The sequence below is a fragment of the Youngimonas ophiurae (nom. illeg.) genome (assembly GCF_049803795.1).
GTDB lineage: Bacteria > Pseudomonadota > Alphaproteobacteria > Rhodobacterales > Rhodobacteraceae > Thalassobius.
Genome location: NZ_JBNAGJ010000007.1, coordinates 2501 through 116027, shown reverse-complemented (window position 1 = coordinate 116027; position 113527 = coordinate 2501). Strand labels below are relative to the sequence as shown.

General features: G+C 62.5%; 109 protein-coding genes, 1 tRNA gene, 2 rRNA genes and 1 riboswitch (1 of these 113 only partly in view). Of the genes, 42 read left to right on the top strand and 70 right to left on the bottom strand.

Features of this window, described 5'->3' with window-relative positions:
- From ACP15O_RS14910 to ACP15O_RS14890, 5 genes are all read right to left on the bottom strand, one after another.
- Window positions 1-181, bottom strand: the start of a protein-coding gene (locus ACP15O_RS14910) for a caspase family protein (protein ID WP_425096916.1). Its footprint begins 1883 nt before the window's first position; the window shows 181 of its 2064 coding nt (coding positions 1-181); it begins with the start codon at window positions 179-181; its stop codon lies off the left edge, out of view.
- Window positions 182-246: 65 nt separating this feature from the next.
- The gene (locus ACP15O_RS14905; RefSeq protein WP_425096915.1) at window positions 247-1704 is read right to left on the bottom strand and encodes a patatin-like phospholipase family protein; all 1458 of its coding nucleotides are present in this window, start codon (window positions 1702-1704) and stop codon (window positions 247-249) included.
- 28 nt (window positions 1705-1732) lie between these two features.
- Window positions 1733-3082, bottom strand: a complete 1350-nt coding sequence (locus ACP15O_RS14900; protein WP_425096914.1) for a sensor histidine kinase — start codon at window positions 3080-3082, stop codon at window positions 1733-1735.
- Window positions 3079-3786, bottom strand: coding sequence for a response regulator transcription factor (locus ACP15O_RS14895; RefSeq protein ID WP_425096913.1), 708 nt, complete (start codon window positions 3784-3786; stop codon window positions 3079-3081). The genes ACP15O_RS14900 and ACP15O_RS14895 overlap by 4 nt, the downstream gene beginning before the upstream one ends.
- A 21-nt stretch (window positions 3787-3807) precedes the next feature.
- Entirely contained in the window at window positions 3808-5160 is a 1353-nt protein-coding gene (locus ACP15O_RS14890) for a S1C family serine protease (RefSeq protein ID WP_425096912.1), read from the bottom strand.
- Between the two features lie 156 nt (window positions 5161-5316).
- Here ACP15O_RS14890 and ACP15O_RS14885 point away from each other — a divergent pair, with 156 nt between their 5' ends.
- The 4 genes from ACP15O_RS14885 to purU all read left to right on the top strand — a co-directional run bounded on the left by ACP15O_RS14885 (window position 5317) and on the right by purU (window position 9824).
- Window positions 5317-5976 carry a hypothetical protein gene (locus ACP15O_RS14885; RefSeq protein WP_425096911.1) on the top strand — a complete coding sequence of 220 codons (660 nt, stop codon included), beginning with the start codon at window positions 5317-5319 and terminating at the stop codon, window positions 5974-5976.
- Window positions 5977-5986: 10 nt separating this feature from the next.
- On the top strand, window positions 5987-8101 hold the full coding sequence (locus tag ACP15O_RS14880; protein WP_425096910.1) for a caspase family protein: 2115 nt from the start codon (window positions 5987-5989) through the stop codon (window positions 8099-8101).
- Between the two features lie 146 nt (window positions 8102-8247).
- Window positions 8248-8658, top strand: coding sequence for a hypothetical protein (locus ACP15O_RS14875; RefSeq protein ID WP_425096909.1), 411 nt, complete (start codon window positions 8248-8250; stop codon window positions 8656-8658).
- A 281-nt stretch (window positions 8659-8939) separates the two neighbouring features.
- Window positions 8940-9824: a formyltetrahydrofolate deformylase gene (gene purU, locus ACP15O_RS14870; RefSeq protein WP_425096908.1), complete on the top strand. Its 885-nt coding sequence runs from the start codon at window positions 8940-8942 to the stop codon at window positions 9822-9824.
- Window positions 9825-9940: 116 nt separating this feature from the next.
- Here purU and ACP15O_RS14865 read toward each other — a convergent pair whose 3' ends face one another.
- The 7 genes from ACP15O_RS14865 to ACP15O_RS14835 all read right to left on the bottom strand — a co-directional run bounded on the left by ACP15O_RS14865 (window position 9941) and on the right by ACP15O_RS14835 (window position 17759).
- Entirely contained in the window at window positions 9941-11092 is a 1152-nt protein-coding gene (locus ACP15O_RS14865) for an acyl-CoA dehydrogenase family protein (RefSeq protein ID WP_425096907.1), read from the bottom strand.
- Between the two features lie 82 nt (window positions 11093-11174).
- Complete coding sequence (locus ACP15O_RS14860; protein ID WP_425096906.1) at window positions 11175-12341, bottom strand: ABC transporter substrate-binding protein; 1167 nt, start codon at window positions 12339-12341, stop codon at window positions 11175-11177.
- A 60-nt stretch (window positions 12342-12401) separates the two neighbouring features.
- Window positions 12402-14249 (bottom strand): AMP-dependent synthetase/ligase, encoded by a 1848-nt coding sequence (locus ACP15O_RS14855; RefSeq protein ID WP_425096905.1) that lies wholly within the window; start codon window positions 14247-14249, stop codon window positions 12402-12404.
- A 4-nt stretch (window positions 14250-14253) separates the two neighbouring features.
- Window positions 14254-15021 (bottom strand): ABC transporter ATP-binding protein, encoded by a 768-nt coding sequence (locus ACP15O_RS14850; protein ID WP_425096904.1) that lies wholly within the window; start codon window positions 15019-15021, stop codon window positions 14254-14256.
- Entirely contained in the window at window positions 15018-15788 is a 771-nt protein-coding gene (locus tag ACP15O_RS14845) for an ABC transporter ATP-binding protein (RefSeq protein WP_425096903.1), read from the bottom strand. Before ACP15O_RS14845 ends, ACP15O_RS14850 begins: the two co-directional genes overlap by 4 nt.
- Window positions 15785-16879: a branched-chain amino acid ABC transporter permease gene (locus ACP15O_RS14840; RefSeq protein WP_425096902.1), complete on the bottom strand. Its 1095-nt coding sequence runs from the start codon at window positions 16877-16879 to the stop codon at window positions 15785-15787. Before ACP15O_RS14840 ends, ACP15O_RS14845 begins: the two co-directional genes overlap by 4 nt.
- Before the next feature lie 4 nt (window positions 16880-16883).
- Complete coding sequence (locus ACP15O_RS14835; RefSeq protein ID WP_425096901.1) at window positions 16884-17759, bottom strand: branched-chain amino acid ABC transporter permease; 876 nt, start codon at window positions 17757-17759, stop codon at window positions 16884-16886.
- A 206-nt stretch (window positions 17760-17965) separates the two neighbouring features.
- Here ACP15O_RS14835 and ACP15O_RS14830 point away from each other — a divergent pair, with 206 nt between their 5' ends.
- From ACP15O_RS14830 to ACP15O_RS14805, 6 genes are read left to right on the top strand one after another with little or no spacing between them, the layout of a single operon-like run.
- On the top strand, window positions 17966-18619 hold the full coding sequence (locus ACP15O_RS14830) for a TetR/AcrR family transcriptional regulator (protein WP_425096900.1): 654 nt from the start codon (window positions 17966-17968) through the stop codon (window positions 18617-18619).
- A 25-nt stretch (window positions 18620-18644) separates the two neighbouring features.
- A complete protein-coding gene (locus tag ACP15O_RS14825) occupies window positions 18645-19853 on the top strand; it encodes an acetyl-CoA C-acetyltransferase (RefSeq protein ID WP_425096899.1) in 1209 nt (402 codons plus the stop codon).
- Window positions 19854-19864: 11 nt separating this feature from the next.
- Window positions 19865-22012 (top strand): 3-hydroxyacyl-CoA dehydrogenase NAD-binding domain-containing protein, encoded by a 2148-nt coding sequence (locus tag ACP15O_RS14820; protein ID WP_425096898.1) that lies wholly within the window; start codon window positions 19865-19867, stop codon window positions 22010-22012.
- Window positions 22009-23136 (top strand): CaiB/BaiF CoA transferase family protein, encoded by a 1128-nt coding sequence (locus ACP15O_RS14815; RefSeq protein WP_425096897.1) that lies wholly within the window; start codon window positions 22009-22011, stop codon window positions 23134-23136. Before ACP15O_RS14820 ends, ACP15O_RS14815 begins: the two co-directional genes overlap by 4 nt.
- Window positions 23137-23147: 11 nt before the next feature.
- Window positions 23148-23933 (top strand): enoyl-CoA hydratase/isomerase family protein, encoded by a 786-nt coding sequence (locus ACP15O_RS14810; RefSeq protein WP_425096896.1) that lies wholly within the window; start codon window positions 23148-23150, stop codon window positions 23931-23933.
- Window positions 23934-24911, top strand: a complete 978-nt coding sequence (locus ACP15O_RS14805; protein ID WP_425096895.1) for an NAD(P)H-dependent flavin oxidoreductase — start codon at window positions 23934-23936, stop codon at window positions 24909-24911. It abuts the gene before it with no gap.
- Here ACP15O_RS14805 and cueR read toward each other — a convergent pair.
- The gene (gene cueR, locus ACP15O_RS14800) at window positions 24908-25303 is read right to left on the bottom strand and encodes a Cu(I)-responsive transcriptional regulator (protein WP_425096894.1); all 396 of its coding nucleotides are present in this window, start codon (window positions 25301-25303) and stop codon (window positions 24908-24910) included. The two genes, ACP15O_RS14805 and cueR, sit on opposite strands and share 4 nt — an antisense overlap.
- 3 nt (window positions 25304-25306) lie before the next feature.
- A complete protein-coding gene (locus ACP15O_RS14795; protein ID WP_425096893.1) occupies window positions 25307-27763 on the bottom strand; it encodes a heavy metal translocating P-type ATPase in 2457 nt (818 codons plus the stop codon).
- A 141-nt stretch (window positions 27764-27904) separates the two neighbouring features.
- On the opposite strand from ACP15O_RS14795, the gene ACP15O_RS14790 reads away from it, so the two are divergent.
- Entirely contained in the window at window positions 27905-28102 is a 198-nt protein-coding gene (locus tag ACP15O_RS14790; protein ID WP_425096892.1) for a cation transporter, read from the top strand.
- Between the two features lie 14 nt (window positions 28103-28116).
- Here ACP15O_RS14790 and hypE read toward each other — a convergent pair whose 3' ends face one another.
- The 27 genes from hypE to ACP15O_RS14655 form a co-directional block, all read right to left on the bottom strand.
- Complete coding sequence (gene hypE, locus ACP15O_RS14785; protein WP_425096891.1) at window positions 28117-29166, bottom strand: hydrogenase expression/formation protein HypE; 1050 nt, start codon at window positions 29164-29166, stop codon at window positions 28117-28119.
- A complete protein-coding gene (hypD, locus tag ACP15O_RS14780) occupies window positions 29163-30305 on the bottom strand; it encodes a hydrogenase formation protein HypD (protein ID WP_425096890.1) in 1143 nt (380 codons plus the stop codon). Before hypD ends, hypE begins: the two co-directional genes overlap by 4 nt.
- Entirely contained in the window at window positions 30302-30592 is a 291-nt protein-coding gene (hypC, locus tag ACP15O_RS14775) for a HypC/HybG/HupF family hydrogenase formation chaperone (protein WP_425096889.1), read from the bottom strand. Before hypC ends, hypD begins: the two co-directional genes overlap by 4 nt.
- Before the next feature lie 4 nt (window positions 30593-30596).
- Entirely contained in the window at window positions 30597-32078 is a 1482-nt protein-coding gene (locus ACP15O_RS14770; protein WP_425096888.1) for a sigma-54-dependent transcriptional regulator, read from the bottom strand.
- Window positions 32078-32890, bottom strand: a complete 813-nt coding sequence (gene hypB, locus ACP15O_RS14765; protein ID WP_425096887.1) for a hydrogenase nickel incorporation protein HypB — start codon at window positions 32888-32890, stop codon at window positions 32078-32080. Before hypB ends, ACP15O_RS14770 begins: the two co-directional genes overlap by 1 nt.
- On the bottom strand, window positions 32890-33231 hold the full coding sequence (gene hypA / locus ACP15O_RS14760) for a hydrogenase maturation nickel metallochaperone HypA (RefSeq protein ID WP_425096886.1): 342 nt from the start codon (window positions 33229-33231) through the stop codon (window positions 32890-32892). The genes hypB and hypA overlap by 1 nt, the downstream gene beginning before the upstream one ends.
- On the bottom strand, window positions 33224-34060 hold the full coding sequence (locus ACP15O_RS14755; protein WP_425096885.1) for a hydrogenase expression/formation protein HupK: 837 nt from the start codon (window positions 34058-34060) through the stop codon (window positions 33224-33226). Before ACP15O_RS14755 ends, hypA begins: the two co-directional genes overlap by 8 nt.
- A gap of 3 nt (window positions 34061-34063) precedes the next feature.
- On the bottom strand, window positions 34064-34867 hold the full coding sequence (gene hybE / locus ACP15O_RS14750; protein ID WP_425096884.1) for a [NiFe]-hydrogenase assembly chaperone HybE: 804 nt from the start codon (window positions 34865-34867) through the stop codon (window positions 34064-34066).
- Window positions 34864-35697, bottom strand: coding sequence for a hydrogenase expression/formation protein (locus ACP15O_RS14745; RefSeq protein ID WP_425096883.1), 834 nt, complete (start codon window positions 35695-35697; stop codon window positions 34864-34866). The genes hybE and ACP15O_RS14745 overlap by 4 nt, the downstream gene beginning before the upstream one ends.
- Window positions 35698-35710: 13 nt before the next feature.
- Complete coding sequence (locus tag ACP15O_RS14740; RefSeq protein ID WP_425096882.1) at window positions 35711-36094, bottom strand: thioredoxin domain-containing protein; 384 nt, start codon at window positions 36092-36094, stop codon at window positions 35711-35713.
- A 12-nt stretch (window positions 36095-36106) separates the two neighbouring features.
- On the bottom strand, window positions 36107-36427 hold the full coding sequence (locus ACP15O_RS14735) for a HypC/HybG/HupF family hydrogenase formation chaperone (RefSeq protein WP_425096881.1): 321 nt from the start codon (window positions 36425-36427) through the stop codon (window positions 36107-36109).
- 3 nt (window positions 36428-36430) lie between these two features.
- Window positions 36431-37039 (bottom strand): HyaD/HybD family hydrogenase maturation endopeptidase, encoded by a 609-nt coding sequence (locus tag ACP15O_RS14730; RefSeq protein WP_425096880.1) that lies wholly within the window; start codon window positions 37037-37039, stop codon window positions 36431-36433.
- 260 nt (window positions 37040-37299) lie between these two features.
- The gene (gene cybH / locus ACP15O_RS14725) at window positions 37300-38076 is read right to left on the bottom strand and encodes a Ni/Fe-hydrogenase, b-type cytochrome subunit (RefSeq protein ID WP_425096879.1); all 777 of its coding nucleotides are present in this window, start codon (window positions 38074-38076) and stop codon (window positions 37300-37302) included.
- Between the two features lie 4 nt (window positions 38077-38080).
- Complete coding sequence (locus tag ACP15O_RS14720; RefSeq protein WP_425096878.1) at window positions 38081-38263, bottom strand: hypothetical protein; 183 nt, start codon at window positions 38261-38263, stop codon at window positions 38081-38083.
- A 12-nt stretch (window positions 38264-38275) separates the two neighbouring features.
- Window positions 38276-40066, bottom strand: a complete 1791-nt coding sequence (locus tag ACP15O_RS14715; protein ID WP_425096877.1) for a nickel-dependent hydrogenase large subunit — start codon at window positions 40064-40066, stop codon at window positions 38276-38278.
- A gap of 3 nt (window positions 40067-40069) precedes the next feature.
- A complete protein-coding gene (locus tag ACP15O_RS14710; RefSeq protein WP_425096876.1) occupies window positions 40070-41158 on the bottom strand; it encodes a hydrogenase small subunit in 1089 nt (362 codons plus the stop codon).
- Between the two features lie 229 nt (window positions 41159-41387).
- Complete coding sequence (hypF, locus tag ACP15O_RS14705; RefSeq protein ID WP_425096875.1) at window positions 41388-43646, bottom strand: carbamoyltransferase HypF; 2259 nt, start codon at window positions 43644-43646, stop codon at window positions 41388-41390.
- Window positions 43646-45073 (bottom strand): nickel-dependent hydrogenase large subunit, encoded by a 1428-nt coding sequence (locus ACP15O_RS14700; RefSeq protein WP_425096874.1) that lies wholly within the window; start codon window positions 45071-45073, stop codon window positions 43646-43648. Before ACP15O_RS14700 ends, hypF begins: the two co-directional genes overlap by 1 nt.
- Window positions 45070-46062, bottom strand: a complete 993-nt coding sequence (locus tag ACP15O_RS14695) for an NADH-quinone oxidoreductase subunit B family protein (protein ID WP_425096873.1) — start codon at window positions 46060-46062, stop codon at window positions 45070-45072. Before ACP15O_RS14695 ends, ACP15O_RS14700 begins: the two co-directional genes overlap by 4 nt.
- Window positions 46059-47387, bottom strand: coding sequence for a PAS domain-containing sensor histidine kinase (locus tag ACP15O_RS14690; protein WP_425096872.1), 1329 nt, complete (start codon window positions 47385-47387; stop codon window positions 46059-46061). The genes ACP15O_RS14695 and ACP15O_RS14690 overlap by 4 nt, the downstream gene beginning before the upstream one ends.
- Before the next feature lie 69 nt (window positions 47388-47456).
- Window positions 47457-48131 (bottom strand): adenosylcobinamide amidohydrolase, encoded by a 675-nt coding sequence (locus tag ACP15O_RS14685; RefSeq protein ID WP_425096871.1) that lies wholly within the window; start codon window positions 48129-48131, stop codon window positions 47457-47459.
- Complete coding sequence (locus ACP15O_RS14680) at window positions 48128-48886, bottom strand: ABC transporter ATP-binding protein (RefSeq protein WP_425096870.1); 759 nt, start codon at window positions 48884-48886, stop codon at window positions 48128-48130. Before ACP15O_RS14680 ends, ACP15O_RS14685 begins: the two co-directional genes overlap by 4 nt.
- On the bottom strand, window positions 48883-49866 hold the full coding sequence (locus tag ACP15O_RS14675; RefSeq protein WP_425096869.1) for a FecCD family ABC transporter permease: 984 nt from the start codon (window positions 49864-49866) through the stop codon (window positions 48883-48885). The genes ACP15O_RS14680 and ACP15O_RS14675 overlap by 4 nt, the downstream gene beginning before the upstream one ends.
- Window positions 49863-50678 carry an ABC transporter substrate-binding protein gene (locus ACP15O_RS14670; RefSeq protein WP_425096868.1) on the bottom strand — a complete coding sequence of 272 codons (816 nt, stop codon included), beginning with the start codon at window positions 50676-50678 and terminating at the stop codon, window positions 49863-49865. Before ACP15O_RS14670 ends, ACP15O_RS14675 begins: the two co-directional genes overlap by 4 nt.
- Window positions 50679-50688: 10 nt before the next feature.
- Window positions 50689-52497: a TonB-dependent receptor plug domain-containing protein gene (locus tag ACP15O_RS14665; RefSeq protein ID WP_425096867.1), complete on the bottom strand. Its 1809-nt coding sequence runs from the start codon at window positions 52495-52497 to the stop codon at window positions 50689-50691.
- A gap of 134 nt (window positions 52498-52631) precedes the next feature.
- Window positions 52632-52848, bottom strand: a riboswitch (cobalamin riboswitch).
- A gap of 65 nt (window positions 52849-52913) precedes the next feature.
- Complete coding sequence (locus ACP15O_RS14660) at window positions 52914-53738, bottom strand: GNAT family N-acetyltransferase (protein ID WP_425096866.1); 825 nt, start codon at window positions 53736-53738, stop codon at window positions 52914-52916.
- The gene (locus ACP15O_RS14655) at window positions 53735-54418 is read right to left on the bottom strand and encodes a GntR family transcriptional regulator (protein WP_425096865.1); all 684 of its coding nucleotides are present in this window, start codon (window positions 54416-54418) and stop codon (window positions 53735-53737) included. The genes ACP15O_RS14660 and ACP15O_RS14655 overlap by 4 nt, the downstream gene beginning before the upstream one ends.
- A gap of 250 nt (window positions 54419-54668) precedes the next feature.
- On the opposite strand from ACP15O_RS14655, the gene ACP15O_RS14650 reads away from it, so the two are divergent.
- From ACP15O_RS14650 to ACP15O_RS14630, 5 genes are all read left to right on the top strand, one after another.
- The gene (locus ACP15O_RS14650; protein ID WP_425096864.1) at window positions 54669-55643 is read left to right on the top strand and encodes an ABC transporter ATP-binding protein; all 975 of its coding nucleotides are present in this window, start codon (window positions 54669-54671) and stop codon (window positions 55641-55643) included.
- A 48-nt stretch (window positions 55644-55691) separates the two neighbouring features.
- Window positions 55692-56957, top strand: a complete 1266-nt coding sequence (locus ACP15O_RS14645) for an ABC transporter substrate-binding protein (protein ID WP_425096863.1) — start codon at window positions 55692-55694, stop codon at window positions 56955-56957.
- Between the two features lie 76 nt (window positions 56958-57033).
- Window positions 57034-57888 carry an ABC transporter permease gene (locus ACP15O_RS14640; RefSeq protein WP_425096862.1) on the top strand — a complete coding sequence of 285 codons (855 nt, stop codon included), beginning with the start codon at window positions 57034-57036 and terminating at the stop codon, window positions 57886-57888.
- Window positions 57889-57891: 3 nt separating this feature from the next.
- A complete protein-coding gene (locus tag ACP15O_RS14635) occupies window positions 57892-58728 on the top strand; it encodes an ABC transporter permease (protein WP_425096861.1) in 837 nt (278 codons plus the stop codon).
- A gap of 5 nt (window positions 58729-58733) precedes the next feature.
- On the top strand, window positions 58734-59381 hold the full coding sequence (locus ACP15O_RS14630) for an aspartate/glutamate racemase family protein (protein WP_425096860.1): 648 nt from the start codon (window positions 58734-58736) through the stop codon (window positions 59379-59381).
- Window positions 59382-59436: 55 nt separating this feature from the next.
- Here ACP15O_RS14630 and ACP15O_RS14625 read toward each other — a convergent pair whose 3' ends face one another.
- The 4 genes from ACP15O_RS14625 to ACP15O_RS14610 form a co-directional block, all read right to left on the bottom strand.
- Window positions 59437-61320 carry an acyl-CoA synthetase gene (locus ACP15O_RS14625; protein WP_425096859.1) on the bottom strand — a complete coding sequence of 628 codons (1884 nt, stop codon included), beginning with the start codon at window positions 61318-61320 and terminating at the stop codon, window positions 59437-59439.
- A gap of 175 nt (window positions 61321-61495) precedes the next feature.
- Window positions 61496-61906 carry a peptidoglycan-binding protein LysM gene (lysM, locus tag ACP15O_RS14620; protein WP_425096858.1) on the bottom strand — a complete coding sequence of 137 codons (411 nt, stop codon included), beginning with the start codon at window positions 61904-61906 and terminating at the stop codon, window positions 61496-61498.
- Between the two features lie 205 nt (window positions 61907-62111).
- Window positions 62112-63896 carry an ABC transporter transmembrane domain-containing protein gene (locus ACP15O_RS14615; protein WP_425096857.1) on the bottom strand — a complete coding sequence of 595 codons (1785 nt, stop codon included), beginning with the start codon at window positions 63894-63896 and terminating at the stop codon, window positions 62112-62114.
- 89 nt (window positions 63897-63985) lie between these two features.
- Complete coding sequence (locus ACP15O_RS14610; protein WP_425096856.1) at window positions 63986-64747, bottom strand: ion channel; 762 nt, start codon at window positions 64745-64747, stop codon at window positions 63986-63988.
- A 164-nt stretch (window positions 64748-64911) separates the two neighbouring features.
- On the opposite strand from ACP15O_RS14610, the gene ACP15O_RS14605 reads away from it, so the two are divergent.
- Both ACP15O_RS14605 and ACP15O_RS14600 read left to right on the top strand, forming a co-directional pair.
- Complete coding sequence (locus tag ACP15O_RS14605) at window positions 64912-65370, top strand: Lrp/AsnC family transcriptional regulator (protein WP_425096855.1); 459 nt, start codon at window positions 64912-64914, stop codon at window positions 65368-65370.
- Window positions 65367-66011 (top strand): LysE family translocator, encoded by a 645-nt coding sequence (locus ACP15O_RS14600; RefSeq protein ID WP_425096854.1) that lies wholly within the window; start codon window positions 65367-65369, stop codon window positions 66009-66011. The genes ACP15O_RS14605 and ACP15O_RS14600 overlap by 4 nt, the downstream gene beginning before the upstream one ends.
- 42 nt (window positions 66012-66053) lie before the next feature.
- Here the strand turns inward: ACP15O_RS14600 and ACP15O_RS14595 are convergent.
- Window positions 66054-66127 (bottom strand) — tRNA-Gly (locus tag ACP15O_RS14595).
- Between the two features lie 64 nt (window positions 66128-66191).
- The gene (gene fabI, locus ACP15O_RS14590; protein ID WP_425096853.1) at window positions 66192-66956 is read right to left on the bottom strand and encodes an enoyl-ACP reductase FabI; all 765 of its coding nucleotides are present in this window, start codon (window positions 66954-66956) and stop codon (window positions 66192-66194) included.
- A 148-nt stretch (window positions 66957-67104) separates the two neighbouring features.
- Between fabI and ACP15O_RS14585 the strand changes: the two genes are divergently transcribed.
- Window positions 67105-67368 carry a hypothetical protein gene (locus tag ACP15O_RS14585; RefSeq protein WP_425096852.1) on the top strand — a complete coding sequence of 88 codons (264 nt, stop codon included), beginning with the start codon at window positions 67105-67107 and terminating at the stop codon, window positions 67366-67368.
- A 66-nt stretch (window positions 67369-67434) separates the two neighbouring features.
- The gene (locus ACP15O_RS14580) at window positions 67435-69756 is read left to right on the top strand and encodes a Tex family protein (RefSeq protein WP_425096851.1); all 2322 of its coding nucleotides are present in this window, start codon (window positions 67435-67437) and stop codon (window positions 69754-69756) included.
- An 88-nt stretch (window positions 69757-69844) separates the two neighbouring features.
- Here ACP15O_RS14580 and ACP15O_RS14575 read toward each other — a convergent pair whose 3' ends face one another.
- The 6 genes from ACP15O_RS14575 to ACP15O_RS14550 form a co-directional block, all read right to left on the bottom strand.
- Window positions 69845-70387: a biotin transporter BioY gene (locus ACP15O_RS14575; protein ID WP_425096850.1), complete on the bottom strand. Its 543-nt coding sequence runs from the start codon at window positions 70385-70387 to the stop codon at window positions 69845-69847.
- Window positions 70388-70442: 55 nt separating this feature from the next.
- Window positions 70443-71042, bottom strand: coding sequence for a CbiQ family ECF transporter T component (locus ACP15O_RS14570; RefSeq protein ID WP_425096849.1), 600 nt, complete (start codon window positions 71040-71042; stop codon window positions 70443-70445).
- Window positions 71023-71775 (bottom strand): energy-coupling factor ABC transporter ATP-binding protein, encoded by a 753-nt coding sequence (locus ACP15O_RS14565; protein ID WP_425096848.1) that lies wholly within the window; start codon window positions 71773-71775, stop codon window positions 71023-71025. The genes ACP15O_RS14570 and ACP15O_RS14565 overlap by 20 nt, the downstream gene beginning before the upstream one ends.
- Window positions 71776-71919: 144 nt before the next feature.
- Window positions 71920-72579, bottom strand: a complete 660-nt coding sequence (locus ACP15O_RS14560) for an SOS response-associated peptidase (protein ID WP_425096847.1) — start codon at window positions 72577-72579, stop codon at window positions 71920-71922.
- Between the two features lie 3 nt (window positions 72580-72582).
- On the bottom strand, window positions 72583-72894 hold the full coding sequence (locus ACP15O_RS14555) for a DnaJ family domain-containing protein (RefSeq protein WP_425096846.1): 312 nt from the start codon (window positions 72892-72894) through the stop codon (window positions 72583-72585).
- An 83-nt stretch (window positions 72895-72977) separates the two neighbouring features.
- On the bottom strand, window positions 72978-74558 hold the full coding sequence (locus tag ACP15O_RS14550) for a bifunctional metallophosphatase/5'-nucleotidase (RefSeq protein ID WP_425096845.1): 1581 nt from the start codon (window positions 74556-74558) through the stop codon (window positions 72978-72980).
- 108 nt (window positions 74559-74666) lie between these two features.
- On the opposite strand from ACP15O_RS14550, the gene ACP15O_RS14545 reads away from it, so the two are divergent.
- The 3 genes from ACP15O_RS14545 to arsC are packed head-to-tail and all read left to right on the top strand — an operon-like array spanning window position 74667 to window position 76392.
- Window positions 74667-75005, top strand: coding sequence for a DUF952 domain-containing protein (locus ACP15O_RS14545; RefSeq protein WP_425096844.1), 339 nt, complete (start codon window positions 74667-74669; stop codon window positions 75003-75005).
- Entirely contained in the window at window positions 75002-76060 is a 1059-nt protein-coding gene (locus ACP15O_RS14540) for a quinone-dependent dihydroorotate dehydrogenase (protein WP_425096843.1), read from the top strand. Before ACP15O_RS14545 ends, ACP15O_RS14540 begins: the two co-directional genes overlap by 4 nt.
- On the top strand, window positions 76057-76392 hold the full coding sequence (arsC, locus tag ACP15O_RS14535) for an arsenate reductase (glutaredoxin) (RefSeq protein ID WP_425096842.1): 336 nt from the start codon (window positions 76057-76059) through the stop codon (window positions 76390-76392). The genes ACP15O_RS14540 and arsC overlap by 4 nt, the downstream gene beginning before the upstream one ends.
- Here arsC and ACP15O_RS14530 read toward each other — a convergent pair.
- Genes ACP15O_RS14530 through ACP15O_RS14520 form a run of 3 tightly spaced genes read right to left on the bottom strand, consistent with a single transcriptional unit; the run spans window position 76389 to window position 78668 of the window.
- Window positions 76389-77738 carry an MATE family efflux transporter gene (locus ACP15O_RS14530; RefSeq protein ID WP_425096841.1) on the bottom strand — a complete coding sequence of 450 codons (1350 nt, stop codon included), beginning with the start codon at window positions 77736-77738 and terminating at the stop codon, window positions 76389-76391. The two genes, arsC and ACP15O_RS14530, sit on opposite strands and share 4 nt — an antisense overlap.
- A complete protein-coding gene (locus ACP15O_RS14525) occupies window positions 77731-78243 on the bottom strand; it encodes a PaaI family thioesterase (protein ID WP_425096840.1) in 513 nt (170 codons plus the stop codon). Before ACP15O_RS14525 ends, ACP15O_RS14530 begins: the two co-directional genes overlap by 8 nt.
- Entirely contained in the window at window positions 78240-78668 is a 429-nt protein-coding gene (locus tag ACP15O_RS14520) for a PaaI family thioesterase (RefSeq protein ID WP_425096839.1), read from the bottom strand. Before ACP15O_RS14520 ends, ACP15O_RS14525 begins: the two co-directional genes overlap by 4 nt.
- A 110-nt stretch (window positions 78669-78778) precedes the next feature.
- On the opposite strand from ACP15O_RS14520, the gene ACP15O_RS14515 reads away from it, so the two are divergent.
- From ACP15O_RS14515 to ACP15O_RS14475, 9 genes are all read left to right on the top strand, one after another.
- Window positions 78779-79924: a putative manganese transporter gene (locus ACP15O_RS14515; RefSeq protein ID WP_425096838.1), complete on the top strand. Its 1146-nt coding sequence runs from the start codon at window positions 78779-78781 to the stop codon at window positions 79922-79924.
- A 109-nt stretch (window positions 79925-80033) separates the two neighbouring features.
- Window positions 80034-80408, top strand: a complete 375-nt coding sequence (locus ACP15O_RS14510) for a MerR family transcriptional regulator (protein WP_425096837.1) — start codon at window positions 80034-80036, stop codon at window positions 80406-80408.
- Window positions 80409-80635: 227 nt separating this feature from the next.
- Complete coding sequence (locus ACP15O_RS14505; protein ID WP_425096836.1) at window positions 80636-81046, top strand: MerR family transcriptional regulator; 411 nt, start codon at window positions 80636-80638, stop codon at window positions 81044-81046.
- A 39-nt stretch (window positions 81047-81085) separates the two neighbouring features.
- Window positions 81086-82864, top strand: a complete 1779-nt coding sequence (locus ACP15O_RS14500) for an acyl-CoA dehydrogenase C-terminal domain-containing protein (RefSeq protein ID WP_425096835.1) — start codon at window positions 81086-81088, stop codon at window positions 82862-82864.
- 101 nt (window positions 82865-82965) lie between these two features.
- Window positions 82966-83178 carry a hypothetical protein gene (locus ACP15O_RS14495; RefSeq protein ID WP_425096834.1) on the top strand — a complete coding sequence of 71 codons (213 nt, stop codon included), beginning with the start codon at window positions 82966-82968 and terminating at the stop codon, window positions 83176-83178.
- 293 nt (window positions 83179-83471) lie between these two features.
- Entirely contained in the window at window positions 83472-84101 is a 630-nt protein-coding gene (locus ACP15O_RS14490) for a glutathione S-transferase family protein (protein WP_425096833.1), read from the top strand.
- Window positions 84102-84114: 13 nt separating this feature from the next.
- The gene (locus ACP15O_RS14485) at window positions 84115-84294 is read left to right on the top strand and encodes a hypothetical protein (RefSeq protein WP_425096832.1); all 180 of its coding nucleotides are present in this window, start codon (window positions 84115-84117) and stop codon (window positions 84292-84294) included.
- 41 nt (window positions 84295-84335) lie between these two features.
- Window positions 84336-85547: an acetyl-CoA C-acetyltransferase gene (locus ACP15O_RS14480; protein ID WP_425096831.1), complete on the top strand. Its 1212-nt coding sequence runs from the start codon at window positions 84336-84338 to the stop codon at window positions 85545-85547.
- Window positions 85548-85568: 21 nt separating this feature from the next.
- Window positions 85569-87770 (top strand): 3-hydroxyacyl-CoA dehydrogenase NAD-binding domain-containing protein, encoded by a 2202-nt coding sequence (locus ACP15O_RS14475; RefSeq protein ID WP_425096830.1) that lies wholly within the window; start codon window positions 85569-85571, stop codon window positions 87768-87770.
- Window positions 87771-87891: 121 nt separating this feature from the next.
- Here ACP15O_RS14475 and ACP15O_RS14470 read toward each other — a convergent pair whose 3' ends face one another.
- Entirely contained in the window at window positions 87892-88536 is a 645-nt protein-coding gene (locus ACP15O_RS14470) for a sulfotransferase family 2 domain-containing protein (protein ID WP_425096829.1), read from the bottom strand.
- Between the two features lie 124 nt (window positions 88537-88660).
- On the opposite strand from ACP15O_RS14470, the gene ACP15O_RS14465 reads away from it, so the two are divergent.
- Together ACP15O_RS14465 and ACP15O_RS14460 are read left to right on the top strand one after the other, a co-directional pair.
- Entirely contained in the window at window positions 88661-90286 is a 1626-nt protein-coding gene (locus ACP15O_RS14465; protein ID WP_425096828.1) for an AMP-binding protein, read from the top strand.
- A gap of 91 nt (window positions 90287-90377) precedes the next feature.
- Window positions 90378-91406: a hypothetical protein gene (locus ACP15O_RS14460; RefSeq protein WP_425096827.1), complete on the top strand. Its 1029-nt coding sequence runs from the start codon at window positions 90378-90380 to the stop codon at window positions 91404-91406.
- A gap of 3 nt (window positions 91407-91409) precedes the next feature.
- On the opposite strand, the gene ACP15O_RS14455 is transcribed toward ACP15O_RS14460, so the two are convergent.
- From ACP15O_RS14455 to ACP15O_RS14430, 6 genes are all read right to left on the bottom strand, one after another.
- Window positions 91410-92675 (bottom strand): SPOR domain-containing protein, encoded by a 1266-nt coding sequence (locus ACP15O_RS14455; protein WP_425096826.1) that lies wholly within the window; start codon window positions 92673-92675, stop codon window positions 91410-91412.
- A 66-nt stretch (window positions 92676-92741) separates the two neighbouring features.
- Complete coding sequence (gene upp, locus ACP15O_RS14450; protein WP_425096825.1) at window positions 92742-93374, bottom strand: uracil phosphoribosyltransferase; 633 nt, start codon at window positions 93372-93374, stop codon at window positions 92742-92744.
- Window positions 93371-94354 carry an adenosine deaminase gene (locus ACP15O_RS14445; RefSeq protein WP_425096824.1) on the bottom strand — a complete coding sequence of 328 codons (984 nt, stop codon included), beginning with the start codon at window positions 94352-94354 and terminating at the stop codon, window positions 93371-93373. Before ACP15O_RS14445 ends, upp begins: the two co-directional genes overlap by 4 nt.
- Window positions 94351-95562: a phosphopentomutase gene (locus tag ACP15O_RS14440; protein WP_425096823.1), complete on the bottom strand. Its 1212-nt coding sequence runs from the start codon at window positions 95560-95562 to the stop codon at window positions 94351-94353. The genes ACP15O_RS14445 and ACP15O_RS14440 overlap by 4 nt, the downstream gene beginning before the upstream one ends.
- A complete protein-coding gene (locus tag ACP15O_RS14435; protein ID WP_425096822.1) occupies window positions 95562-96887 on the bottom strand; it encodes a thymidine phosphorylase in 1326 nt (441 codons plus the stop codon). Before ACP15O_RS14435 ends, ACP15O_RS14440 begins: the two co-directional genes overlap by 1 nt.
- A 5-nt stretch (window positions 96888-96892) precedes the next feature.
- Window positions 96893-97285 (bottom strand): cytidine deaminase, encoded by a 393-nt coding sequence (locus tag ACP15O_RS14430; protein ID WP_425096821.1) that lies wholly within the window; start codon window positions 97283-97285, stop codon window positions 96893-96895.
- 153 nt (window positions 97286-97438) lie between these two features.
- On the opposite strand from ACP15O_RS14430, the gene ACP15O_RS14425 reads away from it, so the two are divergent.
- The 3 genes from ACP15O_RS14425 to ACP15O_RS14415 all read left to right on the top strand — a co-directional run bounded on the left by ACP15O_RS14425 (window position 97439) and on the right by ACP15O_RS14415 (window position 102402).
- Window positions 97439-99718, top strand: a complete 2280-nt coding sequence (locus ACP15O_RS14425) for an NADP-dependent malic enzyme (RefSeq protein ID WP_425096820.1) — start codon at window positions 97439-97441, stop codon at window positions 99716-99718.
- Window positions 99719-100022: 304 nt separating this feature from the next.
- Window positions 100023-101912 (top strand): propionate-CoA ligase PrpE, encoded by a 1890-nt coding sequence (gene prpE / locus ACP15O_RS14420; protein ID WP_425096819.1) that lies wholly within the window; start codon window positions 100023-100025, stop codon window positions 101910-101912.
- A 97-nt stretch (window positions 101913-102009) separates the two neighbouring features.
- Window positions 102010-102402, top strand: a complete 393-nt coding sequence (locus ACP15O_RS14415) for a hypothetical protein (protein ID WP_425096818.1) — start codon at window positions 102010-102012, stop codon at window positions 102400-102402.
- On the opposite strand, the gene ACP15O_RS14410 is transcribed toward ACP15O_RS14415, so the two are convergent.
- Entirely contained in the window at window positions 102399-103160 is a 762-nt protein-coding gene (locus ACP15O_RS14410; protein ID WP_425096817.1) for an NAD kinase, read from the bottom strand. The two genes, ACP15O_RS14415 and ACP15O_RS14410, sit on opposite strands and share 4 nt — an antisense overlap.
- Window positions 103161-103334: 174 nt before the next feature.
- Here ACP15O_RS14410 and glyA point away from each other — a divergent pair, with 174 nt between their 5' ends.
- Together glyA and ACP15O_RS14400 are read left to right on the top strand one after the other, a co-directional pair.
- Complete coding sequence (gene glyA, locus ACP15O_RS14405; protein WP_425096816.1) at window positions 103335-104618, top strand: serine hydroxymethyltransferase; 1284 nt, start codon at window positions 103335-103337, stop codon at window positions 104616-104618.
- A 146-nt stretch (window positions 104619-104764) separates the two neighbouring features.
- Window positions 104765-105613, top strand: coding sequence for a DUF817 domain-containing protein (locus ACP15O_RS14400; RefSeq protein WP_425096815.1), 849 nt, complete (start codon window positions 104765-104767; stop codon window positions 105611-105613).
- On the opposite strand, the gene ACP15O_RS14395 is transcribed toward ACP15O_RS14400, so the two are convergent.
- Window positions 105552-105926, bottom strand: coding sequence for a hypothetical protein (locus ACP15O_RS14395; RefSeq protein WP_425096814.1), 375 nt, complete (start codon window positions 105924-105926; stop codon window positions 105552-105554). The two genes, ACP15O_RS14400 and ACP15O_RS14395, sit on opposite strands and share 62 nt — an antisense overlap.
- A 100-nt stretch (window positions 105927-106026) precedes the next feature.
- On the opposite strand from ACP15O_RS14395, the gene ACP15O_RS14390 reads away from it, so the two are divergent.
- On the top strand, window positions 106027-106785 hold the full coding sequence (locus ACP15O_RS14390; RefSeq protein WP_425096960.1) for an alpha/beta fold hydrolase: 759 nt from the start codon (window positions 106027-106029) through the stop codon (window positions 106783-106785).
- Between the two features lie 89 nt (window positions 106786-106874).
- Here ACP15O_RS14390 and ACP15O_RS14385 read toward each other — a convergent pair whose 3' ends face one another.
- A complete protein-coding gene (locus tag ACP15O_RS14385) occupies window positions 106875-107060 on the bottom strand; it encodes a CTP synthetase (RefSeq protein WP_425096813.1) in 186 nt (61 codons plus the stop codon).
- Window positions 107061-107200: 140 nt separating this feature from the next.
- Here ACP15O_RS14385 and ACP15O_RS14380 point away from each other — a divergent pair, with 140 nt between their 5' ends.
- Complete coding sequence (locus ACP15O_RS14380; protein WP_425096812.1) at window positions 107201-107428, top strand: sulfurtransferase TusA family protein; 228 nt, start codon at window positions 107201-107203, stop codon at window positions 107426-107428.
- On the opposite strand, the gene mobA is transcribed toward ACP15O_RS14380, so the two are convergent.
- On the bottom strand, window positions 107407-108030 hold the full coding sequence (mobA, locus tag ACP15O_RS14375; protein ID WP_425096811.1) for a molybdenum cofactor guanylyltransferase MobA: 624 nt from the start codon (window positions 108028-108030) through the stop codon (window positions 107407-107409). The two genes, ACP15O_RS14380 and mobA, sit on opposite strands and share 22 nt — an antisense overlap.
- An 86-nt stretch (window positions 108031-108116) precedes the next feature.
- Here mobA and ACP15O_RS14370 point away from each other — a divergent pair, with 86 nt between their 5' ends.
- The gene (locus tag ACP15O_RS14370; RefSeq protein WP_425096810.1) at window positions 108117-108623 is read left to right on the top strand and encodes a DUF2478 domain-containing protein; all 507 of its coding nucleotides are present in this window, start codon (window positions 108117-108119) and stop codon (window positions 108621-108623) included.
- 103 nt (window positions 108624-108726) lie between these two features.
- On the opposite strand, the gene ACP15O_RS14365 is transcribed toward ACP15O_RS14370, so the two are convergent.
- From ACP15O_RS14365 to ACP15O_RS14355, 3 genes are all read right to left on the bottom strand, one after another.
- On the bottom strand, window positions 108727-109965 hold the full coding sequence (locus tag ACP15O_RS14365; protein WP_425096809.1) for a serine hydrolase domain-containing protein: 1239 nt from the start codon (window positions 109963-109965) through the stop codon (window positions 108727-108729).
- 160 nt (window positions 109966-110125) lie between these two features.
- Window positions 110126-110240: ribosomal RNA gene (gene rrf / locus ACP15O_RS14360) — 5S ribosomal RNA — on the bottom strand.
- A gap of 94 nt (window positions 110241-110334) precedes the next feature.
- Window positions 110335-113198, bottom strand: a 23S ribosomal RNA gene (locus ACP15O_RS14355).
- Between the last annotated feature and the right edge of the window lie 329 nt (window positions 113199-113527).

Sequence of the window (113527 nt, the reverse complement as noted above, 5' to 3'; positions counted from 1 at the left end):
CCACGCCGCGCGCAATCAGCATCTGCGTCACCAAAGCCGTATCATTGGCCGGCCCGCGCAAATCCGCATCCAGATGGAAATAATCCGACACCCCAACCACCAGAGCAAGGGTCTCGGCCCGCAGGGGGGCAGCAAGGGTGCCCAGCAGCACGGCAACAGCAAGGGTAAACCTATGTTTCATGCGCAATTGTTTACAGGTGTCCTTTGTTCGATCAAGCATTCAGCGCGGGGTGACCGGATTTGTCATCAGTTCTTGATGGGCGCTATCCGCCTCAGGGCGCCCCCGCCGCCCGCCCGTATCGCCGCCAGCGGATTGCCCCCCGGCTGCGCCCGCAGAAATCCGTTCAGATCAGGGTTCAGGCGGGTGGCCATGCGGCCGGCCTGAATGGTCATATCCACCTGTTCCGTCTTCAGTTTCAGCCGGGTCGGGATCTCATTCAGCGCGGTTTGTTGCGCTTCGTCCAGCGCGTCGAAACTGATCAGCCCGACGAAAAACTTCACGTCCCGGCAGTTCCATCCGCGCAGCGTGCCGCGGTGTTTGCGCACTTGCGCGGCGGGCAGGCTGCAACGGAATGCGACCAGATCGGATTCCCATTTTTCGATCTGCAACCGCATCGCATCATAGCCCGTCCGCGAGGCCGCCCCCATCGAGGCCCCGGCAATCCCCATCGCCAGATTAGGCCCGCCCGGCCCGCGCAGTTTCTGCGACCAGCGATAGGTTTTCTCGGTCCCCGCATCCGCCACCAGGAACAAGAACCGCTTCAACCGCACCGCCTGCTGCGCGGTCAGCGGCGCATAGCCATTGCGCGCCCGCGCCCGTTCGATCGCCAGCCCGGTGGTGCCGAAATTATCCGTAATCCCGCCGTCTAACAGTTTAACATATTTCACCTTATCGGGGTTTCCATAGCTTTCCAGCGCCGCAGCATGGGCCCGCATGGCCGAGCTGGCCTCGGGGTTGTGGCGCGCGGCGGTCAGCCAGTCGGGCTCTTGATAGGTGCAGGTATCCTGATGCGCCTCCAGCGTGATCGGCGAGAACACCAGAGGAAACGCCGCCGAGGCCGCCACAGCATCCGAAATCGGGAAACTGGACAGATCCGAGCACAGCGCGTCAAACGTCTCGGGGCTAAACAGAAACGGCGTCTGGTTCGCCATATCCGTGGCATTGATCCAGGTGGTGATCTGGCTGCGCGCGCGCAGATCGCCAAAGGTGGCACCGTGGAACAGTTTCTCATCCAGATAGCGGCCAAAAGTCTTGCGCCCGTTGGCCCCGCCGGACAGGCCGCGCACCACCGTCAGCGGGTTTATCGGCGTGTTGGCCATATAGCGTTCGGCATTGGTGATCAGGTAATTGTCGCGATACCCCTCCAGAGCCCTGGCCCCGTTCAGCCCGAAATGCGCCGCCGTGACGGACCCGCCGGACACCCCCGTGACCAGCCGCACGTCAGACAGGATGCCCTCGGGGTTTTCAGGGCTGGCGGACTGGGCGCGCAGCTCCTCAAGTACACCATAGGCAAAGGCCGAGGCCCGCATCCCCCCACCGGAAAAGGCCAGCCCGACATAGACCTCGCCATCCTGCGGGGTTTTCAGCGTGGTTTCCGCAAGGGGGGCGTTCTGCCCGCTTTCCAACGGTTGGTTCAGTGGCTTGTTCACCGCTGCGCATCCGGCCAGAAGAACCGCTGCGCACAACACTTGAATTGGTTTCATACGTCTCCCCCGGCGCGGCCCGATAATGTCAGGCCGTAGGGTCGAGTTTAGGGCAGCTGATCACAATCGCAAAGCCTTTTGACGTAGGGGGAAGCAACAGTTTCGCCCCATGCCGCGCCGCGATGGCCTGCACCAGCGCCAGGCCCAGCCCGTGCCCGGCTGTCTGCCGGTCCCGTTCCGCACGCGAGAAACGCTCGAACATCTGCGCGCGCAATTCTTCGGGGATGCCGGGGCCGGTATCGGACAGCTGAAGCAGATGACGCCCGTTCTGCTCGGCCAGGGACAGGGTGATCGCATCGCCCCGATGACAGTATTTAATGGCGTTTTCCAGCAGGTTCGTCAGCAGCTGCGCCAGCAGGCTGCGCTCGCCCAGAACCCACAGATCGGGGGTGATTTGCAGATGGCATTCCAGCCCGTGGTCCTCGGCCAGAGGGGCGTAGAGATCAAAGACCTGCTCGGCCAGTTCCGACAGGTTCACAGGCACCAGACCGGGGCGTTGCCCCTGCGCGGCCTCGGCGGCTGAAATATCCAAAAGCGCATCGAAAACCCGAATAGCCGAGCGAATTTCCCCCCTGATTTCATTGGCTTGCGCTGTATCCACGGGCAGATCCGCCAGACGCTGCTGTATCCGGTTCAGCGGGGTGCGCAGCTCATGGGCGATGGCATCCGACAGCCGGTGCGTCGCACGGTTCAGGGCCTCGATCCGGTCCAGCATATTGTGGATATGATCCTGCAAGGTGGCGAATTCATCCTGCGTGGCTGGCCTGGGCAAGCGAGCGGACAGATCGCCTTCGGCCACCTGATCGGCCAGCCTGTTCAGCCGCCCGATCCGGCCCAGAACAGCGCGGCTCACCCCCCATCCGGCCAGCAAGGACACCCCCAGCAGACCCAGCGCAACCCAGCCGATCAGCCGCCGCAAATCGGCCAGAGTGGCCAGAGTCTCGGCCCTGGAATGCGCCACCAGGAACGGGAAACCGCCGGGCAATTCACGCGCCACACCCAGATAGGGCACCCCCGCATACGTGAATTCCTGCGCGCCATCGGGGGCGAAATCAGCGCCGTTCACCGCCAGGCCCGCAGGCCATTGCGCCAGGTTTCCGGCCAGTTTCCGGTCTCGGTCCATCAACAGGTAAATCACCTGCTGCGCCGGAGCCGTGTCCACGCGGAATTCAACCGCCTGGCGCAAGGCAACGATCCGACGCTGCTGGTACAGGGCCGCGAAGGCCTCAAGATCGGCGCGCAGCATTTCGCTCTGGCGCGCCTCAAGCGAGGCCGCAGTCACCCGGTATTGCACGCTCATCGCGGCCACGGACATCAGGATAATCCCCGAGGCCACCAAAAGCGTCACCCGCAAACTGGCCGAGCGCGCCCGCCTCATTGCGGTTCTTTCACCGGGTCGAACACGTATCCCTCGCCGCGGGCGGTGTGGATGATGGGACGCCCGGCAGCGCCCTCCAGCTTGCGGCGCAGGCGGCCCACATGGACATCCACCACATTGGTCTGCGGATCGAAATGCAGGTTCCAGACGTTCTCTAGCAGCTGCATCCGCGTCACCACATCCCCCGCGTTCGAGGCAAAATAGCTAAGCAGTTTGAACTCTTTAGGGGAAATCGCGACATGCGTGGTGCCGATATGGACGGTGCGCGCCTTCATGCGGATTTCCAGATCTCCGAAAGCGATCACATCGTTATCCAGCGCCACCATGGTCTTGCGCCGCAACAGGGCGCGCAGGCGGGCGCGTAGCTCATCGGGGTCAAAGGGCTTGGCCAGGTAATCGTCGGCACCTTTTTCCAGCCCCTCGATCTTATTCTGCGCGCGCCCCAGCGCCGAGATCACCAGCACCAGCGCGGTCGAGCCCGCCGCCCGCACCTTGGCGATGGCATCCACGCCGTCACCTCCGGGCAGCATCCGGTCAAACACGATCACGGCAAATGCCCGATCCGAGGCCGCCCGAAGCCCCGCATCATAAGTGGTACAGAGCGTCGGCTCTGCCCCTACATCGCGCGCGGCCTGTGCCATGGCCTGTGCGGCCACGGCGTCGTCCTCGACAATCAGAATTTGGGGGATTTCGGCGGTGGTCATGTGGTGCTCCTTATGCACAGATCAGAAGATTACGACCACGGGGTCAAGGACATTCGCGCCCCCCACGATCCGCGTTTTCGACCCGTTGGTCCACGGATCCACCGTCACATGCAGGGTGCGCCCGTCGGGACGCTGCACCAGCAACAGCACCGGCCGCGAGATTTTCAGCGTTTTCAGCAGCTCAGCCGTGGCCGGTTTGCCGTTCACCGACACGATGGTGTCTCCGACATCCAGGCCGGCCAGAAAGGCAGGGCTGGCGGGGCTGATCACCTCGACAGTGGTGCCGTCCTGGGCCAGTTGCAGCCCCAGACGCGCCAGATCATAGGCCCGGATGATCGCAATCGAGCGCGAGGCCCCATCGTCCCCCAGCGACACCGATTGGATATGCAGGCTCAATGTCAGCGTCACCGGCGCACCGTTGCGCAGCACGGTCAGCGGCAGGGTGTCGCCTTGGCGTGTCTCCAGGGCAAAGGCCAGATCGCCGGGTTTCAGAATCGGCCGATCCCCCGCAGAGACCAGCACATCGCCGGCTTTTAGCCCGGCACGCGCGCCCAGACTGGCGGGATTCACATTGTCGACAAGCAGGCCCTTGCCCGGCTCCAGCCCCAGCGCGGCGGCGATCCGGCGGTCCACGGGGCGCATGGTCAGGCCCATATCCGGCACAGGGGGCAGATCTCCGGCGATGGCGCGCTCGATCAGAGCTGCGGGAATGGCATAGGAAATCCCCACGAACAGGCGCGAACCATCGGCAATCCGCGCGTTGATCCCAAGAATGCGGCCCTGATCATCCAAAAGCGGCCCCCCCGAGCTGCCCGGATTGATCGCCGCGTCATGCTGAATATAGCGCACCGGCACCGAGGCCAGCACCTGCCGCGCCGCCGCCGACACGATCCCGCGCGTCACGGTCGAGGCCGCTTGCAACGGCGCCCCCACGGCATAGATCTCTTGCCCGACCGAGGGCAGGGCCGCAACGGGCTCCAGCCCCGGACCGAACACAGCGCCCGGCAATTCGATCACCGCAATGTCACGTTTGTCATCGCGCCAGATCACCTGGGCAACCACGCTGCGCCCGTCCGAATGCTGCAAAACCACGCGGGCGTTGCGCTTCACCACATGCGCATTGGTCACGGCCAGCCGCCCGTCGCGCCACAAAACGGCCGAGCCCAGGAACTTCTCATCCCCGTCATCGGTGTAGACAACCAAGGTGGCGCGCAGCGCTCTGTCCAGCCCCGAGGCCGCCTGCGCGCGCTCTGCAATCGCCGTGACCAGCGTCAGGCACAGCGCCAGAATGGGCAGCAGCCGCAGCACGGGCGGGCGCAGGGGGCGAGCGCTGAAAACACGTTGCGCGGGGATGGTACGAATGGTCTGGGTCATGGTAACCCTCCTTCTTGTTCCGGTCCCTTTCTGGGTAGCAACGCGGCCTTGCGAACTCACATGACAAGTCCGTTCATGTGCAAATTGGGGCCAGAAAAGTTTTGAATTGCAGCGCCGGGGCACGCATTATCCCCCCATTCAACGCCGGAGATTTGCATGTTTTCAAAGTCCCTTCGCCTTGCCTTTTGCCTGACAGCCGCCTCGCTATTGCCGATGTCATTGCCGTTTCCCGCGCAGGCCCAAACGCCGCTGCAAACCGCCGAAATCTCGGCGCAGCTTTTTCTGTCGGGGGTAGAATCCGAGGATCCGATCCTGATTGTCGCGGCGGCCAAACTGCGCAAATCCCTGCATTTTCAGCAAACCGACCGCGCCCCGATTTCCGCCGCAGAAGTGCCGCCGGAACCCCCCGCAGAGACTGCCCCGCTCGGTTGGCACGCAATGCTGGACGTCGCCGCGGAACTGGCTGCCGGGGATGACGCGCTGCTGGGAATCATCGACGACATCCGCGCCGAAAACACCAAAGGCGTGGCCACGGGCCAGGTCTATTCGATCACCTCGATCCGCGCGGGGGGCACCGACACCTATCCGCCCCTGCCCTACACGGGCGGCGAATATGCCGAAGTCTATGTCGAGGGCCAGGCCGCCACCGATCTGAACCTATATGTGCAGGACGCAAAGGGCCGGCTGGTCTGTTCAGACACCGATATCAGCGCGATCGCCTATTGCGGCTGGCGCCCGGCCACCACCGAAGGCTTTACCATCATCGTCAAGAACAAGGGCACCGCTGCCTCTCCTTATTCGCTGATCACCAACTAAGGACACCACCATGCGATTGCTGCGCACCACTGCCCTGACCGGAATGCTGGCGCTGGCCGGGCTGTCTGCTCAGGCCCGCGACAACCACGCCCTGCTGATCGGAGCCTCAACCTATCCGGCCCTGCACGAACGGTTCTGGCTGCGTGGGCCGGCCAATGACATAGAGCTGGTCTCGACCTATCTGCAATCCAATCCGGTGGCGCAATTCGCCCCTGAAAACATCACCGTGCTGGCCGATGGAGTCGCGGGGGGCACGCCTCCGACGCTACAGGCGATCCGCGATGGGTTTGCGCATCTGGCCGCCACGGTGCAGCCAGGAGATTTCGTGTATCTGCACTTCTCGGGGCATGGTTCGCAGGCGCCGGCGCTGGACCCGGCCACCGAAACCGATGGTCTGGACGAGCTGTTCCTGCCCGTCGATATCGGCCCCTGGCAGGATACGGTCGGCACCGTTCAGAACGCGCTGGTGGATGATGAAATCGGGCAGATGCTGACCGCGATCCGGGCCAGGGGCGCCGATGTCTGGGTGGTGTTTGACAGCTGCCATTCAGGCACCGCCACCCGCGCCGCCCCCGGAATAGAGGGCGAAACCCGCGAACGCAAACTGGGGCCTGCCGCCCTGGGCATCCCCGCCGATGCGATGGCCGCCGCCGAAGGGGCCAGCCGCGCTCTGCCCTCGCCCCGCGACATTCCCGACAGCGCCGTGGAATTGCCCGCCGCAGCCGGGGAAATGGGCCGTCTGATTGCCTTTTACGCGGCGCAAACCACTGAAACAACACCAGAAAAAAACATGCCCAAAGGCAAGGCCGGGCGCCGTTTGCAAGGGGTGTTCACCTATACTCTGTTCGAAACGCTGGCCGAGCGTCCGGGCATCACCTATCGCCAGTTGGGCGACGAAGTGCTGCGCAAATACACGGCGCTGAACCTGGCGCGCGCGACCCCTCTGTTCGAAGGAAATCTGGACGATCCGGTCTTTGGCACCGGGGCGGCGGGCCGGATTCTGCAATGGCCCGCCGCCCGCAAAAAGGATCGCCTGACGATCCCCGCTGGCCGTTTGCATGGGCTAAGCGAGGGCGAAGAGGTGATCCTTCTGGCCTCGCCCGCCGATCTGGATGAGGCCGCCCTGGCCAGCTATGAAATCACCGGGCTGGATACGTTTTCGGCCACGCTGACCCCCAAAACCGAGGGGCCCGCGCAATTGCCCAAGGGGGCGGTGATCCGAAAAATATCCAATAATGTTGATATGTCTCTTTCGGTAGCACTGCCGCAGCCCGGCAGCGCCCCGGCGCAGGCCCTGCAAGAGGCGCTGAACTGGGCGCGGCAGAACGCCCGCATCGGCCCTCGTCTGCGGTTCGTCCCCGCCGGAGAAGAGGCCGACCTGCGCCTGGCCGTGATTCCGGACAGCCCCAGGCCGGATGCGCTCTGGTTCCTGCCTGCATCCGGAATAGTCGAGGAAGATCAATACGATACGCTTTTCTCTATCTCGACAGCCGATAAGGACGCGCAGCAGCTGGGCACTGTACTGTCCGACAATCTGTCCCACATGGGCAAGGCATTGAATCTGATGAAAATGGGCGCGGCGACTGGCGGTAAAACGATCGATATTTCAGCCGACCTGACCCGCGCGAAATTCGACACAGACTCCGAGGAAATCTATGCTCATGAAACCGTCCAGAGCGCCATCGTCCACCGAATGGTGCCCAATGACGTCATCGGCCTGGAGCTGACAAACCCCAATTCCGACCCGGTGGATTTCAATATTCTCTATGTTGGTGCGCAATATTCGATCACCTTCATGGGCAATGGGCGATTGCACCCCGGAGACACGCTGAAAGAGGATTTCGTGCTGGTGACGGACGACAGCTTTGGCCGGGATCGCCTGCTGGTCATTGTTTCGGCCGCCGATAAGCAATCCGCCGTCGAGGATCTGTCCTTTCTGGATCAGCCCCCGCTCGAACGCACCCGCGAAATTGGCCAGGCCGCGCGCGGCTTGCGCGGATTGCTGGATGAGGCCGGGTTTGGCGTCAGCACACGCGCGGCGGTCAGCCTGTCCAGCCGCAAAACCAAGGCCAAACCCGCCCCCGTGATCCTGCAATTCGAAATCGACACGGTTCCAGCGGACTAAGCCAGCCCCCAATAGGAAATCCCGAACGCGGCCCCGCAAGAGGCCGCGTTTTTCTTGGCCCCCGCGCTTTGTGACAGCTTTCGTCATTTGAGCCCCGCGCCGCCAGAGTCTAAGCTTATATCATGTTGAAACAAAGGTACTTTTTCATGACCAAATCATTTCCCCTTTCCGTTTTGGTCCCTGCCTTGTCGGCCGCTGCTGCGACTGTCCCCGTTGCGGTCTGGCTGGATTTCAACGTGACTGGCGGGCAGGGGGTGAGTGCCCTGCCCGCCCTTTTCCCAGCCTTGTCGGCCGCCGCACTGGCGCTGCGGTTTGCCAGATCGGCGCAACACGCGGCGGCTCTGTCTTGCGGGATTGCCACCGTAGCGTGGCACGTTCTTTGCTGGTTTGCGGCGCTGACCCAGCCGCAAATGGGCGGTTTCCCTGCCGCTCTGGCCCGTGCCCTCTTTGAATTGCTGTACACTGCCTCGCCCGCCCTGCTGGTCGGGTTGGCGGGGGGCACGGCCGCCCTGGGTCTGATGATGTCCGTTTCTCCGGTTCGGGGACGCCAAGACTAATCCCCATCTGTCCTGTCCCCGAGGCATCATCCAGACCGGCCCGCCCTGCCCCCGGCTGCGGCGGGCCGGTTTGCGCGCCCCATCCCGCCATGTTCCCTGAACACCGCAAACCCGCGTTGCCGGAAAATAAGCGTCAAACGTCGCCTTTCGGAAACCTGGTCCGCCCTTTTTTCCACACCCCCCGCATTTTCGCCCAAAACAGTCGCAATCAAGGCATTGCCCCCCGAATGCGCTGCCGTATACCGCTGGAAAGATATGACTTCTGACCAGGGATGACCTTGATGCACAGCTTTGCTCTGACCGTGAAATGCAAATCCACCCGAGGCGTCGTGGCCGCCATCGCCGCCTTTCTGTCAAAGCAGGGCTGCAACATTTCGGATTCGGCCCAGTATGATGATTTCGAGACCGGCAACTTTTTCATGCGGATCAGCTTCCGGTCGGAAACAGGCGCCAGCATCGACAGCCTGACCGAGGCCTTTGCGCAAACCGCCCAGGCGTTCGAAATGGCCTTTGCCTTCCATGACGAAAGCCAGAAGATGAAGGTCATCCTGATGGTCTCGCGTTTTGGTCATTGCCTGAACGATCTGCTGTATCGCTGGCGGATCGGCGCGCTGCCGATCGACATCGTGGGCGTGATCTCGAACCATATGGAATATCAGAAGGTCGTGGTGAACCACGATATTCCCTTCCATTACATCAAGGTCACAAAGGACAACAAAGCCCAGGCCGAAGCCCAGCAAATGGCCATCATCGAAGACAGCGGCGCCGAGCTGGTGGTGCTGGCGCGCTACATGCAGGTGCTTTCGGATGAAATGTGCCAGAAGATGTCGGGGCGGATCATCAATATCCACCACTCGTTCCTGCCCTCGTTCAAAGGGGCGAACCCCTATAAACAGGCCTATCAGCGCGGCGTGAAACTGATCGGAGCGACCGCGCATTATGTGACGGCAGATCTGGACGAAGGCCCGATCATCGAGCAAGACACCGTGCGCGTGACCCATGCCCAATCGCCCGAGGATTACGTCAGCCTGGGCCGCGATGTCGAAGCCTCGGTCCTGGCGCGCGCCGTGCACGCCCATATTCACCACCGCGCTTTCCTCAATGGTAATAAAACAGTGGTGTTCCCGGCCTCGCCCGGTTCTTACGCCTCCGAGCGCATGGGCTGACGCAGGCGATGGAATCTGAGTATTTTCAGAGCAAAGAAAGGGGGCGCCAAAAGGGGCGCAGCCCCGTCTCCGAGGCCGCAGGCCGAGATATCCTGTGCGCGCGCAGCGCGCCCCGCTTAGTTACGGCTTCTTTCATCCAGGCCAAGGCCCCGGCCGATGATTTCGCGCATGATCTCCGAGGTGCCCGCATAGATGCGGCTGATGCGGGCGTCGCTGTAGAGGCGAGAGATTTCGTATTCTTCCATATACCCCGCGCCGCCGTGCAGTTGAACACATTCATCGACCACGCGGCCTTCGACTTCTGAGGTGAAGAGTTTCGCCTCGGCGGCCATTTCCGCGGACAGCGCGCCGCTTAGATGTTCGCGTACGCAGTGATCTGTCAGCGCCCAGCCGGCATCCAGTTCGGTGCGCATCGAAGCCATTTTGAACCGTGAGTTCTGAAACGTGCCGATCGGCTGGCCAAAGGCGCGGCGGTTCTGAATATAGTCCATCGTGATATTGAAGGCGTGCTCTGCCCGCGCCATGAACCCCAGCGCGCCGATGATGCGTTCTTCGGCCAGGTTCATCATCATCGCCTTGAAGCCTTTGTGCGGATCGCCCAGCACGTTTTGCTTGGGCACTTTCACGTCATCGAAGAACAGCTCGGCCGTGTCCTGCGAGCGCAGGCCCATTTTCTTCAGGTTTCGGCCACGGGAAACCCCCTGCATCCCGTCCTCGACCAGGAACAGCCCGATCTGGTGGCCTGCGCCGGTGCGGGCGGCCACGACGATCAGCCCCGCCAGAATCCCATTTGAGATATAGGTTTTCGAGCCATTCAGCAGCCAGTGATCGCCCATATCCACCGCGCGGGTTTTCACGCCGCCCAGGTCCGATCCGGTGCCCGGTTCCGTCATGGCGATAGCCAGAACGGTGTCGCCCGATACCACGCCGGGCAAGAAGCGTTTCTTTTGCTCTGGGGTGCCCAGTTTGTGCAGATACGGCCCCACGATCCGGTTATGCAGCGCGATGAAAAAACCCGGCTCGCGCGGGTTAATTTCCTCGGCCAGGATCATGTCATAGCGGAAATCGTCCAGACCCAGGCCGCCGTATTCTTCATCCGCATACATGCACAAGAACCCCTGCGCGCCGGCCTTTTTCCAGACCTCGGCGCTGACGCAGCCGTCTGCGCGCCAGGTCTGGCCATGGGGGAAGACCTCGGTTTCGGCCCATTTGCGGACGGATTGGCGGAAAATCTCGTGTTCTTCGTCATAGATCGTTCGTTTCAGCACGGGGGCACCTCCGGTCTGAGCACAGGCATTCGATTGTCGGGAAAAGCAGTGCGGGGCGGTCTGCGCCGCCCCGCCAGGACCGTCACTTGAGGGTCTTCATCAGTTTCCAGCTGCCATTTTCCACAGCCGAGATGAAGATCTCGGTGGCGGCGACATGGTTGTCAGCGGACATGTTGACGTTATTCCCGGCAACCTCGTCGGCGAATTGCAGGGTTTCCATCGCCGCGATAAAGCTTTCGCGGGTCAGATCAGGGCCTGCGGCCTCAAAGCCGGCCACGATCAGTTCAGCCGCCGAACGGCCCAGCAGAGCGCCGGTGCCGGGGAATTTCTCGCCGGTGGCATCGGTGTAGGATTTCACCCATTTGGCGACGGTCGGGTTGCCCATGCGGGCCTCCAGATCCTGCCAGCCTGCTGCGGCATAGACACCGCCCATCACGCCCTGAGCCGCCAGCCCCTTGGCCACAACGGTATGGAACCCCGCATTGCTGAGCAGGAAATCCACGTCGATCCCCAGCTTATTGGCCGTCGCGACGACGTTGATCGTCTGGCTAACGCCCAGGGCCAGGCCCACGGTGTTACAGCCAGCTGCCTTCACCTTACCCAGCGCGCCGGTGAAATCGGTCTCATCGGGTTTATGCTGGGTTTCGATGCCAAAGCTGGCCCCCGAGGCGGCCACGCCTTCCTTTACGGCCATCTCGATTTCCTTGCCAAAATCAGTGGGCAGATACATCAGGCAGAAGGTTTTCACCCCCATATCCGTGGCCATGTATTCCGTGCCGGCCTTGACCGCATCATAGTAAGAGGCCGTGCCCGCAAATTTCCACGGGGCGGGCGGGTTCACCATCTGACGCGCCGAGGTCAGCGGGCTGACATTCGGGATGCCTTTGGGCTCCAGCAGTTTGAACATGGCGATGTTGGTGGGCGTGCCCAGGTTCAGCAGCATGGCGAACACCTTATCGCGGTTCACCAATTTGTTAGCGGCCTGAACAGCCTTGGGCACCTGATAGCCGTGGTCTTCGACGATATAGGTGATTTTGCGGCCATGGACGCCGCCCGCCGCGTTCACCTCATCGAAATAGAGCTGCGCCGCTTTCACCGCAGGCACCGAGAAGGGCGCGAAAATGCCTGACAGGTCATGCGCGCCGCCCAGTTTGATTTCGGTGTCGCTGACACCGTCTTCGGCCATCGCGGGGGCGCCAAGCCCCAGGGACAGCGCCGCAACAGCGGCAAGGGTCTTGAATGCTTTCATTGGTTTATTCCTCCCATTGGTACATTTAGGTTCTGGCCGCGCCCCTCCTCAAAGGCGCGATCAGTACATGCTTTCGATCAAGCCGGCGTGACGCGTGTTCACGTAGTTCCGCTTGAGCTTCATGGTGGGGGTCAGTTCTTCGTCCTCGGCTGTCAGCAGGATGTCGATCAGACGGAAATCCTTGATCTGTTCCACCTGGGCGAAGTCCTTGTTGGTCTCGCTTACGACCTGACCGATCAGGTCCACCACCTCCTTTGCCCGCGTCAGCGACGCGAAGTCTGCATAAGGAATTTGACGCTCTTGTGCGAACCTTTCAACATTTTCCTGATCAATCATGATCAGGCATGTCAGATACTTGCGCGCGTCCCCGATCACCACCGCATCCGACACATAGGGCGAGAACTTCAGTTTGCTTTCGATCTCAGCGGGGGTGATGTTTTTGCCGCCGGCGGTGATGATGATGTCCTTCATCCGGCCGGTGATCGTCAGGTTGCCCTCGTTATCCAGGCGGCCCACGTCGCCGGTGCGCAGCCAGCCATCCTCGGTCATGGTTTCGGCGGTTTTTTCGGGCTTGTTCCAATACCCACCAAAGACCGCCGGGCCGCCCACCAGGATTTCCCCTTCGGGCGAGATCTTGATCTGTGTGCCGGGGGTGGCCTGCCCCACCGTGCTGATCTTATTATGCGCCAGCGTGTTGACCGTGGCCACGCCTGAGGTTTCGGTCATCCCGAAGCCCTCCAGCAGGTGCACGCCGATGGCCTCGAACCAGCGCAGCAGATCGGGCGAGATGGGCGCCGCCCCGGTGGTGCAGCGCCGCGTGCGTTGCAGGCCAACCAATTGGCGCAGGTTCCGCAGCACCAGAAGATCGGCCAGGAACAGGTTCAGCTTAGCGCCGGGGGACAGGTGTTTGCCTTCTTCCTTGGCCAGGGCTTTCTTCATGCCCGCTGCGATGGCCCAGTCAAACGCCTTGCGCCCGACCCAGCCTGCCTCGGACCGCATGATGCTGATCCGGCTATAGACCTTTTCCCAGATCCGCGGCACCCCGGTAAAGGAATGCGGGCTGACCTCGCGCAGGTTGTCGAACACCGTTTCGGGGCTTTCGGCAAAGTTCACCTTGCAGCCCGCAAAGATCGGGAATTCCACGGAAATCAGACGTTCCAACACGTGACACAGCGGCAAGAAACACAGCAGCTCGTCCGTTTGTTCAAATTCGATCGTCTGCTCGCCCGCGAACATCTGAAAGACAACATTGCGATGCGTGATGATCGCCCCTTTGGGCGGCCCCGTGGTGCCCGAGGTATAGATCAGCATCCGCGGATCTTCGGGTTTGGATTTCTCCAGCTCTTGCACAAAGCGTTTGGGATGCGCCTTGGCCTCGGCCTCGCCCATCTCCATCAGCTCGTCCCAGAACATCACCATCGGATCGCTGAAAGTCGCCAGCCCGTCGCGGTCAAAGACGATGACCTTTTTCAGGCCTGGCATCTGGTCGCGGACCTCAAGGAATTTATCCAGCTGTTCGTCATTTTCCACGAACAGGAACGGCGCGCCGGAATCGTTGACCAGATAGGCCAGCTGGCTGGCGGCATCGGTGGTATAGACCCCCGAGGGAATGCCCCCCACCGCCGCAACGCCCAGATCCACATACAGCCATTCGCGCCGGTCCTCGGACAGGATCTGCACGGGCTGACCGCGCTCCAGCCCCATGGCCAGCAGCCCCAGCGCCGCATTGCGCGCACCGTTGAAATAGTCCGTCCAGCTGTAGGATTGCCAGACGCCCAGTTCCTTTTCACGGTGGGCGGTTTTGCTGCCCAGTTCATGGCAGCGCTTGGCCCACAGTTTTACCACAGTGTCGCAACCATCCATGGTGATCGGCGCGTCGGCCGGGATGATCATATCGGTGTTCATCATCGCGTTACCTCCACGTCTTACGCCGTTTCCAGCGCTTCTGACCGCGCTGGGATTCTTCCTGACGACCCAGGTAGAACTCCTGGATATCGTCCGAGGCGCGCAGCTCTTCGCAGCTGCCCGCCATCACGATCCGGCCCATTTCCAGAACATAGCCCTGATGCGCCGTGTGCAGCGCGACATTGGCATTCTGTTCAACCAGCAGCATCGTGACCTTCTGTTCGGCATTCAGACGTTTGATGATGGTAAAGATTTCCTGCGTCAGCAGGGGTGACAGACCCAAAGAGGGCTCGTCCAGCAGCATCAGTTTGGGCTTGGCCATCAGGCCGCGCCCGATCGCCAGCATCTGCTGCTGCCCCCCCGATAAGAACCCCGCGGACTGATTGCGCCGCTCCTTGAGGATCGGGAAATATTCATAGACCAGAGCAATATCGTCGCGCAGATCCACGCCTTTGCGGGCATAGGCGCCCATTTTCAGGTTTTCCTCGATGGTCAGATAGGGGAAGACCTCGCGCCCTTCGGGGACGTGGGCCAGGCCCATGCGGACGATCTGATCGGGCTGTTTGCCGACGATGTCCACGCCGTTGAATTCGATGTTGCCCTTTTCGGGGTCCATCAACCCGCTGATCGTCTTCATCAGAGTGGTTTTGCCCGCACCGTTGGCGCCCAGGATGGTGACGATCTCGCCCTCGTTCACCTCAAGCGAGACCCCGCGCAGCGCCATGATCGCGCCATAGAAGGTTTCCACATTGCGGATGTCCAGAACCTTGGTCATGCGTCCACCTCCGTTCCCAGATAGGCCGCTTTGACCTGCGGATCCGATTGCACCTCGGACGGCAGGCCCATCGCCAGCGGCTGACCATTGGCCACAGCCAGCACCCGGTCGCTGACCTGCGTGACCAGCTTCATGTCATGTTCCACCATCAGCACGGTCAGCCCCATGTCGCGGCGCATGTCCTCGACCCAATAGGCGACCTCCTGGCTTTCTTCGACGGACAGGCCCGAGGCCGGCTCGTCCAGCAGGATCATCTTGGGGCCCATGGCCAGCGCGCGGCCGATTTCCACCACCTTGCGGACGCCATAAGGCAGCCCGGCGATCAGCTTTTCGCGGTAGGCTTCCAGCTCCAGAAACTCGATCACCTCTTCCACCTTTTGCCGGTGGCCACGTTCCTCGCGGCGGCATTTGGGCACGAACCACATGTCTTGCAGCCAGTTGGTGCCGCGATGAGTGTGCCGCCCCATCAGCAGGTTATCCAGAACGGTCGAGTGGTCGAACAGCTCGATATTCTGGAAGGTCCGCGCGATGCCCAGTTGGCCGATATCATGCGCCGACATGTGGGTGATGTCCTTGCCATCGAACTTGATCGTGCCGCGGGTCGGTTTGTAGAACCGCGAGATCAGGTTGAAGATGGTGGATTTCCCCGCGCCGTTCGGCCCGATGATCGAGAAGACCTCGCCTTCCTCGACCGTAAAGCTGACCCCGTCCACGGCTTTCACGCCGCCGAAATGGATGGCCAGATCGTCTACTTCTAGCAGGCTCATTTCATCCGCTCCGTTTTCAGATAGGTTTTCTGGCGGCGGAACATGTCACGACGCGCCAGCGGAAACAGCTGGAACCAGGCTCGGATCTTCAGCCAGCGCCCATAAAGGCCCGTTGGCTCGTAGATGATGAACGTCACCAGGATAATCGAGAAGATCAGCGTATCCAGACCGGGCATCGACAGATCAATCCCCGCGCTGGATTTCAGACCATCGCGCAAGATGGCAATCACCTGCGGCACGGCCGTGATCAGGATCGCCCCAAAGAACGCCCCCTGGATGAACCCCAGCCCCCCGATCGTCACCACAAGCAGCAGGTTGATCGAGATAAAGACCGAGAAGAGCTCGTAGTTGAAGAAGGCAATGAAATGCCCCATCAGCGCGCCCGCCAGCCCTGTCATCGCGCAGGACAGACCAAAGGCCAAAGACCGTGTGCGCGTGATGTTGATCCCCAGCGCGCGGGCCGAGACCTCGGAATCGCGCACGGCCAGGAAGCTGCGCCCGGTAGGGCTGCGCATCAGGTTGGCATAAAGCCAGGTCACCAGAACCACCACGGCCAGGCACAGCCAGTAGAAGTTATTCAGATTGGCATAGCGGTCAAAATCCACGCCCAGAATGGTGATCGAGGGCGCGAATATCCCGCCGACACCGCCGGTGATGGGCTCGGCCACGATGATCAGTTCCTCAACGATGACGAACAGCGCCAGCGTGGCGATGGCCAGATAGATGCCGGACATGCGCACCGCCGGAATGGCGACGATGGCGCCAAACACCCCGGCCGCGATCCCCGCCAGCGGAAAGGCAATCACCCACGGCACGCCGATATTCATCAGCGCCGCATCCGTATAGGCCCCAATCGCCAGAAAGGCCGCGTGTCCCAGGCTGGCCTGCCCGGTGTGCCCCACCAGCAGCATCAGCCCCATCCCCGCCAAAGACCAGATCAGCGTGTTGGTGATCTCGGCCAGGTAATATTCCCCGGCAAAGAACGGCAGCGCCGCCATAAAGGCCACCAGCAGGATGATTTTACCCCGCGCCCACCAATCCTCGTGCAGGTCGATGTCGTTGTCGTAACTTGTCTTGAAGATAACTTTCATTGGCTCAGACCTTCTTGGCGTAGATCTGGGCAAACAGTCCGTTCGGACGTGTGACCAGCACGGCTAGCATGATGATATAGGGGCTCATCTGGCTGAAACCCGCAGGCAGGTATCGGGCCGCGATGGGCTCGACCACACCGATCAGGATCCCGCCCAGCAGTGCCCCCGGCAGGCTGCCGAAACCGCCGATGACCGCGGCCGCAAAGGCTTTGATCCCCAGCAGGCCGATATTCGGGTCAATCGCCCCTTTCGAGGCATAAAGAACCCCGGCAATCGTCGAAACACCCCCCGACAGCGCCCAGATCATCGAGTTCACCCGATGCACCGGCACCCCCACGATATAGGCAGCCATCTGGTTCTGCGAGGCCGCCTGCGCGGCCAGCCCCAGCTTGGTGAACTGAAAAAACGCCCACAGCGCCAGCGTCAGCAGGGCCGTGACAATGATCGTGGTGATGTCCTCATAGCCGATGATGATCCCGCCGATATTCAGCGTGTTGCCGGCAAAGGGGGTTTCCAGCACCAGCGGCGTGAAACCCCAGATCGAACCGGCGACAAAGCGGAACACGAATCCCATCGCGATCGTCAGAATAACCAGCGCAAAATGCGGCTGACCAAAGATCTTTCGCACTACGAAACGGTCCACGCCATAGCCGACGCCGCCCATGACGAAAGCCGCCAGAATGATGCCAGGCACAAAGGGCAAGGCCCCGTAATCGGAATTGACCAGGCCCAGGGCCACAAAGGCCCCCAGCATCATCATATCCCCCTGGGCAAAGTTCACACCCTCGGTTGCCTTGTAAATCAGGACGAACCCCAGGGCCACCAGCCCATAGATACACCCCGAGGCAATGCCTCCGATGATCAGCTGAATCAGTTCCATTGGACCCTCCGTTTCTCAGCACGATTCTCCCAGATCGAAGCTGCAATACGGACGGTCAGAAGCGCCCGGCGCATAGCCGGGAATGGCCCCATCTGAGGGCCACTCATACACGCATCCATTCTGTCTCCTCCCATGACCGATGAACGCTATTGACTTCAAATAAACACACGTGTTCAAATTGTGTCAACAGTGATCATGGACTGGATATGAAAACCGTCAATGCCCGCATCCTGCACGCCGCATTGCGGCTATTTGCCGAAAAAGGTTCCCGGCAGATCGCAATCAGCGATCTGGCCAAAGAGGCAGGCCTGTCACGCGGAACTATCTACAATAACATCGAAAATCCCGACGATCTGTTCAGCATCCTGTGCGATCTGATGTATCTGGAACTGCGCCAGACCGCGCGGGCCACCGATACGGATGTGACCGACCCGGCCGCCCGTCTGGCCCTGATCCTGCGTAAGATCATCCGCCGCGTGCACGAGGAGCGCGACTGGGGCCTGTTCATCGCGCAATTCGGCATGATTGACCCGCGGCTGGGGAAATTCTGGGGCAAAATGCCCAACCAGCTGCTGCGTCAGGGGCTGGACAGCGGGCGGTTTCACTATCGCGAGGCGCAGATACACTCGATTACCGCGCTGGGAGGCGGCGCGGTGATGGGCGCGACGGCTCTGGTGCTGGGGGGGATCATGACCTGGCGCAAATCCGGCAGTGACACGGCTGAACTGATGCTGCGCTCGGTCGGAATCGAGGCCGAAGAGGCCCGAACGCTTTCGACCATCCCATTTGATCCCCTGCCCCGTCTGGATTTTTCCAAAGTGCAGTTAGAGGGCACAATTCGCGAGGGCATCTTAGGTTAATGATGTCATTCGAAGGAGGAGCGAGATGACACAAACAGCCTATATTTACGACGCGATACGCACACCCAGATCCAAAGGTAAGGCAGACGGCACCCTGCACGAGGTCAAACCGATTGATCTGGTCACCACCCTGCTGACCGAGATGCAATCGCGCCACGATCTGGATACGTCCCGCGTGGACGATCTGATGATGGGCTGCGTGGCCCCGGTGATGGAGCAGGGCTCGGTCCTGCCGAAAATCGCGCTGCAAAAGGCCGGCTGGGCCGAAAACGTGGCCGGCGCGCAGGTGAACCGTTTCTGCGCCAGCGGGCTGGACACGTTCAACACCGCCGCCGCCAAAGTGGCCAGCGGATGGGAGGATCTGGTCTGCGCGGGCGGCTACGAATCCATGTCGCGCGTGCCCATGGGCGCCGACGGCGGGCCCTTTGCCGAGGATCCGGCCACCGCGATTCAGACGGGATTCGTGCCGCAGGGGATCGGCGCCGATCTCATTGCCACCATCGAGGGCTGGAGCCGCGATGACGTGGATGCCTTTGCCGTGGAATCGCAAAAACGCGCCGCCCATGCGCGGGATAGCGGCTGGTTTGATCGCTCGGTCGTGCCGGTGAAGGACGAAACCGGCGTGGTCATTCTGGAACGCGACGACTTCATCAAGCCCGACACGGACATGCAGAAACTGGCGGCGCTGAAACCGTCTTTTGCGGCGATGGGCGGCTTTGGGTTCGATGCCGTTGCGCTGGCCAAATACCCCGAAGTGGCGCAGATCAACCATGTGCACACGCCGGGCAACAGCTCGGGGATTGTGGATGGGGCCTCTCTGATCATGTTGGGCAACCAGCAGGTCGGCAAAGACCTGGGCCTGACCCCGCGCGGACGGGTGGTTTCCATCGCGCTGACCTCGACCGATCCGACGATCATGCTGACGGGGCCCGGCCCGGCGTCCGAAAAAGCCCTGGCCAAGGCCGGGCTGACCATCGACGACATCGACCTGGTAGAGATTAACGAGGCCTTTGCGTCCGTCGCCCTGCGATTGCAACGCGATCTGAACGTGCCGGATGAAAAACTGAACGTGGTCGGCGGGGCCATCGCCATGGGGCATCCTTTGGGGGCGACGGGCGGTTGCCTTGTGTCCACCATGCTGGACGAGCTGGAACGGCGGAACTTGAAACGCGCGCTAATCTGCATGTGCGTGGGCGGCGGCATGGGCATTGCCTCGATCATCGAGCGGGTCTGAGGGGGACAGACATGACTGATTTCATTTACGAAAAAGACGCAGACGGCATTGTGACCGTGACCATGGACACGCAGGGCCAGTCCGCCAACACCATGAACGAACGCTATGTGCCGGGCATGGACGACGTGCTGGCGCGTCTGCGCGCCGAGGACGATCTGGCCGGGGTGATCTTTGCCTCGGCCAAGAAGACGTTCTTTGCGGGGGGCGATCTGCGGCTGATCCTGGGCATCCAGAAGGCCGACGCCGAAACCCTGCACTATATCGAGGAAAACAAGCGCCCCTACCGCGAGCTGGAACAGCTGCAAGTGCCCGTTGTCGCCGCCATCAACGGCGCGGCCCTGGGCGGCGGGTACGAGCTGTGCCTGGCCTGTAATCACCGCATTATCGCGGATGTTCCCGGCGCGATCGTGGGCCTGCCCGAGGTCACTCTGGGCCTGTTGCCCGGCGCGGGCGGGGTGGTGCGCCTGACCAAGCTGTTGGGGCTGGAGGCCGCCCTGCCCCACCTGACCGAGGGCAAGCCCGTCAAGCCGCAAAAGGCGCTGAAAATCGGCATGGTGGATGCGGTCGTTCCGGCTATTGATGATCTGATCCCCGCCGCCAAGGCCTGGATCAAGGCCAACCCCGACAGCCACACCCAGCCCTGGGATCAAAAGGGCTTTCGCTATCCGGGCGGGGATGTGCTGCATCCGAAAATCCGGCAGCTGATCGTCGGCTCTTCGGCGTTTCTGTATTCGAAAACCCGTGGGCTGCTGCCCGCCCCCGAGAAGATCCTGGACATCGCCGTGAACTCGATGCGGATTGACTATGACGCCGCCCTGCGCAGCGAAAGCCGCGGGCTGTGCGCGCTGGTGATGACGCCCGAATGCAAGGCGGCGATCCGCTCGTTTTTCTTTGGGATGCAGGCGATCAAATCCGGCGCCATCCGCCCGCAGGGTGACCGCTGGAAAGCCCAAAACGCAGCCATTCTGGGCGCGGGGATGATGGGCTCGGGCATTGCCTGGGCGCACGCGAATGCGGGGCTGCCCACGGCGCTGAAAGACACCGACATGGCGCGCGCCGAAAAGGGCAAATCCTATAGCGAGATGCTGGCGGACAAACGGATCAAACGGCACCGTATGGATGAGGCGCGCAAAACCGCCCTGCTGGCACAGATCACCCCCACCACCGACAACGCAGCCTTTGCCGGCACCGATCTGATCATCGAAGCCGTGTTCGAGGACATCGCCCTGAAGGAACAGGTCATCCCCGAAACCTTTGCCCAACTGGGACCGGACGGGATTTATGGCTCGAACACTTCGACCCTGCCGATTTCCATTCTGGCGCAATACTGCCCCGATCCCACGCGGTTCATCGGGCTGCATTTCTTCTCGCCCGTGGACAAGATGAAGGTGGTCGAGATCATCATGGGCCAGAAGACCAGCCAGGACACGCTGCGCAAGGCCTACGACTATGTGCAGCAGATCGGCTATATGCCCATCGTGGTGAATGACAGTCGGGGCTTTTTTACCAGCCGCGTGTTCGGCACCTATCTGGACGAGGGGATCGCGCTGCTGGTGGATGGCATGTCCCCCGTCGCGGTGGAGCGCGCCGCCTGGCTGGCGGGGATGCCCGTGGGGCCGCTGGCGGTGCATGACGAGACCTCGTTGGTGTTGTCGCAAAAAGTGGCCAAGACCCATGCCGATCTGGACGCGCGTCTGGGCGTGGACAGCGGATTCGGGCGGCATAACGTGGCCTCGAAATCCGTGTGCGATGCGATGATCGAACAGGGACGCGGCGGGCGTCATTACGGCGGCGGCTTCTATGAGTACGCCCCCGGTGGCGGCAAATCCCTGTGGCCGGGGCTTAGCCAGTTTTCCAAGGGCAATGCGGACATCTCGGTGCCCGACGCGATTGACCGGCTGCTGTATCGTCAGGCCATCGAAACCCTGCGCTGCCTGAATGAAAACGTGCTGCGCTCTGAGGTCGAGGCCAACCTGGGCGGCATTTTCGCCATCGGTTTCCCGGCCCATACCGGCGGGGCGATCCAGTTTATCCGTGGCATCGGGATTGACGCCTTTGCCGCCCGCGCGGCAAAACTGGCCGCGCGCTATGGCGAACGGTTCGCGCTGAATGACGGCGCGTTTGACATTCTACGCAACACGCAGGAGCAGGCAGCATGAGCGGACCTCTGACCGGGCTGACGGTGGTGGAAATGGCGGGGCTGGGCCCTGCCCCTCTGGCCGGGCAATTCCTGGCCGATCTGGGGGCCGAAGTCATTCTGATCACCCGCAAATCCGGCAAGGCCAACCCGGCCGACATCAACAACCGGGGGAAGCTGTCGGTGGCGCTGAACCTCAAATCCGCCGAAGGGATCGAGGCCGCCATGGCCTTGATCGCCCGCGCCGACGTCCTGATCGAGGGGTTCCGCCCCGGCGTAATGGAGCGCATGGGCCTGGGGCCGGATGCCTGCCTGACCGCGAACCCTACGCTGGTGTATGGACGAATGACAGGCTGGGGGCAGGATGGCCCCATGGCGCAGATGGCCGGGCATGACATCAACTATCTGGGGCTGACGGGCGTTCTGCACGCCATCGGCAAAAAGGATCAGCCCCCCATTCCCCCGATGAATATCGCGGCCGATTACGCGGGCGGGACGATGTTCCTGCTGCTGGGGATCTTGTCGGCGATCTATGAGCGCCAGCATTCTGGCCGTGGGCAAGTGATTGACGCGGCGATGGTGGATGGCGCGCCGGCGCTGATGGCCTTGGTGCATTCGATGATCGCCATGGGCCGCTGGTCTGAACAACGCGAAAGCAACTGGCTGGACGGCGGCGCGCCCTTCTATCGCAGCTATGAATGCGCCGATGGCAAATATGTCTCGGTCGGCCCGCTGGAGCCGCAATTTTTCGCGCAGCTGGTGGACCTGGCCGGCCTGCCCCAGGATCATAAGGCCAGCCAAAACGACGAAACGTCATGGTTGGATCGCCATGCGTCCTATGCTCAGGTCTTCCAAACCAAGACCCGCGCCGAATGGGAGGAGATTTTCGACGGCACGGATGCCTGTGTGGCTCCGATCCTGACCTGGTCCGAGGCGCCTCAGCATCCGCATATGAAGGCGCGCGGCGTTTTCACGGATGTGAACGGCGTCACCCAGGTGGCCCCTGCCCCGAAATTCAGCCGCTCCAGCCCCGATCCGGTGGGCAGCCCGCCCGCGCCGGGGGCCGATACAGACAGCGTGATGGCCCGGCTGGGCTATGACGCGCAGACCATTGCCAGGATGCGCGAAAACGGCATCCTGACCTGAGGAGGAAACACATGAGCGACGATTTCAACGGCGTTCTGAAGATCGACACAGATGGCGCGATTGCCACCCTGACCCTAACCCGGCCCGAAGCGTTCAATGCCGTGAATGGCGATATGCGCCTGGCCCTGATACAGGCTGTCGCCCGGATCGACTCCATGCCCGACATCCGCGTGGTCATCCTGAAGGGCGAGGGCCCCGGATTCTGCGCTGGCGCCGATCTGAAGGGCGGTCTGGGCCCCATGCCCACCGACCACATGCTTGAGGCCGAGTACCGCCCCTCGCTGATGGGTATCGCCAATTCGCCGAAAATCTGGATCGCGCAGGTGCATGGCTCGGCCGCCGGAATCGGCGCGGCCTATGCGATGAACTGCGATATGGTGGTGATGGCGGAAAATGCCTCGCTTTATATGGCTTTTGCCGCGATCTCGCTGGTGCCGGACGGGGGCAACACCTGGCTGCTGCTCAAGGGCATGGGATACCACCGCGCCCTGCAAGCCATCATCGAAGGCCGCAAAATCCCTGCGGACGAATGCCTGACGCACGGTCTGGTCAATCAGCTGTCCCCCGCAGATCAGCTGGAGGCAGACACCCGCGCGCTGGCCGAACGTATCGCCGCCGCCGCCCCGCTGGCCGCCTCTGGGGCCAAGAAAATCCTGCGCAGCATCAGCAATGTGTCCTTCTCGGATGCGTTCACCGCCGAGGCGCAGATCCAAGGCCCGCTGACCCGCTCGGCCGATTTCCAAGAGGGCGTTCAGGCCTTCATCCAGAAACGCAAACCTGTCTTCGAAGGTAAATAAATGTCCCTGCCCCCCGTTCTGCAAAACCTGCGTATTCCGCTGATTGGCAGCCCGCTGTTCATCATCTCGAACCCTGATCTGGTGATCGCCCAGTGCAAGGCCGGCGTTGTCGGGTCCTTCCCGGCGCTGAACGCCCGCGAAAAAGAGGGCAACGATCTGGACGAATGGCTGGCCCGGATCACCGACACGCTGGCGCAATACAATGCCGAAAACCCCGACCGCCCCGCCGCGCCCTTTGCGGTGAACCAGATCGTGCATCGGTCAAACCCCCGTCTGGAACGCGATGTCGAGCTATGTGTGAAACACAAGGTGCCCGTCTGGATCACCTCGCTGGGCGCGCAGGAATGGGTCTATGAGGCCGCGCATTCCGTGGGTGCCGTGGTGCTGCATGACATCATCAACGATAAATTCGCCCGCAAAGCGATCGCGAAAGGCGCCGATGGGCTGATCGCCGTCGCTGCCGGGGCCGGGGGGCACGCCGGTGCGCTGTCGCCGCTGGCCCTGATCCAGGAAATCCGCGCATGGTTTGACGGCCCGCTGTTCCTGTCCGGCGCGATTGCCCGCGGCGATTCCATCCTGGCCGCGCAGGCCATGGGCGCCGATGGGGGCTATGCCGGCTCGGCCTTTATCGCCACGCACGAGGCCAACGCCGCCGACCGTTACAAAGAAATGATCACCGAATCCGGGGCCTCGGACATCGTGTATTCGGATCTGTTCACCGGCGTCTGGGGCAACTACCTGAAGCCCTCGATCACTGCAGCCGGGATGGACCCGGACAACCTTGAACGCTCGGACCCGTCGAACATGGATTTCGGATCCGAGAAACCCAAAAGCTGGAGCTCGATCTGGGGCTCGGGGCAGGGCATCGGCGCGGTCAAGGACGTGGTGCCCGCCGCGCAGCTGGTGGACCGGCTGGCCGACGAGTATTTCGCTGCCGCCGACCGCCTGAACGCCGAGGTCGCGCGCTACCGCCGTTAACCGCCCTGCTTGGCCGCCAGATCGGCCAGGATCGGGCAGTCGGGCCGGTCATCGCCAGCACAGGCATGGACCAGCCCGGCCAGCGTGGCGCGCATTTCCTGTAGCTCGGCCAGTTTGTCGTCAATCCGCGCCAGATGGCCCTTGGCGATCTGCTTCACATCCGCGCTGGCGCGGCTGCGATCCTCATAGAGCGTCAGCAGGTTTCGGCAATCCTCGATGCTGAACCCCAGCGCGCGCGAACGGCCCAGGAAGGCCAGTTTATGCAGGTCGGCCTCGCTGAAGCTGCGATAGCCATTGGCCGAGCGGCCGGGCCGGATCAATCCGATGTCTTCGTAATAGCGGATGGTTTTCGCAGGCAGGCCCGAACGGCCTGAGACTTCTCCGATATTCATGGGTTATCCTTTCGTTTCCAAGGGCATATCCGGCCGCGCCGCCCGCAGACGCAAAGCGTTGGTCAGTACGAAAACGCTGCTCATGGCCATGGCGCCAGCAGCCAGCATCGGGGACAATTGCCAGCCGAACAGCGGATAAAACAGGCCCGCCGCAACCGGGATCAGCGCGGTGTTATAGCCAAAGGCCCAGAACAGGTTTTGCCGGATATTGCGCATCACCCGCGCCGACAGGCCAAAGGCATTCACCACCCCGCGCAGATCGCCCGACATCAGCACCACATCGGCGCTTTCGATCGCCACATCCGTCCCCGAGCCGATGGCAATTCCCACATCCGCATGGGCCAGCGCGGGGGCATCGTTGATTCCGTCCCCCACGAAGGCCAGCGTTTTGCCGCCCGCGCGCAGGCTGTCCAGCGCCTGAACCTTGCCCTGAGGCAGCACCTCGGCGACCACGTGATCAATGCCCAGCTCGCCCGCGATGGCCTGAGCTGTCGCGGCATTGTCGCCGGTGATCATCGCCACTTGCAGCCCGCGTGCGTGCAGGGCCTTGATCACCCCCGCGCTGGCCGGTTTCACCGGGTCCGACACCGCGATCACCGCCGCAATCCGCCCGTCGATGGCCGCATAAATCGGCGTTTTCCCCGCAGCGGCCAGATCCTTGCCGACCTGCTGCAAAGCGCCCAGTTCGACCTTACGGCGCAGCATCAGCCGGTCTGCACCGATCATCACCCGCGCGCCCTCGACCGTGCCCAGAACGCCGTAGCCCGTGACCGAGCCGAACTTCTCGACCTGCGGCAACGGGCTGTCCGCCGCCTCTGCGATGGCGCGGGCAATAGGGTGTTCGGACAACGCCTCGACCGCTGCGATCTTGCGCAACACATCGCTGCGCTCAAAACCCTCGGCCACAGAGAAATCGGTCAGCGCCGGGGCGCCCATGGTCAGCGTCCCGGTCTTGTCCAGTGCCACCACATCCACACCGGACAGCGCCTGAAGCGCATCCCCCTTGCGGAACAGAACACCCATTTCAGCGGCCCGCCCCGTACCCACCATGATCGAGGTCGGCGTGGCCAGCCCCATCGCGCAGGGGCAGGCGATGATCAGCACGGCAACCCCGGCCACCAGCGCATGAGGCAGCGCCGGGGCCGGCCCGAACACCAGCCAGGCCAAAACCGTCAGCAACGCCACAGCCATCACCGCAGGCACGAACCACAGCGTGATCCGGTCCACGACGCCCTGAATCGGCAGCTTGGCCCCCTGGGCTTGCTCGACCAGCCGAATGATCTGCGCCAGCATCGTGTCATTGCCCACTTTGGTGGCCTGCAATTGCAGCGCCCCGGTGCCGTTCACCGTGCCGCCCACCACCTGATCGCCGGGGGATTTGGCGACGGGGACGGGCTCGCCCGTGATCATGCTTTCATCCACATACGAGCTGCCCTCGGTCACCGCGCCATCGACGGGCAGGCGCTCGCCGGGGCGGACAAGCACGATGTCGCCGGTCAGGATCTCTTCGGCGGGAATGTCCTGCGGGGTGCCATCGCGCAGCACCCGCGCAGTGGTGGCACGCAGCCCCAGAAGTTTGCGAATGGCCTGGCCGGTACGGCCCTTGGCGCGGGCCTCAAGAAATCGGCCCAGCAGGATCAGAACCACGATCACCGCCGCCGATTCATAGTAAATGGCCCGCGCACCCTCGGGCAGCAGCCCCGGCGCGAAGGTCGCCACCACCGAGAACCCATAGGCCGCCGCCGTGCCCACCGCGACCAGCGAGTTCATATCGGGCTGGGCCCGCACCAGCGCCGGAAAGCCCTTGGTATAGAATTGCCGCCCCGGCCCGATCAGCACGGCCGAGGTCAGCACCCACTGGAAAATCCAGCTGGCCTGCTGCCCGATCGTCATGTGCACCCAATGATGGAAGGCCGGCACCAGATGCCCCCCCATTTCCAGCACAAAAACCGGCAAGGTCAGCAGCCCCGCCAAAATCAGCCGGGCGCGTTGCTGGCGGGCCTCTTCCTCTTTGCGGTTTTCATGCAGTTTGGCGCCGGTATCGCGCGGCTTGGCCGGATAGCCCGCCGCAGCCATGGCAGCCTGCATTTGCGCTGTCTCTGCTATGCCCTGAACATAGGACACCTGCGCGGTTTCATTGGCCAGATTGACCGCCACGCCGGTTACGCCGGGCAGATCGGCCAGCGCCTGTTCAACCCGCCCCACACAGGAGGCGCAGGTCATGCCCTCGACATCGAACAGCGCGGCGAGCGTCCGCGCCGGATAGCCCGCGCGTGCCAGCCCAGCCAGAACATCGGTAAGCCCATCCGTTGTCTCATAGGTGACCAGGGCGCTTTCCGTAGCCAGGTTCACAGCCGCCTGAGACACGCCCTGCGTGTCGCTCAGGGCTTTCTCGACCCGGCCCACGCAGGCGGCGCAGGTCATGCCTTCGATCTGGATTTGTGCGGTTTGCGTGCTCATGTCGGACCCTTCCGTGCCGTGCAGGCCTTTCAGATAAGGGCTCCACTAGATGGAAGGTCAAGCCCCCGCGTGAAATTTCGAAAACCGCTTGACCTTCCCCCACTGGAAGGCCCCATCTGCCAGACAATAAGGAGATTCAAAATGCCCACATTCGCCGTCCCCGGTATGAACTGTCGCAAGTGCACCGCCAAAATCGAGAAATCCGTGACCGATGCCGACCCGACCGCCCTGTTGGAATTCGACATGGACGCCCGCACGGTTGAGATTGACAGCGCCGACGACGCGGCCGCGCTGCTGGCGGCCATCAAGGACGCCGGATTCGAGGCAACCGCAGCCTGACCGGCAAAGCGGGCTTAGCAGATTCGCGGCAATTGCTCGCCGACCAGCATGTCCACGATGCGCGCCCCGCCGAACAGGGTGCGCATCGTTACCCGGCCCGGCTCGCCACCTGTCAGCGCCCTGCCGATGACCACCGCGCCCTGCCCCTCGGGGCGCGCGCGCATGGCCGCCAGGGCCGCCTCGGCCTGATCGGCGGGAACGAACAGCACCAGCGTGCCCTCATTCGCCAGATACAGCGGGTCCAACCCCAGAATTTCACACATGCCTTTGACCTCGGGCCGGATCGGCAGCGCGGTCTCTTCGATCTCGATGGCCACGCCGGCCGCTTCGGCCATTTCGTTCAGCGCCGAGGCCACTCCGCCGCGTGTCGCATCCCGCGCCGCCCGCACATCGGGGGCGGCAGACAGGACATCCTCCATCAGATGCCCCAGCCCCGCGCAATCCGAGAGGATCTCAGCGGACAAGGCCATATCCCCCCGCGCGGCCAGGATCGCCGCGCCATGATCGCCCAGAACGCCGTTCACGATAGCCACATCGCCAGGCCGGATCAGCCCTGCCTCTAGCTGGCGCCCCGGCGGGATCACGCCAACACCCGCCGTGGTGACAAAGACCTTATCGGCCATACCGCGCCCGACGACCTTGGTGTCGCCGGTGACGATCCGCACGCCCGCCTTTTCCGCCTCGGCCTGCATCGAGGCCACGATCCGGCGCAGCAGGGCCACTTCGGTGCCCTCCTCGATGATGAACGCCGCCGTCAGATACAAGGGCCGCGCGCCGCCCACCGCCAGATCGTTGACCGTACCGCAGACCGCGATTTTCCCGATGTCCCCGCCGGGAAATTCCACCGGATCCACCACAAAACTATCCGTCGTCATGGCCAGGCGCGCGCCGGGCTCGGCCAGAGCGCGGGCGGTCAGGCGAGCCTGATCCTCCATCCCATCCGGCTGAAACACCGCTGTGAACACGTCCTCGATCAGATCCCGCATCGCCTTGCCTCCGCCGCCATGGGCCAGGGTGACGCGCTCATCGCGCAAACGGGACAGCGGCCGCTGCGCCATATTCATTGCGCCGCCGCCACGGCCCGGACGCCTCCGTATTGGTAATAGGCCGCGCAGGCCCCTTCCGAGCTGACCATCAGCGCCCCCAGCGGCATTTCCGGGGTGCAGCCCGTGCCGAATTGCGGGCAGTGCACGGGTTTCATCCGGCCGGTCATCACCTGACCGCACGCGCAGCCTTCGGGCTCGGGCACCACGCGCGGGCCGGCGGCATAGCCGATCCCGAATTTTTCCTCGGCGTCATAGGTTTTATAGCGCTCGCGGATCCGCAGCCCGCTGGCGTCGATCTCGCCCAGCCCGCGCCATTCGAAACTGGGGCGCGGTTCGTATACGTCCTGAATTGCGGCAATGGAGACCGGATTGCCATGTTCGGGCACCACGCGGGCATATTGGTTCTGCACCTCAGCGCGCCCGTCGCGGATCTGTTCCAGCACCATCAGCACCGATTGCAGCAGATCCAGCGGTTCGAACCCGGCCACAACGATCGGTTTGCCGTATTCTTCGGCAATGAAATCATAGGGATGCGTGCCGATCACCATCGAAACATGCCCCGGCCCGACAAACCCGTCCAGCACCATATGAGGGTCATCCAGCAGCGCCTTGATCGGGGGCGGGACGGTGATGTGGTTGCAAAATACGGTGAAATTCGTCAGCCCCTCGCGCGCGGCCTGCTGGATCAACAACGCGGTCGAGGGCGTGGTGGTTTCAAACCCAAGCCCAAAGAAAACGACCTCGTGATCCGGGTTGCGCCGCGCCAGTTCCAGCGCGTCCAGCGGGGAATAGACCATGCGAATATCGGCGCCCTCGGCCTTGGCCTGCATCAGGGATTTGCGCGTGCCGGGGACGCGCATCGCATCGCCGAATGTGGTGAAAATCACCTCGGGGCGTTCGGCCAGTTCGACGCATTCATCGACGCGGCTCATCGGCAAAACGCAGACGGGGCAGCCGGGGCCGTGGATAAACTCGATGCCCTCGGGCGTCAGTTTATCCAGCCCATAGCGGAAAATCGCATGGGTGTGGCCGCCGCAGATTTCCATGATGTGGACGGGGTTTTCGGCCGTCGCGCCGATCTGGCCCACCACCTTGGCGATGGCATCCAGCAGGGCTCTGGCGGCCTTGGGGTCGCGGAATTCCTCGGCGTATTTCATGCGCTTTGCTCCAATGCGGCGTCGCCTGCGGCCATTGCCTCCAGGGTTTCTTGGGCTTCGCCCAGGCCGCGCAGGGCCTCAAGCGTGGCGGCGGCTTCGGCCTCGTCGATCTCGGCCATGGCGAAACCGACGTGGATCAGCGCCCATTTGCCCACCACATCCGTCAGCGCGCCGGTGGCGATGGGGGCCACGTTGACCTCGCGGCGCACACCCGAGACCTCGGCCATGGCCATCATCCGCGCCTCATCCGTGATGGCCACGATCTGGCCGGGAATGCCTAAGCACATGGGTTTATTCCTCCTCAGGGGTCAGCGCGGGTTTGCCCGGTTCGGCAATCCCGTAGCGTTCGATTTTCGCGCGCAGCCCGACACGGGACAGGCCCAGTTCATTGGCGGCGCGGCTTTTGTTCCATTTCAGGCGGGTCAGAGTTTCGCGCAGGATGCGCATCTCGATCTGTTCCACGCGGTCTTTCAGCGTGCCCTCGCCCTCCAGCACCATGTCCACGGGTGTGATGCCGGGCGCATCCGAAGGCGCGGCCTGCAAAATATGACGCGAGATCAGCTCGGGCCCCAGCAGCTGATCCTGGCTGAACACCAACATCCGCACCATTTCATTTTCCAGCTCGCGCAGGTTGCCGGGCCAGTCGTAATTTTCCAGAAATTTCAACGCGTCATCCGACAGACCATAGACCTGCTTGCCGTGGGTGCCGGCGGCCTCGAACAGCAGATGCTGGGCCAGGATCGGCATGTCCTCGGGCCGGTTACGCAAGGGCGGTACGGTCAGCGTGGTCTTGGCCAGCGCGAAATACAGATCGCCGCGGAACCGGCCTTCGGCCACGTCCAGACGCAGATCGCGTGCGCTGCCCGCCAGCAGGCGCACATCCGAGCGCACCATTTCGTGACTGCCCAAGGGGCGAAAGGCACCCTCGGTCGCGACCGTGACCAGCGCCAGCTGCATTTTCGGAGACAGATCGGCGATCCCGTTCAAAAACAGCGTGCCACGGTCGGCCTTTTGCAGCAGGCCGGGTTTGTTGGATTGCACACCGGGAAGGGCCCCACGGCGCGCGCCGAACAGTTCCAGTTCCAGAATGTCATCATCCACGCCGATGCAGTTGATCTCATGAAACGGCCGGTCCGAGCGGAGCGAGCTGTAGTGCATCGCCCGTGCCAGATCGGTTTTGCCTGTGCCCGGCTCGCCGGTGATCAGAACGGACACATCGAAACTGGCGAATTGCCGGGCCTGCGCGATCACTGCGTTCATCGGCGAGTTCGGCCCGCGCAGCACGTTTTCAAAGCCCAACCCCTCGCGCAGCGCCTTGCGTTTCTCATCCAGCTTGGTTTCAGCCGAGCGCGAAAGATACCGCATTTCCAGTGACATACGATCATGCTCGCGGTTCAGGCGGAACAGATCGGCGGCGTTCTTGGCGGTCATCACCAGCAGATCGGGGTGCCATGGCTTGGTCAGGAACTGGTAAATCCCCGCATCGTTGATGGCCGCGATCATGTCATTGGTTTCAGTATAGCCGGTGATGATGATCCGCACGGTTTCGGGCCAGCGGTCGCGCACCTCGGTCAGGAATTCCACGCCCGTGCGCCCCGGCATCCGCTGATCGCAGAAGATGACCTGAACGAAATGTTCCTCCATCAGCGCGGTTGCCTCGTCCGCGTTATGCGCGGTCAGGCAGTCGAAATCGTCCTCCAGCGCCATGCGCATGGACGCCAGCGAGTGTTCCTCGTCATCGACCAGCAGGATGGTGGGGGCGGCCTGGGTCATTATTCTGCCGCCCGGTCAGTCTGTTTGGCCGCCAGATTGTCGCGCAGCCAGGTCAGCCAGGTGTCCATGCCTTCGCCCGTACGGGCGCTGACGCGGATGATTTCAATGGCCGGGTTCACGCGGCGCAGGTTTGCCTCGTAGAGGTCCAGATCCACGTCGCAATACGGGGCCAGATCCACCTTGTTCAGCAAGGCAATCCGCGCGGCGGTGAACATATCGGGGTATTTCAGGGGTTTATCCTCGCCCTCGGTCACGGACAGGATGGCGATCTTGCAATCCTCGCCCAGATCGAACCCCGCCGGGCAGACCAGATTGCCGACGTTTTCCACGAACAAGAACGAGCCGGGCTGCATCGGCAGATGCTCCATCGCGTGGCCAACCATGTGGCCGTCCAGATGGCAGCCCTTGCCGGTGTTGACCTGCACGGCGGCAGCGCCCGTGGCGCGGATGCGCTCGGCGTCATTCGCAGTCTGCTGATCGCCCTCAATCACCGCCAGAGGTGTATCCCCCAGCGCCTCGATCGTCTTGCACAGCAGCGTGGTTTTGCCCGATCCGGGCGAGCTGACCAGATTCACCGTGAAAATCCCGCGATCCTTCAGAATGGCGCGGTTGGCCATCGCATAACGGTCGTTTTTCGCCAGAATATCCGTCTCGATCTCGATCAGCCGGTCCTGAGACATCCCCGCCACGTCCACGCCAGCCGGGCCGTGGCCAAAATGAATGTCATGGGTATGGCCATGAGGATGATCATGGGTATGAGAATGACTGTGCCCCTCGACCGAACTGTCACCGCATCCGCAAACTGTACACATCAGATTACCTCCAGATCCTTGATCCGCATTTCATCGCCCCCAACGGGCATCAGTTTTCCGCCCCCGCAATCGGGGCATGGGTCCAGCCGGTCGGCAATTTCGACCTCTTTCACACAATCGTAGCACATGGCCCGGCCGGGCAGGTCCAGCATTTCCAGCCGCGCGCCCTGGGCCACGCTGCCGCGCATCACCACGTCAAAGGCGAACTCCAGCGCCGGTTTTTCCACGCCGGCAAAGCGGCCGATTTCCACGCGCACGCATTTCACCGCCGAGATCGCATGGCTGCGGGCCTGATCCTCGATCACCTGGCGAATGCCTTCACACAGTGACATCTCATGCATGGGCGGGCACCTCGGTCAGGGTAACGGGGCTGCACGGGTCCAGAATGGCCAGCAATTTATCTGCATGGGCCCGGTCCGGCAGGGTGTCCAATGATGCCTGTAGAATACCGCCCGAGGCAAGCAAATGATCGGTTGGCGTGACGCGGTGGAACGTCTCTACCCGGTCATTTCCCAATGTCGCGGTCAGCGCATAGACCCCACGCGCCGCGGGGGCCAGCACCCCCCAAGGCGTCTGCTGAATCCGCGGCTGCCAGCCCTCGGTCAGTTTGCGCAGCTCAACTGCACGCGCCACGGTGCGCCACAGCGGCCCTCGTCCATGGCGCGCCTGCACATGGCGCATCACCGGATCCTGCGCAACCCGCGCCGCAACCGAGTTCTCAACCGCGCCGGGGGTAAAACCGTTCTCTGCTGTGGGCAGTTCCAACCCCTGCGCCACCGCCCGGCCGGGGCCGAACACGCGCCCCACACGGCGCAGCAGCCGGGCCAGCGGATCGTCCGACAGCATGAAGGCTTCGAACTGCTGGGGCGTGGCCGGAAAGAGCCTGAGCCCCTCCCCCGCCGGCAGCCCGAACGCGAGGGGCAGCAACACAGACAGACGGAGCTCGTGCTCGCGCTGAATTTCCCGGCGGACGGCCTGCATATCCGCCGCCGTCACCTCCAGCCCCAGGGCCGCGCGCACCGCCGCCCGTTGCGCCGCACGGCACAGATTAAACAGACGCGGCAACAGGTCGGCAACCTCTTCAATCCGTTTGCCCCGCACCAGCTGCGCCACCGGCAGGACCTTGGCGGGCCGGGCAATCAAGCGCGTATGATCGGGGCGGTCCAGCATCGGTCAGCTTTCGCTTATCCCGGCGGTCAGCACCTGCCGACGCGAGGCCAGAACGGGGATTTCGGGCTCTTGCTCGGTGGGGGTTTCGGCCTCGGCGGCAGCCGTGTTTTCAGCGATTTCAGCCTCGCGCGCGGCACGGATGTCGGCCTGACGATCAGTCGGGGCCATGTTTTCCGAATCGAACAGCGCGACCATCACCGCCTTGGCCACATCCACGGCCTGTGCCTGCGTTTTGAATTCGCCCATGGGCGAGAACAGAGAACACGCCTTGTAGCCGCCCACCATATCCCGGACATTGTGGATGAATTCGTAAGTCCCTGATGCAAAAGAGATGTCTTCCTTCGCACCGGCCACCAGACCCGACCAATCCTCGTCCTTGGCGGGCAGCATCACCAGGTTCATGAACCACGGGCTGATCAGCACCCCCAAGGGCCGCCCCTGATACATCTGCCAGCCGACAGCCTGCACATGCAGCACCTTGTTCACCATGGGCACGTCGCGCATCTTGGCGTGCCAGACCTCGGTGAAATCGGTTTCCAGAAGATCGGTGCGGTTCTTGATCAGCTGCGCCTCCAGCACGTCCTGCGCGCCGGGGTCTTCAGAGACCAGAAACTGCTCTTTGGGCGCGTCGCAATTGGGGCAGGACCAATCGTCGGGCAGGTCCAGGAACGGGGTGCCGGGCAGCACCTGGCGGGTGTCGTCGCCCTCGGCCGGGTCATACGGCGTCCAGCAGATTTTGCACTCCATGATCGCCTTGGGGCTGATCTTGTCCTGCGCGCCCAGGAACGAGCCTTCGAAACCGCTCATCGGATCGCCTCCATCACTTCGCGGATGCGTTCGGCGCTGTCGGCCAGATCCTCGGGGGCGGCCAGGGCAACCTCGGGCAGGCGGGTCACTTCGAACGTGTCCAGAATCAGCACATCCATCGAGTTGAAAAACTGCACGCGCCAGACATGGGCCTGCCCCGTAGCGCTGATCCGGCAATTGCCATACCCGCGCGACAGAATCTCAACCGAGCCCTGCCCCAGCGCCGTGTCCAGCCATTCCAGATCGGGTTCGGTATGCGGCAGCAGGGTCAGGTTGATCACATGCAGTTCGGCCTGATCCGAGAAGCCGGCGGATTTGTCCATCAGTTCAACCAGCAGCGCGGGGGCATTCACCACGCCCGCCGGTTTCGGGGCCAGCGCGCCCAGGGCGGGTTTGCGCGGATCAAACGCACGGTCCAGCGCCATCTGCGGGATGGGGCCGATTTCCACCGCGTCCACATCCGCCCCGCGCAGGGACCAGACCCCGGCAAAGACGCTTTCCTGCGCGGCCACGGCGGGAATGCCGTGCATCCGCACGGACACCTCGCCCTCGCCCAGCGTTTCAGCGATCAGAGCGCGGTTTTGCGCGTTCAGCCCGGACAGGTCCAGCCGTTCATTCACCCCGCCTTCGGCCACGCGGCCACAGGCCGCCGACATCTGCGCCAGCAGCTCCAGACCGGCGGAAATGTCGCCCTCGACCTCTGGCACATGCAGCGAGTAAGACCGCATGTCTTGCGGCATCGGCATATATTCCAGCTCTTTGCCGTCTTCCTCGGGCGGTTGCGAGCCAGGGCCATAGCCCATCGGGGGCATGTGGAAATTGCTGACCATCTTGTGTCCTCCGTTAGTCGGCAAGCGCGGGCTGAGCCAGGATCTGCTTGATCCGGGCAATATATTCATCCCAGTCGCGCACCCGCGGGATGGCTCCGATCATCTGGCCATCGCGATAAAAAATCAGGCTGGGGGTTTTCAGAACGCGGGTCTGCTCGCGCAGTTTGGTTTCGATCCCGTTGCCCACCACGGCGCAATCGAACAGCCCCTGAAAGGCCATTTTCAGCTCGGGCAGGATCACGGCCACATCCGCGGTTTCCAGATTGCGTTTCGGGTCACCGGGGACGAACAGAGCGTGGGTGCCGGGCTGCGCGGTATAGGTCTCCAGCGTGGGCCAGTCGTCCAGCGCGGGCCAGCACATGTCATCGGTCAGTCGGGCAATCAAAGGGTGAGTCATGGTTTGAGTCTCTCAGGCTGTGGGGTCGCCCGCGTCCAGCGCGGCCTGTAAATGTGGGGGCAGTTGGGGCGCGCGGGCCTCTAGATCGGCGAAAGCGTCGCCCAGATCGCCCCCCTGCATCAGCGCGCGCAACCCATCCAGGGCGGCGCTGATCTTGGCGGCCTCCTCGGCGCTGATCACCTCGCGCGCGGTGCCCAGAAAGGTCAGCACCCAGGTGCCGGGCTGCACAGGGCCAGTCAGCGACAGGTCAATCAGCGCGGTGTCACGCCCATCGGTGGCCTGGGCCGCGATGCCCGTCACGCTGGTGATCTGCATGGGAATGCCCAGGCACATGGTTCAGGCCTCCTCGGGGAAAAACCGGGCGTCGCCGGTGCGGCAGGCTTCCTCGGCGCTGGGGCGGCCGTCTTCATAAGCGCCCCGCAGAATCGAGGCATCGGCCAGCAGGCTGTCATCGCCCTGACCCGCGCGGGCATGGATGCCGCGCGCCGCCAGATATTCCAACGCAATCTGGATCGCGGGCTGAATCTGAGCCGCCACGGCATCGCGCAGCCCGCCGCCGTAATCCTCCAGCTCTTCGGGCTGACAGCCGATCAGCAGCAGCGTTTCGGGGCAATAGCCCATCAGCTGCGCGGTCGCGATCACATCCTGAAACCCGGTCTGATGCAGGCTCATTTTCTTGGCGCCCATGAAGGCGGGCACCGCGTCGTTTTCGACGATCTTCAGCGTGCCGGGCGTCAGCCCGTAATCGACCGCATCAAACACGACCAGAATGTCGGCCTCTTCCAGAAAGGGCAGCAGATAGAGCCCCTGCGTGCCCCCGTCCAGCAGCCGCACATTATCGTCAAAAGCATGGCGGGCCGCCAGGGTCTCGACGCAGCGCACGCCAAAGCCCTCGTCGGCCCAAAGGACGTTTCCGATACCCAGGATCAGAACGGTGTCTGACATGTGCTCCCTCCCTAGCTGCGGTGCGGCAATGCTGTTTCCGCTTGTGGCTGAGGGTGACAATAACCTTTTCATGCAGCCCGAATGATCTTTTTCCAGATTGCCGCAAAAACTATCAAATCATTGTTTTTCATACATTTTCTAGAATACCGCCGCATACAAGGTCATCCTGAATGGATAGCTATAAACCACTTACTCACAAAACTGGAAAGAAAAAAGGCGGACGCCCTGCGCCCGCCCTTCGGCCTTTTAGGTGACTCGGGTTATTCGGGCCGGTCGTCCTTGAACGTGCGATGCCCCGAAATCATGGTCGAGACCATCGACTGCCGGCTCATGATGTCCTCGCGGATGGCCGCGTAGATGTGGACGATCATGAAAACGATGATGGCCCACATGCCCAGATGGTGCACGGAATGCAGCACCTGCGTATTGCCCACCAGCGCAATCAGCCAGCCCATCGCCTGATCGGACAGGCTGTCCTTGCCCGCGCCTTCGGCATAGAGCGCCCAGCCCGTCAGCAGCATGAAGGTGATCCCCAGCGTCATGAAAAAGAACATCGCGATCTGCGCCAGCGGGTTATGCCCGACGTATTTCTTGGGTTCTTTTTCCAGGAACATGTACCAGCGCAGCTCAAAGAGGATCTCGCGCCACCAGTGTTTGTTCAGGATCGGCACATAGAACATCTGCTTGGCGTGGTGGTTGCCCACGATCGCCCAGTAGATCCGGCCAAAGAACAGCACCGTCAGCACCTGCCCCGCCGCGAAATGGGCGAACCGGATATAGCCCATCACGAACTGATGCGTGGCCTCGGCGATCTGCATGGAGGGCAGGGGCGAGGCGATAAACCACCCCGAGCCGATCAGGATCAGAATCGCCAGTGCATTCAGCCAGTGCCACAGGCGCACCGGCACTTCGTAAACATAGACCGAGGTGCGGCGGCGGATGCTTTCGATATCCTCGGCGGTGGCATCGCCGGTCAGCCGGGCCGCCTCCAGCGGCGCGGGACCGTCCCGGTTGGGGGTATGGATCGTGTCCGACATGGGCTTAGTCCTCGGCCCGGCGACGGCGCAGCAGATAGACCCCAACCGCCGCGACCGCCACCAGCGCCAATCCGATCAGACTATGCGTCACCGCATGGCCTTCGGCGCCGGGGGCAACCACGGGGTGGCCCGTGTGGGCCATGGCCGCCGAAGCGGATGCAAAAACTGCGAGTGCTGCGTATTTCATGGTCTGTCCTCCTTAGCGCACTTTGACGGTGGTCAGTTCGTCACCATCGGGCGACATCACGTGGGTCGAGCACGCCAGGCACGGATCGAAACTGTGCAGGGTGCGCAGGATTTCCACCGGCTCGTCAGGGCGTTCCATGGGCGTGTTCATCAGGCTGGCCTCGAAGGCGCCGATGTTGCCCTTGGTGTCGCGCGGGCTGCCGTTCCAGGTGGTGGGCACCACGCATTGGTAGTTCTCGATCCGGCCGTCCTTGATCTTGATCCAATGCCCCAGCGCGCCGCGCGGCGCTTCGGTCATGCCGACGCCCTTGGCCTCTTTCGGCCAGGTGCTGGGGTCCCATTTTTCGACATTCGCCGTGCTTTCGTCGCCGTTTTTGATGTTGGTGACCAGCTTATCAAAGAAGTACTTCTGCAAACGTCCGCAATATTCGCTTTCCAGCGCGCGGGCCGCCGTGCGGCCCAGGGTCGAGAACAGCGCCTCGACCGGCAGGTCCATCGTGCGCAGCAGGCCATCGACCTGATCCTTGATGTCCTCGTGGCCATTGGCATAGCCGACGATATAGCGCGCCAGCGGACCGACCTCCATCGCGTGACCGCGCCAGCGGGGGGCCTTGATCCACGAATATTTCGCGGCCTCGTCCAGTTCCTTGATGTTGGTCTTGGTGCCCTTGGCGTTCGGGCCCAGTTCGAATTTGGGATCGGTGATGCCGTCCCAGGGGTGCAGACCTTTGCCCGGCTCACCGTAATCGTACCACGAATGGTCCACGAATTCCTGGACCTGCTCGGGGTCGCGCGGATCCACATCATGGACGCGGGTCAGATCACCGTCGATGATCGCGCCGCGCGGCAGGTGCAGTTGCTCGGGGCTGAAATCATTGGGGTTTTCGGGGATGTCCCCATAGGCCAGACAGGCCTTGGACGACAGACCGCCACCATAGAGCCAGCTTTTGTAGAAACCGCCGATGGCCACCACATCGGGCAGATAGACGTTCTTGTTGAACTCGTCACATTTGTCGATGATCGAGCTGACAAGGTTCAGCCGTTCCATGTTGATCGCGCCGGTCGCGCCATTGCCATGCACGTTGATCGGGCACGGCACGCCGCCCACCAGCCAGTTAGGGTGCGGGTTCTTACCGCCAAAGATCGTGTGGACCTTGACGATCTCTTTTTGCAGGTCCAGCGCCTCCAGATAGTGGGTGGTGGCCATCAGGTCGGCCTCGGGCGGCAGCTTATAGGCCGGGTTGTCCCAGTAGCCGTTCTTGAACAGACCCAGCTGGCCGGATTCCACGAACTTCTTCAGGCGGTTCTGTACGTCGCGGAAATAGCCGGGGCTGGACAGCGGGTGGCTGGGGCTGACCATCTGTTGCAGTTCGGACGTGGCCTTGGGGTCCGCGCGCAAGGCGTTGATCGGGTTCACCCAGTCCAGCGCGTGCAGATGATAGAAGTGCACGACGTGATCGTGAATTTCCAGGTTCAGCTGCATGATGTTGCGGATCGAGTTGGCGTTATCGGGAATGGTGATCCCCAGCGCGTCCTCGACCGCACGGACCGAGGTCAGCGCGTGGGTGCCGGTACACACACCGCAGATACGCTCGGTGAAGGCCCAGGCGTCGCGCGGATCGCGGCCCTTCAGGATCACCTCAAGCCCGCGCCACATGGTGCCAGTGCTGACCGCGTTGCGGATGACGCCCTGATCGTCCACGTTCACTTCGCAGCGCATGTGGCCTTCGATCCGGGTGACCGGGTCCACCACAATGCGGCGCCCCGTGTTATCGAGGTCAAAGCCGTTCGGAGTCATGGTCATGGCTTAGGCCTCCTCTTTCTGAGTTTGTGTTTTCTTTTGCGCAGCCTTCAGCGCGGACACGGCGGCATGAATCGCCACAGCGCCCCCCACGGCCCCGGCGGCGGCCATGCCGATTTCATCCGCGTTCTTTTCCACGCCGAATTGCGTCAGGTCCGTCACGCGGTCATAGAAACTGCCCTGATCCCAGAACCCATCCTCGGAGCAGCCGATACAGCCGTGGCCCGATTGAATGGGGAAGCTGACGCCCTCGTTCCAGCGCACGGTTGAACAAGCGTTATAGGTGGTCGGGCCCTTGCAGCCCATTTTATACAGGCAGTAGCCCTTGCGCGCGTTTTCGTCGTCCCAGGTTTCGACGAACTGACCGGCATCGAAATGCGGACGGCGATAGCATTTGTCGTGAATACGCTGGCTGTAGAACATCGCCGGGCGGCCCTGGCGGTCCAGTTCCGGCAAGCGGTCAAAGGTCAGCATATAGGTGATCACGCCGGTCATGACCTCGGCAATCGGCGGGCAGCCGGGCACCTTGATGATCGGCTTGTCGGTGATGACCTTATGGACGGGCGTGGCCTGCGTCGGGTTCGGCTTGGCCGCCTGCACACAGCCATAAGACGCACAGGCCCCCCAGCTGATGATCGCCTTGGCGTCCTTGGCCGCGTGGCGCAGTTTTTCGACAAAGGGCTTGCCGCCCGAGATGCAGAACATGCCATCCTCGTTCAGGGGCGGGTTGCCCTCGACGGCCAGGATATAGTTGCCCTTGTATTTCTGGATGGTGTCCTCGAACGCAGCCTCGGCGGCGTGGCCGGCGGCGGCCATCAGCGTGTCGTCGTAATCCAGGCTGATCATCGACAGAACCACGTCCTTGGCCAGCGGGTGGGCCGAGCGGATGAAGCTTTCCGAACAGCAGGTACATTCCAGCCCGTGCACCCAGATGACGGGCGTGCGGGGCTTATTCTCCATCGCGTGGGCGATCTTGGGCACATAGGCGGGGCTAAGCCCCAGCGCCGCTGCCGTCAGCGAGCAATATTTCATGAAGCTGCGCCGGGTAATCCCCTGCCGCCGCATCACGTCATAAAAGGTTTCAATCTGGCTCAAGGCGGTCCCTCCCTGCTGGTCGAATTTCGGGCGTATGCGATGGCACACACCGATCCGATTGCAGACAAACAGGTTTACCCGAGCGATTCCAAAGGAATGCACCCGCGCGCCAGAATTTGGTTTATTCGATTATTTTCAGGGATTTACACGTAAATTCGCAAGGGATTCCGCACCCGCATCCGGCACGGCGACAACCAGATGATCCTCCTAGGTGGTCACAAAATTTCCGCTATTGTCCGCCCGCCCCCAACCGCGCGCCCGCCGCGATCAAGGCCTGGCCCAGCGCCAATCCGCCATCGTTGGCCGGGGTGCGGTGATGCGCCAGAACAGACAGACCGGACTGATCGGACAGGGTGTTTTGCATCATCTCGGTCAGCAGGGCGCTTTGGAAACAGCCGCCTGACAGCGCCACGGTGTCCAGCTGATGCAGGGCCATCGCGGTCATGACGGCCCGCTCGGTCGCGCGTGTCAGCCACAGGTGGAAAGCGAAGGCCAGATCCTCGGTTGCCGCACCGGCCTGCACCCCAGCCACCAGGGACCGGATCATCTCTGACGGGTCAATCGGCCCCAGCTCTTTCGTCTTGATCGGGGATTCAAGGCCGGGATTCCATCGGCGCAAACCGCCCGAGGCCCGCGCCAGCGCCTCCAGCCGCATCGCGGCCTCGCCCTCATAGCTTTGGCCGTCCGGGCAGATCCCCAGGATCGCCGCCACGGCATCGAACAGACGCCCCGCAGACGAGGACAGCGGCGCATTCAGCCCCTTCGCCGCCGCATGGCGGGCCATCGCCAGCGGCTTGTCCGCAAATACCGTATCCGCCCAGTCCGACAGCCCCGCCTGATCCAGCCGCACCAGAGCATTCCGCCAGGGCTCGCGCGCGGCCATGTCCCCGCCGATCAGCGGCGCGGGTTTCAGCCAGGCTGCGCGTTCGTATCCGTGATAATCGCCCACCAGAATCTCGCCGCCCCAGACGGTGCCATCGGGCCCCAGCCCCACCCCATCCAGAATAATGCCCGCAACCTTGCCCCCCTTCAAAGGCCAGCCGTTTTCGCCCAGACAGGCGGCCAGATGCGCGTGGTGATGCTGGGCCTCGACCACCGGCAGCCCTTTGCTGCGCGCAAATTGCGAGGCGCGAAAATCAGGGTGCAGATCGCAGGCCACCAGCTCTGGCCGATGGTCAAACAGATCGGCATAATCCGCATCCGCCTGCAAGAACGCGTCATAGGTCAGGGGATTGTCCAGCGCGCCCAGGTGATGCCCCAGCAAAGCCTGCCCGTTCTTGACCAGGCAAATCGCCGATTTCATCTGCCCGCCATAGGCCGCGATTTGCGGCGCGTTCTCGAAGCCCTTGGGCAAGGGGAGCGTCCCCGGCACCCGCCCCCGCGCCCGGCGCAGCACCATGGGGCCATGGGGGGTGATCTGCTCAACACTGTCATCCAGCCGGCGGGCGATCTTGCGATCATGCAGCACGAACAGATCAGCGAATTCCCGCAAACTGTGCAGCGCCTCTTGATTGCCAATCGCCTGCGGCGCGCCGGACAGGTTGCCGCTGGTCATCACCAAGGGGCGGCCGATCCGAGCCATCAGAAGGTGATGCAGCGGCGTATAGGGCAGCATCCAGCCCAGCCGCGCCTGACCCGGCGCAATGATTTCAGGCAGCCCCGCGGCGCGCAGCAAAACGATGGGCGCGGCAGGGTCGCGCAGCAAGGCCCATTCGGCTTCGGACGGGGCACCATAGCCAGCGATCATCGGCTCGGTTCCCATCAGGGCAAAAGGCTTGTGCGGGCGGCGTTTGCGCGCGCGCAGCAGGGCCACCGCCTGCGCATTCGTGGCGTCCACCGCCAGATGAAACCCGCCCAGCCCCTTGATCGCCACGACCTGCCCGTCCAGCAAAGCCTGAGCCGCAGCGCGGATCGGGTGCTCTGAGGGGGGCTCGGTCCATAGGCGCGGGCCGCAATCGGCACAGGCCACAGGCTGCGCGTGGAACCGGCGATCAGCCGGGTTTTCATATTCGGCCCGGCATTGGGCGCACATCTGGAACGGTGCCATCGTCGTCTGCCCCCGATCATAGGGCAGCGCGCGCAAAATAGAGAAACGCGGCCCGCAATGGGTGCAATTGGCAAAAGCATAGCCAAAGCGGCGCTGGGACGAATCCGTGATTTCCGCCAGACAGGCCGGGCATGTGGCCGCATCCGGAGTAACCCGCGTCTCCGCCCCCGCCCCTTCTGAAGCGGCAATCGCGAATCCATCCGCCTGAGCATCGGGCCAGTCGGATTGCTCCAGCCCGTCAACGCGCGCCAAAGGCGGGGCCTGAGTGTGCAAGGCATCCAAAAAGGGCTGCAAATCCGCAGCCATCGCATAGATCAGCACGCCTTCGGGGTCATTCAGAACGCGCCCCTGCACGCCAAATCGCTGCGCCATCTGCCAGACAAAAGGACGAAACCCCACCCCCTGCACCTGCCCGCGCACCCTGATCTGCCGGGCCTGCATCAATGCACCGTGCAGACCATACAAGGGTCAAAACTGCGCACGATATGCTGCACGCTCAGCGGGGTTTGCTCCCCTTCATGGACAGGCGCGCCCACCAAAGCGGCCTCGACCGGACCAGGGGTGCCCGTTGCATCGCGCGGGCTGAAATTCCATGTGGTCGGCGCGATGATCTGGTAATGGGCGATCTTGCCGTTCTCGATCCGCAGCCAATGGCCCAAAGCGCCCCGCGCGGCCTCGACCAGCCCCTCGCCCTCGCCATCGCGGGGGACGGTGAATTTATCCATGAAACGCTGCGCGGGGTCGATGCGGTTCAGCAGGGATTCCATCCAGATTTGCGTGCGCGCCAGTTCCAGCAGACGGCCGATGACACGGGCCCGCACCCCGCCCTCGGCCGTCAGGGCCAGCGCCAGAGGATGCCCATCCAGCACCTGCCGCGCCAAAGCCCCGGTTTCATAGCTCTGCCCTGCCAGACGCGGGGCCTTGCACCAGCTATAGGCCGCATCGCGCATGTCCTCATCGGGGCGTGTCTGGCCGTCTTTGGGATGCGCCGTATCGCCCAGCATCCAGGCGTGGCTTAGGTCTTCGGTGATCTGCGCGGTTTCAAGCGGGCGCGCATCCTCGTCCCATAAACCGGACGCAAAGGCCGTGCCATCGGGCCCCGGATAGGCCCCAAACGACAGATAGCGCCCCGACCCGCGCCCCGAATGGGCCAGATCCAGATCGGCGGCGATTTCCAGAAACAGCCCCACATCCCCGCGCCGCCACTGCGCCAGATCCGAGACCGTGCTTAGCGCGGCGAATTCTTCGACCGGAGCGCCCAGCAAAACCCCCTCCAGATAGCGCCGAAAACCCGCCAGGCTGGCCGCGATCCGCACCTTATCGCGCGCTGATACCGCGCGGGTGACACCGCCGGGCTGAATCGCCAGGGTATGCGGCCACTTGCCGCCCAGCATCCCCACGATATGCAGCAGCCTGGCCCGCGCCTCGGTTGCGGCGCGCAGGGCGCTGCCCTCGATTGCGGTGAACCGGGCCACGGCGCGCGCGTGCCAGGGGCGTCCGGCATATCCCGCGCGCGCAAAATCGGGCATGAAGAACAGGTTGAAATGGGTCAGATGGTCTGAGACGTTTTCCACCGCGTGCAACAGCGCCGCCACGCGGGCGCCTTCCGGTGCCGGCTCTGTCCCCGCCGCATCCGCCAGCGCCAGCGCCGCCGCCATCGACTGGCTGATCGAACAGATACCGCAAATCCGAGGCGTGATCGTCAGCGCATCCATCGGGTCTTTGCCCGGCATCATCCGCTCAAAGCCCCGATACAAAGGCGAATTGGCATAGGCCGCCGCGACCCGCCCGTTTTCAATTTCAAGCCGGATTTCCAGATCGCCTTCGACACGGTTGAATGGGCCAACCAACAAAGAGGTTTCGCTCATGGTTTGGGTTTCTTCAGGCTGGGCGGCACGGTGATCCGGTCCGACGTGGCGTTGGTGCCGATACGTTCGGGCGTGGCGGCCTTGGACAGGCTGGCCAGCGCCATGAACCAGGCTTTGGGCATATCCGAGGGCAGCCCCACCGGGATCCCGGCGAATTTCGGCGTAACGGTAAAGCCGTGTCCGGGCTCTTCGAATTCGGGGGCGGTGCAGTTGATACAGGGGTATCCGGCACGCGTGCAGCTGCCCTCGCCATTCCAGGACCGGATGTTGCAATCGCCCACGGCCTGCGTGCCGATACAGCCCAGGTGCTCCATCATGCAGCCAATCTCGGACAGTTCGGTGGCGCTGGCCTTGTATTCGTAGAACTCGTTCTTCGGGCAGCCGTGATGCACCAGATGATCCGCATAGAACCGAGGCCGCGCGAACCCGTCCAGATCCTGCGCCCCCATCGCCCCCGAGGCCAGCAGCATCAGCGTTTCCGTCACCCAGTCCGGATGCGTCGGGCAGCCCGCCACATTGATCACCGGCAGCCCGCTACGCGAGGTGAACCCCGCAGGCAAAACCCCGCCCTTATGCGAGCCGTCATATTGCACGCCCACCGCATCCGAGGGGTTTTCCCCCGCGGTTGTCACCCCGCCAAAGGTGGCGCAGGTGCCCACGGCGATCACATGCTGCGCCCTGGCCGACAGGGACTGCACCCAGTCCAGCATGGACCGCCCGGTGCCCGCCAGAATGTGGTATTTCCCCGTCCCGCGCGGGCCTCGGGCGATTGCGCCTTCGATACACAGAATGTCCAGAGCCTGCGCGCCGGTCTCGATCGCGTGCAGCAGGCGGCGCACCTCATCGCCCGAGGCCTCGCTAAGGCTGGGATGCCAGAGAAACTCCAGCCCCGCGCCCGCCAGCAAGTCCATCAGGTTCGGGTCTTCGGCGCACAGCAGGGACATCGTGCAGCCCCCGCACCCGGCCGATTGCAGCCACAGGATATTCATCCGTCATCCCCGCGTTTCAATGTGATCCGAAAACAGGCGCCATCGGTGATCTGTTCGCACAGGGCCAGCGTCCCGCCGTGCTCCTCGACGATCTTATGCGAGATCGACAGGCCCAGCCCGGTGCCCTGCCCCACGTCCTTGGTGGTGAAAAACGGATCAAAGATCGTCTGCGCGATCTCTGCCGGAATGCCGGGACCGTTGTCGCGCAGCCCCAGAAAGGCCGTGTCGCCCTCGTATCCGGCCTGGAACGTGATCGTTGGATCGTCCTGCCCGGCCATCGCATCCACGGCGTTCTGCACCAGGTTCATCAGCACTTGTTGGATATGACCGGGGCGGCCGATGGCCATTACGACGGCGGGTCCTTGGAAATTCAGGGTAAGCGCCGTCTTGCTGCCGCGTCTGACCCAATTGGCGGCCACGCGGGCGCATTCGACCAGATCGAAGCTCAGCATCTCGCCCGAGCCCTCGGCCGAGAGCCGCCGCAGATCCTCGACAATATCGCGCACCCGCTCGGCCCCGTCGCGCGCGCCCTGCACCGCATCGCGCAGATTGGTGACCGCGCGGTCCAGCTTCAGTTCGGCCCTCAGCGCGATCAGCTCATCCCGAGACGCGCCGGCCTGCACGCGTTCGAAATAGGTTTCGAACCGGCTGGCGTATTTTTCCAGCGAATGGGTGTTGGCATAGACAAAGCTGATCGGGTTGTTCAGCTCATGCGCGACCCCGGCCAGCAGACGGCCCAGCGAGGCCAGTTTTTCATTTCGCACCAGCTGCGATTGGGTTTCCTTCAGCTGGTGGTGGCTTTCCTCCAGCTCGGAATAGGCGCGGCGCAGCTCGCCCAGCGGGCGGCCCGTCAGAACCGCGCCAATCCCCTTGCGGCGTCGATCCAGCCGCGGCGCGATCCGAAATTCCACCGGGTCGCGCCCGGCGGGCGTGGTCAGCAGCGCCTCGACCGTGGCCTCTTCGCGGCGCTGGATCGCATCGCGCATGGCGCTCATCAGCTTGTCGCGCTCGGCCCCGTCAAAGAATTCGGCCACGCCATGCCCGTCCAGCAGCGCGCGTTCCAGCCCCACCGCCTTGCAGAAACTGGCGCTGGCGTTGCTGATCTGCCCGTCGCGTTCCACAACCACCAGGTAATCGCTGATCGAGGCCAGAATCGAGCCCAGAAACCGGCGCAGAGCCTGAAGCTCGTTGTTCCGCGTCTCCAGCTTTTCCTGATATTCGACCAGATCGGCATAGGTTTTATCCACGGCCTCAAGCACATCCAGCCAAACGGCATCGTTCAGCTCGCCCCCCTGGCCTAGGATATGCTCTGGTTTTTGTTGCATGTTTTGCGTCTCCTGCCCGAACGATAGCGCTGGGGGCGCGAAAACGAAAGAGCCAGACAGCCCGCCCGATCATCCCGCGCCTGAGAAGCTCAGCCCTGCGGCCTCGGCCCCCGGCGAGGATTTCCATTCCCGCGCGCCTTGCGAAACCGCGTCATAAACCGCCTGCCCCAACGCGTGCCCGATCTCGGTATGCAGGCCCGCATAGGCCTGCGCGCCCGTCTGCGCCGCCACCGCGATACAATCTGTCCCCGTCCCGGTGGCGCGCCCCGTCGGCAGCTCCAGCCCCAGATCCATCACCGCCGCCGTGCGCGCCTGTGTCGCGATGCTGACGGACTCGAGCAGGGCCGTCTGCGTCAGCCCGACGTCCAGCCGCACCGCCACATTGATCGTTCCCCAGGTGCCGGGCGCTCGGGTGAACCGCGTCCCCACACGTTCCGCATTGGACAGGCCCACCGTGGCCACCGCATAAGCGCAAACCGATCCGATCTGCACCTGCGCCTGCGTCACCGCCTGCACATTACGCGAGGTCAGAAAGCACACAGCATCCTGCGCCTGCCGCTGGCTCAGTTCCTGATCCAGCCAGTCAACCACATCCAAATCGGGGGGCAGATCGGCATTGCGCACCTCGCGCCACAGGATACGGCGCGCGCGCACCAGACCGGGCCGGTTGATGGCCCAGCTCAGCACCTGCATTTCGCGGCCCAGATCGAACGTGACCCAGGGGCGCTCAATCGTCAGCGTCACCGCAGCACCTCCAGCGGTTGGAAAACCGGCCCGTCCGGCGTGTCCATGAAATGCGCGGAAATTCCGAATTCGCTGCGCAGGTTCTGCGCCGTCAGCACCTGTGTGGGCGCGCCATCGGCCACCAGCCGCCCGCCCGACAGCAGCACCAGACGCGTGCAATGGCGCACCGCAAGCCCCAGATCATGAATCGAGACCATCACGGATTTGCCCTGCGCCGCCACCTGCTGAAAACACTGCATGGTCGAGATCTGATGCGCCGGGTCCAGCCCTGCGATGGGCTCGTCCGCCAGCACCAGAGGCGTTTCCTGCGCCAGGGTGCGGGCGATCAGGGCGCGGGTTTGCTCGCCTCCGGACAGGCGGGTCGCCGTACGGTGCCGAAGGGTTTGTAGCCCCATCTGATTCAGCGCCCGGTCCACGGCCTCTTGATCTTTGGGCCCGATGGGCTGGCCCACGCCCAGATGGGGAATCCGCCCCAGCGCCACCAGTGTTTCCACCTCAACGGGCCAGGCGATCTCGTGGGTTTGCGGCATCCAGGCGGCGTGCCGGGCGCGGGCGCGCGGCGCCATATCCGCAAGCGAGCTGTCGCCCGAAAACGGCACCAGCCCCAGCGCCGCCCGCATCAGCGTGGTCTTGCCCGCCCCATTGGGACCGATCAGGCCGACCACCTCGCCCGGCCGGATCAACAGATCAATGCCGCCGAAAACCATACGCCCCCGCAGGGTGACCGAGAGGTCGCGCAGACGCAGCAGGCTCATATCCCCGCCCTCCGGGTTTTATAGATCAGATGCAGGAACAGCGGGGCCCCGACCAGCGCAGTCAGCACGCCCAGTTTCAGATCCTGGGTGGGCAGCACCAGCCGCACCACGATGTCCGCAGCCAACACCATCGCCGCCCCGCCCAAGGCCGAGGCCCACAGAAGCCGCCCCGGCCGCGAGCCCACATAGGGCCGCAGAATATGCGGCACCACCAGCCCGACAAAACCAATCGCGCCAGCCACAGCGGTGGCCGCGCCGATTGCAGCCGCCGTGCCAATCACAAGCTTCAGCCGCAGGCGCGTCAGGTTTACCCCCATCGCCTGCGCCGCGTCCTCGCCCAGGGTCAGGGCCTCAAGCCCGCGCGGCAACGTGGCCAGCAACCCCCAGCCCACCAGCATCAGCGGCAGCGCCAGCCAGACATGCGTCATAGACCGATCCGCCAGCGAGCCCATCATCCAGAACACAATCTCATTGGCGGCAAACGGGTTTGGCGACAGGTTCAGCACCAAAGAGCTAAGCGCCGCCGCCAGCGAAGAAATCGCGATCCCCGCCAGGATCAGGGTCAGCGCCCCCCCCTGCGGGCCAGCCAGCGCCAGCACCAGAAAAACGGCGGATAGCGCTCCGGCCAGCGCGGCGATGGGCAGCCCCAGAACGAAAGCGGCGGACAGCCCGGTATGAATCGCCAGAACCGCCCCCAGCGCCGCCGAGGCCGACACTCCGATCAGCCCAGGATCGGCCAGCGGATTGCGCAGATACCCCTGCATCCCGGCCCCGGCCATCCCCAGAGATATGCCGATCATCAGGCCCAACAGCGCGCGTGGCAGGCGGATTTCGCGCATCACCATGCTCAGCGGGCCCTCATCCTGCACAAACAAGGCGGACAGGCTGTCCAGCACCGGCATCCCCGCCGGCCCCAACACCAAAGAGGCCACAAACAACACCGCCACACAGACGGACAGGAACAGCATCAACCGGGTCATTTTGCGCGCCCTACCTGATGCCGCAGCGCCACCAGATCCGAAATCGCCCGCAGCACGAAAGGCGTGCCGCACAGCCAATCACTGTCGGCAACGCTGGCGGTTTCGCGGCCCTGCTGGATAGCGCGGATAACGGGGTGTTCCAAAATCGCCTCGGACCGGGACTGACCGGGGTATTTCGCGCCAGTCACGATGGCATCGGGTTGCAGCATCACCAGCACCTCAAGCGGCAGATTGCCCGCGTGGCTCTGGCCCGCGCGGGTGGTGGCATTTTCGAACCCGGCGGCCAGCAGGATCTGCCCAGCCAGCGTTTTATCCCCGGTCGTATAGCCATTCGCGTAATAGAGCGCCGCCAGAGGCCGGTTCTGCACGTCCTCGCGCAGGGCCTGTAGATCGGCATCGAATTTGGCCACCATGGCCTGGGCGCGGGGCTCTTGGCCCAGGGCGCGGCCCATCTGCAACATACGCGCGCGTACGTCTTCCAGGGAGTAGGCCGGCAGGAACATCTCAACCCGTTTGCCCAGACGCTGCAACATACCAACCGTCGCCCGCCCCGTATAGCGCCCGGCCAGGATCAGATCGGGATCTTGCAGATAGATTTCCTCGGCCAGGCCCCGGTTTTGCGGGAAATCCCGCGCGCGTCGGTGCATCGCACTGCTGCGCGGATCGGTGGACAGATAGGAAAGCGACGTGATCTGCGCCGGGTCCGCGATCAGCATCGCCAGCTGATCGGTGCACAGATTCATCGAAACGACACGGCGCGGCACCGTATCGGCAAAGGCTGCCGCGCCAGAAAACACCAGCGCGGCAGCCAAGGTTATGATCTTAATAAGTCCCACGAACCCCGATATACACCGCGCGGCCCGAAGTGCTATAGCCCGCAGCGGTTTCGTAGTTTTCGTCGGTCAGGTTCTCGATCCGCAGGTAGGCCTCGGCCCGGTCGGAAATTCGGTGCGAAACAAAGGCATTCACAACGGTATAATCCGGCACGGCGCCGATGGTGTCCGTCCGGTCGGCAACGTGGTTCAGGCTGATGCCGCCAAAGGTGCTGGCCCCCAGTTGCGCGTTCAGGCCGATCTCGATGTCATGCTTGGGCACGCGCAGCGCCTGCGCGCCGCTGCCATCGGCGGTGTCGGTCAGGGTGTAGCTGCCCACCAGGTCGATCGTGTCGGACAGGGCAACCTGCCCGGACAGTTCCAGCCCCTTGGCGGTGAAGTCCTGCACCTCGTAGCAGCCAAAGCCGCTGCCGCACCGGACCGAGCCGTAATCCCAATACACCTGCCCGTCGATGTCCGTCCGGAACAGGGTCGCGCGGACGAAGGCATCGCCGCCAAAGCGCTTCTCGATCCCCAGCTCAAAGCTGGTGGATTCTTCGGGCTGGAAGGTCGGATCGCCATAGACCGAGGTCAGCTGGTACAGGCTGGGCGGTTTATAGCCGGTGGCCGCCTGGGCCCGCAGAATCAGGTCTTCTTGAATGCGCCAGGCCAGCGCCACGCGCCCCGTGGTCTTATCCGAGAAATCGGCGGTATCGTCATGACGCAGCGAGGCCACGATATCCAGCGTGTCGGTGGGGGTGTAGACGGCCTCGGCGAAGATGCCAGTGATCTTGCTGGTGGCGCCGCCGGCCTCTTCGCGGGTCTGGTCGGCACCGACATGCATGGCCACGGCCGCACCCAGATCGAAGCTGGCGGCATATTCCAGCTTCTTGCGCTCGCCGTTGAACGGCGTCGCCCACCCGTTCGAGCTGCTAAGCCGGTCGGTTTCAAAATAGCTGTAGGACAGGCTGTGCGTAACCGCGCCGGTCATGAAATCGGTGAACAGACGGATGCCTTTGGCCTCGCGTTCGTTGATCTCGTCATAGGGCAGCGCGCCATCGCCCGACCATTCGTCGAACTCGCCATTGGCATCCAGATAGAAGGCCGAGACACCGACACTGGCGGTGTCGCTCAGGTGGTAGACGCCGCGCAGGTTGATCAGGGTCTGCTCATAGCCGTCATCCTCGGTGCCTGCGGCATTGGCCGAGAACCCGTCGGTTTTCACATGGCTCAGGCCCAGCGACAGTTCCGTCCGGCCATCGCGCAACCCCAGGGCCAGCGCCCCGCGGCGGGTGTTATACGCGCCATATTCCAGGCTGGCCTGGCCCGACACGCCGTCCTGCGCCGGGGTCCAGCTGTCCAGGTTCACCACGCCGCCGACGGCGCTGACGCCATAGCGCGCCGATTGCGAGCCTTTCAGAACCTCAACCCGCGACAGGTTCGCGCCGGTCAGCCCGCCCCAGTCGAATCCGTTGCCGCTGCTGGCCGGATCCGAAATATCAATGCCATCCAGCAGAACCGGCACATAGGCGCCGCCCAGCCCCCGGATCCGCAGGTTGGTCGAGGTGCCCAGCCCCCCGTTCGACGAGGCCGTCACCCCCGGCAGCCCGGTCAGCAGCCCCGACAGGCGGGTGTCGGGCGCGGTGTTCAGATCGTCCTCGGTGACGATTTCAACAGTGGTGCCCGAGCGTTCGACAGCGGTTTCGTCATAGTTGGCAGAAACTGTGATATCGCCCAGATCCAGATCATCCTGGGCAAAGGCCGGTGCCGTGGCCAGCGCGGTCAGCGCGACACCAGTCAAAAGAGCGGTCTTGGTCATCCCATCATCCCCTTTGGCGCGGGCAGTCGGGCCCGCATATGCTATGAATGTCCTGAAGGGATGCTCCCTCCGCAGACGGTGAGTGTCGTCACCACAAACGGAAGGTCCGTTGTCCGAAACGCGCCCCGCGCTTGGACCGGGTGATCGCCTCGGCAGGTCTCCTGACTTGCGGGTCTCAGCTTGGCCGGGCCTTCCCAGCGCGCATTTTCTGCGCGTCAGTGGCATGTTCCGGCTTCGCTCGCCGCTCACAGTTGCGGGGGCAGTTGCGGAGTTGCGGGCTGCTCTTGCCCGCTCACCGCATTCCCTATTATCCGCTGGCGTACCAGTCGGACCGAAGCAGAGGTCGGATAATCGTTCCCGATTTCTTTGTAAATGATAAGTTTGCCGCAGCGCAGAGCCCGGCAGCCTGCGCCGGGCTATCCCAGCTCCAGCGTGGCCACCCCGAACAGCGTCTGCGGCGCCGCAGCCGCGGGGGCCGGGCCGCGATACATTCTGGCCGTGGCAAAGCCCGAACGGAACCCGGCGGCTTCAAGCCTGGCCTGAAACCCGGCCTGCGCGCCCGGCACGTCGATCGTTACATCCGCCACTCCGACCGACAGCGCCGCCGCTTGCATCAGGGCCCAGGCATCTGCTGCGGTTTCGGCCACAACCGGGCCCAGTTTCCCCCCATCGCGGCACAAACGCGCGGTGGCGAACCCTGCAACCTTGCCGCGCTGCAACACCACGGTTTTGCGCGTCTCGGCCTGCGTCAGCCAGGGCCTTAGGAACCTTGGGCGCGCAAACCCGTTCGCTGCCAGATCCAGCTCAGACAGATCGTCCCGCGCATCCAGTGCGCGGATGTCCGGATGCGCCAGCGGCTTCAGACGTCCCCGATAGCGCATCGTCGCGCCAGCGTGCCGAAACCCTGAACGGGCATAATTCGCCTGCTGCTCGGCCACGCCATCCAGCCCCACGGTCCGATCCCCCGCATGGGCCAGCGCGTGCCGCCACAATGCCAGCCCGATCCCCTGCCCGCGAAACTGTGGGTGACAGATATACAGCCCCAGAAAGGCAAAGCTGTCCGAATGGATCACAACCGAAATCGCGGCCACCATGCGCCCATCGACCTCGGCCAGGAAAAACCCTTCGGGGTCAGAGGCATAAAAGGCCTCTGCATCCTCATGGCCCGGATTCCAACCCTCTTTGGATGCCCAGTCCAGCATCCGGGCCACATCCCCCGCCGAGGCCGTTTTCAGGATCATTGCAGCGCGTCCCTCAGCGATTGCGGCGCCGAGCTGATCGCCCGCAGGTCCAGCGATGTCAACAAGTCCAGCAGGTGGTTTTTCATCAGCTCTTCGGCCAGCGGACCGTCATGATCGGCCAGAGCGCGCAACAGCGCATCATGCGCGTGGCTTTCGCACAGCGCAGCGCGGCGCTGCCAATACAGCGCAATAATCAACGAGGACCGCGACACCAGCTGCGCCACGAAATCGGCAATCGTGTCCTGATCGGCAATGCGGGCGATCTCGATATGAAACAGTCCCGACAGATGCAGCGCGCGCCCGGTATCGCCCTGCTGCAAGGCGGCGTGTTCGTCATCTATGTGGCGTTGCAGATTGGCCAGATCGGTTTCGGTGATCCGCTCGGCCGCGGAATGGGCGGTGCGCGGCTCAAGCAAAGAGCGCGCCTCGAAGACTTCGCGCGCTTCCTTGACGGTGGGCTGCGCCACAAAGGCCCCGCGGTTGCGCCGCAGATCAATCAGCCGTTCATGGGACAATTGCTGCAACGCCGCGCGGACAACCGTCCGGCTGACGCCGTAAATCTCGCCGACTTCATCCTCGTTCAGCTTCATCCCTGGTGCCAGGCGATGTTCATGGATCGCCCGCGCCAGATTTTCGGCAACGAAACCGCTGCCAGAGTCTTTTTTTCGCGCCTGCTGCATTCTGTTGCTGTGCCCTTTCGTTCGCCGAGTTTCCCGTCTTGGGCGGTGATTCTCAAGTGTGGGATCAATTCGCAGCGGCGGCGACATTATTGTATACAATATTGGATTACTATTTGTGCGCACTTGATCGGCAAGCGCTGAAATCTCGGGCATCGCGTGTTTGCGCATGGCAAAACCCCTGTCAGAGCTTTGCCCCGCCCCCACAGCCCCCGCAGCATGACCCCAACGAAACGCCGACAAGGGGTGAGCGATGCGCTCGGGACAGGATCTGGAACTGGTTCATTTGACGAAACGCTATGGGGACACGCTGGCCGTGCGTGACGTCAGCCATGTGTTTCACAAGGGCAGCTATGTGTGCCTGCTGGGCCCCTCGGGCTGCGGAAAATCCACAACGCTGCGGATGATTGCCGGGCACGAGGCGGTCTCGGACGGGGCGATCCTGCTGGACGGTCAGGATATTTCCGCCCTGCCCCCCGCCCAGCGTGGCACCGCGATGATGTTTCAGAATTACGCGCTGTTCCCGCATCTGAACGTCCGCGACAACGTGGCCTTTTCCCTGCGCATGAAGGGCGTGGACAAACCCACCCGGCACAAGGCCGCCGATGAGATGCTGGCGCTGGTGGACATGACCCAATTTGCCGATCGCCTGCCCGATCAGCTGTCCGGCGGGCAGCAGCAACGCGTGGCGCTGGCCCGCGCGCTGGTGACCAAACCCAAGGTGCTGCTGCTGGACGAGCCCCTTTCGGCGCTGGATCCGTTCCTGCGCATCCGGATGCGGGCCGAGCTGAAACGCCTGCAACGCGAGCTGGGCATCACCTTTATTCACGTCACCCACGGCCAGGACGAGGCCCTGGCACTGGCCGATGAAATCGTCGTGATGAATAACGCCGTGATCGAACAGGCCGGGCCGGCGCGCGATGTCTGGACCGCGCCGCGCACCGAATTCGTGGCGCGTTTCATGGGCGGGCATAACGTGATCTCGCTGGATGGGCAAAAGGTGGCCCTGCGCGCCGATGACGTGCGGTTGGGCCAGACCGGCCTGCCCGCCACCGTGACGGCGGTGGAATATCAGGGGGCGCATGTGGCCCTGACCTCAACCACCCAATCGGGCGAAGAGGTTCTGGCGCTGGTCCCCGAAACCACCTTTTTCGCAACACCAAAAAATCCGGGCGACGCGATTGCGCTGACCTGGGACGAGGGGCGGCTGCACCGCCTCCTGGCCTGAGAGCCACCCCACCGATCCAACACAGACCAACATGAAAAGAGGATGAAGATGGCCAAAGTAGGATACACGCGCCGCTCACTGCTGAAATCCGGGGGCGCCGCGCTGGCTGCCACCGCGCTGCCCGCGCCGATGCTGTGGGCGCAAAACATCAAGGACGTCACCCTGCGCCAGTTCGGCACCGGGGTTTCGAACCTGAACGAGGTCGCTCAGAAGGTCAAAGAGGACCTGGGCTTTACCCTGGAAATGACCGCCCTGGATTCGGACAGCGTGACACAGCGCGCCGCCACCCAGCCTGGCAGCTTTGACATTGCCGACATCGAATACTGGATCTGCAAAAAAGTCTGGCCCACCGGCAACTTGCAGGCGATGGATACCAGCAAGATCAAGAATTACGACAAGATCGTCGGCATTTTCAAATCGGGCAAGCTGACCCCCGAATCCACCATCGCCCAGGGCACCGCGCCCCATAGCGTCGGCTTTGTCGAAGGCCCCGGCTCGAACAAGTTCGCGTCCGAGGAAACCGGCTGGATGACCCTGATCCCCACCATCTATAACGCCGACACGCTGGGCATCCGCCCTGATCTGATCGGCCGCCCGATCGACACCTGGGCCGAGCTGCTGAACCCCGAATTCAAGGGCAAGGCCTCGATTCTGGACATCAGCTCGATCGGGATCATGGACATGGCCATGGTCTGCGAGGCAATGGGCGAAATCCAATATGCCGACAAGGGCAACATGACCCGCGAGGAAATCGACAAGACCATCGGCATCTTCACCGAAGCCAAGAAAAACGGCCAGTTCCGCGCCTTCTGGAAAACCTTCGACGAAAGCGTGAACCTGATGGCCTCGGGCGAGGTGGTGATCCAATCCATGTGGTCACCCGCCATCACCGCCGTCAAATCGCGCGGCATCCCCTGCGTCTATCAGCCTCTGAAAGAGGGCTACCGCAGCTGGGGCGGCGGCATCGGCCTGTCGGCCAACCTGTCCGGCCTGGAGCTGGAGGCCGCCTATGAATACATCAACTGGTATCTGGACGGCTGGGTCGGCGGGTTCCTGATGCGTCAGGGCTATTACTCGGCCGTGCCCGAGACCTCGAAGAACTACATGTCCGAAAACGAATGGGGTTTCTGGTTCGAGGGCAAAGAGGCCACCGGCGACATCACCAGCCCCTTCGGGGACGTGCTGGCCAAATCCGGCGAGACCCGCGATGGCGGCTCGTTCTATGACCGGATGGGCGCCGTGGCCTGCTGGAACGCCGTCATGGACGAAAACCAGTACATGGTCCGCAAGTGGAACGAATTCATCGCATCGTGATGCGGTGACACCTTGGGATGAGGGGGCGCGGCCCTCTCATCCTCCCCTTTCCTGACGCTGCGCGCAAAGGCCCCCTATGCTGAAAAACCGTCACCTCTCGGGCTGGCTGCAAGCCGCCCCGCTTAGCCTGATCCTGCTGGGGTTTTTGATCCTGCCGATCCTGACGATTGTCGTGGTCAGCTTCTGGCGGGCGACGGAATTTTCCATCATTCCCGATTTCTCATTCGAGAATTACCAGTATCTCTTTGGCTCGCCCGTCACCTACAAAGTCTTCTTCGCCACGTTCAAATACGCGCTGATCACCTGGGCCGCGACCTTTCTGATCGGGTTTACCGTCGCCTATTACCTGGCCTTTCACATCCGCAGCCAGGGCGTGCAGATCGCGCTGTTTCTGCTGTGCACGATCCCGTTCTGGACGTCGAATATCATTCGGATGATTTCCTGGATTCCGTTTCTGGGGCGCAACGGGATTGCCAACCAGACGCTGATATCCTGGGGCGTGGTGGATCAGCCGGTCGAGTGGCTGCTCTATTCGGATTTTTCAGTCATTCTGGCCTTTGTCCACCTGTACACGCTGTTCATGGTGGTGCCGATTTTCAACACGATGATGCGGATTGACCATTCCCTGATCGAGGCCGCCCGCGACAATGGCGCCAGCGGCTGGCAAACGCTGACCCATGTGATCCTGCCGCTGACCAAACCGGGGATCATGATCGGCACCATTTTCGTGCTGACGCTGGTGATGGGGGATTTCATCACCGTGCGTTTCATGTCCGGCAGTCAGAAGGCCAACGTCGGCCGGCTGATTTCCAACGATATTTCCCTGCTGCAATATCCCTCGGCCGCGGCGACATCCGTTGTGCTGCTGCTGACCGTGCTGATCGTGATCGGCATCCTGCTGCGCTTTGTCGACATCCGTAAGGAGCTGTGATCCATGGAAAAGCGTCCTCGTTCCTTCTATGTGCTGACCGCGTTTTTCGCGCTGTTCATTCTGTTTCTGTACGGCCCGACGATCACCATCGGCATCCTCAGCTTCCAGGGGCCGGGCGGAGGCCTGACCTTTCCCATGCGCGGGGTGTCGCTGCACTGGTTCTTTGATCTGTTCGAGGAACAGGCCGTGGGGGACATCTGGGGCTCGTTCCGCAGATCCTTTGCGCTGGGGCTGATGGTGATGGTGACCACGGTCGTGGTGTCGGTGATGGGCGGGCTGGCCTTTCGCAAACGCTTTGCGGGGTCGGGCGTGGTGTTTTACCTGATCATCGCCTCATTGGTGATCCCGTCGATCCTGGTGTCACTGGGGGTGGGGCTGATCTTTAGCCAGCTGGGCTGGCCGGTGCATTGGGCCAGTTCCGGATTCGGCGCGCAGCTGACCTGGACGCTGCCCTTTGGCCTGCTGATCATGTTCGCCGTCTTCAACCGTTTCGACAAATCCTACGAAGAGGCCGCCCGCGACCAGGGCGCCACCGCCTGGCAGACGATCCGTTTCGTGGTGCTGCCGATCATCGCGCCTTCTTTGATCGGGGTGGCGCTGTTCGGCTTTACCCTGTCCTATGACGAGTTCGCCCGCACCCTGCTGACCGCTGGCAGCTATAACACCCTGCCGCTTGAAATTTTCGGAATGACAACCAACGTCACCACCCCGGTGATCTATGCGCTGGGGACGCTGACCACGCTGTTTTCCTTTGTCATCATCGGCGGGTTTATCCTCAGCCTGTGGATCACGGGGCGGCGGCGCGCGCGGCTGGGCTCGGATGCGGGCAAAGGGGTCTAAGCCCGGTGAAACTGCTTTTTCTGAATCCAAATTCCTCGGCGCATATGACCGATAGCGCGGTGGCCTCGGCCCGGCAGGTGCTGCCGCAGGCGCAGATCCTGGGCTGGACGAATAGCGACGGCCCGCCCGCCATTCAGGGGCCGCAGGATGGGGATGACGCGCTGCCGGGGGTGCTGTCTTTGTTGCCGCGCGCACGGGACGAGGCCGTGGATGCGATCGTCATCGCCTGTTTTGACGACACCGGGCTGGCGCAGGCCCGCGCCGCCGCGCATTGTCCAGTGATCGGCATTGGCCAGGCGGCCTTTCACATGGCGCTGCTGCGCGGCCAGAGCTTTGGCGTTGTCACCACCCTGTCCGTTTCCGTGCCGGTGATCGAAGGGAATATTCGCCGCTACGGCTTTGCCGATCATTGCGCGGGCGTGCGGCCCAGCGGGCTGCCCGTGCTAGAGGTCGAGGATGGCGGGCCCCACGTCCTATCCGTTCTGAGCGACGAAATTAACGCCGCGCAGACGCAGGGGGCGCAATCGGTTGTGCTGGGCTGTTCGGGGATGACCGCCCTGCTGCCGCCTTTGCAAGAGCGCGCCGGCCTTCCTGTAATCGACGGGGTGCGCGCGGCGGCGGCACTGGCGCAGGCCATGGTCCTGACCCGTTAAAACCCAAAGGCCACCCGCTATGGGGGTGGCCCTGATTTCTGTCATTTCCGGCGGATCACTCTGCCCATTCCCAAGGCCGGGTGAACGCGCCCAGCACGTGCCCGACCTCATCGTCATGCACAACGCCGGTCCGTTCGACCTGCGCCACCAGGCCGCGTTTCTTATCGTCGATCACCGCGATGACCTGGGCGTTCAGCTTGGCCTCGTCCAGCGCCTGATTGTAGACACGGGTGATGGCGCGCTTGCGCAGATCGGGCTTGAACACCTTGCCGACGGCGGTTTTGGGCAGCTCGTCCAGCACCTCGATGAATTTGGGCTGAGCGGCGCGTTCGTGGACATGGATCTTGGCGTGTTTGATCAGCTCTTCTGCGCTGACCGAGGCCCCCTCGATCAGTTCGACATAGGCGCAGGGAATTTCGCCCGCGTGCACATCCGGCTGGCCGATCGCCCCGGCAAAGGCAACATCATGATGCGCCAGCAGGGCCTCTTCGATTTCAGCCGGGTCAATGTTATGCCCGCCGCGAATGATCAGATCCTTGGCCCGGCCGGTGATCCAGATATAGCTGTCCGCGTCGATCCGGCCCAGATCGCCGGTCCGCAGGTATTTGCCGTAATGGTACAGGTCTTTGTTCTTATCGTCCTCGGTATAGGTGTTGGGCGCGTTGACGCCGGGGTTCGAGACGCAGATCTCGCCCACCTCATCGGGGGCGCATTCCACCGGCGCACCGTCCACCTCTTTGAAGATACGCACATCGCAATAAGGGAACCGGATCCCGACCGAGCCGACCTTCTTCTGCCCATCCACAGGGTTCACCGACACCAGACAGGTGGCCTCGGTCAGCCCGTAGCCCTCGACGATGGTCACGTCCGAGGCAGCTTCGAACCGATTGAACAGTTCCAGCGGCAGCGGGGCCGAGCCCGAAAACGAGGTCTTCACACTGGAAATATCCGCATCCACCGGCCGCTGCATCAGCGCCGAAATCGCCGTGGGCACGGTGATGATGAACGAGATTTTCCAGCGCTCGACCAGTTTCCAGAAATTATCGAACACCCCGTCGCCGCGATACCCCGCAGGCGTCGGGAACACCACATGAGAACCGGCATAAATCGCCGACATCATGATCACATGGCAGGCAAAGACATGGAACATGGGCAGCGGGCAGATGATATTGTCCTCAGGGGTGTACAGCAGCGTGCCACCCAGCCAGCCATTATAGACAATGCCCGAATAGCGATGCTGCGCCACCTTGGGCATCCCCGTCGTCCCGCCCGTGTGGAAATAGGCGGCCACGCGATCCTCGCTGGCATCGGCAAAGGACAGCGCGCGCGGGTATTTGCGCATCGTTTTGTTGAAATCCAGCACATCCGCGTGGTGATTGCCCGGATTTTTCGGACGCACCAGGGGCACGATCCAGCTTTTGGGCGGAGTCAGATAGCGGTTCAGATCCACCTCCAGAACCGTGTGCACGCCCGGCGCGTGGCGCACGGCCTCGGCGGTTTTCTGGGCAACATCCGTCTTCGGAAACGCCTTGAGCGTGACCACGACCTTGGCCTTGGTCTCACGCAGGATGGCGCCGATCTGCTCGGGCTCCAGCAGCGGGTTGATCGGGTTGATGATCCCGGCAATCGCTCCGCCCAGAATGGTCAGGATGGTTTCATTGCAGTTGGGCAATACACAGGCCACCACGTCGCCCTCGCCCACCCCCAGATCGCGGAACATGTTGGCCGCCTGACAGGTGCGCGCGTGCAATTCGGCCCAGGTCAGCGTCTCGGCCTTATCGGTCGGCCCCGACAGCAGCTGGAAACTGACGGCATTGCCCGCACCGTTCTTGTCCTTGGTGCGCGTCAGCATCTGATACAAGGTCCTGGGCACATCGCGCTCGGCCCAGGTTGCCTCGCTCTCGATCGCAATCGTGTCCTGAATGGATGCAAATCCCATCGGTATCCTCCCGTTTTGCGGCCCGTTTCACATGGGCCAGCTGTGTTCCTCGCGCGCAATGTGAAAGGGTTTCCCCTTTCATACAAGACGCCCCCAAGGTCAATTGCGCAACGTCAAAACACAAAAAAAGGCGCAAAACTGCGCCTTTTTCCGGGTCATTCTGGGTGACCTTTGGTTAAGCCTCGACAGGGATACGCAGCACCTGACCGGGATAGATCTTGTCGGGATGGCTCAGCATGGGTTTGTTTGCCTCAAAGATTTCCATGTAGCGGTTGGCACTGCCCAGAGTCTTCTTGGCAACCGCCGACAGCGTGTCCCCTTTTTCCACAGTGTGGAAAAAGGCTTCCGCCTCGGCGTCGTCTTCGACCTCTGCCACACCTTCGACATTGCCAACCGCCAGGATGACCTTTTCACGCATTTCCGGGGTCAACGCCGCGCCAGAGATCTTTACCTTGTCTCCTTCCACAGCGAAGTCCAGCCCCTCGGCATCAAGCCCCAGGTCTTCGACCTCTTTTTTCAACACCGCCGGTGTCGGCTCTTCCGCCAGTTTCTTGCCCGAGCTTTTCCAGAAATTGAACAGTCCCATGTCATATCCCCGTGAGTGGTGGCCAACCGTGAGTGGCGGCCTCAATAGCCGCAACCTGCCCCGACAGCCGCCATTTCAAAAGGGGAAAAACTGGCACGTCACGTCACAATCACCCCAATAAGACATGTCACCCCTCCCCCCGCCCGAGGAGAAGGCCAACAGGCCGCCGACGAGACATCAAGCGCGCCGCAGGCGCCCCTTCAGGTCACATCCCGTCGGTGAATTGCAGCCTGGCCAGCCGCGCATACAGCCCGTCTTGCGCCACCAGCTCTTCATGCCGGCCCTGAGCCACGATCCGGCCCTCCTCCAGCACGACAATCCGATCCGCCTTCTTCACCGTGGCCAGACGGTGCGCCACGATGATCGTCGTGCGGGTTTTCGACAGCTCGTCCACGGCTGCCTGCACCGCGCGCTCGCTTTCGGCGTCCAGGGCGCTGGTGGCCTCGTCCAGCAACAGAACCGGCGCATCCCGCAGGATGGCCCGCGCAATCGCGATCCGTTGTTTCTGCCCGCCCGACAGCATCACGCCACGCTCGCCCACCTGACTGTCATAGCCCTCGGGCAGCTTCAGGATAAAGTCATGCGCAGCGGCGGCTTTGGCCGCGGCCTCCACCTCGGCATCCGAGGCACCGGGCCGTCCAAAGCGGATATTTTCCCGCGCCGAAGAGGCAAAGATCACCGGATCCTGCGGCACCAGCGCCATATGCTGCCGGAATGCGCTGCGCGCCATGTCGCTCAGCGCGGTGCCATCCAGCAAAATCCGCCCCGCCTGAGGATCGTAGAACCGCAGCAACGTCTGAATGATCGTCGTTTTCCCGGCCCCAGAGGGCCCCACCAGCGCCACGGTTTCCCCCGGCTGGATTTCCAGATCAATCTGATCCAGCGCCGACACATCCGGACGCGAAGGATAGCGGAAACTGACATTCTCAAAGCGGATCGCCCCACGGGTCGGCGCGGGCACGGGCAGAGGCTGCGCCGGATCGGCCACACTGTCCGTGGCCCGCAGCAGTTCAACCAGACGCTCTGTCGCGCCTGCCGCGCGTTGCAGCTCGCCCCAGATTTCCGACAGGGCCCCAACCGAGCCCGCCACCATGACCGAATAAATCACGAATTGCACCAGCGCACCGGCGCTCATCAGCCCGCCGCGCACGTCATTGGCACCGATCCACAGCACCCCCACAACGCCGGAAAACACCAGGAAAATCACGATCACCGTCATCACCGCCCGCGTGGTGACCCGGCGGCGGGCCGAGTCATAGCTTTTCTCGGTCACATCGGCGAAATCGCGGATCGCCGCGCGTTCATTGGTAAAGGCCTGTACCGTCTGGATCGAGGTCAGCGCCTCGGTGGCATTGCCCGAGGACGCGGCGATCCAGTCCTGATTTTCGCGGCTCAGCACCCGCAGGCGGCGGCCCAGCACCAGGATCGGCACGATGACCAGCGGCACGATCAGCAGCACCAGCCCGGTCAGCTTGGCCGAGGTAAACAGCATCAGCACCAGCCCGCCCAGGAAGATCAGCACATTGCGCAGCGCCACCGAAATAGACGAGCCAATGACCGACAGGATCAGCGTCGTGTCGGTGGTGATCCGGCTGATCACCTCGCCGGTCATGATATTTTCGAAATAGGCGGGCGACATGCCGATGATACGGTCGAAAACGGCCTTGCGGATGTCGGCCACAACCCGTTCGCCCAGCCGCGTGACCAGCGCGTACCGCAGCCCGGTGCCGATCGCCAGCAACCCGGCCAAAGCCAGCGCGGCGGCAAAATAACGGTCCAGCAGCGCCCCCGCCTCGGATCCGAAATTGTCCACCACCCGGCGCACGGCCAGCGGCAGCGCCAGCGACACGCTGGCCGTCAGCGTCAGGGCCAGACCGGCCAGCGCCACCATCAACTTATAGGGGCTCAGAAAGGGCCAGAGATCCCGCAACGCGCCGACGCGCTTGGATTTCTCTCGGTCTTCGGTAACGGGTACGGGTCCGCGCGCCATAGGGTTCCTTTCCATGTCCTGCGCGGCGGGTTTATGCGATGGCGCCAAACCGAGCAAGCCGCAGCTATGTCGCGGCTGTATTTATTGGCTCAGACGTGGCCTTCGGTCTCGATCCGGACAGGGGCGCCACAGTGTTTGCAATGCACCGCATCGGCGTCATGCAGCACCAGGCCGCAGGTCTCGCACGGGTGGTTCACCTTGGTCGGGCGGAACAGCACCTGCGCCAGGCGCAGAAACAAAGTGACCCCGAAGATCATCACCGCCACGGACAGCATCCGCCCCGCCGTGCCGGTCAGGGTGATGTCTCCGAATCCGGTGGTGGTCAGCGTGGTGACGGTGAAATACAGCGCATCCGCATAATTGTTGATCTGCGGGTTGATGTCATGTTGCAGCGCATAGATCAGCCCGGTCATCACGAACAGGAACACACACAGGTTGATCGCGGCAGTCGCCACCTCATGATGTCGGCGCATGAAACCGAAATCCTGCTTTAGCCGGTTCATCAGCTGATAAGTATGCAACAGCCTGAGCGTCCGCAGAATCCGTAAAAACCCCAGCCCCTCGCCCACAATCGGCGCCAGAAACGAGCCCACAGCCACAATATCCGCCCAGGTCGAGAGCCGCGTGAAATGGCGCAGGCGCTGCGGTGTAATCGCGATCCGAGCGATGAAATCCAGCAAGATCACCACGCCAAAGACGAAATCCAGCACCTCGACCGCCAGCGCATGCGGAAAGAACGATGTCCCGATCACGAATAGAATCGTCACCACATCGAAAATCAGCAGCGCATACCGGAACCGATGCGCGCTCTCGCTATTCCCCTCATAGAGCCGTTTGATCCGCCGCAGCATGATATATCCCCGGTTACTGGCCCAGCCGTAGCAAATGGCAAACGGATGGAAAAGGCGGCGAAATCACGCCCGCATCGCACACCGGCAGGCGAATCTCTTGATTTCTTATAATTTTACCGCCAAATAAACCGAGCAATTATCAAAAATCAGGCAGAAGGGCAGTCATGGACAGTATTGACCGGAAAATTTGCGAAATCCTTCAAGTGCAGGGCCGTGCCTCGAATGCCGAGATCGCCCAGTCCGTGGGCTTGTCCCTGTCAGCCGCCAGCGAACGGGTCCGCCGCCTGTCGGCCAGCGGCGCGATTACCGGGTGGCAGGCGCGCCTGTCGCCGCAGGCTTTTGGCGTCGGGCTGTGCGCCTTCGTCCTTCTGGATCTAAGCTATGAGGGCGAGGCCCAGGCCGTCACCGCACTGAGTGCCCATCCCGAGGTTCAGGAACTGCACCACATCAGCGGGCCGCATTCCTATCTGATGAAACTGCGCGTGGCCGACACGCGGGCCTTGCAGGCGTTTCTGTCCGAGGTGGTGAAACCTCTGCCAGCGGTGCTGCGGACGGAATCTATCATCACGCTGGACACGGCCAAGGAAACCGCCGCCATCGCCATCCCCGCGGCCCGATCATGATCGAGGTTTTCGCCAAAGGTATCGCAGCCGGGCTGGCGATTGCCGCCCCTGTCGGCCCGATCGGGCTGCTGTGTATCCGCCGCAGCATGAACCAGGGCCGCGCCGCCGGGCTGGCCACGGGCATGGGGGCCGCCACCGCAGATGGGACGTATGGGATGCTGGTGGCCTTGGGCTTTGCCGCGACGGGCGTTCTGCTGTCCTATGCGCCGCAGATGCAGGTGTTTGGCGGGCTGCTGATCACCTATCTGGGGCTGCGCACACTGCGAGGGTTCCTGACAAAGCGCCACACGCCCGAGCCCCCCATCGCCCGGCCCCGATCCGTGGCCAGCGCCTTTGGCACCACCTATCTGCTTACCCTGTCGAATCCCGCGACGATTCTGGCCTTTGCCGGTATGGTCGCCGGGCTGGGAGGCGCCGCCGCCAGCGGGCCAAACGCGCCCTATGTGCTGGTGATCGGCGTGTTTCTGGGCTCGGCCCTGTGGTGGCTGTTTCTGGTGCAGCTGTCGCTGTGGGCCCGCACGCGGATGACCGCACGCAGCCTGCGCTGGCTGGATGTGCTGGCCGGCAGCGCCCTGGTGATCTGGGGGATCGCTCTGGCCTTTGGGCCGCTACAAGACGGATCGTTCTGGGGCAGCACCTGAACCGCGCCAGACCGGAATATCGGGAATATCGGGGGGGGGGATTGGAGCGGGCGGCGGGAATCGAACCCGCGTCATTAGCTTGGAAGGCTAAGGTCTTACCACTACACAACGCCCGCGTAGCAGGTCACGGGATAGGCGATGCCCGATCCAAGGTCAAGGCCGGTTTCGCACAGAATCTGCCTAGCCGACGATGTGATAGCCGCCGTCGATATAATGCACTCCGCCGGTGACATTCCGGGCCTCATCGCTGGCCAGATAGGCGGCGAATCCGCCGACATCCTCGATTGAGGCCAGATGATGCGTGGGCGCGCGCGCAGCGGCCTGGGCCATCAGAGCGTCGAAATGATCAATCCCACTGGCCGCCCGCGTCATCAACGGCCCCGGAGACAGCGCGTGCACGCGAATGCCTTTTTCGCCCAGCTCGGCCGCCATGTATTGCGTCACCGATTCCAGCGCAGCCTTGACCGGGCCCATGATGTTGTAATGCTCCACCACCTTTTCCGCGCCATAATAGCTGACGGTCATCACGCAGCCGCCGGCGGCCATCAGGGGCTCGGATTTGCGGATCAGATGCAGGAAACTGCCCACCGAGACATCCATCGCCTGCAAAAACCCCGCGCGCGAACAGTCGGTGACACGCCCGTGCAGATCCTCTTTGGGACAAAAGGCCAGCGCATGGACCACCGTGTCCAGCCGCCCCCAGCTTTGCGCAATCTGATCGAACAGCGCGTCGATCTGCGCGCCGTCCGTCACATCCAGAGGGGCGAAGACCTGTGCCTCCAGTTCTGTGGCCAGGGGCGCGACAAAGGGTTTGGCCTTTTCATTCAGATAGGTCACCGCGATATCCGCCCCCTGCGCCCGCAGAGCCCGCGCGATGCCGTAAGCGATGGAATGGCGGTTGGCGATCCCAACAACCAAGGCTTTCTTACCAACCAAAGAGAACATGCAGCCCCCGCTATATTTCGGATTTCCCCAGCATAGGCCACGGATGTGACAGCCCGGAGTCATTCCGCCGCAACGCAGCATTTTTTCGGCCGCGCGCCTGCAAAACTGGCACATTGGCGCGGGCGGGACTCTGTGTTAGGCGGGGCGCATGATGCCTGAATATACGCTCCGATATCGTAACCTGTCCGGGGACGCGCCGCTTAGCCCGCTGATCGCGCGACTGGAGGCCCCGAACGCGGAACAGGCGATTTCCCTGTTGAAAAAACACAATCCCGATCAGGAATTGCGCATCGAGCGCGTCCAGAATGACGCCCCGCCCGCCCCAAAGCGCAAAACCCGCGCGGAATGGATCGTGCTGGCGCTGATCGTGGTGATCGGCGGGATTAATCTGATTGCCCGCAACCTTCCCTGAGGGGCTTGGCGGCGGGGCGGCACGACGTTAGACAGATTGTCCCGACACCTCGAATGGGAGCAACACATGTCCATCCAAGCCGCGGCCGAGCGCCGAATTCCTGTCCTGATCGCGCAGGAAATCCAGGCCCGTCCCGAACAGGTGCAGGCCGCTGTGAAACTGCTGGATGAAGGCGCCACCGTCCCCTTTGTCGCGCGTTACCGCAAAGAGGTGACAGGCGGGCTGGATGACAGCCAGCTGCGCACCCTGGCGGACCGTCTGGGCTATCTGCGCGAGCTGAACGAACGGCGCGGGGTGATCCTGGCCTCGATCACCGAGCAGGGCAAACTGACAGAGGATCTGGAAAAAGCCATCGCCGGGGCCGAAACGAAATCGGCGCTGGAAGACATCTATCTGCCCTATAAACCCAAACGCCGCACGCGCGCCATGATCGCCCGCGAAAACGGGCTGGAACCCCTGGCCGATGCGATTCTGGCCGACCGCGCCGCCGATCCCTCGGCTCTGGCGCAGGGCTATCTGACGGACGCCGTGCCCGATACCACCGCTGCCCTGAACGGCGCGCGCGACATCATCGGCGAGCGCCTGTCCGAGAACGCCACCCTTCTGGGCCGCCTGCGCGATTTCCTGATGCAAGAGGCCATCCTGACCTCCAAGGTAATCGAGGGCCAGGAAGCCGCCGGTGCCAAATATTCCGATTATTTCGACCAGTCCGAAAAATGGGCCAGCATCCCTTCGCACCGTGCTCTGGCCATTTTCCGTGGCCGAAACGAGGGCATCCTGCAAGCCGACATCGTGGTCGATCCGGACGCCGCCCCCGGCCAGAACCGTGCGGAGCTGATGGTCGCGGCGGAACTGGGCACCGCCACCGACGCGCCCGGCGATCAATGGCTGCGCAAGCTGGCCGGGTTCGTGTGGCGCGTCAAACTGCATATTTCCCTGTCCATCGACTTGCTGACCGAACTGCGCCGCCGCGCCGAAGAGGACGCCATCAACGTCTTTGCCCGCAACCTGAAGGATCTGCTGCTGGCCGCCCCCGCCGGGGCCAAGGCCACGCTGGGCCTGGATCCGGGCATCCGCACGGGCGTGAAATGCGCCGTCGTGGACGCCACCGGCAAGGTTCTGGACACCGCCACCATCTACCCTTTCCAGCCCAAAAATGACGTCCGCGGCGCGCAGGCCACCCTGGCCGAGCTGATCGCCCGTCACCGCGTGGAACTGATCGCCATCGGCAACGGCACCGCCAGCCGCGAAACCGAAAAACTGGTGGCCGACCTTCTGTCCCTGATCCGCGCGACCAAGAAACCCACCAAGGTTGTGGTGTCCGAGGCCGGGGCCTCGGTCTATTCCGCGTCCGAACTGGCCGCGCAGGAATTCCCCGATCTGGATGTCAGCCTGCGCGGCGCAGTGTCCATCGCGCGCCGCCTTCAGGATCCGCTGGCCGAACTGGTGAAAATCGAGCCCAAATCCATCGGCGTCGGCCAATATCAGCACGACGTGGACCAGCGCCGCCTGGGCAAATCGCTGGACGGTGTGGTCGAGGATGCGGTGAACGCCGTGGGCGTCGATCTGAACACCGCCTCGGCCCCGCTTCTGGCCCGCGTGGCCGGTATCAGCGCCGGCCTGTCAGACGCCATCGTCGCGCACCGCGACATCCACGGTGCCTTTGCCGCGCGCCAGGATCTGCTCAAAGTCGCCCGCCTGGGCCCCAAGGCCTTTGAACAATGCGCCGGCTTCCTGCGCATCACCGACGGCACCGAGCCGCTGGACGCCTCCTCGGTCCACCCCGAGGCCTATGACCTGGCCCGCAAAATCGTCCAGTCCTGCGGCCGCGATCTGCGCACACTCATGGCCGATCCCACCCCGCTCAAACGGCTGGACCCGCGCGATTTCGCCAATGACCGCTTCGGCCTGCCCACCGTGCGCGACATCCTGTCAGAGCTGGAAAAACCCGGCCGAGACCCCCGCCCCGAATTCAAAACCGCCACCTTCACCGAGGGCGTGAATGAAATCACCGACCTCAAACCGGGCATGATGCTGGAAGGCACGGTCACCAATGTCGCCGCCTTCGGCGCTTTCGTCGATATCGGCGTGCATCAGGACGGCCTGGTCCATATCAGCCAGATCGCCGACCGTTTCGTCAAAGACCCGCACGAGATCGTCAAAGCCGGCGATGTGGTCAAAGTCCGCGTCACCGAGATCGACGTCCCCCGCAAACGCATCGGCCTGTCGATGAAGAAAAACCCGGATCGCCCCGCCCGCTCCGGCCAGCCCGCGCGCACAAACCGCCCGCACACCACCGCCAAACGCGGCGCCGCAAAACCTCACACCCCCAGCAAAGAAGTCGGCGGCCTCGGCGCAGCCCTGCTGGACGCAATGAAGAAAACGTAAAAAGGGCAGGAAACCCCGCCCTTCTTTGCTCAATCACTACTCCGGGGGAGCGCCGCAGGCGCGGGGGCAGCGCCCCCATCCCCGGTGCCTACACACGCGCCAGACCGGGGCGCGCCTTCAGCACCCCTTGCGTGATCAGCCCCGCCAGAACCGCCTTGATCAGATCGCCAGGCATGAACGGCGCCATAGCGACACTCAGCGCCTCCCCCAAAGGCGCAGGCTTCATCACCATGTAATAGGGGATGGCCACCAGATACAGCGCACCGATCCCCCCGATGACAGCCGCAACGATTGCCACCACGGCCGTGTTCCCGCTCTTCCATTTGTCCATCACCAGACCCGCAACAAAAGCCGCAACCGGGAAGCCGAACAGGAAACCGGCCCAGGGCGTGGTGAAGACCCCCAGACCGCCCCGGCCACCCGCCAGAAGCGGCAACCCCAGAGCAACCAGCCCCAGGAACAGGATCACGGCCAATGCGCCGCGTTTTGCCCCCAAAACAGTGCCACACAGCATAATTCCCATGCTTTGCGCCGTGATCGGGATGCCACTGGCCAGGGTGATTTTAGGGATCAGCCCAAGCGCCGCGATCAGCGCGGCAAACAGGGCGATAAGTACGATATTCCGTTCCATTTTTGGATCCTTTCAAAGAACGATTCTCGGGGGCTCGGCACAGGGCCGAGCAATTCTACTGAACGCCTCCGCGCGCTCTTAGCGCTTCGGCTGTTTGTTCCGCATCGTCTATTGCCAGCAGGGCAAAAGGCAGAACGATACGCCACCCCGGCCGCTTTACACTGCGCGCCCGCCAGGCCTCGGCAAGCGCGGCGCCCTTTTGCATCAGAACCGGCGTAAAGCGGATCACCAGAGCAACAGACAGAGCCATACGCCGGCGCACGGTGGCCGGCACGCCAACCCGCGCCAAGCCCCGCTGCACCACATCCAGCATGTCATCCAGACGGGTGGTCAACGTGACCAGATTGGCCGCCGCGACAGCAGCCAGCAGCCGTATGACAATCACGGCTCCGTCCTGCATCGTGCCAGTCACCAGGTGCCAGGCGATGATGATGAAAACGAACCAGAGCACAGGCCGCATCAGGCGCAGCCCCTGCCGTGCGAATTCAAGCCCGCAGGCCAGATAAGCGGCACAGACAATCGCCAGCGCCGCGCCCGCGATGGCCAGGCTGTGCACATAGAAGATTCCCAGGGTAAACACGCACAGCCCCAGCAGCTTGGGCCCGGCGCGCAAACCGTGATAGGGCGTCCGGATCTCAGAGGTCAGCGAGATCATCCGAGCCCCCCCATTCACGCATCTGACGTTCGTATTCGGGCAAAACCTGTCCGGGCGTGCCGTCCATGTGCACGGCGCCGCGCTCCAGCCAAAGGACGCGATCGTAATGCGCCAGCGACGGCAGATCATGGCTGATGTGTATCAGGCTCTGCCCCAGATTGTGCAGATAGTGCCCCAGCCGCAGCGTCGTGGCCATATCCAGCCCGGCGAAAGGTTCATCCAGAACGATCACCTTCGGTGCCATCACCAACACCGCCATCAGACACACCAGATGCCGCTGCCCCCCCGAGAGCCCGTGCACCGAACGCTCATACCATTCCGCGCGCCCGAACCGCGCCAGCATCTCTTGCGCGCGGCGCTGCGCCTGATCCTTGCTTTGCCCGGCCGCCGTCAGGCCAAAGGTCAGCTCTTCGCCCACGGTGGGGAAAATGATCTGGTGGTCGGGGTTCTGAAACAGGATGCCCACGGTCTGAATCGCGGCCTTGCGATCCTTGGCCACGTCCACGCCATCCACGCGCACCTGGCCTGCATCTGCCTCGGCCAGCCCGGCGATCAGGCGGGCCAGCTGCGATTTGCCAGACCCGTTGCGCCCGATGATTCCCACGCGGCGCTGATCGACGTGCAAATCCAGGCCGCGAAAAACCTGAACGGTTTCACGCGCATAGTGGACTCCGTCCAGCTGAACCGACACCGCATCGGTGCCCTGTAAGTTCAAATAAGAATGCTGCTGCACCCGCGAAGGCTCCTGTCTTTGGGCCGGGATACTGCGAAAATGACGGGCTACGCAAGAGTTTGCAGCCACGGTTTGCAAAGTTTGTACCGTATTTATACGGTGTTTTTGGCCATTAAACGGCCAATCCCTACGGTTTCCGGCCACCTAAGTCTCCAACGGTAGGATCAGCGCGGGGCCTTCGGCGCGATTCGAGTTCACCTCGGGGCCGACGCGATGGGCGCGCACCCGGCCCTGCGCCGCCGAGCGCATCAGCGGGGCCGCGCCATGACCCTGCTCGCCCAGCCATTTGGCCCAGTCATCGGGCTCCAGAATGACCGGCATCCGGTGATGAATATGATCAATATCGGGGCTGGCCGGGGCCGTGACCACCGCGCAGCTGGGCTGGGGATCCGCGCCCCACATCTGCCAGACACCGGCCAGGGCCATCGGCTGCCCATCCTGACGCGTGATGTACCACGGCAGACGATTGCCCGCCGCGTCCTTGGCCCATTCATAAAACCCCGAGACCGGCAGGATACAGCGCCGCTGTCGACATGCCTCGCGAAAGGCCGGTTTCTGCGCGATCGTTTCGGCCCGCGCGTTGATCAGCAAAGGCCCATCCGTCACGGATGTGTACCAGCTGGGCAGAAATCCCCAGCGCATCGCGCCCAGCCGCCGGATTCCCCCGTCCGAGGCAACCACATGCACCTGCGTTGTCGGACATACATTATAGTTGGGCACAGACGGCAGAGCATTGCCCGGTCTGGCGGCGAAAATCTGCGCCATCGCGTCATTGGGCAGGGTGACGGCCACGCGTCCGCACATGGCTCAGCCGCGCCTGAAAGCTTGCTTGGCCAGCTCGATCCGGGCCTCCATCATCGACATGTCCTGCATGAGGGAACGGCGCTGGGTCCGGTCGGCGCAGTCGCGCAACTGTTCGCGTAACCTGGCCAGCTCGCGCGACAGCTGCACGAATTCAGGCACCGCCCCGTTCTGTTCGATCACCCGGTTCAGCAGCGCATTTTCCGGATCGTCGCATTCAGGCAGCGGCTGGCCCGCGCCGGGCAGGTCGTCGAAATCGCCCTCGGCCTGGGCCTGGGCGATTTTCTGGTTAATCAGGTCAATCAGCGGGTGATCCATCACACACCTTTGGTTCAGACCGGCCCAGCCTACCCGCTAAACGGCACAGGGTCGAGCCGCCACCGACACCCCGCCCCGCGCGTTTATTGCGCGGCGATACGCCCATCCAGATAGGGCACGTAGGGGCCGGCCTGGACCAGGTATTCCACCACCACATCGGCCAGATCCGGGCCGTAATCATAGGCGTTCATGCCCTCGGTGCTGAACATTTTATAGCCGTCCCCGCCGTTGCGGACGTAGTTATTTGTCACCACGCCATAGACGGTTTCGGGCTCCAGCGCGGCCCAGCCGCCGGGCATGTTCACCATAACCGAGACAACACGCGCGCCGGGCTGGGCCGCGGGATCGTAGACCAGCTTCATCCCGGCAACCTGCGGAAACCGCCCGCCGCCATCCTCGATCTGGCTCAGCCCGTTTTCCAGAGCCGCCAGCAAGGTCGCCCCCGTGGCCTGAAAGGTGGACAGCGTGTTCTGGAAGGGCAGCACGGTCAGCACCTCGCCCATGGTTACCTCGCCCGCGTCAATCGAGGCCCGCAGCCCTCCGCCATTCTGCACCGCGATCTGGACACCCTGATCGGCGACACGCGCCAGCATCGCATCGGCCACCAGGTTCCCCATCGTACATTCGCCGGCCCGACAAGACCCGCGCTCGCCATCAATCGGCTGCGCCGTGCTGGCGACCACTTTATTGCGGATCGCATCCAGCGGCTTGGCCAGTTCGGCGATGCGGAACTTGGTGGGGATGTCTTCGGTGACGGCGGCATCCATGATCAGCGGCTCACCCTGGGCCGAGACGATTTGGCCGGCGTCATCGAAGACCAGGTTCAGCTCTCCCAGGAATTTGCCATAGGCATAGGCCGAGACAATCGCCGTATCGCCCACCATCGTGGGATAGGGCCCCTCGGCCCGATCCGAGCGATTGGACAGGTAGGTATTGGTATGCCCGCCCACGATCACATCCACCCCGGTGGTTTTTGCCGCCACGCGTTTATCCACCCCATAGCCGGAATGCGACAGCACGATGATCTTGTTGATCCCGGCGGCGCTCAGCGCGTCCACCTCGGCCTGCACGGCCGCAACGGGATCTGAGAAGGTAATATTGGGGCCGGGGCTGGACAGCTCGTGCGTGTCATACGGGGTCAGCCCGATCAGGCCCAGTTGCTGCCCGCCCCTGGTGATCACCGTAGATTTCAGAATCGCATCCGCCAGAATTTTTTCACGCGCGACATCCGCATTGGACATCAGCACCGGAAAATCGACCGTATCGACAAACCCGCGCAGCACCTCGGGGCCGTCGTCGAATTCATGGTTGCCCACGGTCATCGCGTCATAGCCCAGCTTGTTCATGAACTCGGCCGCCATTTTGCCCTTGTAATAGGTATAGAACAGCGTGCCCTGGAACTGATCGCCCCCATCCACCAGAATCGTGTTCTGCGCCCGCGCGCGCGCATCGGCGATGGCCGTCACCAGCCGCGCGGTACCGCCGAAACATTTCCCCTCGGCGTTCTTTTCCGCCGAGCAGCCGGAATCGTATTTGCTGATCGGCTCGAACCGGGCGTGGAAATCGTTGGTGTGCAGAATGGTCAGGGCATATTCAGCCGCCGCCGCACTGGCCGAAAACGCCAGCGTCAGCGCGCCAAGCCCGGAAAGAACACGTGAAAACATCGCAAAGCTCCTGTTGAACGGGAATAGAGCCAGCCTGCCTGCGAATCCCGCCCCCTGTCAAAATCCTTCTGGCTTGACCACGCGGCAGGGGCGCGGCATGTGGGGGATATGCTGATTTACAAGATATTCCGTGCCTCAGAATGGGCACAGTTGCAGGAGAATGGCGAAACCCTGGGCGCGCCGGTCGATCTGGCCGATGGGTTCGTGCATTTCTCCACCGCGCAGCAGGCTGCCGAAACCGCGGCCAAGCATTTCGCCGGCCAGGATGGGCTGCATCTGCTGGCCGTTCAGGCCGACAGCCTGGGCGCGGCGCTGAAATGGGAACCCTCGCGCGGTGGTGCGCTGTTTCCGCATCTTTACCGCCCCCTGAAACTGTCAGATGTCCTATGGCATCGGCCTCTGCCGCTGGTGGACGGGGCGCATCAATTCCCGGAAGGACTGGAATGAACCCGCTGGAGAAACTAGGGCTCTTTGCCCTGCACAAGGTTGACCCCGAAACCGCGCACGGCCTGTCAATCAAGGCGCTGCAACTGGGGGCCGCGCCGCTGGCCGGGCTGGTCACGTCGGATCGTCTGCGCACCACGGTGGCCGGCCTGAACATGGCCAATCCGGTGGGGCTGGCCGCTGGGTTCGATAAGAACGCGCAGGTGCTGTCACCCCTGTCGCGCGCGGGCTTTGGGTTTATCGAGGTGGGCGCCGCCACGCCCCGCCCGCAGCCCGGCAACCCCAAGCCGCGCCTGTTCCGCCTGTCCGAGGATCAGGCCGCGATCAACCGCTTTGGCTTCAACAACGACGGGATGGAGGCGATCGGTGCCCGTCTGGCGCAGCGTCCGCGCGACATGGTTCTGGGCCTGAACCTGGGTGCCAACAAGGACAGCGAGGATCGCGCCGCCGATTTCGCCCGTGTGCTGGCCCATTGCGGGCCGTATCTGGATTTCGCCACGGTGAATGTGTCCTCGCCCAATACCGAAAAGCTGCGCGATTTGCAGGGCAAAGAGGCGCTCTCGGCGCTGCTGGCCGGGGTGATTGCCGCGCGCGCCGAATTGGACCGCCAAATCCCCGTCTTCCTGAAAATCGCCCCCGATCTGACGCCGGAGGAACTGGAGGACGTGGCCGAGGTCGCCCTGACATCCGGCATCGACGCGGTGATCGCCACCAACACCACCCTGTCGCGTGACGGCCTGCACAGCCCGTACCGCGATCAGGCGGGCGGGCTGTCCGGTGCGCCTCTGTTTGAAAAATCCACCCGCGTGCTGGCCCGCCTGTCCGTACTGACCGAGGGCAAGCTGCCCCTGATCGGCGTCGGCGGGGTGTCGAACGCCCAGCAGGCCTATGCGAAAATCCGCGCCGGGGCCTCGGCCGTGCAGCTGTATACCGCGCTGGTCTATCACGGGCTGTCGCTGGGCGCCGAGATCGCCAAAGGGCTGGACAAGCTTCTGGAACAAGACGGCTTTGATAACGTCGCCCAGGCCGTGGGCACCGCCAAGGAGGACTGGCTATGATCACCATCTGGCACAACCCGCGCTGTTCGAAATCGCGTCAGACTCTGGCCCTGCTGGAGGGGCGCGAGGTTGAGGTGCGCAAATATCTGGAGGACGCGCCCTCGGTTGACGAATTGCGCGCGGCGCAGGCGGCTTTGGGCCTGCGCGCCATCGACATGATGCGCCCCAAAGAGGCGTTGTTCAAGGAATTGGGCCTGACCAAGGACACCCCCGAGGCCGCCCTGCTGGACGCCATGGCCGCCCATCCCAAGCTGATCGAGCGCCCCATCGTCTTTGCCAATGGCAAGGCGCGTCTGGGCCGCCCGCCCGAGCAGGTGCTGGAAATCCTTTAGCGCTCGGCGGCGGCCTCAAGCGCGGGATAGCGAAGCCCCAGCGTGATCCCCCGCGCCACAAAGGAAATCAGCAGGGCAATCCACAGTCCGTGATTGCCAAACAGCGGCAGCAAGACCGCCAGCGCGACCAGATACACCACAAAGCTGACCGCCATCATGTTGCGCATGTCCTTGCCACGGGTTGCGCCGATGAAGATCCCGTCCAGCATCCAGCTGGCCGAGCCCAGGATCGGTGCCATCACCATATAGATCAGGAATATGCGCGCCGCGCTGCGGACGCCCTCGGCTGTGGTCATCAGGTCGATGATCAGCCCGCCGGCCAGCGCGAAAACCAGCGTCAGCGCCATGGCAATCCCAACGCCCCAGAGGCTGGTCAGAATCGCGCTGCGGCGCAGGGCCACGCGGTTGCGCGCCCCCATGGCCGCACCCACCAGCGCCTCGGCGCCCAGCGCGAATCCGTCCAGCGCATAGGCGGTGATATAGAGGAACTGCATCAGCACCTGGTTGGCCGCCAGCACGTCGTCTCCGAAATCGGCGCCCAGCATCAGGAATGAGATAAAGATCACCTGCAACAGCAGCGACCGCAGCAAAATATCGGTGTTCACCGACATCATATGCGTCAGCTTGGCCCGGTCGAACACCCGCGCCCAATCGCGCCAGGCAGGCACACGAAAAGCCCCCCGACAGAACCACAGCGCCACCGCCAGCCCCGTCCATTCCGCGCAGAAGGTGGCCAGGGCCACGCCCTCGACGCCCCAGCCCAGCCCCAGAACGAACCACAGGTCCAGCAGGATATTCACCCCGTTCGTCCACAGCTGTATCGCCAGCACAGCGCCGGTGCGTTCCTGCCCGATCAGCCAGCCCGTCACCCCATACAGCCCAATCGCCGCCGGCGCCGAGAAGATCCGGATCTGCATGTAATCGCGCGCCAGGGACTCGACCTCGGGACTGGCCGGAGACACCACGAACGCCGCCCAGAAAATCGGTATTTGCAGCGCAATGACGGACAGCCCGGCCAGCGCGGCAATCATCAGCGCGCGGGTCAGCAAAGCAGCGACCTCTCGTTCTTGTCCCGCGCCACGCGCCTGGCTGGTCAGCCCGGTGGTGCCCATCCGCAGGAACCCGAACATCCAGTAGACCCCCGTCAGGACGATTGCGCCGATTCCGACGGCACCGATTGGCGCGGCCTGTCCCATCTGCCCCACAACGCCCGTGTCCACGGCCCCCAGAATGGGCACCGTTGCATTTGACAGCACAATCGGCAGAGCGATCTTCAGCACCCGTCGATGGGTGATCCGGGGGGCGTTCCGGGGGGCGTTCTGGGCGGGCGATACGGCGTCAGCCATCCGATTGCGGCATCAGGAAATGTCCGGTGGCCTGCGCAAAGTTCCGGTGACGATTGTCCTGCCAGGCCTCGACATGGACGCTGGCATAGCGCCGCCCCGACCGATTGATCTGCGCCCGCGCATAGGCATCGCGCGGCAGACCCGAGCGCAGATAGTCCACGGTGAAATCAATCGTTTTGGGCAGGCGCGGCAATTGCCCGGCCACCAGTTGCTCGGCGTCCAGCCTGCCGCTTTCGATGTCGTCCCACAGATAGGCCCAGCTGAGCCCGATGATCGCCGTCACCTCAAGAAAGGCCGCCGTTACACCGCCGTGAATCGCGGGCAGCATCGGGTTGCCGATCAGAGATTCCTGAAAAGGCAGAACCGCTGTCAGCTCATCCCCGCGCCGGTCGAACTCGATTCCCAGGAACTGAATATAGGGCACACCATGGACCAGCGCATTCAGCGCGGCATCGCGGCGCTGCTTGACCACCTGCATCGGTTCGGGTCTGGGGCGTTTGTTCATGACTGCCCCCCCTCGACCGTAAAGGCCCCCGAGGCCGTGGCGACAGGCAGGCTGTCATCGTCGTCCAGCGCCTCGGCGCGGACAAAGGCCACGGTTTTGGTGATCCGATAGCAATGGGCGCGCGTCCGGATCGCCTGTCCGGGCGTGGCCGCGCGCATGTAGTCGATCCGCAGGTCAATCGTGGCGGTGCCCCCCGGCGCCTTGGGGTGGCTCATGACCGCGGCCCCGCAGGTGGTATCCAGCAAAGCCGACACCGCGCCGCCGTGGATCACTCTGGTTTTCGGATCCCCGATAAAGCGCTCGTCATAGGGCATCCGCATCTCGGCACGTCCGTCGCCCACTTGGGTGAACGCCATTCCCAGCGCCCTGGCGTGGGGAATCGCCTTGATGAATTCGCGGGCGAACATCTGATTATCGGGTGCCATATGCGCCTCCGAGCCTGATTTGCGTGCTTTCCCCTATCTATTCGGCCCATCCGGGCAGAGTGCAAGAGTTTGTTCTTGCAATTGCGAGTAATTCGCATATGCAGGTAAGCATGACACAGATGGATTCTCATATGCCCGCCTCGTTTCAGCCCGGTTTTCTGGGGCCTTTCCGGACGCGCCGGCTGCCTTATGCGCTGCTGCTTCTGGCGCTGGCCGTCGCACCGGGCGAGCTGGGCCCGCTGACACGAGAGCTGATGCTGGACGCCTATTTCCAGGTTTCCGTCTTCGTGGCGGCCACTTTGATGCTGTTTTATGGGGCGGAACGGCTGTTTAACTTCAACATCGGCAGCGCGCTGCAAAACGCCCGCTGGGCGCAGGTGCCCATGGCGGCCCTGCTGGGCGCGACACCGGGCTGTGGCGGCGCGGTGGTTGTGGTTGCGGCCTATGCCTCGGGCAATGTCGGCTTCGGAGCGGTCGTGGCCACGCTAACCGCCACAATGGGTGACGCTGCGTTCCTTTTGATCGCGACGCGGCCGGATGTGGCGGCTGTGGTGCTGCCTTTGTCCTTTGCGGTCGGGATTCTGTCGGGCTGGATCGTGGATGCGTTGCGGATTCTGCCCCCGACGGCCTACAGTGGCAGCTGCGCCATGCCGCATCGGATTGGTAAGCTGCGCGCCCGCGACTGGGCCTTTCTGGCCCTGGCCCTGCCCGGTTTCGTGATGGGCGTTCTGCAACTGCTGCAATCGCCACTTTATGATGCGATGCCCCATTCCGTTCTGCTGGCTCTGGGGTTGGGCGGCACGGCCATTGGGCTGCTGATCTGGACCACCTCGCCGCTTGAGGCAATGACCAATGCCGCAGACAGCCCCCCCACCCGCATGGCCGAAGAAACCAGTTTCATCGCCGTCTGGGTGATCGGAGCCTATCTGGCCTATGACTATCTGGTTGCCTTCCTGGGGCTGGACCTGAAGGCCGCCTTTGAAACCGTTGCACCGTTGTTGCCGCTGATCGGGATCGTGGTGGGCTTTGTGCCCGGATGCGGGCCGCAGGTGCTGGTGACAACGCTATACATCAACGGAGCGCTGCCGTTCTCGGCCCTGATCGGGAACGCCATCTCGAATGACGGGGATGCGCTGTTCCCGGCGATCGCGCTTAGCCCGCGCACGGCCATTCTGGCGACTGCGGTCTCGGCCGTGCCTGCGGTGATCGTGGCCTATGGGTTCTATTTCCTGGCGCCGGGCTTTATGGCGCCGTGACGCAGCGACGGGACGGGGCCAGTTTCTTCTGCGCTGCGGAAAGGGGGTGGCCAAAGCCTATCCGCCTGTTGCAGACTGCGTGAAACTATAAGCAACCGAATGACGCCGAATGTCTGAGACCCGCCTGACCTTCAAAGAAATGTGCGCAAAGTTCGATGTGACGCCGCGCACCCTGCGCTACTACGAATATATCGAACTGCTGGAACCCGACCGCGAGGGGCGCTCGCGTTTCTACGGGCCGCGCGAAATTGCCCGGATGACTCTGATCCTGCGGGGCCGCAAATGGGGGTACTCTCTTGAAGGGATTCGCCAGTGGCTGCTGATCTACGACAACGAAGGCAACGAAGCGCAGATGCGCGCCTGGGTCGAAAGCGCGGATCGCAAGCTTGAGGAACTGGGCCAGCAGCGCCAGCAGCTGGACGAGGCCATCGCCGAGCTGCAAGAGTCGCGCGACCGAACGGCCGATGCTGTGAAAAAGCTGTAATCGCCCCTGATTCAGGGGGAAAAAGGCGGGGTTTTCCCCGCTTTTTTCGTTTTTCCAGTGTGACGTTGCGAAAGGAAATTGCGATTTCCGTGGGGTTACGTTGCCTTATCTTACGTCAATTCACAAGTGACGTGACGTATCAATTACGTCAACCTCGATTGCTGTTGTATCGAAAAGGAAGTCGCAACAACTTTTGACCATCCGTTAAATCTTCTGAGGGCACAAAGATGTCTGTGACAAAAGAAACAACAATGACGATTCGCGAGATGTGCGATGCCTTTGAGGTCACCCCGCGCACCTTGCGGTTCTACGAAGCCAAGGAACTGCTGTTCCCGATCCGCGAAGGCCAGAAACGCCTTTTCACCCATCGGGACCGTGGCCGGCTGAAACTGATTTTGCGGGGCAAGCGCTTTGGCTTCAGCCTCGAAGAGATCCGCCAACTTCTGGATCTCTATAATATGGGGGATGCGCAGCTGACTCAGCTGGAGCGAACCTTCGAAGTGGCGCAGGACCGTCTGCGCGACATGGAACAGCAACGCGATGAGCTGGATCAGGCCATCGAAGAGCTGAAAGAACAGATGTCCTGGGGCGAGAAGATGATCGCCTCGCTGAAGACAAAACAGAAGGCTGCCGAGTAACCCTGACACAGGGCCCCGGCATCAAGTGGGAGAGAGACCATGCCGAGCTATACCGCACCCGTCAAAGACATGCAGTTCGTACTGCACGATCTGCTGAAGGTCAGCCAATCGGACATTCCGGGCTATGGCGATCTGGAAGCAGACTTTACCAGCGCCGTTCTGGAAGAGGCGGGCAAGATCACCTCTGAGGTGCTGGCCCCGCTGAACGTGGTGGGCGACAAAGAAGGCTGCGTTCTGGAAAACGGCGTGGTCCGCGTGCCCACAGGTTTCCAGGAAGCCTTCGATCAGGTGCGCGAGGGCGGCTGGACCGGCCTGGACCTGCCCGAGGAATACGGCGGTCAGGGAATGCCCTATGTGATGGGCATCGCGGTGGGCGAAATGTTCAGCTCGGCCAACCAGGCGTTCTCGATGTACCAGGGCCTGACCCACGGCGCGGCCTCGGCCATTCTGGCGCATGGCACGGACGCACAGAAAACCACCTATCTGCCCAAAATGGTGTCCTGCGAATGGACCGGCACCATGAACCTGACCGAGCCGCATTGCGGCACCGATCTGGGCCTGATGCGCACCAAGGCCGTCCCGCAGGACGACGGTAGCTATAAGATCTCGGGTCAGAAGATTTTCATCTCGGCTGGCGAACACGAGATGGCCGACAACATCATCCATCTGGTACTGGCGAAAATCCCCGGCGGCCCCGAGGGCATCAAGGGTGTCTCGCTGTTCATCGTGCCCAAGTTCATCGTCAACGAGGACGGCACCCCCGGTGCCCGCAACGGCGTCAGCTGCGGCGCGCTGGAAGAGAAAATGGGCATCCACGGCAACTCGACCTGCGTGATGAACTATGACGAGGCCACCGGCTATCTGCTGGGCGATGCGCATAAGGGAATGCGCGCCATGTTCACCATGATGAACGAAGCCCGCATCGGCGTCGGAATGCAGGGCCTGACCCAGGCCGAGGCCGCCTATCAGAACGCTGTGATCTACGCCAAGGACCGGCTTCAGGGCCGCGACGTGACCGGCGTGAAAAACCCCGATGGCCCCGCCGATCCGCTGATCGTGCACCCCGACATCCGCCGCAACCTGATGGATCAGAAAAGCTTTACCGAGGGCGCGCGCGCCTTCATCCTGTGGAGCTCGACCCTGATCGACCAGGCGCACCGCAGCGGCGACAAGGATGCCGACGGGCTGATCAGCCTGCTGACCCCGGTCATCAAGGGCTTCCTGACGGACGAGGGCTATGACATGACCGTGCAGGCGCAGCAGGTCTATGGCGGCCACGGCTATATCGAGGAATGGGGTATGTCCCAGTTCACCCGCGACGCCCGGATCGCCATGATCTATGAAGGTGCCAACGGCGTTCAGGCGCTGGATCTGGTCGGCCGTAAACTGGCCGCAGACGGCGGCAAACACGTGATGGCCTTCTTCGAGATGGTGAAAACCTTCCTGAAGGAAAACGACGGCAACGAGGCACTGAAAAAGGACTTCCTGGATCCGCTGAAGGCGGCCTCGAAGGATCTTCAGGCGGCGGGTATGTATTTCATGCAAAACGGCATGAAAAACCCCAATAACGCGCTGTCGGGCTCGTATGATTTCATGCACCTGTTCGGCCATGTCTGCCTGGGCCTGATGTGGGCCAAAATGGCCAAAGTGTCGATGGAAGCGTTGGAAAACGGTGCCGAAGATGCCACTTTCTACGAAACCAAGATCACGACCGGCCGTTTCTACATGGCCCGCCGCCTGCCCGCCACCGCAATGCACCTGGCACGGATCAACAGCGGCGCGGACACGGTGATGGCTCTGGACGCGGCCAACTTCTGAGTGCAGGCCGCGGCCTGTACCCGCTGACTAGGGGCAGCGCCCCGCTCGCACTGGCTGGCATGGCACGAACCATACCAGCCAGTGAGACCAAAGGAAGAGATATGCCAAAACGATTCCGCCTGACCCGCCGCTTCAACGCCGCAATGACCGAGGACGGCTATCGCCGGCTCAAGAGATTCGCGCAGGAATCCGGCCTGAACGAAGGCGAAGCGCTGTCCTTTCTGTTCGAAAACTTCGACAGCGTGATCAACGAAGACACATATGGGCATCGGCTGCGGCTGTTTCTCGCCGAACTGGACGCCCGCAAGCCGTAAGGAGGCGCGAACCGGCCCCGTCCGCTCAGGGCAATCAGGTCGGGGATATTTGAGTATTTCTGGCAAGATGAAAACAGTGTCACGAGGGCCCCACCCCAGGCGCGGGCCAACTGGCATCAGGCCGGGGCGGGGTTTCACCTTGCACGTCCATCGGCTCTCCAGCCTGTAACGCAACGTCTGGTGTACACCATTAACCTTAACGGTACGTTACGAAGGGCAGGTCTGCCTTTTCATCTTGCCAAAAATACTCACACTTCGAACGCAACCACATGCGCGCACAGGGAGGATTGGGCATGACGATGAAACTCTACTGCTTTGGCGAAAGCGGGAACAGTTATAAGGCGGCGCTGCCGCTGGCACTGAGCGCACAGGAATGGGAGCCGGTCTGGGTAGATTTCTTCAATGGCGCCGCGCGCAGCGATGCATACCGCGCTTTGAACGTGATGGGGGAGGCTCCGGTTCTGCTGGATGGTGAGCAGACACTGACTCAATCGGGCGTCATCCAGATGTATATCACGGAAAAATCCGGCAAATTCGGTGGCACCACCCCTGCCGAGGCGCGCGAGGTGATGCGCTGGATGTTCTGGGACAATCACAAAATGTCCAGTCAGGCGGGGATGACCCGGTTCCTGATGAATTTCCTGCCCGAAAAGCACCGCGATCCGAATGTGATCGCGTTCAATCAGGGCCGTCTGCGCGCCGCGTTTCAGACTCTGGACGCCGCGCTGGAAGGGCGTGACTGGCTGGTCGGAGCGGATGTCACCAATGCAGACCTGAGCTGCTGCGGATATTTGTACTACCCCGAGCCCTTTGGCTTTGATCGTGCCGCCTATGCAAACATTGACCGCTGGCTGGGCAACATCAGTGCCCTGCCCGGATGGCAACATCCCTACGATCTGATGCCGCGCTCGGGTGGCGAATAGTAAGGAGCCGAAAATGCCGAACCGGATAGACAAACCGTTCTTATTGCGATCGGGCATCGCAGGGGCGTTTGAAATTCGGCCAGGCTTAACGATGTTCCAAACCAACAACGAGGATGCGCCTTGGGGGCTGAAATTCTTTACCCTGGGGGCATCCAATACCAGAAAATCTCGCGATCAGATGCTGACCGTTTGACCGGGATTCTGAATCTCTAGCCGGAAAGAGGAAGGCGAAAAATGACCGAAGCCTATATCTATGACGCCGTGCGCACGCCGCGTGGCAAGGGACGCCCGGACGGGTCGCTGCACGAGGTAACCGCGGTGCGGATGTCCTCGGGGGTGCTGAACGCGCTGAAGGACCGCAACGGCCTGGAAGGCCATGCCGTCGAGGATGTGATCTGGGGCAACGTCACCCAGGTGATGGAACAGGGCGCCTGTCTGGCGCGGACCGCCGTTCTGGCCTCGGATCTGGATGAATCCATCCCCGGCCTGTCGATCAACCGTTTCTGCGCCAGCGGCATGGAGGCCGTGAACCTGGCCGCCAACCAGATCAAGGGCGGCGCGGGCGAGGCCTATATCGCGGGCGGTGTGGAAATGATGAGCCGCGTGCCCATGGGCAGCGACGGTGCTGCGGTGGCCGTGGACCCTTCGGTTGCGCTGGATCGCTATTTTGTCCCGCAGGGGATTTCGGCCGATATTATCGCTACTGAATACGGCTTTAGCCGCGATCAGGCCGACGCGCTGGCCGTGGAATCGCAAAAACGCGCCAAGGCCGCCTGGGACGACAACCGTTTCGCCAAGTCCATCGTGCCGGTGAAGGATCAGAACGGTCTGACCATTCTGGATTACGATGAATTCATCCGCCCCGGCACCGATATGCAGGGGCTGGGCGCGCTGAAAGCCTCGTTCAAGGACATGGGCGAGGTCATGCCGGGCTTTGATAAGGTCGCCATGCTGAAATACCCGCATCTGGAGCGGATCAACCACATTCACCACGCGGGCAACAGCTCGGGCATCGTGGATGGCTCGGCCGGGGTGCTGATCGGCAACGCCGATTTCGGTAAGAAATACGGTCTGAAACCGCGCGCCCGTATCCGTCAGACCTGCAAAATCGGGCTGGACCCGACCATCATGCTGACCGGGCCGGTTCCGGCCACGCAGAAGATTCTGGCCGACAGCGGCATGGCCTTTGGCGACATCGACCTGTTCGAGGTCAACGAGGCCTTTGCCAGCGTCGTACTGCGCTTCCAGCAGGCGTTTGACGCGGATATGGACAAGGTGAACGTGAACGGCGGCTCGATCGCGATGGGCCACCCGCTGGGCGCCACCGGCGCGATCATCATCGGCACCCTTCTGGACGAGCTGGAGCGCCAGGACAAAGAGGTCGGCCTGGCCACCCTGTGTATCGCGTCCGGCATGGGCGCAGCCACCATCATCGAACGCGTATAATTCGGGGCAGGAGTGACAGAAATGACTGATTTCACCATGACCAAAGACGCCGAGGGCGTCGCCACCATCACCTGGGATTGCCCCGGTAAATCCATGAACGTCATGAGCGCCGAGGCCCTTCTGGTGCTTAGCGATCTGATCGACGACGCGCTGGCTGACGAAGCCGCCAAAGGCGTGATCATCACCAGCGGCAAGAAGGATTTCGCCGGCGGGATGGACCTGAACGTGCTGGCCAAAATGAAGGCCGACGCGGGCGACGACCCGGCGCGCGGCCTGTTCGAGGGCACCATGAAAATGCACGCCCTGCTGCGCAAGATCGAACTGGCGGGCATGGACTTCAAAACCAAGAAGGGCGGCAAACCGATTGCAGCCGTTCTGCCCGGCACCGCCGTCGGCATCGGGCTGGAACTACCCCTGTCCACGCACCGCATCTTTGCCGCCGAAAACCCCAAGGCCAAGATCGGCCTGCCGGAAATCATGGTCGGCATTTTCCCCGGCGCGGGCGGCACCACCCGTCTGGTGCGCAAAATGGGCGCGATGGCCGCCTCGCCCTTCCTGCTGCAAGGCAAGCTGGTGGACCCGAAAAAGGCCAAAGGCGCTGGAATCATTGACGAAGTTGCCGCAGACCCGATGGCCGCTGCGCGCGAATGGGTGCTGAACGCCAAGGACGCCGATCTGGTGAAACCCTGGGACGCGAAGGGCTATAAAATGCCCGGCGGCGCGCCCTATCATCCTGCGGGTTTCCCCACTTTCGTAGGGGCCTCGGCCATGGTGAACGCCAATACCAGCGGCGCTTTCCCAGCTGCCAAGGCCCTGCTCAGCGCCGTCTACGAAGGCGCGCTGGTGCCCTTTGACACCGCCCTGAAAATCGAGGCGCGCTGGTTCACCAACATCCTGATGAATCCCTCGTCCTCGGCGATGATCCGCTCGCTCTTCCTGAACAAGGAAGCGCTGGAAAAAGGCGCCGTGCGTCCCAAGGACGTGCCCGACCAGTCGGTCAAGAAAATCGGCGTTCTGGGCGCGGGCATGATGGGCGCGGGCATCGCGCTGGTCAGCGCGCAGGCCGGGATGGAGGTTATCCTGATCGACCGTGACCAGGATGCGGCAGACCGCGGCAAGGCGTACTCGGAAACCTACATGGACAAAGGGATCAAACGCGGCAAAGCCACCCCTGAGAAGAAAGAGGCCCTGCTGTCCCGCATCACCGCCACCCCCGATCTGGACGCGCTGAAAGGCTGCGATCTGATCATCGAGGCGGTGTTCGAAGACCCCGGCGTCAAGGCCGAGATGACCAAAAAGGTCGAGGCGATCATCCCCGAGGACTGCATCTTTGCCTCGAACACCTCGACTCTGCCGATCACCGGCCTGGCCAAGGCGTCTGTCCGCCCCGAGCAATTCATCGGCATCCACTTCTTCAGCCCGGTTGAAAAGATGTTCCTGGTGGAAATCATCAAGGGCAAGGAAACGGGTGATCGCGCGGTGGCCAAGGCGCTGGATTACGTGCGCCAGATCCGCAAAACGCCGATCGTGGTCAATGACGCGCGGTTCTTCTACTGCAACCGCTGCATCATCCCCTACATGAACGAGGCCATGCGCATCGTCACCGAGGGCACCCCGGCGGCGATGGTGGATCACGCCGCGCAGCAGCTGGGCTTCCCCGTGGGGCCGATCCAGCTGACAGATGAAACCTCGGTGGATCTGGGCGCCAAGATTGCCCGCGCCACCAAGGCCGCGATGGGCGATGCCTATCCCGAAAGCCCCTCGGACGATCTGATTTTCTGGATGGAAGAGCTGGGCCGTCTGGGCCGCAAATCCAAGGCGGGCTTCTTTGATTATGACGAGAAGGGCAAGCGCCTGGGCTATTGGAAGGGGATCACCGAAAAATACCCGGCCGCGCCCGAGCTGCCCAGCCTTCAGGATGTGAAGGACCGTCTGATGTTTGCTCAGGTGCTTGAGGCCGTGCGCGCGTTGGAAGAGGGCGTTGTCGAGGACATCCGCGAGGGCGACGTGGGCGCGATCCTGGCCTGGGGCTTTGCCCCCTGGACGGGCGGGCCTTACAGCTGGCTGGACATGCTGGGCGCGGAATATGCCGCCCAACGCTGTGACGAGCTGGAAGCGGCCTATGGCGCGCGGTTCAAATGCCCCGATCTGCTGCGAGATATGGCGGCCAAGGGCCAAAGCTTCTATGGCCGGTTCGACCCTGAGGCAAAATCCGCAGCCTGAGCCGGATAGACAAAAAAGCGCGCGCCCGGAGACGGGCGCGCGTTTGTTATTACGCGGACTGCGCTGACGCGCAGGCTGGATCAGCCCTTCGGGCCGCTGGCATTGCGTTGCGCGCGTGGGGCTATTCGTAGCTGTAGCCGAAACGGGCGATGTCGGCGGCGCAGACCCGCGCGATCAGATCGGTATCCTGAGCGGTGTAATAGCGGTGATAGTCCACCCGGTTCGAGCGGTTCGCATGTTGCAGGTCCAGCTGGAACCCAAGGTGTTCCCAGAGCGGCTGTGCATCGCGGTGGAGATGTTCCAGCCGGATATAGGCCGTGCAGCGTTCCTGACCGCGAATATCCGTCATGTAATAGCTGGCCGGGGCCGACCCGAGTGAGGCCTGGGTATGCGGATGGTTGATGAACTGCGTAAAGCTGGTGGCCTGCGCCAGCCGCACGGCCGGGTGATCGAAGCTTTGCGTTTGCAGCCAGTGATAATAGCTGACCACCCGATCCCAGGGATTCCGCACCAGGGTGAAGGTGAAATAACCCTCGATCTGCTGCGACGAGACCAGCCCGTCAATATCGGCCAGGGTGGAATGTTTCCACAGCCTCCCCGCCGTCTGCACATCGCGCACGCGGCCGCGGCGGCGTTTGGCCTTGGGCGTGTCGCCCAGCAGGATGTCATCCTTCTTGGCCCGGCTTTCCAGCGCCAGCGCCATCGAGGTGCCACCCGTTTTCGGGATATGGATGAAGATATATTTGCGGCCAGTGGACAGGATCATGGGGCGACGCTAACGGATTGACCCTTCTGAGAAAAGACCATCTACGGGTTCCTACGATATTGCCCGGTGCGCGCGGGTCCATATACTCGCGCGCGAAGGCATCACAGCGTAGGAGGACCACCCGATGGGTTGGATGGCAGATGAAAGCGGACTTGAGAAGAACGCGGCGAATTACGTGCCGCTGACGCCTCTGTCCTGGCTGAACCGGGCGAAGGATGTATTCCCCGATCTGTTGGCCGTGGTCTATGGCCAGCACCGCAAGACCTATGTGGAATATCATCAGCGGGTGACGCGACTGGCCTCGGGTCTGGTGAAACTGGGTGTGCAGCCGGGCGATGTGGTGGCCACCGTTCTGCCGAACATCCCTGCCCAGGCCGAAGCGCATTTCGGCGTGCCCGCCTGTGGCGCTGTGCTGAACACGATCAATACTCGGCTGGAATCCGATACGATTTCCTACATTCTGGATCACGGGCAGGCCAAGGTGGTGCTGGTCGATCCGCAATTCCTGCCCGTCGTGGCCCAGGCGATCGAGGACATGATCGGCCCCGCCCCCATCGTGATCGAGGTGGCCGATGATTTCGCCGGGGCCCATGCCCACGGGCACTATATGGAATACGAAGAGCTGCTGGCCTCGGGCGATCCGGATTTCCAGTGGATCCTGCCGCAGGACGAATGGGAAAGCATCGCGCTGAACTATACTTCGGGCACCACCGGGCGGCCCAAGGGCGTGGTTTATCATCACCGCGGGGCCTATCTGAATGCGATGGGTCAGGGGATCAGCTGGCGCCTGCCGATGCACCCGCATTACCTGACCATCGTGCCGCTGTTTCACTGCAACGGCTGGTGCCACACCTGGCTGATGCCGGCCTATGGCGGCACCGTCATCTGCTGCCGCGACATCACCGCCAAGGCCGTCTTTGACGCCATCGCGGATGAAAAAGTCACCCATTTCGGCGGCGCGCCCATCGTTCTGAACACGCTGGTGAACGCCCCCGAAAGCGACCGGCGCGATTTCGATCACGTGGTCGAGGTCTTTACCGCCGGCGCTCCGCCTGCCCCGGCCACCCTGGCCAAGATTGAACCGATGGGCTTTAACGTCACGCAGGTCTACGGCCTGACCGAGGTCTACGGCCCCGCCACCGAATGCACCTGGAAGGACGCATGGGACCCGCTGCAAGGCGACGACCGCGCCGCGATCAAGGCCCGCCAGGGGGTCGCGATGCCGATCATGGAACATATCACCGTCGTCGATGAAAACATGCAGCAGATCCCCATGGACAGCCAAACCCAGGGCGAGATCATCATGCGCGGCAATGGCGTGATGAAGGGCTATCTGAAAAACCCCAAAGCAACCGCCGAGGCCTTTAAGGGCGGCTATTTCCACACCGGAGACATCGCTATCCAGCACCCGGATACCTACGTGCAGATCGCCGACCGGGCCAAGGACATCATCATCTCGGGCGGGGAAAACATCAGCTCGGTCGAGGTCGAGGGCGTGTTGATGTCCCACCCTGATGTGCTGCTGTGCGCCGTGGTCGCCAAACCCGATGAAAAATGGGGCGAGGTGCCCTGCGCCTTTGTCGAACTGAAAGACGGGCATAGCACCACCGAGGCCGCGCTGATCGCCTTTGCCCGCGAACGTCTGGCCGGGTTCAAAACACCCAAGAAAGTGGTGTTTCAGGAATTGCCGAAAACCTCGACCGGGAAGATCCAGAAATTCGAGCTGCGCACCGTGGCCAGATCCCTGTGATCGCCTCTGGCTGATTGCCTCAGGGGGCGGATGGACGCCCCCTGCCCGCCCGTGCTATCACTGACGCACAACAGAGGCAGGGCAGCCCGCAATGACAGCACTACAGAAATACCAGCGGATCGAAGCCTCTGGTCTTTGGCGCCCCAGCCCGGATGCGCAACGCCGCGAGGTGATCGTCTCGATCGGCGAGGCAACGCTGGTCATCACCGATACCAGGGATCAGCCGCTGACCCATTGGTCCCTGGCCGCGATTGAACGCACGAACCCTGGCGAGCTGCCCGCGCTCTATTGCCCCGATGGCGACCCGGACGAGACGCTGGAACTGTCCGAACAAGAGGCCGAGATGATCGGCGCCATCGAAAAGCTACGTCAGGCCGTCGGGCGTGGGCGGTCCAAACCGGGACGGCTGCGCCTGCTGATCCTGGCGGGGGCGATGACCGCGCTGGGGGCTTTGGCCGTGTTCTGGCTACCCGGAGCCATGCTGAATCACGCCGCCCGCGTTGTCCCTGCCGCAAAACGCCTGGATCTGGGCGAACGGCTGCTGACCCATGCGCAACGGGTGACGGGCCAGGCCTGTGTCTCTGCCGGAACGGGCAAGGCGCTAAACGCTCTGGCGGAACGCACCGCGCTGCCTGAAACCCGCGCCAGCCGGGTGGTGGTGATGCGCGGCGGGGTGCCGAATTCGGTGCTGCTGCCGGGGCAGATTCTGCTGATCAGCCGCCGCCTGATCGAAGACCACGAGGACCCCGGCGTCGCAGCCGGCTATATCGTGGCCGAGCTGCTGCGCGGGCAACAGATCGACCCGCTGAAACAGTTGCTCGAAGCCGGGGGGTTTATGGATACGCTGCGGCTGCTGACCACGGGCACGCTGCCCGATCCGTCACTGGCGGCCTATGCGGAAACCGTTCTGGCCCAGCCGCGCCCCGCTTTGACCGATGCGCAGGTTCTGGACGGGTTCGCGCTGGCTCGGCTGTCGTCCCTGCCCTACGCCTATGCGCTGGATGTCTCAGGAGAAACCACCCTGGGCCTGATCGAGGCAGACCCGATGCGCGGAAAAACGGCGCCGCCTGTGCTTAGCGACGCCGATTGGGTGCGGCTTCAGGAAATCTGCAACGGCTAAGCCCTAACGGACAAAGGCATCCCGGAAACCGGCCCGGCGCGCGGTGTTCAGCGCCGCATTCAGCTGCGCCCCCGAGGCAAAGGGCCCCGCCATCACGATCTGATACTGCTTTCCACCCTTCGAGTATCGGCCCATCCGCACCGGCAATCCGGCGCGCTGCAACTGGGCCGCGGTGCGCTGCGCATTGGCCGGAACCCCAAAGGTGCCGACCTGAACATATTTGCGGCCCGTGGCCTTGGGCGCGGTATTGACCGGGGCCGACCGGGTCGAGACCACAGCGCGCGCTTTGGTCTTGGTCTGTGCTTTCACCTGTCCCTTGGTCGCAACCACCGGACGTTTCATATGTTTATAGGCGTCCTGCTGCTGCTGCACCGCCAGATCGGTGTAGGGGTACACCAAGTTCGGATGAGCGCGGCTGACGTCCTTGCCCGTGTTGCGATCCACCAGTTTGCGCGGCACGGTGTTTGTCCAGACCAGATCCATCTGCGCTTTCCCGGCAAAGGTGCCGTGGGCGCGTTTCGGGTTCAGGCGGTCATCCTTCCACACGGGGCGATAGCCTTTGGGGATTTTGACGCCCGTCGTGGTCTCGACCTGTTGTTGGTAGACATGTTTGGGGGCAACCCGTGTGTTGGGCGATACGGTGCCAGGCGTCACCGTGGCCACGCTTGCCACACGCCCCTGAGCCGCGCCATAAGACACCGGCGATTCCGCCTGCGGGCCGCAGCGCAGCCCCTGGCCCTGCATGAACCGGCCGCTGGGGCCGAACTGCGGGCACCCGGCCGCAGCCGCAGGGGCCGCCATCCGGACCGGCGCCACCCGTTTCGGCGCAGCCACCGGCACGACAGGTTTCGCCTGCACGATCCGTTTGGGCGCCGTGGTCACCGAGGCCACCGTCCGCATCGGAGCCTTGGCCGGTTTCACAACAGGCTTGGCCGTGGCCACTTTGACAGTTTTTTTCTGAACCGGCGCGGGTTTGGGCTTGGGCGTCTCAGCCACTTTGACGGGCGCGGACGTCTTGGCCTTGGCAAAGGTCGGCTGCGCCCCGCAGATCGGCTGACGGCTGCGCGTCACACGCGGCACCCAGGTGACATTCCCGGCAACACCGGCGCGAATGTACACGCAGCCTTTGCTATCGACATATTGTTTGCCCTTATAGCTGCTGGGCGGGAACTCGGCCGGCAGAGCCGCGCCCAACACCTGCGCGGACACCGAAGCGCCCCCCAGAAAAACAGCAAGAACAGCAGAAGAAACGACTTTTGAAACAGGCATATGGCCCCCCAAGCAGGCTTTGCGAGGCAGGTTGCCCGATTCAGCGTTATTAGTAAAGGGTTTGGCTTATTTTGTGCCGAACATTCGGTCACCCGCATCACCTAGTCCCGGCATGATGTACCCTTTTTCGTTCAAACAGCGGTCCAAAGAGGCTGTGACGATGGGCACATCGGGGTGTGCCTCTTTCATACGCGCAACGCCCTCGGGGGCGGCCAGCAGGCACATGAAGCGGATGTTTTTCGCCCCGGCCTTCTTTAGCAGATCAATCGCCGCAACCGAGGAATTGCCCGTCGCCAGCATCGGATCCACGGCAATGACCAGACGGTCCTCCAGATTTTCCGGCACCTTGAAATAGTATTCCACCGGCTCCAGCGTTTTTTCGTCACGGTAGAGCCCGACAAACCCGACGCGCGCCGCCGGGATCAGCTCCAGCACGCCATCCAGCAGCCCGTTGCCCGCCCGCAGGATCGAGATCAGCGCCAGTTTCTTGCCCTCCAGAACGGGGGCCTCCATCTGCTCCATCGGGGTGGCGATGGTTTCGCTGGTCATCTCCATTTCGCGGGTGATCTCATAGGCCAGAAGCTGGCTGATTTCACGCAAAAGGCGGCGGAAACTGGCGGTCGAGGTGTCCTGCTTGCGCATCAGGGTCAGTTTGTGCTGCACCAGCGGATGCGTCACGATGGTCAGGTGCTCGGTCATGCTGTCTCCAGTTTTTTCTGAATGCGCGCGCGTGTTCCTTCGTCGCAGAAGGCCGCGTTGATCGCCGTGTCGTTCAGTTGTTTCAGATCCTCCGGCCCCCAGCCGAATGCCTGTTCCAACGCTTCGAATTCCCGCGTCATCGTCGTGTGGAAAAACGGCGGGTCATCGGTGGATACCGTCACCTTTACCCCCGCATCGCGCAGGCGCGCAATGGGGTGGGCGGCGAAATTCCGATACAGCCCCAGCGCAATGTTCGAACCTGGGCAAAGCTCAAGCACAACGCCCGTATCGGCCAGAGTTTCGACCAGCGCGGGATCCTCGATCGCACGCACGCCGTGGCCGATCCGTTCAACCCCCAGTTCCAGCGCCTGGCGGATCGCGGCGGGCCCGCCCCATTCCCCGGCATGAGTCGTCAGCCGCAGCCCGGCCTCGCGGGCGCAATCGAAGGCCCAGGCGAAATCGCCCTGCCGCCCCATGGTTTCATCGCCGCCCATTCCGAACCCGGTGATCCAGTCCCCCGCTGTTTCGGCAGCGCACATCGCGGTTTCCCTGGCCTTTTCGGGGCCGAAATGCCGGATGCAGGTGACGATACCGCGCAAGGTGATGCCCATCTCGGCCTCGGCACGGTCTGACTCTTCACGGATGGCGGCCAGGTAGTCCCGCCATGCCGCCAGATCGCGCCCACCGCAGAAATCGGGCGACACAAAGGTCTCGGCATAGATCACGCCATGTTCAGCGCATTGCTCCAGCACGGCGCGTGTCAGCCGCTGATAGTCGCGCGGGGTTTGCAGAACCTGTGTCGCGGCCTCGTAGACTTGCAGAAAATGCGGGAAATCACGATAGGCATAGGCCCCCTGTTCGTCGAAAACGCGCTCTAGGCTGACCGATTTTTCCTGCGCCAGGCGACGAATGAACACCGGAGGCGCCGCGCCCTCTAGATGCAGATGCAGTTCGATTTTCGGAAGCGTTTTCCAGCTCATAAAAAGGACTTTCCCGGCCCCTGCGCGGGGATGTTCAAATGCGCCGCAATACTGGCGGCGATGTCGGCGAACATGACGTTCCCAATGGCGCGCGCCCCTGCCCCATAGCCCAGAACCGGAGTGCGTTCACGGGTGTGATCGGTGCCGCTCCAGGTGGGATCATTGCCATGGTCGGCCGTGACGATCAACAGATCATCCACGCGCAACTGCGGCAGCAGCCCGGCCAGCGCCGCATCGAACCATTCCAGATGCCGCGCATAGCCCGACACGTCCCGGCGGTGGCCATAAAGGCTGTCGAATTCAACAAAATTCGCAAAGGTCAGGCTGGTGTCCTCGGCGGTTTCAATCAGCCGGTGCAGGTGCTCCATCAGCTTCGTATCGGGGCCCTTGCAGACATCCGCAATACCGCGCATCGAGAAGATATCTCCAATCTTTCCAACAGCATGAACGGGCACACCCGCCGCGCTGGCCCAATCGCACAGCGTTGGGCTGGGGGGCGCAATGGCATAGTCATGGCGGTTTTGCGTGCGGGTAAACCCCTGCTGAACAGAGCCCACGAAAGGCCGCGCAATCACGCGGCCAACCCGCATCCGGTGCAGCACTGGCGCAAGCTCTTGGCACAGGGTCAGCAACCGATCCAGGCCGAAATGCACCTCATGCGCGGCGATCTGAAACACGCTATCCGCCGAGGTGTAGCAGATCGGCCAGCCGGTTTGCAGATGCTGCGCGCCCAACTCAGACAGAATCTCTGTGCCCGACGCGTGCCGGTTGCCCAATATCCCCTCCGTGCCGGCCAAAGCACAGACTTGCGCCGTCAATTCCGCCGGAAACGCGGGCGTCTGATCGGGGAAATAGTGCCAGTCCCAGGGCACCGGAACCCCCGCGATTTCCCAATGCCCCGAGGGCGTATCCTTGCCGGGGCTGATCTCGGTTGCGGCGCCCCACAGCCCCGTCGGCGCGGCGCCCAGCCCAGGGGCCTGCATCCCCGACGCGACCCGCAGCGCGTGCCCCAGCCCCAGCCCATCCAGACAGGGCAGTTTCAATAGCCCCGAGCGCCCCTGCTCGGCCCGCCCTTCGGCACAAGCCTGCGCAATATGGCCCAGCGTATTCGCGCCCGTATCCGGGCGATCCCCGTTGAAAAAGCGCCCTGCATCCGGCGCTCCGCCAATGCCCACACTGTCAATCACCAGCAAAAACGCGCGGGGCATCAGCCGATCCTTTCGTAAATAAGCTGCGGGGCGACCGGCATCTGTCCGCTCATTTCCACAGCCAAGAGCACCTGCCGAACGGCCTGATCCGCTGCCGCTTCACGCGCCGCATGAACCCGCGCCAAAGGCTGACCTCGGTGCAGGAAACTGCCGATCGGGGCCACATCGGACAGGCCCACCGCGGGATCCACTACATCTGTTTCCACATGCCGCCCGCCCCCCAGATCGACCACCGCCAGGCCCAGCGCCTGACCGTCCCAAGCGCTGACATATCCTGTCTCGGGCGCGGGGATTTCCCGAATGACCGGAGCTTCGGGCAGAAAACGCTGCCAATTTTCGACAAATTGAACAGGGCCACCCTGCGCGGCCACCATCCGGCCAAACACCTCGGCGGCCTGCCCGCTGGCAACAGCCGCCCGGATCGCTTTGGCCCCGTCAGAGGCCGTATCCGCCAGCCCCGCATTGTCCAGCAGCACCCCGCCCAGCGCGGCCGAGATGTCCAGCAAACGGTCCGGAGCCTCTGAAGCCGCCCCGGTGGCGCTGCCGGTCAGCACCTCCATCACGGTGGCGATCTCAAGCGCGTTGCCCAAATTCGATGCCAAAGGCTGGCTCATATCCGTGATCAAAGCCGCCGTCGGACACCCCGCCGCATTGGCCGTAGACACCAGGGCCCGCGCCAGCTCTGTGGCCTGCGCGGTAGTTTTCATGAACGCCCCCGAGCCAGCCTTGACATCCAACACCAGCCCATGCAGCCCGGCGGCCAGTTTCTTGGACAGGATCGAGGCGGTGATCAGGTCCAGGCTTTCGACCGTGGCGGTCACGTCCCTTATCGCGTATAGGCGCTTATCCGCGGGCGCAATCGCCCCGCTGGCGCTGACGATGGCACATCCCGTCTGGGTGACAGTCTGACGGAACCGATCCTGCGACAGGCCGGTCTGAAACCCCGGAATCGATTCCAGTTTGTCCAGCGTCCCTCCGGTATGCCCCAGCCCCCGCCCCGAGATCATCGGCACATAGGCCCCGCAGGCCACCAGCGCGGGCGCCAGGATCAGGGACACGCAATCGCCCACCCCGCCGGTCGAATGTTTATCCAAAACCGGGCGATCCAGATCCCAGTGCAACACATCCCCGGAATCGCGCATCGCCTGGGTCAGCGCCACGCGGCCGCGCTCGCCCAGCCCGTTCAGCAGCACCGCCATGGCAAAGGCGGCCGCCTGCGCATCCGTCACGGTGTCATCCGCCAGACCCGCCGCAAACCACGCCAGATCGGCCGGATCGACAGGCTGCCGATCCCGAACGCGGGCTATGATTGCGCGGGCATCCATACCGCTTAGCTGCGCTCCATATGCGACGGATCGAACGCGCCCGGCAGCAGCTCGGCGATGGTCATCGTTGTCTCGGGGCCATCGACCGAGGCCAAACGAACGGGCACATCGCCGCGCCCGAACTCGGCCAGTTTCTGACGGCAGCCACCGCAGGGCGTGACAGGTTGAGGGCTGCCCGCGATCACACAGACCTCAACCAGTTCGGTCTCGCCTGCGGCCACCATCGCGGCGATGGCCCCGGCCTCGGCGCAGGTGCCTTCGGGATAGGCCACGTTTTCCACGTTACACCCGGTATAGATCTGCCCCGATACAGACCGGATCGCTGCTCCCACTTTGAAGTTCGAATAGGGCGCATAGGCGTTTTCGCGAACAGATCGGGCTGCATCCAGCAGGGACATCGGTGTATTCTCCGGTTTCAAGAGACAAGGTTTGGAAAACTGTGATCCCGCAGGCCAGGTTTTGCAAGTCCGCGCGCAGGCCGGAAAACAGCGCCTTCCCTTTGGTCATCATTTAGTTTAACGCCAAACTATCCGATCACGCAGGAGGCCCCAATGTCCGATACATCCAAAGAATCCCTGCGCCAAGCCGCGCTTTTCTATCATGAACACCCCAAACCGGGGAAGCTTGAGATCCGAGCCACCAAGCCCCTGGCCAACGGGCGCGACCTAAGCCGCGCCTATTCCCCCGGCGTGGCCGAAGCCTGCCTGGAAATCAAGCAAGACCCTGCAAACGCAAGCAAATATACCGCACGCAGCAATCTGGTGGCCGTTGTCAGCAACGGCTCGGCCGTTTTGGGGCTGGGAAATATCGGGGCATTGGCCAGCAAACCCGTGATGGAGGGCAAGGCCGTCCTGTTCAAAAAGTTCGCGAACATAGATTGTTTTGACATTGAACTAAATGAATCCAACCCCGAAAAACTGGCCGATCTGGTCTGCGCGATGGAACCCACTTTCGGTGCCATCAATCTAGAAGACATCAAAGCGCCCGACTGTTTCATCGTGGAAAAACTGTGCCGCGAACGGATGAACATTCCCGTTTTCCATGACGATCAGCACGGCACCGCCATTGTCGTGGGGGCCGCTGCGAAGAATGCTCTGCACGTCGCGGGCAAAAAATTCGAGGACATCAAGATCGTCAGCACTGGCGGCGGTGCCGCAGGGATTGCCTGCCTGAACATGCTGCTGAAACTGGGCGTAAAGCGTGAAAACGTCTGGCTGTGCGACATCCATGGGCTGGTCTATGAGGGCCGGACCGAGGACATGACGCCTCAGAAAGCGGCCTATGCGCAGGCCTCGGACAAACGCACCCTGGCCGAGGTGATCGAGGGTGCCGACATGTTCCTGGGCCTGTCCGGTCCTGGGGTGCTCAGCCCGGATATGGTCTCGAAAATGACGCCCCGCCCGGTGATCTTTGCACTGGCCAACCCGACCCCGGAAATCCTGCCCGAACTGGCGCGCGAGGTCGCCCCAGACGCCATCATCGCCACCGGCCGCAGCGATTATCCCAACCAGGTGAATAACGTGCTGTGTTTCCCGTTCATCTTCCGCGGGGCGCTGGACGTCGGCGCAACCGAGATCAACGACGAGATGCAGCTGGCCTGTATCGACGGCATCGCCGAACTGGCCCGCGCCACCACCAGCGCCGAGGCCGCCGCCGCCTATCAGGGCGAACGCCTGACCTTTGGCGAGGATTACCTGATCCCCAAACCGTTCGATCCGCGCCTGTCGGGGGTGGTGTCTTCCTCGGTGGCGCAGGCAGCGATGGAAACCGGCGTGGCCACCCGCCCGCTGGAGGATCTGGAGGCCTATAAGGCCAGCCTGAACCAGACCGTCTTCAAATCCGCCCTGCTGATGCGCCCGGTGTTCGAGGCCGCCCGCTCGGCCAGTCGCCGCATCGTCTTTGCCGAGGGCGAGGACGAACGCGTACTGCGCACCGCTCAGGCCGTGCTGGAGGAAACCACCGAACAGCCCATCCTGATCGGCCGCCCCGACGTCATCGAGGCCCGCTGCGAACGCGCCGGCCTGAAAATCCGCCCCGATGTGGATTTCCACGTGGTGAACCCCGAAAACGACGCCCGTTACCGCGACTATTGGACCACCTATCACGAGGTCATGGCCCGGCGCGGTGTTACTCCGGATCTGGCCAAGGCGATCATGCGCACGAACACCACCGCCATCGGCGCGATCATGGTTTATCGCGACGAGGCCGACGCCCTGATCTGCGGCACTTTTGGCGAATATCGCTGGCACCTGAACTATGTCACGCAGCTGCTGGCGGATAAGGGGCGCCAACCCTCGGGGGCGCTGTCGCTGATGATCCTGGAGGACGGGCCGCTGTTCATTGCGGACACGCAGGTCAGCATTGACCCCACCCCCGATGAAATCGCCCAAACCGTGATCGGGGCGGCACGCCATGTGCGCCGCTTTGGCCTGGAACCGAAGATCGCGCTCTGTGCGCAGTCTCAGTTCGGGAACCTGAACAGCGACACCGGCCGCCGCCAACGCGCCGCACTGGAGATTCTGGACAGCGCCCCGCGTGATTTCTGCTATGAGGGCGAAATGAACGTGGACGCCGCGCTGGATCCCGAATTGCGCGAACGGATTTTCCCCGGCAGCCGGATGCAGGGCGCGGCCAATGTGCTGGTCTTTGCCAATGCCGACGCGGCCAGCGGGGTGCGCAACATTCTGAAGATGAAAGGCGACGGGCTGGAGATCGGCCCGATCCTGATGGGCATGGGCAACCGGGTGCATATCGTCAGCCCCTCGATTACGCCGCGCGGGCTGCTGAACATGGCCGCCATCGCCGGCACGCCGGTGGCGCAATACGGCTGACTCTGGCCATGCCAGCACCGTGAAACCGGCCGCAAAGAGAGAGCCTTTGCGGCCGGTTTCCGCCCTGGGCCGCGGCCTGCGCCGTGAGTCGTCAAATTTGCGGTTCAGACTTTGCATTTTTGCAAAATAACGTGCTTTTCGCTAATTTTCAGCATGTCTCATGGGGAGTTTGCAAAACCCTTCGGCCAAAATCTTTCGAATTCTGCAAATTTCTTGCGTAATTCTGTCGCCCCCCATGCATAATTCTTGCGGGATTCTACGACCCTACGTAATCAAGATCACAACCCAAAGGAGGAGGCATACTATGGCATACAAAGACGTTTACGCCGCGTGGAAATCGGACCCGGAAGGGTTCTGGATGGACGCAGCCCAGGCCATCGACTGGGACAAAAAGCCCAGCAAGGCCCTGTTCGATGAAAACGCGCCTCTGTACGAATGGTTCAAGGACGGCATGGTCAACACCTGCTGGAACGCCGTTGACCGCCATGTCGAAGCGGGCCGGGGCGAGCAGACCGCCATCATCTATGACAGCCCCGTCACCCATACCAAACGCACCATTTCCTATGTCGAGCTGCGCAACCGTGTCGCCAGCCTGGCCGGCGCCCTGCGCGCCAAGGGCGTGGAAAAAGGCGACCGCGTGATCATCTACATGCCGATGATCCCCGAAGCCCTGGAGGCCATGCTGGCCTGTGCCCGTCTGGGGGCTGTGCACTCGGTCGTGTTTGGAGGCTTTGCCAGCAACGAGCTGGCCGTGCGCATCGACGACGCCAAACCCAAGGCCATCATCGCCGCATCCTGTGGCATCGAGCCGGGCCGCGTGGTCCATTACAAACCGCTGCTGGACGGCGCGATTGAACTGTCCCAGCACAAGCCCGACTTCACCGTGATCTTCCAGCGCGAACAGGAAGTCGCCCATCTGGAAGAGGGCCGTGATTTCAACTGGCACGGGTTCCAATACGGTGTGGAACCGGCCGATTGTGTCCCGGTCGAGGCAGATCACCCCGCCTATATCCTCTATACCTCGGGGACCACGGGCCAGCCCAAGGGCGTTGTGCGCCCCACCGGCGGGCACCTGGTGGCGCTGAACTGGACGATGAAGAACCTCTATAACGTCGATCCGGGCGATGTGTTCTGGGCGGCCTCGGATGTGGGCTGGGTCGTGGGGCACAGCTACATCACCTATGGGCCGCTGGTGCATGGCAACACCACCATCGTCTTCGAGGGCAAACCCGTCGGCACCCCCGATGCGGGCACCTTCTGGCGTGTGATTTCCGAACATAACGTCAAATCCTTCTTCACCGCGCCCACCGCCTTCCGCGCGGTGAAACGCGAGGATCCGACCGGCGAATACGTCAAGAAATACGATCTGTCCTGCCTGAAACAGGTCTATCTGGCCGGTGAGCGCGCCGACCCCGACACCATCGTCTGGGCGCAAGATCAGCTGGGCGTGCCGGTGATTGACCACTGGTGGCAGACGGAAACCGGCTGGGCCATCGCAGGCAACCCGCTGGGGATCGAGGAAATGCCAGTCAAGCTGGGCTCGCCGTCTGTGCCGCTGCCGGGCTATGACGTGCAGATCCTGGACGAGGGCGGCCACCCCGTCCCCACCGGAGAGCTGGGCGCCATCGCGATCAAGCTGCCCTTGCCCCCCGGCACCCTGCCGACCCTGTGGAATGCCGAAGATCGGTTCAAGAAATCCTATCTGGAGCATTTCCCCGGCTACTATGAAACCGGCGATGCGGGCATGATCGACGAGGACGGCTATGTCTATATCATGGCGCGCACCGATGACGTGATCAACGTCGCCGGGCACCGGCTGTCCACCGGCGGGATGGAAGAAGTCCTGGCCGGTCACCCCGATGTTGCCGAATGCGCCGTGATCGGCGTCACCGATCAGCTGAAGGGGCAGATGCCGGTTGGCTTCCTGTGTCTGAATGCCGGCGCGGACCGCGATCACGCCGAGGTGGTCAAGGAAGTCGTCAAACTGGTCCGCGAAAAAATCGGCCCCGTGGCCGCCTTCAAACTGGCCGTCGTGGTGGACCGCCTGCCGAAAACCCGCTCGGGCAAGATTCTGCGCGGCACCATGGTGTCCATCGCAGACGGCAAGGAATACAAGATGCCCGCCACCATCGACGATCCGGCCATCCTGGACGAAATCAAAGAGGCCCTGCAGACCATCGGTTACGCAAAATAGGCGTCTTCACAAAGTTAACCCCACCTGGCCCCGCTTTTTGCGGGGTCTTCTTTTTTGGGATTGCGGCGGCGGGGCAAATAAAACAAAAATAGAACAAATGACATTCGAGCCCGCTGCCATGATGCTCTTTGACGATTTCACCCCCGAGCCGATCCCCGAGGTGCCAGCCCCCGCGCGCACCGTTATTCCGGGGGCGCATGTATTGCGGCTGCCGCTCTCGGCGCGCACGCGGGGGGTGTTGCTATCCGTCCCCGCCGCCGCACAGCCCTGCCGGATGATCCTGCGCACACGGGCGATGGGGGCGCATCAGGGCTATGTGCGGGATTTCTCGGGCCTCGAAACGGCGGGCACGATCAATCTGCTGCTGACCGAGTTTCAGCCCGTCGGCGGCGTACTGCGCCGCCTGCCCCGCCCCGAGGCAATCCATAGCTATGCGCTGCACGGCCCGCAGGGCGCAGCGCTGGCCTGCACGCGGGTCTGCTTTTATTAGACGAATTGTTCGCGGATCAGCCGCTCTTCCAGCCCGTGCCCCGGATCGAACAGGATGCGATGCGCGATGTCCGGCTCGGACCGGATTTCGACCGCCACCACATTCTCGACCGAGTTACTGTCTGCATCGGCCATCACCGGGCGTTTCTCTGGGTCCAGCACGTCAAAGCGAACATGCGCGGTTTTCGGCAAAAGCGCCCCGCGCCAACGCCGGGGCCGGAAGGGGGCAATCGCCGTCAGGGCCAGCACATCCGCGCCGATCGGCAGAATCGGCCCATGCGCCGAATAGTTATACGCGGTCGAGCCCGCAGGCGTGGCGATCAGCGCCCCGTCGCAGACCAGCTCCTCCATCCGCAGGCGCCCGTCGATGGAAATCCGCAGCTTCGCCGCCTGAGGCCCCGCCCGCAGCACCGAGACCTCATTAATCGCCAGCGCACGATGGATGGTCCCATCCACACAGGTCGCCACCATGGACAGCGGATTGATGACCGCCTCTTCGGCATCGGACAGCCGGTTCATCAGATCGGATTCGGCATATTCGTTCATCAGGAACCCGACGGTGCCGCGATTCATCCCGTACACCGGCACATCCAGATGCTGCGTGCGGTGCAGGGTCTGCAACATGAACCCATCCCCGCCCAGGGCCACGATCACATGGGCCTCTTCTTCGGGGGCGTTACCATAGCGCCCCACAAGGGCGGCGCGGGCGGTCTGGGCAGTGTGGGCCTCACTGGCCGCAAAAGCGATGCGCAGGGACATGTCAGCCGGTTTCCTGTTTCCAAAGCGTCTCATACGGTTCCTAATCGAACCACAAGTTCGCATTAGGTGCCAGCCCCGCCGCCATCAACTGCCGCATGGTCGCATTCGGGTCTTTCTTCTGTGCCCTGTTTCCTTTAGGTACGCGCCATCCATTTGCCACGACGGAGCAAAGCCATGTCCGATTCCGGTTTCTTCACCGAAGCGCTCGCCTCGCGCGATCCCGAACTGTACCAGTCGATCACCGACGAGCTGGGCCGCCAGCGCCACGAGATCGAGCTGATCGCGTCCGAAAACATCGTCTCGGCCGCCGTGATGGAGGCCCAGGGCTCTGTCATGACCAACAAATACGCCGAAGGCTATCCGGGCCGTCGCTACTATGGCGGTTGCCAGTATGTCGATGTGGCCGAGAACCTGGCCATCGACCGCGCCAAGCAGCTGTTTGGCTGCGAGTTTGCCAATGTGCAGCCCAACTCGGGCAGCCAGGCCAACCAGGGTGTCTATCAGGCGCTGCTGAAACCCGGCGATACCATTCTGGGCATGAGCCTGGATGCAGGCGGCCACCTGACCCACGGTGCCAAGCCCAACCAATCGGGCAAGTGGTTCAACGCCATCCAATACGGCGTGCGTCAGCAGGACAGCCGCATCGACTATGAGCAGGTGCAGGAACTGGCCACCGAACATCAGCCGAAAATGATCATCGCGGGCGGCTCGGCCATTCCGCGTCAGGTGGATTTCGCCAAAATGCGCGAGATCGCCGACAGCGTTGGCGCCTATCTGATGGTGGACATGGCGCATTTCGCCGGTCTGGTCGCCGCGGGCGAGCATCCCAGCCCCTTCCCCTATGCGGATGTGGCCACCACCACCACCCACAAAACCCTGCGCGGCCCGCGCGGCGGCATGATCCTGACAAACAACCCGGACATCGCGAAAAAGGTCAACTCGGCCATTTTCCCCGGTATCCAGGGCGGCCCGCTGATGCATGTGATCGCCGCCAAGGCCGTCGCCTTCGGCGAGGCCCTGCGCCCCGAATTCAAAGCCTACCAGAAACAGGTGCGCGCGAACGCCGTGGCCCTGGCCGATCAGCTGATGAAGGGCGGGCTGGACATCGTGACCGGCGGCACCGACACCCACGTCATGCTGGTGGACCTGCGCCCCAAAGGCGTCAAAGGCAACGCCACCGAAAAGGCCCTGGGCCGCGCGCATATCACCACCAACAAAAACGGCATTCCGTTTGACCCCGAAAAACCGATGGTCACCAGCGGCATCCGTCTGGGCACCCCGGCCGGCACCACTCGTGGCTTTGGCGAGGCCGAGTTCCGCCAGATCGCCGACTGGATCGTCGAGGTCGTGGACGGGCTGGCCGCCAACGGTGAAGACGGCAACGCCGAGGTCGAAGCCAAGGTCAAAGCCGAGGTCGAAGCCCTGTGTCAGAAGTTCCCGCTCTATCCGAACTTGTAACCTGAACACATAGACATTTGACGCCGCCGCTGGACACTCCTGCGGCGGCGTTTTTATATGGGCCATTCCGAAATTGATTTTGTTAGACGATTATGCCCGAACACGCCCCTCAAACCCTTGGAATTGAACGCACTTTAGGCGACTGGATGCGCGCACGTCTGCCCCATTGGGCGGCCGAGTTCGTGATGTTCGTTCTGAAACAAGGCTGGGCCTGCCTGTTTGGCATCTGCCTTTTGGGCGCGATCCTGCTGACCCGTGCGATCTGGCAGCCGGACTGGGCGCTGCATCGCTATGACTTCTTGGTTATCGTCGCCGTGGGCCTGCAAGCGCTGTTTCTGGCGCTAAAGTTAGAAAGCTGGGACGAGGCCCGCGTAATCGCCCTGTTCCATCTGACCGGCACCGCGATGGAGCTGTTCAAGGTCCAGGCCGGCAGCTGGTCCTACCCTGAGCCGGGCGTGCTGAAACTGATGGGCGTGCCGCTGTTTTCGGGCTTCATGTATGCGTCCGTCGGCAGCTACATGGCCCGCGTGATCCGCCTGTTCGACATGCAATTCGCGCCCTACCCCCCGTTCTGGAGCACGCTTATCCTGGCCTCGGCGATCTATGTGAACTTCTTTGCCCACCATTTCCTGCCTGACATCCGGCTGGCCCTGTTCGCGGCCACGCTGATCCTGTTCCTGCGCACCCGCATCTGGTTTCGGATCGCAGAGAACTGGTACTGGATGCCCCTGCCGCTGGCGGCCTTTCTGTCCAGTTTCTTCCTGTGGCTGGCCGAGAATATCGGGACGATGACGGGCACCTGGCTCTATGCCGGGCAAAACCCGTTCGAACAGGTCAGCTTTGCCAAGATGGGATCGTGGTATCTGTTGCTCTACGTCAGTTTCGTAACGGTAACCTTGGTGTTTCGCAGCGCTCTGCACCGGGGGCCGTGGGTTACAGAAACCCGCGCCAGACCAGCCACAGCATCACCAGACCAAACACCACCAGCAGGCTGAAACTCAGGCTTCCCAGGATCGACAGCACCATCCCCTTGCGCCGGTCGGCCACATCAATCGCGCGGAAATGAGCGCGCAGTATCTGGAAATCCGCGTCAATGCCACCGGGCTCCATCAGGCGCATCAGCTTGGGATTGCCCATCTGCACCCGCGCGACAACAAACCTGTCCGCAGCCCGGCGCACAGAGCGCGGCGCGCGGCGCAGGGCTTTGGCCAGGCGCTGCTCGAACCGCCCCGAGCGCAGCCCGTGCTTTTCGGCCAAGAGCTTCTCCAGCTCGGCCTCCATCTTTAGAAATGCTTTGTGCTCAATCACTTGCCTACCACTGACCCGCCTCTGGGACGCAGAATAGCCCAGCCCCGGCAACCATACAATGACGCTGGCCACGCAGCGCCAAGAACGCTATCAAAGAGCCATGCTAAACCAGATCATTCACGGTGAAAAAACCGACCAGCCCAGCCTGCTTATCGTCCACGGTCTGTACGGATCGGCGCGTAATTGGGGGGTGATTTCCAAACGTCTGTCCAACGAACGGCAGGTCATCGCCGTGGATCAGCGCAATCACGGCTATAGCGGCTGGCAGGACAGTCATTCCTACCTGGACATGGCCGAGGATCTGGCTCAGGTGATCCGCGCGCATGGGGCGCCGATGGACGTGCTGGGCCATTCGATGGGGGGCAAGGCGGCCATGGTCTGCGCTCTGAAATACCCCGATCTGGTGAACCGGCTGATCGTCGCGGATATCGCGCCTGTGGCATACAGCCATACGCAGGGCCAATACATCACCGCGATGCAGGCTGTCGATCTGGAGAGGGTTGAAAAACGCTCGGACGCCGAGGCGCAGCTGCGCCAGATGGTGGACGATCCTGCCTTGCCCGTCTTCTTTACCCAATCTCTGGATGTGGCCGCGAAACGCTGGCGGCTGAATCTGGACGTTCTGGCCCGCGAAATGCCCAAAATCCTGTCCTTCCCAGAGATCGAGGCCACTTATCAAGGCCCCGCCCTGTTCCTGTCAGGTGGCGATTCCGATTACGTGAAACATGAGGACCGGCCCCGGATCAAAGCCCTGTTCCCGCAGGCCAGCTTTGCCAAAATTCCGGGCGCGGGCCATTGGCTGCACGCCGAAAAACCCCGCGAATTCGAAGCCGCCGTGCGGGTCTGGCTGAATCTGTAAATGGGCGACGGCGGCCCCAACGGGGACCCCTCCCACGTACCGCCGTCGCCACCGCTTCGCCGAGGCGAAACCCGAATTCAGCTATGCGTTCAGGTGTTTCCCATAATGCCCTTGGTCACCACCCAAGTGATCGGCAACGCCAGAGCAAACCCGATCACCGCAGCCGCCACGATGGGCTTTAGCGTATCCAGCCCCATCGTCAGGGCGACAATCACCAAAGTGCCGGCCACTGTCGTGCCGATCAGGGAATAAAGAATAGAGGCGAGTCTAAGCATAGTTTCCTCGTAGATTCCGGCGCGTCTCCCTGAAGAATACATAAGGGATTCGGAATATCAGGTCTTTGATCTGCATCAGGCGCCGCCCCCGCGCACTGTCGGCGTGGACTTGCGCCCCGCCATGCGATAGCCAGCCGGGTATGGAATTCGACGACGATTATGATGCCTCGGGGCTGATCTGCCCCATGCCGGTGCTAAAGGCGCGCAAACGGCTGCTGGCGCTGGCCCCCGGCCAGGTTCTGCGCCTGACGGCGACCGATCCGGTGGCGGTGATCGACATTCCGCATTTTTGCACAGAATCCGGCTATGAGCTGGTGCAGATGCACGAACGGGCCGGCGCGCAGGTCTATTTCATCCGAAAGTACTGATCCCCGCGTAACAGAGCCCGCGCCTGGCGCAGATCCTGCGGCGTATTGATGTTGAAAAACGGATCCACCCCCTGATCCGCAAAGAGAACCGGCTCCAGCCCATGAGGCTGCGCCCATTTGCGCACCTTGCGTTCGCCCTCGGCCAGGGATGTCCGCAGATCCTCGCGCAGCGCGACAGGCCACAATGCGCACACGGGCTGCAAATGCCGATCCGAGCCCGGCATTTCACTCGCTGCCATGGCCACGCCGGCTGCCCCCCTCGCAGCCAGCCTGTCCACAAAATTCAACGGAATGAAAGGCGTATCCACCGCAATCGTCACAACCCGCCCGGCCCCCAGACCGGCGGCCCAATCCATTGCAGCCAGAATCCCCGCCAGAGGCCCCAATTGCCCCGCCGCACTGTCGGGCAAAACCGGCAGGTCCAGCCGGCCAAAGCGCCCTGCATCGCCATTCGCATTCACCGCCAGCCCGCTGCATTGCGGCCCCAGCCGCCCGATCGCCCGATCCAGCAACGTCTGCCCCCCCAGTCTGAGCAGAGCTTTGTCCTGCCCGCCCATCCGCTGGCCTTGGCCTCCGGCCAGGATCACTCCGGGAATGTTCACGCTGTCCCCCATTTGCCGCAGGAGCGGCCTCTTTTCCGACGCGCGGCTATCCTGTAATCCGGACGGGTCAGTTGCAAGAGGCGTTCATGCTGGGCTTTGTCATTTCCGAAACTCCGGGTCAGGCCGAGACCCTGCTCAGGCAGGTCGCACAGGCCCTGTGTGCCTCAGGGGTGGCCGTCACTGGCGCCACGCAGCGCACGGATCGCGATACCAAAGATGCGCGGCAGAAAATGGTGCTGTCCGTGCTGCCCGCTGGCCCCGATATCACCATCAGCCAGGATTTGGGCGCTTTGGCGACCGGGTGCTCTTTGGATCCGGACGGGCTTGAGCAGGCGGCAGGGCTGATCGCCGCCTCTTTGGACCATGCGCCGCAGATTCTGCTGCTCAACAAGTTCGGCAAACAAGAGGCCGAAGGCGCGGGGTTTCGCGCCGTGATCGGCCAGGCTCTGGCCCAAGACATCCCCGTTCTGATCGGGGTGGGGCGTGAAAAACTTCCCCTATTCCAAGAGTTTGCCGGTGATCTGGCCGAAGAGCTGCAAAAGGACGAGGCCACCCTGCTGCGCTGGTGCCAGGCCCATATTTCGGCCGGCTAATTGCAGGGGGACGTACCCGCCTGCACGCGCCAGGAAGAAATTCGCAGCCATCCAATGCCCTCGGCCATCAGGCCCGAGGTCCACAGAATGGGGCGCTCTTCGGTTATGACAGGATCGCTCCGTGCACCAGCGCCTTCAGTTCCGCACGCGAAGGGTAGGAGCTGGACGGTGACAGCTGTGTCAGGAAAACGACGCTCAGGTCCAGCACCGGATCGACCCAGAAGAAGGTCGAGGCCATACCCCCCCAGCTAAAATCGCCCACGCTGCCGGGCACGCGGGTCCGTCCGGGCTCTAGCACGACAGAGCCGCCCAGCCCAAAGCCCATGCCCTCCATCGGTTGCTCGGCAAAGCTGGCCGGCCCCATCGAGGCAATATCCCCCTTCAAATGGTTGCGCCGCATGAAGGCCACGGTTTGCGGCGACAGGATTCGCGCCCCAAACGAGCCGCCACGGCGCAGCATCTCGGCAAACTTCATATAATCATCCAGGGTGCTGATCAGCCCGCCGCCACCGGAATACATGCTGGCCGCCAGAAACGGAGACGTCGCCGGATCATCCACGCAGCGCAGGGTTTCCTCGCCCTTTTGCGCCGTGTTCAGGGCCATCGCATCCCCCACCAGAGGCGTATAAAGCGCGGCAAACCGATCCCGCGCCGGGCCGGGCACGGAAAACCCGGTCTCGGTCATACCAAGAGGGCCAAGGATTTCATCCGCAAAGAACTGCGCCAGGCTCTGCCCCGATACGATTTCGACAATGCGGCCCAGAATGTCGATCGACACCGAATATTCCCACCGAGCCCCCGGCTCAAACGCCAAAGGCAGGGCGGCGACCTGAGCCACCATATCCGCCAACACTCCCTGTTTGGGTTTGAACATCAGATCGTCCACATCCATCGCCTGCGGCAACAGCCCCGGATTGAACGGATAGCTTAGCCCCGAGGTGTGGGTCAGCAGGTGATGCAGCGTTGGCACCGCACAGGGCCGCGTCTGGCCGATGTCCGTTGCGCCAGGCACCAGGCAGCGCATGTCTTTGAAAGCAGGGATAAAATCCGACACCGGAGCATCCAGATGGAACATTCCCCTTTCCGCCAGCATCATGATCGCAACCGAGGTCACCGGCTTGGTCATCGAATAAATCCGGACCGCTGTGTCTCGGGTAAAGGGCTGCCCGCGCGCGATGTCCCGCAGGCCTGTTGCATGGTGATACATCTCTTGACCGCCACGCGCGATCAGAACCGAGCAGCCGGGGTATTTCCGCGCCGCAACATAGCGGTCCATCCAGTCCCCGATCCGGGCCAGACGGGCGCTGTCGATCTGTTGCTGCACTGGTGCAACCTTCTCCATGTGCTCCCCCTCAAATATTCGCGGGATCACAATGTTGTAGGGGGCGCGGCAATTCAAGTCAGTAGGAACACGGACCCGAACAACAAAAAACGCCCGGCGTTAAGGCCGGGCGTTTATCTGTAACATCTATTTAGAGGGATCATAGTTTGGTTATTACTAGGTTTGGCGGTTACCTACTCTCCCACACCTTAAGATGCAGTACCATTGGCGTTAGAGCACTTAACTTCCGAGTTCGGGAAGGGATCGGGTGTTTTGCTTCTGCTATGACCACCAAACCGAGTAATAACCAAGTGTCCAAGTCAGTACGCTGTACATTGTGTTGTGTATGCTTTTGATATGATTGAGTAACTAGTCTTGCTGTTACTGGATCAAATCAAGCCTATCGGACCATTAGTACCGGTCAACTGAATGCATTGCTGCACTTACATCTCCGGCCTATCGACGTGGTGGTCTACCACGGTCCTCAGGGATACCTTGTTTTGAGGGGGGCTTCCCGCTTAGATGCCTTCAGCGGTTATCCTGTCCGTTCATAGCTACCCAGCACTACCGTTGGCACGATAACTGGTCCACCAGTGGAACGTTCACCCCGGTCCTCTCGTACTAGGGGCAACTCCTCTCAAGTATCCTACACCCACGGCAGATAGGGACCGAACTGTCTCACGACGTTCTAAACCCAGCTCACGTACCTCTTTAAACGGCGAACAGCCGTACCCTTGGGACCTGCTCCAGCCCCAGGATGAGATGAGCCGACATCGAGGTGCCAAACACTGCCGTCGATATGGACTCTTGGGCAGTATCAGCCTGTTATCCCCGGCGTACCTTTTATCCGTTGAGCGATGGCCCTTCCACACGGGACCACCGGATCACTATGGCCGTCTTTCGACTCTGCTCGACTTGTCAGTCTTGCAGTCAGGCTGGCTTCTGCCATTGCACTCAACGAGCGATTTCCGACCGCTCTGAGCCAACCTTCGCGCGCCTCCGTTACTCTTTAGGAGGCGACCGCCCCAGTCAAACTACCCGCCACACAGGGTCCCGGATCCGGATAACGGACCGCGGTTAGACATCAAGCAAAGCAAGGGTGGTATCTCAAGGGAGGCTCCACCAGGACTGGCGTCCTGGTTTCAAAGCCCACCACCTATCCTGCACATGCTTGGCCTGATGCCAGTGTGAAGCTGTAGTAAAGGTGCACGGGGTCTTTCCGTCTAACCGCGGGAAGCCTGCATCTTGACAGGCAATTCAATTTCGCTGAGTCTATGTTGGAGACAGCGGGGAAGTCGTTACGCCATTCGTGCAGGTCGGAACTTACCCGACAAGGAATTTCGCTACCTTAGGACCGTCATAGTTACGGCCGCCGTTTACTTGGGCTTCAATTCAAGGCTCTCACCTCTCCTTTTAACCTTCAAGCACCGGGCAGGCGTCAGACCCTATACGTCGTCTTGCGACTTCGCAGAGCCCTGTGTTTTTAGTAAACAGTCGCCACCCCCTGGTTTGTGCCCCCAGTCAATACTTGCGTAGAAACCGGGCCTCCTTCTCGCGAACTTACGGAGGTATTTTGCCGAGTTCCTTCAACATAGTTCTCTCAAGCGCCTTGGTATTCTCTACCAGTCCACCTGTGTCGGTTTAGGGTACGGTCTTATAGGAGGGCTATTTCCAGGAACCGATCAGCAGCCCAATCAATCCGATAAGATTGAACTACCTTCACGATCCGTCACCACTCCACGGCTCAGGAATATTAACCTGATTCCCATCGACTACGCATTTCTGCCTCGCCTTAGGGGCCGGCTTACCCTGCTCAGATTAGCTTTAAGCAGGAACCCTTGGACTTTCGGCGACAGTGTCTCTCACACTGTTTGTCGCTACTCATGTCATCATTCTCACTAGTGATCTCTCCACCGGATGCCTTACAGCCCGGCTTCACAGAAAGCACTTGATCTTGTGCTACCGCCTTCGGCTACTTGAGCACAGTTACCTGCGCCAAGACCTTTGGCGATAATAAAGATCAGTGCTATGTCACACTACGCTCCGCTACCATGCACTATGTGCATCCTCAGCTTCGGCTCATGGCTTGAGCCCCGTTACATCTTCGCCGCAAGACAACTTATTTAGACCAGTGAGCTGTTACGCTATCTTTAAAGGATGGCTGCTTCTAAGCCAACCTCCTGGTTGTTTTGGTCGTCTCACCTGCTTTCCCACTTAGCCATGAATTAGGGGCCTTAGCTGGAGGTCAGGGTTGTTTCCCTCTCCACCACGGACGTTAGCATCCGTGGTGTGTCTGCCATCTAGTACTCCCGGGTATTCGGAGTTTGGTTAGGATCAGTAAGCCTGTGGGGCCCCATTACCCATCCAGTGCTCTACCCCCCGGGGTATTCGGATGACGCTCTACCTAAATAGATTTCGCGGAGAACCAGCTATCTCCGAGTTTGATTGGCCTTTCACCCCTAGGCACAACTCATCCCGACCTTTTTCAACAGGTGTGGGTTCGGCCCTCCAGTAAGTGTTACCTTACCTTCAGCCTGGTCATGCCTAGATCACTCGGTTTCGGGTCTGATCCCACGAACTCGACGCCCTATTAAGACTCGCTTTCGCTGCGCCTACACCTATCGGCTTAAGCTTGCACGTGAGACCAAGTCGATGACCCATTATACAAAAGGTACGCTGTCAGGCCGCAAGGGCCCTCCAACTGATTGTAGGCGTTCGGTTTCAGGTACTGTTTCACTCCCCTCGTCGGGGTGCTTTTCACCTTTCCCTCACGGTACTGGTTCGCTATCGGTCAGTAAGGAGTACTTAGCCTTCGAAGGTGGTCCTCCGATCTTCAGACAGAATTTCACGTGTTCCGCCCTACTTAATACGTCCAATCATGCTTCTTATACGGGACTGTCACCCACTTTGGTCACGTATTCCAACGTGTTCTAATCACAATCATGGCTCGGCTGGTCCCCGTTCGCTCGCCGCTACTAGGGGAGTATCAATTGATTTCCTTTCCTCCGGGTACTTAGATGTTTCAGTTCCCCGGGTTTGCTCTTAAAACCCTATGTATTCAGGTTTTAAGTACCTGGTTAAGAATGTTATTGATTACCGAAGTAACAATAACAAACTTTCAGGTGGGTTGCCCCATTCAGAGATCCATGGATCAAAGCTTATTCTCAGCTCCCCATGGCTTATCGCAGAGTATCACGTCTTTCATCGCCTCTTACTGCCAAGGCATTCACCAAACGCCCTTCTCGCGCTTGATTTGATCCAGAAAGAGCAAGACTTGTTGGATGCGCTACCGCTTCGCTACTTGAGCGCGTTGGTAACACTGCGCTACCGCTTCGCTACTTGAGCGCAGGGCAGAGCCAAATCTCATTGCCGCCAGGCTGGTTCGACTGGCAGCTCTCAATCCGGTCAAAAGCATACTTTCCCGCCTGAACAGATGTCGGTCTGTTCAGACAATAGTGACACTTTCTTTCGAAAGTGCACTTGGTTAGTGTACTTGACTTGGACAACACCGTCGTTTTCGAAGCGATATGCTGCAAACCTCCAAGGAAAGCGGGTTTGCAACACCGGCCTTGCGAACAAGGCA

Bases quoted from the DNA above. Each gene is read 5' to 3' on its own strand.
- ACP15O_RS14905 (WP_425096915.1), bottom strand. From the start codon at position 1,704: ATGAAACCAATTCAAGTGTTGTGCGCAGCGGTTCTTCTGGCCGGATGC.
- ACP15O_RS14900 (WP_425096914.1), bottom strand. From the start codon at position 3,082: ATGAGGCGGGCGCGCTCGGCCAGTTTGCGGGTGACGCTTTTGGTGGCC.
- ACP15O_RS14895 (WP_425096913.1), bottom strand. From the start codon at position 3,786: ATGACCACCGCCGAAATCCCCCAAATTCTGATTGTCGAGGACGACGCC.
- ACP15O_RS14890 (WP_425096912.1), bottom strand. From the start codon at position 5,160: ATGACCCAGACCATTCGTACCATCCCCGCGCAACGTGTTTTCAGCGCT.
- ACP15O_RS14885 (WP_425096911.1), top strand. From the start codon at position 5,317: ATGTTTTCAAAGTCCCTTCGCCTTGCCTTTTGCCTGACAGCCGCCTCG.
- ACP15O_RS14880 (WP_425096910.1), top strand. From the start codon at position 5,987: ATGCGATTGCTGCGCACCACTGCCCTGACCGGAATGCTGGCGCTGGCC.
- ACP15O_RS14875 (WP_425096909.1), top strand. From the start codon at position 8,248: ATGACCAAATCATTTCCCCTTTCCGTTTTGGTCCCTGCCTTGTCGGCC.
- purU (WP_425096908.1), top strand. From the start codon at position 8,940: ATGCACAGCTTTGCTCTGACCGTGAAATGCAAATCCACCCGAGGCGTC.
- ACP15O_RS14860 (WP_425096906.1), bottom strand. From the start codon at position 12,341: ATGAAAGCATTCAAGACCCTTGCCGCTGTTGCGGCGCTGTCCCTGGGG.
- ACP15O_RS14855 (WP_425096905.1), bottom strand. From the start codon at position 14,249: ATGATGAACACCGATATGATCATCCCGGCCGACGCGCCGATCACCATG.
- ACP15O_RS14850 (WP_425096904.1), bottom strand. From the start codon at position 15,021: ATGACCAAGGTTCTGGACATCCGCAATGTGGAAACCTTCTATGGCGCG.
- ACP15O_RS14845 (WP_425096903.1), bottom strand. From the start codon at position 15,788: ATGAGCCTGCTAGAAGTAGACGATCTGGCCATCCATTTCGGCGGCGTG.
- ACP15O_RS14840 (WP_425096902.1), bottom strand. From the start codon at position 16,879: ATGAAAGTTATCTTCAAGACAAGTTACGACAACGACATCGACCTGCAC.
- ACP15O_RS14835 (WP_425096901.1), bottom strand. From the start codon at position 17,759: ATGGAACTGATTCAGCTGATCATCGGAGGCATTGCCTCGGGGTGTATC.
- ACP15O_RS14830 (WP_425096900.1), top strand. From the start codon at position 17,966: ATGAAAACCGTCAATGCCCGCATCCTGCACGCCGCATTGCGGCTATTT.
- ACP15O_RS14825 (WP_425096899.1), top strand. From the start codon at position 18,645: ATGACACAAACAGCCTATATTTACGACGCGATACGCACACCCAGATCC.
- ACP15O_RS14820 (WP_425096898.1), top strand. From the start codon at position 19,865: ATGACTGATTTCATTTACGAAAAAGACGCAGACGGCATTGTGACCGTG.
- ACP15O_RS14815 (WP_425096897.1), top strand. From the start codon at position 22,009: ATGAGCGGACCTCTGACCGGGCTGACGGTGGTGGAAATGGCGGGGCTG.
- ACP15O_RS14810 (WP_425096896.1), top strand. From the start codon at position 23,148: ATGAGCGACGATTTCAACGGCGTTCTGAAGATCGACACAGATGGCGCG.
- ACP15O_RS14805 (WP_425096895.1), top strand. From the start codon at position 23,934: ATGTCCCTGCCCCCCGTTCTGCAAAACCTGCGTATTCCGCTGATTGGC.
- cueR (WP_425096894.1), bottom strand. From the start codon at position 25,303: ATGAATATCGGAGAAGTCTCAGGCCGTTCGGGCCTGCCTGCGAAAACC.
- ACP15O_RS14795 (WP_425096893.1), bottom strand. From the start codon at position 27,763: ATGAGCACGCAAACCGCACAAATCCAGATCGAAGGCATGACCTGCGCC.
- ACP15O_RS14790 (WP_425096892.1), top strand. From the start codon at position 27,905: ATGCCCACATTCGCCGTCCCCGGTATGAACTGTCGCAAGTGCACCGCC.
- hypE (WP_425096891.1), bottom strand. From the start codon at position 29,166: ATGAATATGGCGCAGCGGCCGCTGTCCCGTTTGCGCGATGAGCGCGTC.
- hypD (WP_425096890.1), bottom strand. From the start codon at position 30,305: ATGAAATACGCCGAGGAATTCCGCGACCCCAAGGCCGCCAGAGCCCTG.
- hypC (WP_425096889.1), bottom strand. From the start codon at position 30,592: ATGTGCTTAGGCATTCCCGGCCAGATCGTGGCCATCACGGATGAGGCG.
- ACP15O_RS14770 (WP_425096888.1), bottom strand. From the start codon at position 32,078: ATGACCCAGGCCGCCCCCACCATCCTGCTGGTCGATGACGAGGAACAC.
- hypB (WP_425096887.1), bottom strand. From the start codon at position 32,890: ATGTGTACAGTTTGCGGATGCGGTGACAGTTCGGTCGAGGGGCACAGT.
- hypA (WP_425096886.1), bottom strand. From the start codon at position 33,231: ATGCATGAGATGTCACTGTGTGAAGGCATTCGCCAGGTGATCGAGGAT.
- ACP15O_RS14755 (WP_425096885.1), bottom strand. From the start codon at position 34,060: ATGCTGGACCGCCCCGATCATACGCGCTTGATTGCCCGGCCCGCCAAG.
- hybE (WP_425096884.1), bottom strand. From the start codon at position 34,867: ATGAGCGGTTTCGAAGGCTCGTTCCTGGGCGCGCAGGACAAGATCAGC.
- ACP15O_RS14745 (WP_425096883.1), bottom strand. From the start codon at position 35,697: ATGGTCAGCAATTTCCACATGCCCCCGATGGGCTATGGCCCTGGCTCG.
- ACP15O_RS14740 (WP_425096882.1), bottom strand. From the start codon at position 36,094: ATGACTCACCCTTTGATTGCCCGACTGACCGATGACATGTGCTGGCCC.
- ACP15O_RS14735 (WP_425096881.1), bottom strand. From the start codon at position 36,427: ATGTGCCTGGGCATTCCCATGCAGATCACCAGCGTGACGGGCATCGCG.
- ACP15O_RS14730 (WP_425096880.1), bottom strand. From the start codon at position 37,039: ATGTCAGACACCGTTCTGATCCTGGGTATCGGAAACGTCCTTTGGGCC.
- cybH (WP_425096879.1), bottom strand. From the start codon at position 38,076: ATGTCGGACACGATCCATACCCCCAACCGGGACGGTCCCGCGCCGCTG.
- ACP15O_RS14720 (WP_425096878.1), bottom strand. From the start codon at position 38,263: ATGAAATACGCAGCACTCGCAGTTTTTGCATCCGCTTCGGCGGCCATG.
- ACP15O_RS14715 (WP_425096877.1), bottom strand. From the start codon at position 40,066: ATGACCATGACTCCGAACGGCTTTGACCTCGATAACACGGGGCGCCGC.
- hypF (WP_425096875.1), bottom strand. From the start codon at position 43,646: ATGCAGGCCCGGCAGATCAGGGTGCGCGGGCAGGTGCAGGGGGTGGGG.
- ACP15O_RS14700 (WP_425096874.1), bottom strand. From the start codon at position 45,073: ATGAGCGAAACCTCTTTGTTGGTTGGCCCATTCAACCGTGTCGAAGGC.
- ACP15O_RS14695 (WP_425096873.1), bottom strand. From the start codon at position 46,062: ATGAATATCCTGTGGCTGCAATCGGCCGGGTGCGGGGGCTGCACGATG.
- ACP15O_RS14690 (WP_425096872.1), bottom strand. From the start codon at position 47,387: ATGCAACAAAAACCAGAGCATATCCTAGGCCAGGGGGGCGAGCTGAAC.
- ACP15O_RS14680 (WP_425096870.1), bottom strand. From the start codon at position 48,886: ATGAGCCTGCTGCGTCTGCGCGACCTCTCGGTCACCCTGCGGGGGCGT.
- ACP15O_RS14675 (WP_425096869.1), bottom strand. From the start codon at position 49,866: ATGACCCGGTTGATGCTGTTCCTGTCCGTCTGTGTGGCGGTGTTGTTT.
- ACP15O_RS14665 (WP_425096867.1), bottom strand. From the start codon at position 52,497: ATGACCAAGACCGCTCTTTTGACTGGTGTCGCGCTGACCGCGCTGGCC.
- ACP15O_RS14660 (WP_425096866.1), bottom strand. From the start codon at position 53,738: ATGATCCTGAAAACGGCCTCGGCGGGGGATGTGGCCCGGATGCTGGAC.
- ACP15O_RS14655 (WP_425096865.1), bottom strand. From the start codon at position 54,418: ATGCAGCAGGCGCGAAAAAAAGACTCTGGCAGCGGTTTCGTTGCCGAA.
- ACP15O_RS14650 (WP_425096864.1), top strand. From the start codon at position 54,669: ATGCGCTCGGGACAGGATCTGGAACTGGTTCATTTGACGAAACGCTAT.
- ACP15O_RS14645 (WP_425096863.1), top strand. From the start codon at position 55,692: ATGGCCAAAGTAGGATACACGCGCCGCTCACTGCTGAAATCCGGGGGC.
- ACP15O_RS14640 (WP_425096862.1), top strand. From the start codon at position 57,034: ATGCTGAAAAACCGTCACCTCTCGGGCTGGCTGCAAGCCGCCCCGCTT.
- ACP15O_RS14635 (WP_425096861.1), top strand. From the start codon at position 57,892: ATGGAAAAGCGTCCTCGTTCCTTCTATGTGCTGACCGCGTTTTTCGCG.
- ACP15O_RS14625 (WP_425096859.1), bottom strand. From the start codon at position 61,320: ATGGGATTTGCATCCATTCAGGACACGATTGCGATCGAGAGCGAGGCA.
- lysM (WP_425096858.1), bottom strand. From the start codon at position 61,906: ATGGGACTGTTCAATTTCTGGAAAAGCTCGGGCAAGAAACTGGCGGAA.
- ACP15O_RS14615 (WP_425096857.1), bottom strand. From the start codon at position 63,896: ATGGCGCGCGGACCCGTACCCGTTACCGAAGACCGAGAGAAATCCAAG.
- ACP15O_RS14610 (WP_425096856.1), bottom strand. From the start codon at position 64,747: ATGCTGCGGCGGATCAAACGGCTCTATGAGGGGAATAGCGAGAGCGCG.
- ACP15O_RS14605 (WP_425096855.1), top strand. From the start codon at position 64,912: ATGGACAGTATTGACCGGAAAATTTGCGAAATCCTTCAAGTGCAGGGC.
- ACP15O_RS14600 (WP_425096854.1), top strand. From the start codon at position 65,367: ATGATCGAGGTTTTCGCCAAAGGTATCGCAGCCGGGCTGGCGATTGCC.
- fabI (WP_425096853.1), bottom strand. From the start codon at position 66,956: ATGTTCTCTTTGGTTGGTAAGAAAGCCTTGGTTGTTGGGATCGCCAAC.
- ACP15O_RS14585 (WP_425096852.1), top strand. From the start codon at position 67,105: ATGATGCCTGAATATACGCTCCGATATCGTAACCTGTCCGGGGACGCG.
- ACP15O_RS14580 (WP_425096851.1), top strand. From the start codon at position 67,435: ATGTCCATCCAAGCCGCGGCCGAGCGCCGAATTCCTGTCCTGATCGCG.
- ACP15O_RS14575 (WP_425096850.1), bottom strand. From the start codon at position 70,387: ATGGAACGGAATATCGTACTTATCGCCCTGTTTGCCGCGCTGATCGCG.
- ACP15O_RS14570 (WP_425096849.1), bottom strand. From the start codon at position 71,042: ATGATCTCGCTGACCTCTGAGATCCGGACGCCCTATCACGGTTTGCGC.
- ACP15O_RS14560 (WP_425096847.1), bottom strand. From the start codon at position 72,579: ATGTGCGGACGCGTGGCCGTCACCCTGCCCAATGACGCGATGGCGCAG.
- ACP15O_RS14555 (WP_425096846.1), bottom strand. From the start codon at position 72,894: ATGGATCACCCGCTGATTGACCTGATTAACCAGAAAATCGCCCAGGCC.
- ACP15O_RS14550 (WP_425096845.1), bottom strand. From the start codon at position 74,558: ATGTTTTCACGTGTTCTTTCCGGGCTTGGCGCGCTGACGCTGGCGTTT.
- ACP15O_RS14545 (WP_425096844.1), top strand. From the start codon at position 74,667: ATGCTGATTTACAAGATATTCCGTGCCTCAGAATGGGCACAGTTGCAG.
- ACP15O_RS14540 (WP_425096843.1), top strand. From the start codon at position 75,002: ATGAACCCGCTGGAGAAACTAGGGCTCTTTGCCCTGCACAAGGTTGAC.
- arsC (WP_425096842.1), top strand. From the start codon at position 76,057: ATGATCACCATCTGGCACAACCCGCGCTGTTCGAAATCGCGTCAGACT.
- ACP15O_RS14530 (WP_425096841.1), bottom strand. From the start codon at position 77,738: ATGGCTGACGCCGTATCGCCCGCCCAGAACGCCCCCCGGAACGCCCCC.
- ACP15O_RS14525 (WP_425096840.1), bottom strand. From the start codon at position 78,243: ATGAACAAACGCCCCAGACCCGAACCGATGCAGGTGGTCAAGCAGCGC.
- ACP15O_RS14520 (WP_425096839.1), bottom strand. From the start codon at position 78,668: ATGGCACCCGATAATCAGATGTTCGCCCGCGAATTCATCAAGGCGATT.
- ACP15O_RS14515 (WP_425096838.1), top strand. From the start codon at position 78,779: ATGACACAGATGGATTCTCATATGCCCGCCTCGTTTCAGCCCGGTTTT.
- ACP15O_RS14510 (WP_425096837.1), top strand. From the start codon at position 80,034: ATGTCTGAGACCCGCCTGACCTTCAAAGAAATGTGCGCAAAGTTCGAT.
- ACP15O_RS14505 (WP_425096836.1), top strand. From the start codon at position 80,636: ATGTCTGTGACAAAAGAAACAACAATGACGATTCGCGAGATGTGCGAT.
- ACP15O_RS14500 (WP_425096835.1), top strand. From the start codon at position 81,086: ATGCCGAGCTATACCGCACCCGTCAAAGACATGCAGTTCGTACTGCAC.
- ACP15O_RS14495 (WP_425096834.1), top strand. From the start codon at position 82,966: ATGCCAAAACGATTCCGCCTGACCCGCCGCTTCAACGCCGCAATGACC.
- ACP15O_RS14490 (WP_425096833.1), top strand. From the start codon at position 83,472: ATGACGATGAAACTCTACTGCTTTGGCGAAAGCGGGAACAGTTATAAG.
- ACP15O_RS14485 (WP_425096832.1), top strand. From the start codon at position 84,115: ATGCCGAACCGGATAGACAAACCGTTCTTATTGCGATCGGGCATCGCA.
- ACP15O_RS14480 (WP_425096831.1), top strand. From the start codon at position 84,336: ATGACCGAAGCCTATATCTATGACGCCGTGCGCACGCCGCGTGGCAAG.
- ACP15O_RS14475 (WP_425096830.1), top strand. From the start codon at position 85,569: ATGACTGATTTCACCATGACCAAAGACGCCGAGGGCGTCGCCACCATC.
- ACP15O_RS14470 (WP_425096829.1), bottom strand. From the start codon at position 88,536: ATGATCCTGTCCACTGGCCGCAAATATATCTTCATCCATATCCCGAAA.
- ACP15O_RS14465 (WP_425096828.1), top strand. From the start codon at position 88,661: ATGGGTTGGATGGCAGATGAAAGCGGACTTGAGAAGAACGCGGCGAAT.
- ACP15O_RS14460 (WP_425096827.1), top strand. From the start codon at position 90,378: ATGACAGCACTACAGAAATACCAGCGGATCGAAGCCTCTGGTCTTTGG.
- ACP15O_RS14455 (WP_425096826.1), bottom strand. From the start codon at position 92,675: ATGCCTGTTTCAAAAGTCGTTTCTTCTGCTGTTCTTGCTGTTTTTCTG.
- upp (WP_425096825.1), bottom strand. From the start codon at position 93,374: ATGACCGAGCACCTGACCATCGTGACGCATCCGCTGGTGCAGCACAAA.
- ACP15O_RS14445 (WP_425096824.1), bottom strand. From the start codon at position 94,354: ATGAGCTGGAAAACGCTTCCGAAAATCGAACTGCATCTGCATCTAGAG.
- ACP15O_RS14440 (WP_425096823.1), bottom strand. From the start codon at position 95,562: ATGCCCCGCGCGTTTTTGCTGGTGATTGACAGTGTGGGCATTGGCGGA.
- ACP15O_RS14435 (WP_425096822.1), bottom strand. From the start codon at position 96,887: ATGGATGCCCGCGCAATCATAGCCCGCGTTCGGGATCGGCAGCCTGTC.
- ACP15O_RS14430 (WP_425096821.1), bottom strand. From the start codon at position 97,285: ATGTCCCTGCTGGATGCAGCCCGATCTGTTCGCGAAAACGCCTATGCG.
- ACP15O_RS14425 (WP_425096820.1), top strand. From the start codon at position 97,439: ATGTCCGATACATCCAAAGAATCCCTGCGCCAAGCCGCGCTTTTCTAT.
- prpE (WP_425096819.1), top strand. From the start codon at position 100,023: ATGGCATACAAAGACGTTTACGCCGCGTGGAAATCGGACCCGGAAGGG.
- ACP15O_RS14415 (WP_425096818.1), top strand. From the start codon at position 102,010: ATGACATTCGAGCCCGCTGCCATGATGCTCTTTGACGATTTCACCCCC.
- ACP15O_RS14410 (WP_425096817.1), bottom strand. From the start codon at position 103,160: ATGTCCCTGCGCATCGCTTTTGCGGCCAGTGAGGCCCACACTGCCCAG.
- glyA (WP_425096816.1), top strand. From the start codon at position 103,335: ATGTCCGATTCCGGTTTCTTCACCGAAGCGCTCGCCTCGCGCGATCCC.
- ACP15O_RS14400 (WP_425096815.1), top strand. From the start codon at position 104,765: ATGCGCGCACGTCTGCCCCATTGGGCGGCCGAGTTCGTGATGTTCGTT.
- ACP15O_RS14390 (WP_425096960.1), top strand. From the start codon at position 106,027: ATGCTAAACCAGATCATTCACGGTGAAAAAACCGACCAGCCCAGCCTG.
- ACP15O_RS14385 (WP_425096813.1), bottom strand. From the start codon at position 107,060: ATGCTTAGACTCGCCTCTATTCTTTATTCCCTGATCGGCACGACAGTG.
- ACP15O_RS14380 (WP_425096812.1), top strand. From the start codon at position 107,201: ATGGAATTCGACGACGATTATGATGCCTCGGGGCTGATCTGCCCCATG.
- ACP15O_RS14370 (WP_425096810.1), top strand. From the start codon at position 108,117: ATGCTGGGCTTTGTCATTTCCGAAACTCCGGGTCAGGCCGAGACCCTG.
- ACP15O_RS14365 (WP_425096809.1), bottom strand. From the start codon at position 109,965: ATGGAGAAGGTTGCACCAGTGCAGCAACAGATCGACAGCGCCCGTCTG.